Source organism: Streptomyces sp. NPDC043726 (assembly GCF_056436565.1).
Genome location: NZ_JBWKCI010000016.1, coordinates 1 through 112,330, shown reverse-complemented (window position 1 = coordinate 112,330; position 112,330 = coordinate 1). Strand labels below are relative to the sequence as shown.

At 72.5% G+C, this 112,330-nt stretch carries 105 protein-coding genes, 2 pseudogenes and 1 riboswitch (1 of these 108 cut by a window edge); of the genes and pseudogenes, 49 read left to right on the top strand and 58 right to left on the bottom strand.

Features of this window, described 5'->3' with window-relative positions; all coding sequences use genetic code 11:
* From AC068Z_RS36180 to AC068Z_RS36155, 6 genes are all read left to right on the top strand, one after another.
* On the top strand, positions 1-352 hold the 3' portion of the coding sequence (locus AC068Z_RS36180; protein ID WP_478565767.1) for a hypothetical protein. 371 nt of this gene lie to the left of the window's left edge; 352 of the gene's 723 nt are visible here — the last part of the coding sequence; its start codon lies beyond the left edge, outside the window; the stop codon is at positions 350-352.
* The gene (locus AC068Z_RS36175; RefSeq protein ID WP_478565765.1) at positions 349-525 is read left to right on the top strand and encodes a hypothetical protein; all 177 of its coding nucleotides are present in this window, start codon (positions 349-351) and stop codon (positions 523-525) included. The genes AC068Z_RS36180 and AC068Z_RS36175 overlap by 4 nt, the downstream gene beginning before the upstream one ends.
* On the top strand, positions 522-1,064 hold the full coding sequence (locus AC068Z_RS36170) for a SixA phosphatase family protein (RefSeq protein ID WP_478565762.1): 543 nt from the start codon (positions 522-524) through the stop codon (positions 1,062-1,064). The genes AC068Z_RS36175 and AC068Z_RS36170 overlap by 4 nt, the downstream gene beginning before the upstream one ends.
* A 25-nt stretch (positions 1,065-1,089) precedes the next feature.
* On the top strand, positions 1,090-1,716 hold the full coding sequence (locus AC068Z_RS36165; protein WP_478565759.1) for a YigZ family protein: 627 nt from the start codon (positions 1,090-1,092) through the stop codon (positions 1,714-1,716).
* 125 nt (positions 1,717-1,841) lie between these two features.
* Positions 1,842-3,005, top strand: a complete 1,164-nt coding sequence (locus tag AC068Z_RS36160) for an exonuclease SbcCD subunit D (protein ID WP_478565756.1) — start codon at positions 1,842-1,844, stop codon at positions 3,003-3,005.
* On the top strand, positions 3,002-5,995 hold the full coding sequence (locus AC068Z_RS36155; protein WP_478565753.1) for an AAA family ATPase: 2,994 nt from the start codon (positions 3,002-3,004) through the stop codon (positions 5,993-5,995). The genes AC068Z_RS36160 and AC068Z_RS36155 overlap by 4 nt, the downstream gene beginning before the upstream one ends.
* Before the next feature lie 3 nt (positions 5,996-5,998).
* Here the strand turns inward: AC068Z_RS36155 and AC068Z_RS36150 are convergent, their stop codons facing one another.
* Entirely contained in the window at positions 5,999-6,445 is a 447-nt protein-coding gene (locus tag AC068Z_RS36150) for an Lrp/AsnC family transcriptional regulator (RefSeq protein WP_478565751.1), read from the bottom strand.
* 123 nt (positions 6,446-6,568) lie between these two features.
* On the opposite strand from AC068Z_RS36150, the gene AC068Z_RS36145 reads away from it, so the two are divergent.
* Both AC068Z_RS36145 and AC068Z_RS36140 read left to right on the top strand, forming a co-directional pair.
* Positions 6,569-7,051 carry a rhodanese-like domain-containing protein gene (locus AC068Z_RS36145; RefSeq protein ID WP_478565749.1) on the top strand — a complete coding sequence of 161 codons (483 nt, stop codon included), beginning with the start codon at positions 6,569-6,571 and terminating at the stop codon, positions 7,049-7,051.
* A gap of 79 nt (positions 7,052-7,130) precedes the next feature.
* Positions 7,131-7,634 carry an immunity 21 family protein gene (locus tag AC068Z_RS36140; protein WP_478565747.1) on the top strand — a complete coding sequence of 168 codons (504 nt, stop codon included), beginning with the start codon at positions 7,131-7,133 and terminating at the stop codon, positions 7,632-7,634.
* A 227-nt stretch (positions 7,635-7,861) separates the two neighbouring features.
* On the opposite strand, the gene AC068Z_RS36135 is transcribed toward AC068Z_RS36140, so the two are convergent.
* Both AC068Z_RS36135 and AC068Z_RS36130 read right to left on the bottom strand, forming a co-directional pair.
* Entirely contained in the window at positions 7,862-9,550 is a 1,689-nt protein-coding gene (locus AC068Z_RS36135; RefSeq protein WP_478565744.1) for a DUF885 domain-containing protein, read from the bottom strand.
* Positions 9,551-9,583: 33 nt separating this feature from the next.
* Positions 9,584-10,075 (bottom strand): Lrp/AsnC family transcriptional regulator, encoded by a 492-nt coding sequence (locus AC068Z_RS36130; protein ID WP_478565741.1) that lies wholly within the window; start codon positions 10,073-10,075, stop codon positions 9,584-9,586.
* A gap of 60 nt (positions 10,076-10,135) precedes the next feature.
* Here AC068Z_RS36130 and AC068Z_RS36125 point away from each other — a divergent pair, with 60 nt between their 5' ends.
* Positions 10,136-11,341, top strand: a complete 1,206-nt coding sequence (locus AC068Z_RS36125; protein WP_478565738.1) for a trans-sulfuration enzyme family protein — start codon at positions 10,136-10,138, stop codon at positions 11,339-11,341.
* Here AC068Z_RS36125 and AC068Z_RS36120 read toward each other — a convergent pair.
* The 5 genes from AC068Z_RS36120 to pdxR all read right to left on the bottom strand — a co-directional run bounded on the left by AC068Z_RS36120 (position 11,338) and on the right by pdxR (position 20,326).
* Positions 11,338-12,744: a GNAT family N-acetyltransferase gene (locus AC068Z_RS36120; protein ID WP_478565735.1), complete on the bottom strand. Its 1,407-nt coding sequence runs from the start codon at positions 12,742-12,744 to the stop codon at positions 11,338-11,340. The two genes, AC068Z_RS36125 and AC068Z_RS36120, sit on opposite strands and share 4 nt — an antisense overlap.
* Before the next feature lie 199 nt (positions 12,745-12,943).
* The gene (locus AC068Z_RS36115) at positions 12,944-15,565 is read right to left on the bottom strand and encodes a DUF7824 domain-containing protein (protein ID WP_478565732.1); all 2,622 of its coding nucleotides are present in this window, start codon (positions 15,563-15,565) and stop codon (positions 12,944-12,946) included.
* Positions 15,562-16,992: an SWIM zinc finger family protein gene (locus AC068Z_RS36110; protein WP_478565729.1), complete on the bottom strand. Its 1,431-nt coding sequence runs from the start codon at positions 16,990-16,992 to the stop codon at positions 15,562-15,564. Before AC068Z_RS36110 ends, AC068Z_RS36115 begins: the two co-directional genes overlap by 4 nt.
* A 207-nt stretch (positions 16,993-17,199) precedes the next feature.
* A complete protein-coding gene (locus AC068Z_RS36105; RefSeq protein WP_478565726.1) occupies positions 17,200-18,774 on the bottom strand; it encodes an alkaline phosphatase D family protein in 1,575 nt (524 codons plus the stop codon).
* A gap of 118 nt (positions 18,775-18,892) precedes the next feature.
* On the bottom strand, positions 18,893-20,326 hold the full coding sequence (gene pdxR / locus AC068Z_RS36100; RefSeq protein ID WP_478565723.1) for a MocR-like pyridoxine biosynthesis transcription factor PdxR: 1,434 nt from the start codon (positions 20,324-20,326) through the stop codon (positions 18,893-18,895).
* 48 nt (positions 20,327-20,374) lie between these two features.
* Between pdxR and AC068Z_RS36095 the strand changes: the two are divergent.
* A pseudogene (locus AC068Z_RS36095) lies at positions 20,375-21,163 on the top strand (DMT family transporter); the annotation flags it as partial.
* A gap of 87 nt (positions 21,164-21,250) precedes the next feature.
* On the opposite strand, the gene AC068Z_RS36090 reads toward AC068Z_RS36095, so the two are convergent.
* The gene (locus AC068Z_RS36090; protein ID WP_478565720.1) at positions 21,251-22,081 is read right to left on the bottom strand and encodes an alpha/beta fold hydrolase; all 831 of its coding nucleotides are present in this window, start codon (positions 22,079-22,081) and stop codon (positions 21,251-21,253) included.
* A gap of 181 nt (positions 22,082-22,262) precedes the next feature.
* Here AC068Z_RS36090 and AC068Z_RS36085 point away from each other — a divergent pair, with 181 nt between their 5' ends.
* Both AC068Z_RS36085 and AC068Z_RS36080 read left to right on the top strand, forming a co-directional pair.
* Positions 22,263-23,147, top strand: a complete 885-nt coding sequence (locus AC068Z_RS36085; RefSeq protein ID WP_478565717.1) for an RNA polymerase sigma-70 factor — start codon at positions 22,263-22,265, stop codon at positions 23,145-23,147.
* Positions 23,148-23,381: 234 nt separating this feature from the next.
* Positions 23,382-24,143: a GntR family transcriptional regulator gene (locus AC068Z_RS36080; protein WP_478565714.1), complete on the top strand. Its 762-nt coding sequence runs from the start codon at positions 23,382-23,384 to the stop codon at positions 24,141-24,143.
* Positions 24,144-24,216: 73 nt separating this feature from the next.
* Here the strand turns inward: AC068Z_RS36080 and AC068Z_RS36075 are convergent, their stop codons facing one another.
* The 3 genes from AC068Z_RS36075 to AC068Z_RS36065 all read right to left on the bottom strand — a co-directional run bounded on the left by AC068Z_RS36075 (position 24,217) and on the right by AC068Z_RS36065 (position 27,283).
* A complete protein-coding gene (locus tag AC068Z_RS36075; protein ID WP_478565711.1) occupies positions 24,217-25,374 on the bottom strand; it encodes an ROK family transcriptional regulator in 1,158 nt (385 codons plus the stop codon).
* A gap of 77 nt (positions 25,375-25,451) precedes the next feature.
* Positions 25,452-26,114 carry a response regulator transcription factor gene (locus AC068Z_RS36070; protein ID WP_478565708.1) on the bottom strand — a complete coding sequence of 221 codons (663 nt, stop codon included), beginning with the start codon at positions 26,112-26,114 and terminating at the stop codon, positions 25,452-25,454.
* A 14-nt stretch (positions 26,115-26,128) separates the two neighbouring features.
* Complete coding sequence (locus AC068Z_RS36065) at positions 26,129-27,283, bottom strand: sensor histidine kinase (RefSeq protein WP_478565705.1); 1,155 nt, start codon at positions 27,281-27,283, stop codon at positions 26,129-26,131.
* Between the two features lie 108 nt (positions 27,284-27,391).
* Here AC068Z_RS36065 and AC068Z_RS36060 point away from each other — a divergent pair, with 108 nt between their 5' ends.
* The 3 genes from AC068Z_RS36060 to AC068Z_RS36050 are packed head-to-tail and all read left to right on the top strand — an operon-like array spanning position 27,392 to position 29,474.
* Positions 27,392-28,318, top strand: coding sequence for an ABC transporter ATP-binding protein (locus AC068Z_RS36060; RefSeq protein ID WP_478565702.1), 927 nt, complete (start codon positions 27,392-27,394; stop codon positions 28,316-28,318).
* Positions 28,315-29,040 (top strand): ABC transporter permease, encoded by a 726-nt coding sequence (locus AC068Z_RS36055; protein ID WP_478565699.1) that lies wholly within the window; start codon positions 28,315-28,317, stop codon positions 29,038-29,040. Before AC068Z_RS36060 ends, AC068Z_RS36055 begins: the two co-directional genes overlap by 4 nt.
* Before the next feature lie 56 nt (positions 29,041-29,096).
* Complete coding sequence (locus tag AC068Z_RS36050; protein ID WP_478565696.1) at positions 29,097-29,474, top strand: hypothetical protein; 378 nt, start codon at positions 29,097-29,099, stop codon at positions 29,472-29,474.
* Here the strand turns inward: AC068Z_RS36050 and mug are convergent.
* The 8 genes from mug to AC068Z_RS36010 form a co-directional block, all read right to left on the bottom strand.
* Positions 29,452-30,003, bottom strand: coding sequence for a G/U mismatch-specific DNA glycosylase (gene mug, locus AC068Z_RS36045; protein WP_478565953.1), 552 nt, complete (start codon positions 30,001-30,003; stop codon positions 29,452-29,454). The two genes, AC068Z_RS36050 and mug, sit on opposite strands and share 23 nt — an antisense overlap.
* Complete coding sequence (purB, locus tag AC068Z_RS36040; protein WP_478565693.1) at positions 30,000-31,442, bottom strand: adenylosuccinate lyase; 1,443 nt, start codon at positions 31,440-31,442, stop codon at positions 30,000-30,002. The genes mug and purB overlap by 4 nt, the downstream gene beginning before the upstream one ends.
* A gap of 73 nt (positions 31,443-31,515) precedes the next feature.
* Entirely contained in the window at positions 31,516-32,289 is a 774-nt protein-coding gene (locus tag AC068Z_RS36035; protein WP_478565690.1) for an SGNH/GDSL hydrolase family protein, read from the bottom strand.
* Positions 32,290-32,366: 77 nt separating this feature from the next.
* Positions 32,367-33,380 (bottom strand): hemolysin family protein, encoded by a 1,014-nt coding sequence (locus AC068Z_RS36030; RefSeq protein WP_478565687.1) that lies wholly within the window; start codon positions 33,378-33,380, stop codon positions 32,367-32,369.
* Positions 33,377-34,822 carry a hemolysin family protein gene (locus AC068Z_RS36025; protein ID WP_478565684.1) on the bottom strand — a complete coding sequence of 482 codons (1,446 nt, stop codon included), beginning with the start codon at positions 34,820-34,822 and terminating at the stop codon, positions 33,377-33,379. Before AC068Z_RS36025 ends, AC068Z_RS36030 begins: the two co-directional genes overlap by 4 nt.
* A gap of 147 nt (positions 34,823-34,969) precedes the next feature.
* Positions 34,970-35,452, bottom strand: a complete 483-nt coding sequence (locus AC068Z_RS36020; protein WP_478565951.1) for a GNAT family N-acetyltransferase — start codon at positions 35,450-35,452, stop codon at positions 34,970-34,972.
* Positions 35,453-38,020, bottom strand: a complete 2,568-nt coding sequence (locus AC068Z_RS36015; RefSeq protein WP_478565681.1) for an ABC transporter permease — start codon at positions 38,018-38,020, stop codon at positions 35,453-35,455.
* 4 nt (positions 38,021-38,024) lie between these two features.
* Complete coding sequence (locus AC068Z_RS36010; RefSeq protein ID WP_478565679.1) at positions 38,025-38,840, bottom strand: ABC transporter ATP-binding protein; 816 nt, start codon at positions 38,838-38,840, stop codon at positions 38,025-38,027.
* Positions 38,841-39,009: 169 nt separating this feature from the next.
* Here AC068Z_RS36010 and AC068Z_RS36005 point away from each other — a divergent pair, with 169 nt between their 5' ends.
* Positions 39,010-39,237 (top strand): antitoxin, encoded by a 228-nt coding sequence (locus AC068Z_RS36005; RefSeq protein WP_478565676.1) that lies wholly within the window; start codon positions 39,010-39,012, stop codon positions 39,235-39,237.
* Positions 39,238-39,241: 4 nt separating this feature from the next.
* Positions 39,242-39,616: a fic family toxin-antitoxin system, toxin component gene (locus AC068Z_RS36000; RefSeq protein ID WP_478565673.1), complete on the top strand. Its 375-nt coding sequence runs from the start codon at positions 39,242-39,244 to the stop codon at positions 39,614-39,616.
* A 57-nt stretch (positions 39,617-39,673) separates the two neighbouring features.
* Here the strand turns inward: AC068Z_RS36000 and AC068Z_RS35995 are convergent, their stop codons facing one another.
* Together AC068Z_RS35995 and AC068Z_RS35990 are read right to left on the bottom strand one after the other, a co-directional pair.
* Positions 39,674-40,357 carry a class I SAM-dependent methyltransferase gene (locus AC068Z_RS35995; protein WP_478565670.1) on the bottom strand — a complete coding sequence of 228 codons (684 nt, stop codon included), beginning with the start codon at positions 40,355-40,357 and terminating at the stop codon, positions 39,674-39,676.
* Between the two features lie 88 nt (positions 40,358-40,445).
* On the bottom strand, positions 40,446-41,132 hold the full coding sequence (locus AC068Z_RS35990; protein WP_478565667.1) for an esterase/lipase family protein: 687 nt from the start codon (positions 41,130-41,132) through the stop codon (positions 40,446-40,448).
* A 116-nt stretch (positions 41,133-41,248) separates the two neighbouring features.
* Here AC068Z_RS35990 and AC068Z_RS35985 point away from each other — a divergent pair, with 116 nt between their 5' ends.
* Positions 41,249-43,510 (top strand): helix-turn-helix transcriptional regulator, encoded by a 2,262-nt coding sequence (locus AC068Z_RS35985; RefSeq protein ID WP_478565664.1) that lies wholly within the window; start codon positions 41,249-41,251, stop codon positions 43,508-43,510.
* Between the two features lie 31 nt (positions 43,511-43,541).
* On the opposite strand, the gene bioD is transcribed toward AC068Z_RS35985, so the two are convergent.
* The 3 genes from bioD to bioB are packed head-to-tail and all read right to left on the bottom strand — an operon-like array spanning position 43,542 to position 46,759.
* Positions 43,542-44,258 carry a dethiobiotin synthase gene (gene bioD, locus AC068Z_RS35980; protein ID WP_478565661.1) on the bottom strand — a complete coding sequence of 239 codons (717 nt, stop codon included), beginning with the start codon at positions 44,256-44,258 and terminating at the stop codon, positions 43,542-43,544.
* A gap of 1 nt (position 44,259) precedes the next feature.
* Complete coding sequence (locus AC068Z_RS35975) at positions 44,260-45,540, bottom strand: adenosylmethionine--8-amino-7-oxononanoate transaminase (RefSeq protein WP_478565658.1); 1,281 nt, start codon at positions 45,538-45,540, stop codon at positions 44,260-44,262.
* Positions 45,533-46,759, bottom strand: a complete 1,227-nt coding sequence (gene bioB / locus AC068Z_RS35970) for a biotin synthase BioB (RefSeq protein WP_478565655.1) — start codon at positions 46,757-46,759, stop codon at positions 45,533-45,535. The genes AC068Z_RS35975 and bioB overlap by 8 nt, the downstream gene beginning before the upstream one ends.
* 147 nt (positions 46,760-46,906) lie before the next feature.
* On the opposite strand from bioB, the gene AC068Z_RS35965 reads away from it, so the two are divergent.
* Positions 46,907-48,034 (top strand): 8-amino-7-oxononanoate synthase, encoded by a 1,128-nt coding sequence (locus AC068Z_RS35965; RefSeq protein WP_478565653.1) that lies wholly within the window; start codon positions 46,907-46,909, stop codon positions 48,032-48,034.
* A 57-nt stretch (positions 48,035-48,091) separates the two neighbouring features.
* Here AC068Z_RS35965 and AC068Z_RS35960 read toward each other — a convergent pair whose 3' ends face one another.
* Positions 48,092-48,319 (bottom strand): DUF397 domain-containing protein, encoded by a 228-nt coding sequence (locus AC068Z_RS35960; protein ID WP_478565650.1) that lies wholly within the window; start codon positions 48,317-48,319, stop codon positions 48,092-48,094.
* 9 nt (positions 48,320-48,328) lie between these two features.
* Positions 48,329-49,195 carry a helix-turn-helix domain-containing protein gene (locus tag AC068Z_RS35955; RefSeq protein WP_478565647.1) on the bottom strand — a complete coding sequence of 289 codons (867 nt, stop codon included), beginning with the start codon at positions 49,193-49,195 and terminating at the stop codon, positions 48,329-48,331.
* A 212-nt stretch (positions 49,196-49,407) separates the two neighbouring features.
* Between AC068Z_RS35955 and AC068Z_RS35950 the strand changes: the two genes are divergently transcribed.
* Positions 49,408-49,866, top strand: coding sequence for an ATP-binding protein (locus tag AC068Z_RS35950; protein ID WP_478565644.1), 459 nt, complete (start codon positions 49,408-49,410; stop codon positions 49,864-49,866).
* Between the two features lie 183 nt (positions 49,867-50,049).
* On the opposite strand, the gene AC068Z_RS35945 is transcribed toward AC068Z_RS35950, so the two are convergent.
* The 3 genes from AC068Z_RS35945 to AC068Z_RS35935 all read right to left on the bottom strand — a co-directional run bounded on the left by AC068Z_RS35945 (position 50,050) and on the right by AC068Z_RS35935 (position 51,994).
* Positions 50,050-50,523 carry a C40 family peptidase gene (locus AC068Z_RS35945; RefSeq protein ID WP_478565641.1) on the bottom strand — a complete coding sequence of 158 codons (474 nt, stop codon included), beginning with the start codon at positions 50,521-50,523 and terminating at the stop codon, positions 50,050-50,052.
* Positions 50,524-50,526: 3 nt separating this feature from the next.
* Positions 50,527-50,653: riboswitch (cyclic di-AMP (ydaO/yuaA leader) on the bottom strand.
* A 416-nt stretch (positions 50,654-51,069) separates the two neighbouring features.
* The gene (locus AC068Z_RS35940) at positions 51,070-51,378 is read right to left on the bottom strand and encodes a hypothetical protein (protein WP_478565638.1); all 309 of its coding nucleotides are present in this window, start codon (positions 51,376-51,378) and stop codon (positions 51,070-51,072) included.
* A 7-nt stretch (positions 51,379-51,385) separates the two neighbouring features.
* Positions 51,386-51,994 carry an ATP-dependent Clp protease proteolytic subunit gene (locus tag AC068Z_RS35935; protein WP_478565635.1) on the bottom strand — a complete coding sequence of 203 codons (609 nt, stop codon included), beginning with the start codon at positions 51,992-51,994 and terminating at the stop codon, positions 51,386-51,388.
* Positions 51,995-52,066: 72 nt separating this feature from the next.
* On the opposite strand from AC068Z_RS35935, the gene AC068Z_RS35930 reads away from it, so the two are divergent.
* A complete protein-coding gene (locus tag AC068Z_RS35930; RefSeq protein ID WP_478565632.1) occupies positions 52,067-52,354 on the top strand; it encodes a type II toxin-antitoxin system Phd/YefM family antitoxin in 288 nt (95 codons plus the stop codon).
* Between the two features lie 63 nt (positions 52,355-52,417).
* On the opposite strand, the gene AC068Z_RS35925 is transcribed toward AC068Z_RS35930, so the two are convergent.
* Positions 52,418-53,401: an ABC transporter permease gene (locus AC068Z_RS35925; protein ID WP_478565629.1), complete on the bottom strand. Its 984-nt coding sequence runs from the start codon at positions 53,399-53,401 to the stop codon at positions 52,418-52,420.
* Between the two features lie 136 nt (positions 53,402-53,537).
* On the opposite strand from AC068Z_RS35925, the gene AC068Z_RS35920 reads away from it, so the two are divergent.
* From AC068Z_RS35920 to AC068Z_RS35890, 7 genes are all read left to right on the top strand, one after another.
* Positions 53,538-54,167 carry a TetR/AcrR family transcriptional regulator gene (locus AC068Z_RS35920; RefSeq protein ID WP_478565626.1) on the top strand — a complete coding sequence of 210 codons (630 nt, stop codon included), beginning with the start codon at positions 53,538-53,540 and terminating at the stop codon, positions 54,165-54,167.
* Between the two features lie 130 nt (positions 54,168-54,297).
* Positions 54,298-54,600, top strand: coding sequence for an urease subunit gamma (locus AC068Z_RS35915; RefSeq protein WP_451729649.1), 303 nt, complete (start codon positions 54,298-54,300; stop codon positions 54,598-54,600).
* Between the two features lie 14 nt (positions 54,601-54,614).
* Positions 54,615-54,926 (top strand): urease subunit beta, encoded by a 312-nt coding sequence (locus AC068Z_RS35910; protein ID WP_478565622.1) that lies wholly within the window; start codon positions 54,615-54,617, stop codon positions 54,924-54,926.
* The gene (locus tag AC068Z_RS35905) at positions 54,919-56,640 is read left to right on the top strand and encodes an urease subunit alpha (RefSeq protein WP_478565619.1); all 1,722 of its coding nucleotides are present in this window, start codon (positions 54,919-54,921) and stop codon (positions 56,638-56,640) included. Before AC068Z_RS35910 ends, AC068Z_RS35905 begins: the two co-directional genes overlap by 8 nt.
* Complete coding sequence (locus AC068Z_RS35900; RefSeq protein WP_478565616.1) at positions 56,640-57,314, top strand: urease accessory protein UreF; 675 nt, start codon at positions 56,640-56,642, stop codon at positions 57,312-57,314. Before AC068Z_RS35905 ends, AC068Z_RS35900 begins: the two co-directional genes overlap by 1 nt.
* A gap of 24 nt (positions 57,315-57,338) precedes the next feature.
* On the top strand, positions 57,339-58,016 hold the full coding sequence (ureG, locus tag AC068Z_RS35895; protein WP_478565613.1) for an urease accessory protein UreG: 678 nt from the start codon (positions 57,339-57,341) through the stop codon (positions 58,014-58,016).
* Positions 58,004-58,774 (top strand): urease accessory protein UreD, encoded by a 771-nt coding sequence (locus AC068Z_RS35890; RefSeq protein WP_478565948.1) that lies wholly within the window; start codon positions 58,004-58,006, stop codon positions 58,772-58,774. Before ureG ends, AC068Z_RS35890 begins: the two co-directional genes overlap by 13 nt.
* A 4-nt stretch (positions 58,775-58,778) precedes the next feature.
* Here AC068Z_RS35890 and AC068Z_RS35885 read toward each other — a convergent pair whose 3' ends face one another.
* The 6 genes from AC068Z_RS35885 to AC068Z_RS35860 form a co-directional block, all read right to left on the bottom strand.
* The gene (locus AC068Z_RS35885; RefSeq protein ID WP_478565610.1) at positions 58,779-59,504 is read right to left on the bottom strand and encodes a lysophospholipid acyltransferase family protein; all 726 of its coding nucleotides are present in this window, start codon (positions 59,502-59,504) and stop codon (positions 58,779-58,781) included.
* An 84-nt stretch (positions 59,505-59,588) separates the two neighbouring features.
* On the bottom strand, positions 59,589-60,818 hold the full coding sequence (locus tag AC068Z_RS35880) for a PP2C family protein-serine/threonine phosphatase (protein WP_478565607.1): 1,230 nt from the start codon (positions 60,816-60,818) through the stop codon (positions 59,589-59,591).
* A gap of 69 nt (positions 60,819-60,887) precedes the next feature.
* Entirely contained in the window at positions 60,888-63,335 is a 2,448-nt protein-coding gene (locus AC068Z_RS35875) for a SpoIIE family protein phosphatase (RefSeq protein WP_478565604.1), read from the bottom strand.
* A 151-nt stretch (positions 63,336-63,486) separates the two neighbouring features.
* Complete coding sequence (rocD, locus tag AC068Z_RS35870) at positions 63,487-64,704, bottom strand: ornithine--oxo-acid transaminase (protein ID WP_478565601.1); 1,218 nt, start codon at positions 64,702-64,704, stop codon at positions 63,487-63,489.
* Positions 64,701-65,498 carry a dimethylargininase gene (ddaH, locus tag AC068Z_RS35865; protein WP_478565945.1) on the bottom strand — a complete coding sequence of 266 codons (798 nt, stop codon included), beginning with the start codon at positions 65,496-65,498 and terminating at the stop codon, positions 64,701-64,703. The genes rocD and ddaH overlap by 4 nt, the downstream gene beginning before the upstream one ends.
* A gap of 136 nt (positions 65,499-65,634) precedes the next feature.
* A complete protein-coding gene (locus AC068Z_RS35860) occupies positions 65,635-66,138 on the bottom strand; it encodes an Lrp/AsnC family transcriptional regulator (protein ID WP_478565598.1) in 504 nt (167 codons plus the stop codon).
* A gap of 77 nt (positions 66,139-66,215) precedes the next feature.
* Between AC068Z_RS35860 and AC068Z_RS35855 the strand changes: the two genes are divergently transcribed.
* The 4 genes from AC068Z_RS35855 to AC068Z_RS35840 all read left to right on the top strand — a co-directional run bounded on the left by AC068Z_RS35855 (position 66,216) and on the right by AC068Z_RS35840 (position 70,438).
* Positions 66,216-66,965 (top strand): LytR/AlgR family response regulator transcription factor, encoded by a 750-nt coding sequence (locus AC068Z_RS35855; protein ID WP_478565595.1) that lies wholly within the window; start codon positions 66,216-66,218, stop codon positions 66,963-66,965.
* A 1-nt stretch (position 66,966) separates the two neighbouring features.
* A complete protein-coding gene (locus AC068Z_RS35850; protein WP_478565592.1) occupies positions 66,967-67,371 on the top strand; it encodes a hypothetical protein in 405 nt (134 codons plus the stop codon).
* A gap of 6 nt (positions 67,372-67,377) precedes the next feature.
* Complete coding sequence (locus tag AC068Z_RS35845) at positions 67,378-69,087, top strand: sodium/solute symporter (RefSeq protein WP_478565589.1); 1,710 nt, start codon at positions 67,378-67,380, stop codon at positions 69,085-69,087.
* 145 nt (positions 69,088-69,232) lie between these two features.
* A complete protein-coding gene (locus AC068Z_RS35840) occupies positions 69,233-70,438 on the top strand; it encodes a sensor histidine kinase (RefSeq protein WP_478565587.1) in 1,206 nt (401 codons plus the stop codon).
* A 3-nt stretch (positions 70,439-70,441) separates the two neighbouring features.
* Here AC068Z_RS35840 and AC068Z_RS35835 read toward each other — a convergent pair whose 3' ends face one another.
* The 6 genes from AC068Z_RS35835 to AC068Z_RS35810 form a co-directional block, all read right to left on the bottom strand.
* Complete coding sequence (locus AC068Z_RS35835) at positions 70,442-70,612, bottom strand: hypothetical protein (protein ID WP_186282554.1); 171 nt, start codon at positions 70,610-70,612, stop codon at positions 70,442-70,444.
* Between the two features lie 13 nt (positions 70,613-70,625).
* On the bottom strand, positions 70,626-72,218 hold the full coding sequence (locus AC068Z_RS35830) for a septum formation family protein (RefSeq protein ID WP_478565583.1): 1,593 nt from the start codon (positions 72,216-72,218) through the stop codon (positions 70,626-70,628).
* 58 nt (positions 72,219-72,276) lie between these two features.
* Positions 72,277-73,227 carry a cytochrome c oxidase assembly protein gene (locus AC068Z_RS35825; RefSeq protein WP_478565580.1) on the bottom strand — a complete coding sequence of 317 codons (951 nt, stop codon included), beginning with the start codon at positions 73,225-73,227 and terminating at the stop codon, positions 72,277-72,279.
* 104 nt (positions 73,228-73,331) lie between these two features.
* Entirely contained in the window at positions 73,332-74,357 is a 1,026-nt protein-coding gene (locus AC068Z_RS35820; RefSeq protein WP_478565577.1) for a 6-phosphofructokinase, read from the bottom strand.
* A gap of 214 nt (positions 74,358-74,571) precedes the next feature.
* Complete coding sequence (locus AC068Z_RS35815) at positions 74,572-75,300, bottom strand: type 1 glutamine amidotransferase (protein WP_451729700.1); 729 nt, start codon at positions 75,298-75,300, stop codon at positions 74,572-74,574.
* An 18-nt stretch (positions 75,301-75,318) separates the two neighbouring features.
* Complete coding sequence (locus AC068Z_RS35810) at positions 75,319-76,557, bottom strand: MurT ligase domain-containing protein (RefSeq protein WP_478565572.1); 1,239 nt, start codon at positions 76,555-76,557, stop codon at positions 75,319-75,321.
* Positions 76,558-76,653: 96 nt separating this feature from the next.
* Between AC068Z_RS35810 and def the strand changes: the two genes are divergently transcribed.
* Positions 76,654-77,208 (top strand): peptide deformylase, encoded by a 555-nt coding sequence (def, locus tag AC068Z_RS35805; protein ID WP_478565569.1) that lies wholly within the window; start codon positions 76,654-76,656, stop codon positions 77,206-77,208.
* Positions 77,209-77,252: 44 nt separating this feature from the next.
* Here the strand turns inward: def and AC068Z_RS35800 are convergent, their stop codons facing one another.
* Entirely contained in the window at positions 77,253-77,897 is a 645-nt protein-coding gene (locus tag AC068Z_RS35800) for a TetR/AcrR family transcriptional regulator (RefSeq protein WP_478565566.1), read from the bottom strand.
* A 172-nt stretch (positions 77,898-78,069) separates the two neighbouring features.
* Here AC068Z_RS35800 and AC068Z_RS35795 point away from each other — a divergent pair, with 172 nt between their 5' ends.
* The gene (locus tag AC068Z_RS35795) at positions 78,070-79,296 is read left to right on the top strand and encodes an acyl-CoA dehydrogenase family protein (protein WP_478565563.1); all 1,227 of its coding nucleotides are present in this window, start codon (positions 78,070-78,072) and stop codon (positions 79,294-79,296) included.
* Here AC068Z_RS35795 and AC068Z_RS35790 read toward each other — a convergent pair.
* From AC068Z_RS35790 to AC068Z_RS35755, 8 genes are all read right to left on the bottom strand, one after another.
* On the bottom strand, positions 79,293-79,814 hold the full coding sequence (locus AC068Z_RS35790; protein ID WP_478565560.1) for a cupin domain-containing protein: 522 nt from the start codon (positions 79,812-79,814) through the stop codon (positions 79,293-79,295). The genes AC068Z_RS35795 and AC068Z_RS35790 overlap by 4 nt on opposite strands.
* 7 nt (positions 79,815-79,821) lie before the next feature.
* Complete coding sequence (locus AC068Z_RS35785; RefSeq protein WP_478565557.1) at positions 79,822-81,036, bottom strand: cytochrome P450; 1,215 nt, start codon at positions 81,034-81,036, stop codon at positions 79,822-79,824.
* The gene (locus tag AC068Z_RS35780; RefSeq protein ID WP_478565942.1) at positions 81,033-82,121 is read right to left on the bottom strand and encodes a type III polyketide synthase; all 1,089 of its coding nucleotides are present in this window, start codon (positions 82,119-82,121) and stop codon (positions 81,033-81,035) included. Before AC068Z_RS35780 ends, AC068Z_RS35785 begins: the two co-directional genes overlap by 4 nt.
* Positions 82,122-82,205: 84 nt before the next feature.
* The gene (locus tag AC068Z_RS35775; protein WP_250074178.1) at positions 82,206-82,439 is read right to left on the bottom strand and encodes a DUF6213 family protein; all 234 of its coding nucleotides are present in this window, start codon (positions 82,437-82,439) and stop codon (positions 82,206-82,208) included.
* Positions 82,440-82,465: 26 nt separating this feature from the next.
* Positions 82,466-83,860: an NADP-dependent succinic semialdehyde dehydrogenase gene (locus AC068Z_RS35770; RefSeq protein WP_478565552.1), complete on the bottom strand. Its 1,395-nt coding sequence runs from the start codon at positions 83,858-83,860 to the stop codon at positions 82,466-82,468.
* Between the two features lie 71 nt (positions 83,861-83,931).
* On the bottom strand, positions 83,932-84,393 hold the full coding sequence (locus tag AC068Z_RS35765; RefSeq protein WP_478565549.1) for an NUDIX hydrolase: 462 nt from the start codon (positions 84,391-84,393) through the stop codon (positions 83,932-83,934).
* A complete protein-coding gene (locus tag AC068Z_RS35760; RefSeq protein WP_478565546.1) occupies positions 84,390-85,928 on the bottom strand; it encodes an ATP-dependent DNA ligase in 1,539 nt (512 codons plus the stop codon). The genes AC068Z_RS35765 and AC068Z_RS35760 overlap by 4 nt, the downstream gene beginning before the upstream one ends.
* Before the next feature lie 30 nt (positions 85,929-85,958).
* Positions 85,959-86,882, bottom strand: a complete 924-nt coding sequence (locus tag AC068Z_RS35755; RefSeq protein WP_478565543.1) for an NAD(P)/FAD-dependent oxidoreductase — start codon at positions 86,880-86,882, stop codon at positions 85,959-85,961.
* Positions 86,883-86,946: 64 nt separating this feature from the next.
* Here AC068Z_RS35755 and AC068Z_RS35750 point away from each other — a divergent pair, with 64 nt between their 5' ends.
* The 6 genes from AC068Z_RS35750 (at position 86,947) to AC068Z_RS35725 (ending at position 92,183) form a co-directional block, all read left to right on the top strand.
* Positions 86,947-87,522 carry a helix-turn-helix domain-containing protein gene (locus AC068Z_RS35750; protein WP_478565541.1) on the top strand — a complete coding sequence of 192 codons (576 nt, stop codon included), beginning with the start codon at positions 86,947-86,949 and terminating at the stop codon, positions 87,520-87,522.
* Between the two features lie 87 nt (positions 87,523-87,609).
* Positions 87,610-88,575 carry an NADPH:quinone oxidoreductase family protein gene (locus AC068Z_RS35745; protein WP_478565538.1) on the top strand — a complete coding sequence of 322 codons (966 nt, stop codon included), beginning with the start codon at positions 87,610-87,612 and terminating at the stop codon, positions 88,573-88,575.
* The gene (locus tag AC068Z_RS35740; RefSeq protein WP_478565535.1) at positions 88,572-89,753 is read left to right on the top strand and encodes an acyl-CoA dehydrogenase family protein; all 1,182 of its coding nucleotides are present in this window, start codon (positions 88,572-88,574) and stop codon (positions 89,751-89,753) included. Before AC068Z_RS35745 ends, AC068Z_RS35740 begins: the two co-directional genes overlap by 4 nt.
* Positions 89,750-90,832: an acyl-CoA dehydrogenase family protein gene (locus AC068Z_RS35735; protein ID WP_478565532.1), complete on the top strand. Its 1,083-nt coding sequence runs from the start codon at positions 89,750-89,752 to the stop codon at positions 90,830-90,832. Before AC068Z_RS35740 ends, AC068Z_RS35735 begins: the two co-directional genes overlap by 4 nt.
* A 181-nt stretch (positions 90,833-91,013) precedes the next feature.
* The gene (locus AC068Z_RS35730) at positions 91,014-91,877 is read left to right on the top strand and encodes a phosphatidylinositol-specific phospholipase C/glycerophosphodiester phosphodiesterase family protein (protein ID WP_478565529.1); all 864 of its coding nucleotides are present in this window, start codon (positions 91,014-91,016) and stop codon (positions 91,875-91,877) included.
* Between the two features lie 111 nt (positions 91,878-91,988).
* Entirely contained in the window at positions 91,989-92,183 is a 195-nt protein-coding gene (locus tag AC068Z_RS35725) for a hypothetical protein (protein ID WP_478565526.1), read from the top strand.
* A 21-nt stretch (positions 92,184-92,204) separates the two neighbouring features.
* Here the strand turns inward: AC068Z_RS35725 and AC068Z_RS35720 are convergent, their stop codons facing one another.
* The 3 genes and pseudogenes from AC068Z_RS35720 to AC068Z_RS35710 form a co-directional block, all read right to left on the bottom strand.
* Positions 92,205-93,437: a phosphodiester glycosidase family protein gene (locus AC068Z_RS35720; protein WP_478565523.1), complete on the bottom strand. Its 1,233-nt coding sequence runs from the start codon at positions 93,435-93,437 to the stop codon at positions 92,205-92,207.
* Positions 93,438-93,514: 77 nt separating this feature from the next.
* Complete coding sequence (locus tag AC068Z_RS35715) at positions 93,515-93,874, bottom strand: DUF779 domain-containing protein (protein WP_478565520.1); 360 nt, start codon at positions 93,872-93,874, stop codon at positions 93,515-93,517.
* 101 nt (positions 93,875-93,975) lie between these two features.
* Positions 93,976-94,440 (bottom strand): annotated as a pseudogene (locus tag AC068Z_RS35710) (nucleotide triphosphate diphosphatase NUDT15); the annotation flags it as partial.
* Between the two features lie 102 nt (positions 94,441-94,542).
* Between AC068Z_RS35710 and AC068Z_RS35705 the strand changes: the two are divergent.
* From AC068Z_RS35705 to AC068Z_RS35675, 7 genes are all read left to right on the top strand, one after another.
* The gene (locus tag AC068Z_RS35705; protein ID WP_478565517.1) at positions 94,543-95,016 is read left to right on the top strand and encodes a MarR family winged helix-turn-helix transcriptional regulator; all 474 of its coding nucleotides are present in this window, start codon (positions 94,543-94,545) and stop codon (positions 95,014-95,016) included.
* A gap of 103 nt (positions 95,017-95,119) precedes the next feature.
* On the top strand, positions 95,120-96,682 hold the full coding sequence (locus AC068Z_RS35700) for an MFS transporter (RefSeq protein ID WP_478565515.1): 1,563 nt from the start codon (positions 95,120-95,122) through the stop codon (positions 96,680-96,682).
* A 114-nt stretch (positions 96,683-96,796) separates the two neighbouring features.
* Positions 96,797-97,693: an ion transporter gene (locus tag AC068Z_RS35695; RefSeq protein ID WP_478565512.1), complete on the top strand. Its 897-nt coding sequence runs from the start codon at positions 96,797-96,799 to the stop codon at positions 97,691-97,693.
* Positions 97,694-97,776: 83 nt separating this feature from the next.
* Complete coding sequence (locus AC068Z_RS35690) at positions 97,777-98,217, top strand: VOC family protein (protein ID WP_478565939.1); 441 nt, start codon at positions 97,777-97,779, stop codon at positions 98,215-98,217.
* A gap of 23 nt (positions 98,218-98,240) precedes the next feature.
* The gene (locus AC068Z_RS35685; RefSeq protein ID WP_478565509.1) at positions 98,241-99,233 is read left to right on the top strand and encodes a dioxygenase family protein; all 993 of its coding nucleotides are present in this window, start codon (positions 98,241-98,243) and stop codon (positions 99,231-99,233) included.
* 137 nt (positions 99,234-99,370) lie between these two features.
* On the top strand, positions 99,371-100,633 hold the full coding sequence (locus tag AC068Z_RS35680) for a phytase (RefSeq protein WP_478565936.1): 1,263 nt from the start codon (positions 99,371-99,373) through the stop codon (positions 100,631-100,633).
* A 172-nt stretch (positions 100,634-100,805) separates the two neighbouring features.
* Positions 100,806-101,588: a thioesterase II family protein gene (locus AC068Z_RS35675; protein WP_478565507.1), complete on the top strand. Its 783-nt coding sequence runs from the start codon at positions 100,806-100,808 to the stop codon at positions 101,586-101,588.
* A 10-nt stretch (positions 101,589-101,598) separates the two neighbouring features.
* Here the strand turns inward: AC068Z_RS35675 and AC068Z_RS35670 are convergent, their stop codons facing one another.
* Positions 101,599-104,511 carry a helix-turn-helix transcriptional regulator gene (locus AC068Z_RS35670; protein WP_478565504.1) on the bottom strand — a complete coding sequence of 971 codons (2,913 nt, stop codon included), beginning with the start codon at positions 104,509-104,511 and terminating at the stop codon, positions 101,599-101,601.
* Positions 104,512-104,914: 403 nt separating this feature from the next.
* On the opposite strand from AC068Z_RS35670, the gene AC068Z_RS35665 reads away from it, so the two are divergent.
* On the top strand, positions 104,915-106,312 hold the full coding sequence (locus AC068Z_RS35665; RefSeq protein ID WP_478565501.1) for an FAD-dependent oxidoreductase: 1,398 nt from the start codon (positions 104,915-104,917) through the stop codon (positions 106,310-106,312).
* 27 nt (positions 106,313-106,339) lie between these two features.
* On the opposite strand, the gene AC068Z_RS35660 is transcribed toward AC068Z_RS35665, so the two are convergent.
* Positions 106,340-106,729: a nuclear transport factor 2 family protein gene (locus AC068Z_RS35660; RefSeq protein WP_478565498.1), complete on the bottom strand. Its 390-nt coding sequence runs from the start codon at positions 106,727-106,729 to the stop codon at positions 106,340-106,342.
* Positions 106,730-106,796: 67 nt separating this feature from the next.
* A complete protein-coding gene (locus AC068Z_RS35655) occupies positions 106,797-107,234 on the bottom strand; it encodes a nuclear transport factor 2 family protein (protein ID WP_478565496.1) in 438 nt (145 codons plus the stop codon).
* A 330-nt stretch (positions 107,235-107,564) separates the two neighbouring features.
* On the opposite strand from AC068Z_RS35655, the gene AC068Z_RS35650 reads away from it, so the two are divergent.
* A partial coding sequence (locus AC068Z_RS35650; RefSeq protein WP_478565493.1) for a beta-ketoacyl synthase N-terminal-like domain-containing protein occupies positions 107,565-112,330 on the top strand: 4,766 nt, incomplete at its 3' end.

Below are 112,330 nucleotides of genomic sequence, written 5' to 3'. Positions count from 1 at the left end.
GCCGGCCGGAGCCGACCCCGTCGCCCTGCGGCTCGCCCTGCTGACCCCGCGCCGGGACCAGCCGGTCCGGCTGGACACGGCCGCCCTGAACGAGGCCCAGGACACCCTCGTACGCTGGCGGCGGGCGGTCGCCGACTGGGCACGGCACCCCTCACGGCCCATCCCCGACGACGTGCGCACGCAGTTGCGCGGCGCCTGGGAGGACGACCTGGACGTGCCCGGCGTACTGCGGCTGCTGACGCGGGTCGAGACCGCGCCCGACCTGGCGGACGGCGCCCGCTTCGAGACCTACGCCTACGCCGACCGCCTCCTCGGCCTCGACCTCGTCCGCGACCTGGGAGCACCGTCATGACGGCCCCCGCGGGGACGCTCCCCCTCGGTCGGCATGCCGAGTCGGGTGCTGTCGTGATCGCCCGCCTGGGGACGCTCTTCTTCGGGCGGCGTGCCGGGTTGGGTGCTGTCGTGACCGCCCGCGTGGGGACGCTCTTCTTCGGGCGGCGTGCCGGGTCGGGGGTGCTGTCGTGATCGCCCGCGCGGGGACCGGACCGCTGCGGCGGCTGGTCGTGCTGCGGCATGCCAAGTCGGCTTGGCCCGACGGGGTCGCCGACCACCGTCGGCCGCTCGCCCCGCGCGGGCGGCGGGACGCTCCGGCCGCGGGGCGTGCGCTGGCCGAGGCCGACCTGCTGCCCGACCTCGCCCTGTGCTCGACCGCCGTACGCGCCCGGCAGACCTGGGAGCTGGCGTCCGCCGAGTGGGGCACCCCGCCGCCTGTGCGTTATGTGCCGCGGTTGTACGCGGCCGAGGTCCCGGATCTCCTCGACGCCGTGCACGAGACGCCGGCCGAGGTCGAGACACTGCTCCTGGTCGGGCACAACCCGGGCCTTGAGGACCTGGTGGTCGAGCTCGCCGGGGACAGCCTGGACGACGCGCTGGACCAGGTCCGGGTGAAGTTCCCCACCTCCGCCGTCGCCGTCCTGGCCTGGCGCGGCGCCGCCTGGAGCGCCCTGGCCCCCGGCACCGCGCTGCTGACCTGGTTCACCGTGCCCCGGGGCAAGAAGGGCTGACGGTCGGCTGTCATAGGGTGGCCGGATGCAGGACGAGTACCGCACAGTGGCCCGCGCGGGCGTGCACGAGACCGAGGTCAACCGCTCCCGCTTCCTGTGCGCCCTCGCCCCGGCGGCCACCGAGCAGGAGGCCCAGGACTTCATCGCGGCCGTCCGCAAGGAGCACGCCGACGCCACCCACAACTGCTTCGCCTACGTCATCGGCGCCGACGCCGCGATCCAGAAGGCGAGCGACGACGGCGAACCGGGCGGCACCGCGGGCGTCCCGATGCTCCAGATGCTGCTGCGCCGTGACATGCGGTACGTCGTCGCCGTCGTCACCCGCTACTACGGCGGCGTCAAGCTCGGCGCGGGCGGCCTCATCAGGGCGTACGGCGGAGCTGTCGGCGAGGCCCTGGACGGCCTGGGCACGATCACCCGCCGCCGCTTCCGGCTGGCCACCGTGACGGTCGACCACCAGCGTGCCGGGAAGATCCAGAACGATCTGCGCGCCACCGGACGCGAGGTGCGGGACGTCCGCTACGGCGAGGCCGTCACGATCGAGATCGGCCTGCCGGACGCCGACGTGGCCGCCTTCCGCGCCTGGCTGGCCGACATCACGGCCGGGACCGCCGGTTTCGAACTGGGCGGCGAGGCGTACGGCGACGCGTGAACTCCCGGCACATATGAACTTTCGGCCGAAAAGGGCATAACGCCCAATCCGTGGTGGGGTCATGACGGGCCGATACGGGAGTAACCGCCCGTGATGTCAGACCCGGCCGTTACTCTTCGGGGATCATGAGGCTCCTGCACACTTCCGACTGGCACCTGGGCCGGGCGTTCCACCGCGTGAACATGCTCGGCGCCCAGGCCGAGTTCATCGGCCACCTCGTCACCACCGTGCGCGAACACGCGGTGGACGCGGTGGTCGTGTCGGGAGACGTGTACGACCGCGCGGTGCCTCCGCTCGCCGCCGTCGAGCTCTTCGACGACGCCCTGCACCGCCTCGCCGACCTCGGGGTGCCCACCGTGATGATCTCCGGGAACCACGACTCGGCTCGTCGGCTCGGCGTCGGGGCGGGGCTCATCGACCGCGCCGGGATCCATCTGCGGACCGAGCCTTCGGCGTGCGGGACGCCCGTGGTGCTGGGCGACGCGCACGGCGACGTGGCCTTCTACGGTCTGCCGTATCTCGAACCGGCCCTGGTGAAGGACGAGTTCGGGGTGGACAAGCCCGGGCACGAGGCGGTGCTTGCCGCGGCCATGGAGCGGGTCCGCGCGGATCTCGCCGCGCGCGCGCGGGGGACCCGTTCCGTCGTCCTGGCCCACGCCTTCGTCACCGGCGGCGAGGCCAGCGACAGCGAGCGGGACATCACCGTCGGCGGGGTCGCCGCGGTGCCGTCCGGGGTCTTCGCCGGCGTCGACTACGCGGCCCTCGGGCATCTGCACGGCTGCCAGACCATCACCGAGCGCGTGCGCTACTCCGGCTCCCCGCTGGCGTACTCCTTCTCGGAGGCCGACCACAGGAAGAGCATGTGGCTGGTCGACCTGGACGCCGAGGGCGCCGTGACCGCCGAGCGGATCGACTGCCCCGCGCCGCGCGCGCTGGCCCGGATCCGGGGCGCCCTGGAGGACCTTCTCGCCGACCCCGACCTGACCCGGCACGAGGACGCCTGGGTCGAGGCGACGCTCACCGACTCGGTTCGCCCGTCCGATCCCATGGCCCGTCTCGCCGAGCGCTTCCCGCACACGCTGAGCCTCGTCTTCGACCCCGACCGGGCCCCGGACGACCCGGACGTGTCGTACGCACGGCGGCTGGCCGGGCGCAGCGACCAGCAGATCGCCGAGGACTTCGTCGCCCATGTGCGCGGCGCCGGTCCGGACGAGGACGAGCGGGGCGTGCTCCGGGACGCCTTCGACGCGGTCCGCGCGGACGCCGTGGTGCGGGAGGTGGCGCGATGAGGCTCCACCGGCTCGAACTCACCGCCTTCGGGCCCTTCGGTGACTCCCAGAGCGTCGACTTCGACGACCTGTCGGCGGCCGGGCTGTTCCTGCTGCACGGACCGACGGGCGCCGGAAAGACATCGGTCCTGGACGCCGTGTGCTACGCCCTCTACGGCGCGGTGCCCGGCGCTCGCCAGAACGGCCAGGGGCTGACCCTGCGCAGCGACCACGCGGCGGCGGGCACGCGCACGTCCGTCACCCTCGAACTGACCGTCGCCGGACGCCGGTTGGAGATCACCCGGCAGCCGCCGTGGGAGCGCCCCAAGAAGCGCGGCACGGGCACGACCCTGGACAAGGCGCAGACCTGGCTGCGCGAGTACGACGCCACGACCGGCGCCTGGAAGGACCTCAGCCGCTCCCACCAGGAAGTCGGCGAGGAGGTCACGCAACTGCTCGGCATGAGCCGGGAGCAGTTCTGCCAGGTCGTCCTGTTGCCCCAGGGCGACTTCGCGCGCTTCCTGCGGGCGGACGCCGAGGCGCGGGGCCGGCTGCTGGGCCGGCTCTTCGACACGCACCGCTTCGCCGAGGTGGAGAAGCGCCTGGCCGAACGGCGCCGGGCCGCCGAGGCCGAGGTGCGCGAGGGCGACGCCGCGCTGCTGGCCGACGCGCACCGCATGCAACAGGCGGCGGGCGGAGCCATGGAACTGCCCGAGCTGACACCGGGGGAACCCGGACTCGCCGAGGCAGTGCTGAGCGCCGCCGCCGTGGCCCGCAGCACAGCGCGCGAGGAACTGGCCGTCGCCCACTGCGGCCTCGCCGCCGCCGAGTCCGCCCAGGCCGCGGCGGAGCGCGCCCTGGCCGACGTACGCGAGACCGCGCGGTTGCAGCGCCGGTTCGCCGAGGCGGGGGAGCGGGCGCGGCTCCTTCAGGAGCGGGCCGACGGGCACCGGGAGGCGCAGGCGCGCATGGAGCGGGCCCGCAAGGCCGAGGCGGTGGCCCCGGCGCTGGAGCTGCGGGACGCGGCCGAGGCGGAACACCGGCGGGCGGCTGCCGCACGGACCCGCGCGGGCGCGCTGCTGCCGGACACCTTCGCCGACGCCGGTGCCGCCGGGCTCGCGGCCGCCGCGCGCCGGGCCGCCGAGGAATTGGGCGGCCTGGAGTCGGCCCGCCGGGCCGAGCAGCGGCTGGCCGAACTGGTCGAGGAGCGTGCCGGCCTCGACCGGCAGGAGCGCGCCGACGACGACGTCCTCCAGGAGGCCGAGGCCTGGCTCGCGGGCTGGGAGGCGACCCGCGCGGGGCTGCAAAGCCGTATCGACACCGCCCAGGAGGCCGCCACCCGCGCCGAACAGCTCGGCGTCCAGCGGGAACCCGCCGCCGGACGGCTCAACGCGGCCCGGTTGCGGGATCAGTTGGCCGGGGACACCGACACCGCCGCCGACCGGGTCCGTCGTGCCCAGGAGGAGACGCTGACGGCCAAGGCGCACTGGCTGGAGGTCAAGGAGCGCCGCCTGAACGGCATCGCGGCCGAACTCGCGGCCCAGCTCACCGAGGGCGAGCCCTGTGCCGTCTGCGGCGCCACCGAACACCCCGCGCCCGCCCGCAAGGACGCCGGACACGTCGACCGGGAGGCCGAGGAGCAGGCACTCGCCGATTTCCAGGCCGCGGAGGAACGCCAGGCCGAGCGGGAGCGGCACCTCGGCACCGCCCGGGAGGCGCTGGCCGCCGCCACCGCGGAGGCCGGGGACACGCCCACCGAACAACTCGCGGACCAGCTAGCGGAGTTGGAGCGGCTCTTCGCCGAGGCCCGCCGCACCGCCTCCGCGCTCCACCCCGCGCACGAGGAGCTGCGCCGCGCCGAGCAGGAGCACGAGCGGCGCGTCACCGCCCGCCAGCAGGCGGAGGTCAGGACCGCCGCACGGGTGGGCCACCGGGACCGCCTGGACCAGGAACGGACGGCCCTGGAAGCGGAGTTGGCCGAGGCGCGCGGCTCCATGGACAGCGTGGCCGCCCGGGCCGCCCAACTGGAGCGCCGGGTCGCGCTGCTCACGGACGCCGCCGACAGCGCCCGGGCCGCGGAGGAGAGCGCGCGGCGGCTCAAGGACGCCGACGCGCGCCTCGCCGACGCCGCGTTCCGCGCCGGGTTCGAGACACCGCAGGCCGCCGCCGACGCCCTGCTGGACGACACCGCCCATCGCGAACTCCAACGTCGCCTGGACGCCTGGCAGTCCGAGGAGGCCGCGGTACGAGCGGTCCTCGCCGAGACCGACACCGCGGCCGCCGCCCAGCGCCCGCCCGCCGACCCGCACGCTGCGGAACAGGCCGCCGCCGAGGCGGGCCGACGACTGCGCGAGGCCGCCTCCGCGTGCGACGCGGCCGCCCGCCGCTGCACCGAACTGGACCGCCTCTCCGTCCGCTCGGCGGCGGGGGTACGGCGGCTCGCGCCCCTGCGCGCGCGGTACGACCGGGTGGCCCGGATGGCCGCGCTGACCGCGGGAACCTCGGCGGACAACGAACACAGGATGCGGTTGGAGTCGTACGTCCTCGCCGCCCGCCTCGAACAGGTCGCCGCCGCCGCGACCGTACGGCTGCGGCGCATGTCGTCGGGGCGCTACACCCTCGTCCACTCCGACGACCGCGCGGGGCGCGGGCGGAGCGGTCTGGGGCTGCATGTCGTGGACGCCTGGACCGGGCGCGAGCGGGACACGGCGACCCTGTCCGGCGGCGAGACCTTCTTCGCCTCGCTCGCCCTGGCCCTCGGCCTCGCGGACGTCGTCACCGACGAGGCGGGCGGGGTCCGGCTGGACACCCTCTTCATCGACGAGGGCTTCGGCAGCCTCGACGACCAGACCCTCGACGAGGTCCTAGACGTCCTCGACTCCCTCCGGGAACGCGACCGCAGCGTCGGCATCGTCAGCCATGTCGCCGATCTGCGCCGGCGCGTCCACGCTCAGCTGGAGGTCGTGAAGGGACGCACGGGGTCGACGTTGCGGCAGCGGGGGATCGGCTGAGGCTCACCGCCCCAGGGGGCGGCGCGGCAGCGGCGAGGAGTAGACGACCGAGGTGGTCACCGAGCCCAGCGCGCCGATCTTGCCCGAGACCTCCTCGAGGTGGCGCATCGAGCGCGCGGCGACCTTGATCACGAAGCAGTCGTCGCCCGTGACATGGTGCGCCTCCAGGATCTCCGGGGTCGCGGCGACCAGGTCGTGGAACGGCTTGTAGTTGCCGTTCGGGTAGCGCAGCCGGACGAACGCCAGGATCGGCATCCCCAGCCGCTCCGGGGCCACGACGGCGGAGTACCCCTGGATGACGCCCGCCTCCTCCAGCCTGCGCACCCGCTCGGTGACCGCGCTCGCGGACATCGACACGGCCCGTGCCAGCTCGGCGAAACTGGCCCGGCCCTCGCGCTGGAGGACATCGAGGATGCGCCAGTCGGTGGCGTCCGGCGAATACGTGGTCATGAGCCGAGCTAACAGGGGATTCAACGGCTGATCAAGAGGAGTGCCGGGGATCACCCCTTCAAGGAGTTGATCTTCAAGACGTAGATTTCCGGTCATAGGGAACCGCCACAGAGAGGCCAGACCATGAGCAGCGTCACCACCGCCGTCAACCCCGTCCTGCGCGTGGCCCCCGCCGCCCCGGCCGCGGCCGCCGCCTACTTCCGCGCCAGCCTGGCCTTCCACGCCGATGTGTCCGACGTGGCCGCCGCGCTCGCCGCCGACGGCGACCCCGGGTTCGTCGTCGTGGACTCCCGGTCCACCGCCTCCTGGGACCAGGGGCACATCCCCGGCGCGATCCACCTGCCGACCGCGCTCATCCCCGAGCAGGCCGAGCAGCTCCTCGACAAGTCCGTGCCCGTCGTCACCTACTGCTGGGGCCCCGGCTGCAACGGCGCCACCCGCGCGGCCCTCGCCCTCGCCGAACTCGGCTACCAGGTCAAGGAGATGCTCGGCGGCTTCGAGTACTGGGCCCGCGAGGGCTTCGCGTACGAGACCTGGGAGGGCCCCGCCGGCCGTACCGCCGACCCGCTGACGGCACCGGTGGACAGCGAGGACTGCGGCTGCTGAGGCTCACGCCGGACCCTTCGGAAAAGGTTGCCGGAGACACCGATCTTGTGCTCCGGCTGTGCGTGTAGGTTTCCGCACCATGGTGCGAGACACGGTGCGGTGGGTGGAGTCGGGCGGCGGGCCCCTGATAGCGGTGCCGGAGACGGTGCTGCCGTTCTGGGCGGGCGCCGACGGCGACGAGACCGCCTCCGACTACGACCGGGCCTGCGAGATCGACGGCCCCGTCGGCCTGCTGCCCGTGGGCGACAGCGCGGCCCTGGTCCTGGGGGACGAGCCCGCGTCCACCGCCTATCTGCCGGACCACGGCGCCTTCGTCCGCTGGTCCGCCGCCGACTCCGAGGCCGAGCTGCTCGCGGGCGTGCCGTCGGCCCTCGCCACCGCCGAGTGGGGCGCGGAGATGCGCTGGAAGGTACCGGGACCCGTGGTCCTGTTCGACTCCGCCTGGCCCGGCAGCGAGACCGAACGCGCCGCCCCGCTGAGGGTTCCCCTGACCGCGGGCCCGTACGGGGTACGCGCGGCCTGGGTACAGCCCGGCCCCGAGACCTGGCTCGGACTGATCCGGCTCCGGCGGCTGGCGGAGTAGCACCGGGCGGTGCGCCGGCGGTCCGGTCCGCCCTGGCCGACCGGGCAGGCCCCTCTCCCATCAGCGCGGCCTCATCGCCGATCGGCCTCTTCGGCGACAGGCTTCTTCGGCGACAGGCTTCTTCGGCGACAGGCCTCGCCTCATCGCCCGGTCGGGGATGAGGCGAGGCCGTGTGCGTCACCGGTCGGGTCTTCGGCCCGTTGGGCGGGTTGCGGCGGTGAGCCGGGTCAGAGCTGTGCCAGCTCCTCCACCAGGTCGTCCAGACCCAGCGAGCCCTGGGACAGGGCCGCCATGTGCCAGGCCTTGAGGTCGAAGGCGTCGCCCTGGCGCTCACGGGCCTTGTCCCGGCCCAGCAGCCAGGCCCGTTCGCCCAGCTTGTAGCCGATCGCCTGGCCCGGGATCGTCAGATAGCGGGTCAGCTCGCTCTCGACGAAGTCCGCCGGGCGGCTGCTGTGCGCCCCGAAGAACTCCTCGGCCAGCTCCGGCGTCCAGCGCTCACCCGGGTGGAAGGGCGAGTCCGCCGGGATCTCCAGCTCCAGGTGCATGCCGATGTCGACGATGACCCGCGCCGCGCGCATCATCTGCGCGTCGAGGTAGCCGAGCCGCTCCTCCGGGTCCGTGAGGAAGCCCAGTTCGTCCATCAGCCGCTCCGCGTACAGCGCCCAGCCCTCGCAGTTGGCGCTGACCTGGCCGATGGTGGCCTGGTAGCGGGAGAGGCTGTCCTTGACGTGCATCCACTGCGCGAGCTGGAGGTGATGGCCCGGCACGCCCTCGTGGTACCAGGTGGAGACCAGGTCGTACACCGGGAAGCGGGTCAGCCCCATCGTCGGCAGCCAGGTGCGGCCGGGCCGGGAGAAGTCCTCGCTCGGACCGGTGTAGTACGGGGCCGCAGCGCTGCCGGGCGGCGCGATGTGCGACTCCACCTTCCGTACCCGCTCGGCGAGTTCGAAGTGCGTGCCGTCGAGCGCGTCGATGGCCTGGTCCATCAGGCCCTGGAGCCAGGCCTGCACTTCCTCGACGCCCTCGATGGCCCGGCCGTGCTCGTCGAGGTGCGCGAGCGCCACCCACGGCGTCTCGGCGCCGGGCAGGATCTTCTCGGCCTCCTGCTTCATCTCGCCGAGGATGCGGTGAAACTCGGACCAGCCGTACGCGTAAGCCTCGTCCAGGTCCAGATCCGTGCCGTTGTAGTAGCGCGACCAACGCGCGTAGCGCTCGCGGCCCACGGTGTTCGGGGCGCCGTCGACGGCGGGCGCGTACACGTCCCGCATCCAGTCCCGCAGCTCCACCACCGCGGCGGTCGCCACCCGGGCCGCCTCGTCCAGCTCGGCACGCTGCGACTCGGGACCCGCCGCCGCGAAGTCCTCGAAATAGCTCCGGCCCGCACCGGTGTCGGCCCACTCGCCGAGCTGTTCCAGGAAGGTGGCGGTCGGGCGCGGTCCCGCGTACAGCTTGCGTTCCAGGCCGAGCGTGAGGGACTCGCGGTAGCCGCCGAGCGCGGCCGGCACCGCGCGCAGCCGCTCGGCGATGGCCTTCCAGTCCTCCTCGGTCTCGGCGGGGGTGATCGAGAAGATCTCGCGCACGGACTGGGCCGGGGTGCCCAGATTGCCGACCATGCGCAGGCCCTCGTCGGACTCGTGCACGGCGAGTTCGGCGGTCAGCCGCTCGCGGAGCAGGCGCGCGCACCGGCGCTCGAGTTCGCTGTCCGCGCCGGGCTGCCGTTCCGCCTCGTCGAGCCGCGCGAGGGTCACCCGCGCCAGCTCCGCGAGTGCTTCCTGGCCCGCGGGAGAGAGATCGGGGAGTCTGCTCGAACTCGCCTTGTGGCCGAGGTAGGTACCCGTGACGGGATCGAGGGCGATGAGGTCGTCGACATAGGCGTCGGCGACCTCCCGGGGCAGCGGGCTCTTCGTCTCTGACATGCGGACCATCCTCGTACGACGGCCCGCCGCCCGTCAGCCGGTTTGAGCTGAGGGCGAAGGCGGCAGCAGCGGTCCGCACTCCCACTGCTGGAAGATCAACCGGGTCTCCACCCGTGCCACTTCCCGATGCGCCGTGAACTCGTCCAGAACCAGCCGCTGCAGATCGGCCATGTCCGCCACCGCGACATGGACCAGATAGTCGTCCGGACCGGTGAGATGGAAGACGGTCCGTGACTCCGGCAGCGCCCGGATCCGCTCGACGAACGGCCCCACCAACTCCCGCCGATGCGGCCTGACCTGCACCGACAGCAACGCCTGCAGGCCACGCCCCAGCTTCGAGGCGTCCAGCCGCAGCTGATGCCCGAGGATCACCCCGGCCCGCCGCAGCCGGGTCACCCGGTCCAGGCAGGTCGACGGTGCCACCCCGACCTGCGCGGCGAGATCCCGGTACGTCGTCCGGGCGTCGTTCTGCAACAGCCGCAGCAGGTGAAGGTCCACCGGATCCAGTACGACAGATTCGGCCACTGGCCGAACGTAGCACGGTGTTCGATTCCTGTGACCCGGTCGGCGTTCACTCTTCCGCTCATGGAGACCCCTGTGCGAACGAGAGCCCTGGCCACCGAGGCCGTGCACGCAGGCCGCGACGATCTCGCGAGTCTGGGCCTGCACGCCCCGCCGATCGACCTGTCCACGACCTACCCCTCCTACGACAGCCGCGGCGAGGCCGCCCGGATCGACGCGTTCGCCGAGACCGGCGCCGAGCCGTCCCTGGACGGGCCGCCCGTCTACGGACGGCTCGGCAACCCCACCGTCGCCCGCTTCGAGACCGCACTGGCCCGGCTCGAGGGCACCGAGTCGGCGGTGGCCTTCGCCAGCGGTATGGCCGCGCTGAGCGCGGTCCTTCTCGTACGGGCCTCGATGGGCCTGCGCCACGTCGTCGCCGTACGCCCCCTCTACGGCTGCAGCGACCACCTGCTGACCGCCGGACTGCTCGGCTCCGAGGTCACCTGGACCGACCCGGCAGGCATCGCGGAGGCGATACGCCCCGACACGGGCCTGGTGATGGTGGAGTCCCCGGCCAACCCGACGCTCGCCGAGGTCGACCTGCGCGCGGTGGCCCACGCCTGCGGATCGGTCCCGCTGCTCGCGGACAACACCTTCGCCACGCCCGTCCTCCAGCGCCCGGCCGAACAGGGGGCACGCCTCGTGCTGCACAGCGCGACCAAGTATCTCGGCGGGCACGGTGACGTGATGGCGGGCGTCGTGGCCTGCGACGAGGAACTCGCCGGACGGCTCCGGCAGATACGGTTCGCGACAGGGGGCGTCCTGCACCCCCTGGCCGGCTACCTCCTGCTGCGCGGCCTGTCGACGCTGCCGGTCCGGGTCCGCGCCGCCTCGGCGACCGCCGCCGAGCTGGCGCGGAGGCTGGCCGCCGACCCGCGCGTGGCCCGGGTCCACTATCCGCGCATCGGCGGCGCGATGGTCGCCTTCGAGGTCCACGGCGACCCGCACGACGTCATCGCCGCCGTCCGTCTGATCACCCCGGCCGTCAGCCTCGGCAGCGTCGACACCCTCATCCAGCACCCGGCGTCCATCAGTCACCGCATCGTCGACGCGGGTGACCGACGGAACGCCGGGGTGAGCGACCGGCTGTTGAGGATGTCGGTGGGCCTGGAGGACACGGAGGACCTTTGGGCGGATCTGGACAACGCTCTGCGAGATGTCCGACCCGGGGGCGCGGGGAACCGCGCGACCAGCAACGATGAACCCGCGGCCGTCCTGCAGCCCTAGCTCCTGCGGCGCATCGCCTCTCCCAGGGCCACCTGCGCCTGTGAAGCGAGCCTGGCCGTGATGACGAGCGTGCCTTCCTCGATCTGGTAGTCAAGGGGAAGGCCCAGCCCTCGCATCGCGGCCACCATGCCGGTGTTGGAGGACTGCGTCACCGCGTACACGCTCTCGCACCCGGCCTCGGCGGCCATGGCGACGAGCCGGTCGAGCAGCTCGGCTCCGATACCCCTGCGCTGCCACGCGTCCTCGACGATCAGCGCCACCTCGGTCTCGTCCCCGTCCCACAGCAGATGGCCGAGGCCGACGATCCGCCCCGACGCGGTCTGCACGGCGAGCGTCCGCCCAAAGCGAGGACTGAGCAGATGGTTCAGGTAACGGTCGGCGTCGCCGACCGGCCCGTGGTACCGCATGCCCAGCGTCCGCGCCGAGCACCGCTCGTGCATGGCCTTCGCGGCCTCGACATCACCGGTGTCGGCCCGCCGTACGGTGATGTCGCTGCCCTCCGGCAGCGTCAGCACGTCCCGGCCGCGCGGCACGCGCGGACCGAGCCGGGCGTCCAGTTCCACCAGGGCGCGGGCCCGCGCGAACTCGGTCGGGGTGAACGGCAGATACGGCCGCTCCACGGTGATCACTCCGCCTTCCGGTGCCCGCAGCCGCATCACGGTCTCCTCCAGGACGCCCTCCACGGGCACTCCCTCCGGCGCCCGTCCGGCGACCGGCGCGCCGGGCAGCTGGCGGATGGTGCACCGGCCCAGCAACTGCCGCAGCGCCAGTGGCAGTTCCGCCGCGTCCAGAGCGGTGCGGGTGGCCAGGCCAAGCACCCTGGTCGGCGCGTCCACCAGGTCATGGGCGTCGGCGCGCTCGATCCAGGTGCCGGTGCCGCCCGCCACGGAGACGGCCCGGGTGATCTCGGCGACGGCGAGGTCCCCCGGGGCGCGCAGCAGGAACTCGTCCACCGTGCCGTCGCCCAGCGGATGCGTCTGGAGGCTGAGGATGTCCACCCGCCGCTCGGCCAGCGCCGTGCAGAGCGCGGCCAGCGATCCCGGTTCGTCCTTCACGGTCGTCCGCATCCGCCACAGCGTGCTTTCGCCGGGTGTGTTCCCGGTCGGCCGTGCCGCCGCCTCCGACTGCCCGGCCTGCCGCTCCTCCGCGGACGACCGGGCGCCGGTATCGCTTGTCGGCGGCGCATGACCGTGGCGGCGTGACCACCATGTGTGGAACACGGCCGTGGCGATCAGCACGACCGCAGACACCAGCAGCAGCTCCGGTCCGTCCGGCCCATGGCCGACCAGGTTGGCCACCGCGTCCGCCACGGCCACCGCCGTGAACAGCGCGGCGAGTTCGATGACGTCCCGCCGCCAGTGGTGGACGGGACGCCCGTGCTTCGCACGCGTCACATCAGACATGTCTCGACTCATGCAGCCACTGTGAAGGAACGGTGTTGCGTGATCACGAACGCATTGTGACCGGGCGGTAAAGATCGCTTCTGCACCTTTTGTCGTTTCTTTTACGGTTGTGTTGCTGGCGCCGCACGCCGGAGTCTCCTCCCCTGGTCGCCCGACCGCGTCCACGCCGGGTGTCCGGCATACGGCGTACGGGACTACGTCAGGCGGCCACCTCCGCCACCAGCGTGCTGCGGAGCCGACGGGCCTGGGCCACCAGTCGCGAGGAGCCGCCCCGGTCCGCCGTCTGCGCCAGGTGTGGCACTTCGCCCCGTGCCCCGGACCGCTCGGCGCAGTCGGCGGCCACGGCCAGCAGGTCCGTGAGCCCGCGAGGTGGTGCGGGCGGACGCTCCCCGGTCAGGCCCGTGAGCAGGGCGGGCAGGGTGTGCCGGAGTATCTCCCAGACCGTGGCGTTCGCCCCGGTGGCCGCCGCCGTCCGCACCGACTCCACCAGCCGCGACGGCTTCACGGCCCCGCTGCCCGTCAGCTCCCCGAGGTCCGTGCCCAGCCGCTCCGCGTCCAGTTGTCCCCGTGCCGCCAGCATCAGCACGGCGTCCACGGCGGCGAGCCGGTCCTGTTCGTGCCGCGCGCCGAGCCCGTACGCCACGCACAGATGGGTCGCCGGGCCCGCGGCACCGCCGGACTCGGCGAGCCGGGGGAGTATCTCGGCGGCTCCCCGGGTGTCGTCCACGGCGGTCGAGGAGAGGTCCCGCAGCACCCGGACCGCCACCAGCTCACGGTGCTCGGGCAGCAGGGCCGACCAGTGCGGGCGCATGTCCGCGTCCCAGTGGTAGCAGCGCCAGCGGTCGCTGTAGACGGTCACCGGTCGGCCCAGCGGGTGGAAGTCCGGGGGGAAGTCCCGCTGGAGTTCGTCGAGTTCGGCGAACTCCAGCAGGACTCGTGGGCCCGCGGTGCGCCGGCGCGCGGGTGGCAGGACCGGGCCCGCGCCGGTGAGCCACTGGGCGAGCCGGATGCCCTCGGGCGTGCCCAGGGCCGTCGCCCGCTCGGCCGCCGCCTCGGCCGCCGTACGGTCTGAGCGCCGGACCCGCAGCAGTGCCTGGGCGAAGTCGGCGGGGGCCGAACTGACGCCCTGCTTCCGGTAGTCGTCCAGGCGGGTCACGAGCTCGTCCGCCTCGATCAGACCGGTGCTCCAGGTGGGCGTGGAGAGCAGGAAGGGCGGCGGATCGGCGTGGATGCGGTGGGCCAGCTCCCAGATCCGGGCGTTGAAGGCCCGGCTGAGGGGGCTGTGGACGCACCCCGCGTCCGCGACGGGGTCCTGGACGGCCGTGCGCATGCCCTCGGGCGGTGTCCTTCTCAACAGGGCGGCGAGGACGAGTTCGAGATGGCGCTGGCCGAAGAAGTCGCTGGGGTAGACGGTGTCCGCGGCGAACCACCACAAGCGGCTCGCCACCGGTTCGAGGGCTTCGCGCAGCGCGTCCGGGTCCCGGTGCGCGTGGTGCACCAGGCCGTCCAGGGTGCGCTCGAAGGCCACCACGTCATCGCCGGCGGCCAGCAAGGCGCCCACCTCTTCGGCGAGTTCGGCCGCCGACTCCGGCGCGGGCGCCAGCCGCTCGGGCGCCGGGGCCGGGGGCAGGGTCTCCTCGTACGCCTCCGTCGTCAGCTGCGCCACGCCCAGAGCCTCGGCGACCCGGGCGCGGAGCACGGGGCTCAGCCGGTCCGCGGAGGCCGCCAGTTCGTCCTTGACACCCGGCTCGCTGATCTTGGCCGCGTGCCGCTCCACCAGCTTGACGGCGCGCTCCTGCATCCCGGTGTCCGCGTGCCCGAAGGCGTGGGCCAGGGCGGGCAGCAGCTCGTCGGCGCCGGACGCGTCCTGGGTAAGGACCTTGCCCAGCAGCACGAGTTGGGCTCGGACCAGTGTCTTCTCGGTGCGGAACAGCACCGCCTCCGACATCTCGGCCAGCCGTGGGGGCGGGAGTTCGCCGCTGAGGGCCATCCCGGCGAGGATCGACTGGGCGTGCGCGGCGACCGTGGAGACGGCGTTTGCGGCGAGCGCCGTCCAGTCGGCCACCCGCTCCCGCTGCTCCTCGGGGGTCGGGGCCAGCGTCTGCAACAGACGCAGGAACACCCGGACATCGCCCGGCCGGCCGCCGCGCAGGAGACGGGCCAGGCACCCGTCCAGCAGCGTCTTCCGGTCCAGGACGCCGTCCTCGGCCAGCTTCGCGAGGGAGGCGGGCCAGCTGTTGCGCCCCTCACCGGCGACCCACCCGAACACCGAGCCGATGTCGTCGATCTCGAACAGCGCGGCGACCAGCTCCGTCAACTGCGGTTCCTGGCGCAGCCGGGCCACGACAGAGCCCGCGCGCGCCCAGGACCCGCTGATGTGCATCAGCCAGCCCCGCACATACGCGTCGGTGACGGGCACCGGACAGGCGGAGAGCTGGACCAGGCCGGACATCAGCTCGAAGGGCACGCGGGCGCTCTCCGGGCGCCGGGCGAGCCGGTGCGTCACATCGGCGATCCAGTCGAGGTCACGGTCGGCGAGGATGTCGATCAGCCGTGCCGGTGCCGCGGGCGCCCACATGAAGTCGGTGGCGGCCAGCCAGTTCGCCACGGCCGCTGCGCCGGTCTGACAGGCCGCTCCCGCCAGATGCAGCGAGGGCAGCATCCGATGCCCGTTCTCGGTCCACCGGTCCGGGCGATGCGCCTTGCGCAGCTCCTTCAACTCGGGGACGAACGCTCGCCGTTCGGTGTCCGTCATCCCGTCGAGCAGGCCCACGACCTCGTCGATCCGCCCCGCCCGCACCGCGTTCATCAGCGCACTCATCGCACACCCCCGTCGATCCCGGCCGTGGTCATGGCCGTGTCCGCCCCTTGCTCAGTCACTGTCTGCGTGCCCCGACGCACCATCCGTACCGCCAGCGCGTGCTTGCAGGGCCCCCGTCCGCCCCGGTACTTCGCCCACCACAGGCATGTGCAGCTGAGCACGCCTGCCTCGTCCCGGACCCGGTGCGCATGGCCGTCCTCCGCGGTCACCGTGGCGAGGGTGCCGTCCAGGGCGACCGCGCCCGCCGCCACCAGCGCCCGCGCGGAGCGGAGTCTTGGATTGTGCCGCTCCACGCGCGCGGAGTCGTAGGGCAGCTCCCGGTGGAAGTAGGCCGCCTCCGCCGTGTCGTACCCGACCCGGCCGGAGGTGCCCAGGCGCACCAGGGCCGCCCGGACGCGCTCGGCGGTCAGGCCTGATGCGGCGGCGAGGTCGGTGATGTCGATCCGCGGCTCCCAGGACAGGAGGACCGAGATCAGCTCCGCGTCCTCGGCGGCCTCGTCTCCGGCGAGCGCGTCCAGGACGCCGCCCTCGCCGGAGAAGCCGCGTGAGGCGTCGGGGGACAGGGTGAGGGTGAGCCGCATGCCGGGCAGCACCATCTCCCAGGCACTTGCCGTCGCCGCCGAGCCGGTGCCGACCGCGGGCCCGTACACGCGCAGGGTCGTGGCGTGCCGCAGGGCCCGCTGGAGGGCGATGAGCCGCTCGGGGCCGGGCAGGCAGACCGCTCCGGGCACCGCCCGGGTGGTCGGGCGCAGTCCGCGTCCGGCCGGGACCAGCCACCGCGGACCTCCCACGGCGCCTCGCGCTCCCGCCTTCGGCAGGGCCCGCAGGAAGCGCACCGCCTCGGCCGCCGGCAGTTCGGCGCGCAGGTCGAAACCCGCCGCGATCACCTGGGACTCCGCGAAACCACGCAGCCAGCGGTCCGGGAGCGGCACCTTCTTCTCCACGACCGGGCCGTCCAGCGTGGTCACCGCCAGCTCGTCGGGACCCACCCGCAGGTGCAGCGGATCGTCCGTGCCGATCCTCGACAGAGCCTCGCGCAGCGGGTTGTTGACGTCCACGTTCGTCGTGCCGTGGCCCACCTCGGCGCCGTCGAGGCCCGCCGTCAGGACGTCCAGGCGGGCGTAGACCCCGCCGCAGCCGGAGAACGACTCGAAGCGCAGCCGGTCGCCGTTGCCCGTCACCACCGGGTCCAGTGAGGCGCGCAGCTGCCGCTGGAAGTAGCGCGCGGCCGCCACGTCGGCCACCGCCAGCAGCCCGGTGGACGCCGCCTGAGGGCTCGTCAGGAACCCGGCGAAGAAACGGGGATGGTCGGCGGTGCCCGTGGGCGTCGCACCCCGTGAGGTCTCCAGCCCCAGCCGCCGGCCGTCCGCACCGGATTCCAGCACGGAGGGTCGCCGATAGGCCACTGCCTGCAGTGATCGCGTCATGGAAAAACCGTAGAGGCGACCACTGACAATCGGTCCTGACCTGCGAAAACGCCCTCGATCGGGCTGAGTTGAGGGTGCCGCGCGCCGGGGGATGACGCCGGTGCGCGGCACTGGTGAAGGTTACGGCACGTATCGGCCGATGAAGGCTACGGCGCCTATCGGCGGATGAAGGCTACGGCGCCTATCGGCCGATGAAGGCTACGCCACCTACTGGCCGACCCGCCCCGGCTGGAGGACCTGCGTGAACAGCACGGTGCCGTCCTGCTCGCGCAGCCGTACCGTCAGCTCCCCGCTGTCCCCGTCGATGTCGACCTCGCCGAAGAACTGGTAGCCTTCGGCGGGCGAGACGTTGGCGACGGTCGGGGCCTTGAGGAACACCCGCTCCGGGCCGAAGGTGTTGTCGAGCGCGTTGGCCGGGAAGCCGCCCGCGTTGAGCGGGCCCGAGACGAACTCCCAGAACGGCTCGAAGTCGGTGAACGCGGCCCGTGAGGGCTGGTAGTGCTGTGCCGAGGTGTAGTGCACATCGGCGGTCAGCCACACCGTGCCGGTGATCCGCCGGTGCTTGACGAACCGCAGCAGCTCGGCGATCTGGAGCTCACGGCCGAGCGGGGCGCCCGGGTCGCCCTGCGCGACGGCCTCGATGTTCGGCCTGCCGTCGCCGGTGTCCGGGACGACCAGGCCGATCGGCATGTCGGAGGCGATCACCTTCCACACCGCCCGGGAGCGGGACAGCTCGCGCTTGAGCCACTCCAGCTGCTCGCGGCCGAGGATGCCCACCGGGTCCGTGGACTGGTTGTCGGGCGAGTTGGCGTTGCGGTAGGTGCGCATGTCGAGCACGAACACGTCCAGCAGCGGGCCGTGGCGCTGGACCCGGTACACCCGGCCGTCTGGGCGGCGCAGGGTGGAGATCGGGTAGTACTCCGAGAACGCCTGCCGGGCACGGGCGGCGAGCACGTCCACGCTCTTCTCGGTGTAGCGGGCATCGCCGAGGATCTCGCCCGGGTACCAGTTGTTGGTGACCTCGTGGTCGTCCCACTGGATGATGGAGGGCACCTGGGCGTTGAAGGCACGCAGGTTCTCGTCGAGCAGGTTGTAGCGGAAGTTGCCGCGGAACTCCGCGAGCGTCTCGGCGACCTTCGACTTCTCCTCGGTGGTGACGTTGCGCCAGGTCCGCCCGTCGGGCAGGGTCACCGTCCCGGCGATCGGGCCGTCGGCGTAGATGTTGTCACCGCTGCAGATGAAGAAGTCCGGGTCGAGGCCGGCCATCGTGTCGTAGATGCGATAGCCGCCGAGGTCGGGGTTGATGCCCCAGCCCTGCCCGGCGAGGTCGCCGGACCAGAGGAAGCGGACGCCACGCCGCCGCTTGGCCGACGCGGTGCGGAAGGTGCCGGTCACCGGCTCGCCGGTGCGGCGCGGGTCGTCGGGGTCGGCGAGCAGCACGCGGTAGTGGATCTGCTCGCCCGACGGCAGGCCGCGCAGTCGGGTGGTACCGGTGAAGTCGCTGTCCGCGCCGAGCAGCGGGCCGTGCCATCTGCGCGGGTTGCGGAACGACTCGGTGGCGGACGTCTCGACGATCATCCGCGCGGGCCGGTCGGAGCGGACCCACACCAGGCCCGAGTCGGTCGTCACGTCTCCGGTCTGCACGCCCCAGCCCGCCTTGGGCCGCCCGGACAGGGCGAACGCGGGCGCCGCGCCGAGCGCGGTGGGCAGGGTCAGGGCCGCGGAGGCGGCGAGGGAGCCGCGCAGCACGCTGCGGCGGCCGGGGAACGGACGGTGTGACATGGGTGGGCCTCCAGGACGGGATCCGGCCAGTGTGCAGTGCCACAACTACTGGGGCGCCGCAGCGCACACGGAAACCACAAGTGAACAACCGGCCGGGGCAAGGGAATCCGGGCGTCGCTCACGCCTCCATGGATTCCGCCATGATCCGCACGCCGTCCCGGATCCGCGCCGGTGACAGATGCGCGTACCCCAGCACCAGCCGTACGTCCTCGTCATCGCCACGCGCGTGCGCGCAGTCCGTCAGCGGGCGCACCGCCACCTCTGCCGCCGCCACGCGCGCGAGGAAGTCCTCCTCGGGCCCGAACCGTTTCGGCAGTACGGCGATGACGTGCAGCCCGGCGGCGATGCCCGACACCCGGGAGCCGGGGAAGTACTCCTCCAGCGCGGCGACGAGCGCGTCCCGCCGCTCCCGGTAGGCGCGCTGGCAGCGGCGCAGCTGCCGGTCGTAGTCGCCGCGCTCGACGAACCGGGCGAACAGCGCCTGGTCGAGGGTGGGATGGCCGAGATCCATCGTCCGCTTGCGCTCGACGACCTCGTCGGCCAGGGACTCCGGGACGAGCAGCCAGCCGAGCCGCAGCCCCGGCGCGAGCGACTTGCTGACCGAGCCCGCGTAGGCGACGCGCTCCGGGTCGAGGCCCTGGAGCGCGCCCACGGGAGCGCGGTCGTAGCGGAAGTCGCCGTCGTAGTCGTCCTCCAACACGTAGCCGTCCACGGTCCGTGTCCAGTCCAGGAGTTCGGCGCGGCGCCGCGCCGAGTAGGCGATGCCGGTGGGGTACTGGTGGGCGGGGGTCGCCACCACGGCCCGTACGCCCGAGGCCCGCAGGGGGCCGAGGGCGAGCCCCTCGTCGTCCAGCGGCAGTGGCACGGTGGTGACGCCCGCGGCGGCGTAGAGCGCGTTGTGCTGCGGGCTGCCGGGGTCCTCGACGCCGACGGTGCGCATCCCGCGCGCGTGGAGCGCGAAACCGAGCAGTGTGGTCGCCTGCGCCACTCCGGAGACGACCACGAGCCGCTCGGGGTCCGCGACCACACCGCGGCGGCGGGCCAGCAGGGCGGCCAGTGCCGTACGCAGCCGGGGCAGCCCGCGCGGATCGGGATACCCCAGCTCCTGGTGCGGCAGCTCGGCCAGCACTCCGCGCTGCGCCGCGGCCCAGGCCGCACGCGGGAACAGCGACAGGTCCGGGGTGCCGGGCACGAAGTCGGCCCGGGCGCCCGGGGAGCGCGGCGCCAGATCACGCGCGCGGGGACTGGCGGACCGTACGGCTCCGCCCACCCAGGTCCCGGCGCCCCGGCCGCTGCGCAGGTAGCCCTCCGCGGTGAGCTGCTCGTACGCCTCGGTGATCAGTCCGCGCGACACGCCGAGGTCGGCGGCGAGGTCCCGGCTCGACGGCAGCCGCGTCCCCGGAGCGAGCCGCCCGGAGCGCACCGCCTCCCGCAGGGCCGCCTGCAAGGCCCGCCCACGCGCGCGTGCCGGCGCGGAGGCGGCGGGCAGCAACACCTCCCAGGCGGCTGATCCGCCCTGCGAGCCCGGTGGATTGGTCCGTGACGCCGTCATGAAAGTGGACCTTAATGCGGACCGCTCGGCTTCATAGCGTCGTTTTCCATGAACGCCAACACCACGCGCGGAGCCTTGCTCGCCGCGCTCGCCTGTGTCCTCGTCGGAGGGTCCTTCACCGCCAACAGCGTGCTCGGCGACTATCCGTACGCGGGCGGCCAGTTCCTCCGCTACGGCCTGGCCTGCCTGCTGCTCGTCCCCCTCGCGGGCCGCGGCGCCACGGCCCGGCTCCGGGCGCTCACCGCACCCCAGTGGGTACGCCTGGCCCTGCTCGCGGCCGTCGGGATGGTCGGCTTCAACCTGGCCGTCATCGCCGCGGAACGCAGCGCGGAACCGGCCGTGCCGGGCGTTCTCGTGGGCTGCGCGCCCGTGGTCGTGGCCGTCGTCGTCCCGCTGCTCGAGGGCCGCCGCCCGCAACGGGTGGTGCTCCACGGGGCCTCGCTCGTCGCCCTCGGTGCCCTCACCGTCCAGGGGTGGGGCCGTACGGACGGCGCGGGAATCGCGTTCTCGGTGTGCGCCCTCGTGGGCGAGGTCGGGTTCGCCGTCCTCGCCGTGCCCGTGCTGCGCCCCTTGGGCCCGACGCTGCTGTCCGCCACGGTGTGCGGCGTGGCCGCCGTCGAGTCGGCGCTCGTGGCACTGCTCGCCGACGGTGCCGGGTGGCTGCGCACTCCGGACACGACCGAGACCCTCGCACTGCTGTGGCAGGCGGTGATCGTCACCGTGATCGGCTTCGTGTGCTGGTACCTGGGCATGCAGCGGATCGGCGCCGAGCGCGCCACGCTGTTCTCCGGTCTCATCCCGGTCGCTGCGGCCTGCACCGCGCCGCTGGTCGGCACCGGCTCCTACGGCCCGGCACAGGCCGTGGGCAGCGCCCTGGTCGGCGCCGGAGTCGCCCTGGGCTCCGGCGCGTTGGCCCGGCGTCGGTCAGCGGCTGCCGTCGAGGACGACGCGCGCGACGAGCGCCGGGTCGTCGTTCATCGGGACGTGACCGCAGCCGGGCAGCCGGATCAGCCGGGCCTTGGGGATGATCCGCTTGGCGCGCACCCCCTGGCGGCGGATCAGGACGCGGTCCTTGGTGCCCCAGGCCACGGTGACCGGGACACCGGGGATGTCGTCGGTGAACTGGACCGTGTCCCCCGCGCGGAGGGTCTCGGCGAACGCGGTCGCGTTGGCGAGGGCCAGCGTCTCGGCGACCACGGCCTCGGGTGAACGACGGCCGGGGCGGGCGTAGATGGTGCTGGTCAGGGCGGTGCGGCCGGCCGCCGAGCGGGACAGCTTCTGGACCAGCGGCAGGGGCATGCCGCGGGCGATCCGCCGCATCGAGAGCAGCAGGGTGAAGGCGTAGCGGCGCTCGGCCTGCGACCAGAATCCGGCGGGGGACAGGGCGGTGACGGACCGTACGAGCTTGTCGCGGCCCAGTTCCAGGGCGAGCAGCCCGCCCAGCGAGTTGCCGGCGACATGCGGCCGGTCGAGCTCCAGCGCCTCGCACAAACCGCCGAGGACGGCCGTCATCGTGGGCAGGTCGTGCGGGAGTCCGTCGGGCAGCGCCGGGGACGCGCCGAAGCCGGGCAGGTCGACGGCGATGACGTCACGCTCCGTCGCGAGGATGTCCAGCACCGGGTCCCAGGCCTGCCGGTGGTGACCTATGCCGTGCAGCAGGAGCAGCGGTTCACCGCGGCCCACGCGCGCGTAGGACAGGGTCACGGACCGCGGGCCCCCTGGGGAGGGGACCTCGAAGGAGACGGTGGCCGGCATGGGTGCTCCTCGTGTGGGACTGGACGGACGTCGTAGACAGCTTGTCAGCAATTGCTACCGGCGGGTAGACCCGGGTGTCCACACGAACGGCGGCCGCAACTCGGCGCGATTCGAGCGCTGTTCTTTGCGTCTGCGACGTCTCGCCTGGACAGCGCCGGACCGGTCGGCTGGGATGGATGCCGTGAGCACCGACATCGTGACCGACGTCTTCGAAGAGCACCGCCCCGTCCTCCTGGACGTCGCCTACCGCATGCTCGGCCGCGTGGCCGACGCGGAGGACGTCGTTCAGGAGGCCTGGTTGCGCTGGACGAGCGCGGACCGCGCCGGCGTACGCGACCCGCGCGGCTTCCTGGTGCGCGTCACGACCCGCCTGGCCGTCGACCGGTTGCGCCAGGTCAAGGCGCGCAACGAGGCGTACGTCGGACCCTGGCTGCCCGAGCCGTACGTCACCGATTTCGGGGACACCGTTCCGGACACCGCCGAACGCGCGGTGCTCGCCGACACGGTCTCCTTCGCCGTCCTCGTCGTCCTGGAGTCACTGTCGCCGCTGGAGCGGGCCGTGTTCGTACTGAGGGAGGCCTTCGGCTACCCGTACGGCGACATCGCCGCGATGCTCGACCGGGGCGAACCGGCCGTCCGCCAGCTGGCCGGACGGGCCCGCAGGCACGTCGACGAGCGGCGCCCCCGCTACGACGTCGACCCCGTCGAGCGCCGTGACCTCACCGAACGTTTCCTCGCCGCCGCGTCCGAGGGCGATCTGGAGGGGCTGATGTCGCTGCTCGCCCCGGACGCCCGCCTGGTCGGCGACAGCGGCGGCAAGTCCAGGGCGCCGCTGCGGGTCGTGGAGAGCGCCGAGAAGGTGGGCCGCTTCCTGGTCGGCGCCGCCGACAAGGGGGTACCGCGAGTCTCCTTCCGCTTCCTGGAGCTCAACGGCGGCCCCGCCCTGCTCGCCCTGAATGACGGCACACCCGACAGCGTCTTCCAGTTGGAGATCCTCGACGGCCGGATCCAGTCGATCTACGTCGTCCGCAACCCCGACAAGCTGCGGTCGCTGGACCTCGACTAGACGCCCCGCGAGCCCCCGTTCCGCGACGGGGGCTTTGCCGTCGCGTCACGAAAACGGCCCTGTGCGAACGCCCCATGAACGCTCTACGGCGGCCCCCACATGGGGCGCACAAGGGATCGAGGATTGGTCTTGACCAAGGGTGGGGGCCGCCCTATGGTCGCAGAGAAGTGCAACAACCTTTAATAAACAAGGGCGCTAAAACGCCGCCGGACCACGGCGATTGCGGAGGACAGGGTGGGGACCACGCAACTGGAATCGGTGCCGGAACCGAAGTACTGGCATCTCAAGACCGTGCTCAGCGAGGCGCTCGACTCGGAGTTCTCCGTGGGGGAGATCCTGCCCAACGAGCGTGATCTGGCCGCCCGCTTCGGCGTGGCCCGCGCGACGCTCCGCCAGGCTCTGGAGCAGCTCGAACTGGAGGGCAGGCTCCAGCGCCGCAGGGGCGTCGGTACGACGGTGGCGCCGCCGCGCGTGGGGGTCGCGGTCGGCACCGAACAGCACCTGTGGCCGGGGGCGGCCGGCGACGACTGGCAGCCCGCCGACAGCACCCTCGAGGTCCCGCCGGCGAGCGTCGCCGCGGCCCTGGAGACCGCCCCGGACGAGCCCGTGCACCTGGTACGCCGCTCTCGCGTGTCGCACGGCCAGCCCGTCGCCGCGGAGCTGCTCTACGTCCCCGCGTCCTCGGTGCCCGACCTCACGGCCATCGACGCGCCCGCGGGAGCGGCACGCGCGCGTGCGGTGCTGCGCGAGCTGCAGCGGCTGGAGCTGGACGGCCAGGACAGCGCCGTCGAGCTCGGCTCGGCCCGCGCGGACGACGCGAAGCAGCTCGACCGGCTCCCCGGCGCGCCCGTCCTCGTCGTCACGACCCGCTACGTCGCCGGGGGCCGCACCGCTGCCCTCTCGGTCGCCACCTACCGGGCGGACACCTGCCGCCTGACCTTCGGCGACTCCGGTGGCGTGGAGATCCACGAGGGCCCGGAGCGCCAGGCGTCCTGAGCCGCCGCAGCCGGTACGCCGCGCCCCGGAACTTCCTCCGGGGCGCGAGGCGTTGGGCAGGTGAGGGCGGGCCTCAGCGGCGCGCCGTCACCGTCCCCTCCACCGCGAACAGCTGCTCCTCCACATGGTCCAGGGCCAGCCGCAGCGCCCCTGTCGCCACGGCCGCCTCGCCGAGGAGGGACAGGGTGACCTTCGGCGGGCGCAGACAGTAGCGCGCCAACTCGCGGCGCAGCGGCTCCAGTACACCGTCCAGACCGGCGGCCCAGCCGCCCACCACGACGAGTTCGGGGTCGAGGGCCAGGACCAGGGCGGCCACGTCGTGCACGAGCCGCTGGATGAAGCGCTCCACGGCCGCGCGGGCCCGCTGGTCGCCCTCGCGCGCTTTGGCGAACACCTCGGCGACCGCCTGCTCGTCGAGCGGGTGCAGCGGCTCGTCCGTGGTCGACAGCAGGGTCTCCGGCGTCGCCTCGCGCCCGAGCAGATGCAGCGCCCCGATCTCGCCGGCCGCCCCGCCGTACCCCCGGTGCAGCCGTCCGCCGATCAGCGAACCGGCGCCCGGGCTCAGCCCCGCCAGCACGAACACGATGTCGTCGGACTCGGTGGCGGCGCCCTTCCAGTGCTCGGCGACCGCCGCCGCGTTGGCGTCGTTCTCGACCAGCACCGGGCACTTGAAGGACCGGCTCAGCCGCTCGCCCAGCGGCAGTCCCGACCACTCCGGCAGTGCCGTGCTCAGCCGTACCGTGCCGTCCGCCTCGACGATCCCGGGCGTCGCCGCGCCCACGGCCCGCAGCGAGCCCCGCGCCACACCCGCCCGGCGCAGCAGGTCCGCGACCGCCGTGCGCAGCCGCTCGAGCCGCTCGTCCGCGGTGGCCGTCTCCTCGACGTCCTTGGCGATGGAGCCCAGCATCCGGCCGTCGAGGTCGGACAGCACCGCGGCGACCCGGTGCGGTCCGATGTCCAGACCCAGCAGATGACCGGCCTCGGCCCGGAACCGGTAACGCCGGGCCGGGCGTCCCTGGCGTCGCGCGACACTCTCGTCGGCGGCCTGCTCGACGACGTAGCCCGCCCCGATGAGATCCTCGACGACCCCCTCGACGGTCGGCCGGGACAGTCCGGTCACCCGGGTGATCTCGGTCAGCGTCGCGCAGTCCGTGGCACGCAGCGCGTGCAGCACCACCGCGGAGTTGATCCTTCGCAGCAGCGAGGGATCCCCGCCGGTCAGCCGCCCCACCGTCCGTCCTCCCAGCTCGTGCGCGTGTTGGCCGGATGTTACTCGGCCGGAGGGACCCCGGCGAGTGCCAGGTGACGTCACCCCGGAGCCACGAACCCCGACTCGTACGCCGTGATCACCGCCTGCGTGCGGTCCCGGGCCCCGAGCTTGGCCAGTACGGCGCTCACATGCGACTTCACCGTCTCCGTGCCCACCACCATCCGCGCCGCGATCTCGGCGTTGGACAGGCCGCGTGTCATCAGCCGCAGCACCTCCGCCTCCCGCTCGGTCAGCCGGGCCGCCTCCAGCACGGCCCGCGCCGCCGGATTCCCGCCGCCTTCGCCGTGTTCGGCGGCGAGCTGCCGCACCGACGCCGGGAACAGCAGCGACTCGCCTTCCGCGACGAGCCGCACCGCGTGCGCGATCTCCGCGGGCCGGGCCCGCTTCAGCAGGAACCCGTCGGCTCCGGCGCGCAGCGCCTCGTAGACGTACTCGTCGTTCTCGAACGTCGTCACCACCAGGATCTTCGGCGGATCGTCGACCGAACGCAGCACCGCGCGCGTGGCCTCGATCCCGTCCAGCAGCGGCATCCGTACGTCCATGGCGACGACGTCCGGACGCAGGGAGCGGACCAGCGGGATCACCGCCGCCCCGTCCGCGGCCTCCCCGACGACCTCGATGTCCGGCTGCGCGTCCAGAACGGCCCGCAGACCCGCGCGTACGAGGGGTTCGTCGTCGACGAGGAGAACGGTGACCGGCATCCGGCCAGCGTAGATCAGCGCAGCGGCAGCTCGACGTGCACCTGCCAGTCGCCGTCGGCCGGACCGGTGTGCGCGCGCCCGCCGAGCAGGGCCGCGCGCTCGCGTATGCCGCGCAGTCCGCCGCCGCGCCCGGGGCCGGGGGCCGCGGCCGTCAGCGGATTGCGCACCTCCAGCACGAGGGCCCGCTCGGTGACGTCGACGCGTACGCCGGCGGGGGCGCCGTCCGCGTGCCGCAGCACGTTGGTCAGCGACTCCTGGAGGATGCGGTACCCCTCGCGCGAGACCGGCCCCGGCACGGTGTCCAGCGCTCCGCTGACCTCGGCGTCGACCTTCGCACCGGCGGCGCGTGCCGACTCCAGCAGCCGGTCGGCGTCCACCAGCGTGGGCCGGCCGCTCGCGGGCCGCTCCGTCTCCCGCAGGATGCCCAGCACGCGCTCCAGATCCTCCAGCGCGGCCCGCCCGGTCTCCTCGATCGCCTCCAGGGCCCGGTCCGTGAACGCCGGATCGCCCGCCGCGCGCGCGGCACCCGCCTGGACGACGGCGACCGTGAGGGCGTGGCCGATCGAGTCGTGCAGTTCGCGGGCGATGCGGTTGCGCTCCAGCAGCTGTTCCGTGCGCTCCTCCAGGGCGGCGAGCCGCTCGACGGCCGACGGCCCGAGCAACCCGCGGGCGACGGCGGTGACCAGCTCACCGAGCCCCACCACCACGCCGTACAGCAGCACGAGGGGGACCGGCGCGAGCAGGGCGTACGGCCAGTGCGCAGGCGCGTCCCGCAGTACGGGGACGCCGCCGGAGTCCCCGGCGGCCCCGAAGGCCACCAGCTGGAACGAGAGCAGGGGCAGCCAGACGGTGGCGAAGACGGCCGCCGCGCCCAGCGCCATGCGCGCCTGAAGCCACAGCACCGTGCGCAGCCGGTCCCGCCAACTCGCCGACGCCCGCACGGAGATGCCCGCGTCGTCCGCGCCGGACACCAGGAGCAGCCGGGCCTGCACCCCCTCGCCCGTGCGCACGGCCGGGATCAGCCCGAGCGGGACCAGCGCGAGCGCGGGCACCCAGGGAGTCGACATGTCGATGAAAAGCCACACGCTGACGATCAGCATCGGCACCCACAGGTGCAGCAGGCGTGTGTACGTCGTCCCCCGGAGCAGCGGGCGCAGAAAGCGGGCCATTGCGACATCGTGCCAGCCGCCACTGACAACGGACCTCCCCCGCTCGGGGGAGACGATCTCCACGCGCGGGGGAGGCACGGGCACCCGCCGACCGGCCAGGCTGCTGCCATGACCAGCATCGAAGTCCAAGCCCTCACCAAGGAGTACGGCACCCGCCGAGCCGTGGACCAGCTCGGTTTCCGTGTGCTCCCCGGCCGCGTCACCGGCTTCCTCGGACCGAACGGCGCCGGGAAGTCCACCACCATGCGGCTCGTGCTCGGCCTCGACCGGCCGACCTCCGGGACCGCCACGATCGGCGGCCGCGCCTACGCGACCCTGGACGAACCCCTGCGCCGCGTGGGCGCCTTGCTCGACGCGCAGGCCGCCCACGGCTCCCGCACCGGCCGCGACCATCTGCGGGTCCTCGCGGCGAGCAACCGCATCCCGGGTCGCCGGGTCGACGAGGTGCTGGCGGAGACGGGCCTCGCGTCCGTGGCCCGGCACCGCGTGCGGACGTACTCCCTGGGCATGCGCCAACGGCTCGGCATCGCGGCCGCGCTCCTCGGCGACCCCGAGGTGGTCATGCTCGACGAGCCGTCCAACGGCCTCGATCCTGAAGGCATCGTCTGGATCCGCGCCTTGCTGCGCAGGCTGGCCGACGAGGGGCGCACGGTCCTGGTCTCCAGCCATCTGATGAACGAGACCGCCTCCTTCGCCGACCACCTCGTGGTGCTGGGACGAGGACGTCTGCTCGCCGACACCCCGATGCGGGAGTTCATCCACGCACGCGTGCGGCCCCGGGTCCGCATCCGCACCACGGACGGCGCGGCGCTCGCCACCGCGCTCTCCCGGGCCGGCCATGACGCCGTGCGGCACGACGAGGGGCACTGGACGGTCGAGCACGCACGCGTGGACGACATCGGCCGCCTCGCCTCCGCCGCGGGCGTCCCCCTGCTCGAACTGGCCGCCGAGGAGGCCACCCTGGAGCAGGCCTACCTCGATCTGACGGCCACCGAGGCCGAGTTCAACGCATCGCTTCAGGAGGTCCGACGATGACGACCATCGCCCCCGTGCTCCACTCCGAGTGGCTGAAGATCCGCACCCTTCGCTCCTTGGGCGGGACGCTCCTGGCCCTGTTCGCCGTGACGACGGCCTTCTCCGCCGTGGCCGGCGCCGAGCCGGCGGACCCGGACTTCGACCCGCTGTTCACGGCGCTGTCCGGGGTCCTGCCCGGCCAGATCGCGGCGATCAGCTTCGGGGCGTTGGCTGTGTCGGCCGAGTATCACGGGGGAGCGCTGCGGCTGTCGCTGGCGGCGGTTCCCCAGCGAGGGCGGTGGTTCGCGGCCAAGGTGACCGCCATCGCCGTGCCGACCCTCGGCGTCGCACTGGCCACCTCGCTCGCCGCCCTCGCCGTGGGACGCGCCGGGCTCGGCGACGCGGCGAGCGGACTCGACGCGGGCGAGCAGGTGCGCGGGATCCTGGGTTCCTCCCTCTACCTCACGCTGATGGCCCTGCTGGCGGCCGGACTCACGGCCCTCCTGCGCAGCGGCGTGGCCACGCTCTCCCTGATGATCCCGTTCGTGCTCGTCGTCTCCTTCGTCATCGGCGACGCGGCGGGCGGCCTCACCGACTTCCTGCCCGACAAGGCGGGCCAGGTGGCCCTGCACGAGACGTACGACGGCACGCTCGGCCCGTGGACCGGGCTCGCGGTCACCGCGCTGTGGACGGCGGGCGCGCTGCTCGCGGGGGCGTGGAGCGTACGCCGCCGGGACGCCTGACCGGACGTCGACTGACGGCCCGCCAATTGTCAGTGGCGGCGGGTTTACTGGATCACATGGACATCGCGAAGGACCTCGCCCTGATCGACGGGCTCCGCGCACGGGAGATTCCGGCGCGGCCCGGTTATCACCAGGCCGTCTTAGGGCCGCGCGACTGGCGGAGCGCGGAGGACTGCTACGCCTACGAGGCGGCCGTGGCCGAGCTGCTGACCGCGCGTTGGGGAGAGCCGTCCCGGTGGGGCACCACCACGCTCGTCGAGCGTGGCGCCCGCGGCGGGCGAATAGCCGAGGCCTGGGCCCTGCTCAGCGTCTTCGCGACGGAACTGCGCACCTGGGAGGTGGAGGACGGCTGGGTGGTCCTGACGGTCCTCGACCGGGAGGAGGAGGACATGCCCAAGGTGTTCGTCCTGATCACGAAGGAGGATCCGCCGTGACCCTCAGCCGTGCGAACTCCTCCGCCATCGTCGCCGCCGTCCAGTGCGCGTTCAGCCCGCTCGGATTCGGCAGCACCCACACGCGCGTGTCCCCGATCAGCCGCTCCTGAGGCCCCACTTGGGCCTTGCGGTCGTCGAAGGCCGCCCGGTACGCCGTCACCCCCACGACCGCCAGCCAGCGCGGCCGCAGCCTGCCGACCTTCTCGGCGAGCAGCCGTCCGCCCTCCCGGTACTCCTCGGCGCTCAGCTCGTCCGCCCGGGCCGTCGCCCGCGCCACGACGTTCGTGATGCCGAGCCCGTACGACAACAACTCGCCCTGCTCGGAGGGCTTGAGCAGCCTCGGTGTGAAGCCCGACAGGTGCAGCACGGGCCAGAAGCGATTGCCGGGGCGGGCGAAGTGGTGGCCGGTCGCCGCCGTCATCAGCCCTGGATTGATGCCGCAGAACAGCACGCGGAGGCCGTCCGCGACCACGTCCGGTACCAGACGCTCGCGGGCGGCCTCCAACTCCTCGGCGGTGAAGCGCGTCAGAGGATCGCTCCCGGGGTGTACCCGGCGGCCTCCGGACGCTGCTTCACGATCTCCTCGATCCGGCCCACGATCACGCCCACCTGAGCGGCGGCGGCGCCCGTGAACGACAGCTTGTCGGCCATCAGCGCGTCCAACGCGGCCCGGTCCAGCGGGATCCGCTCGTCCGCCGCCAGCTTGTCCAGCAGTTCGTTGCGCTCGGCGCCCTGCTCGCGCATGGCGAGCGCGGAGGCGACGGCGTTCTCCTTGATCGCCTCGTGCGCGACCTCACGGCCCACACCGGCCCGCACCGCGCCCATGAGCACCTTGGTGGTGGCGAGGAAGGGCAGGTAGCGGTCGAGCTCACGGGCCACGACCGCCGGGAACGCGCCGAACTCGTCCAGCACCGTCAGGAACGTCTCCAGCAGTCCGTCCAGCGCGAAGAAGGCGTCCGGCAGCGCGACCCGGCGCACCACCGAGCAGGACACGTCGCCCTCGTTCCACTGGTCGCCCGCCAGCTCGCCGGTCATCGAGGCGTAGCCGCGCAGGATGACCATCAGGCCGTTGACGCGCTCGCAGGAGCGGGTGTTCATCTTGTGCGGCATCGCGGAGGAGCCGACCTGGCCCGGCTTGAAGCCCTCGGTGACCAGCTCGTGCCCGGCCATCAGGCGGATCGTCTTGGCCAGCGAGGACGGCGCCGCCGCCAGCTGCACCAGCGCGGTGACGACCTCGTAGTCCAGCGAGCGCGGGTAGACCTGGCCGACGGAGGTGAAGGCCTGCGAGAAGCCGAGGTGCCCGGCGATCCGGTCCTCCAGCTCGGCGAGCTTCGACGCGTCCCCGCCGAGCAGGTCCAGCATGTCCTGAGCCGTACCGACCGGGCCCTTGATGCCGCGCAGCGGGTAGCGGCCGAGAAGCTCCTCGACCCGGCCGTGGGCGACGAGCAGCTCGTCGGCGGCAGTGGCGAAGCGCTTGCCGAGGGTGGTGGCCTGCGCGGCCACGTTGTGCGAGCGGCCGGCCATGACCAGCTCGCCGTACTCGCCCGCGAGCTTGCCGAGGCGCGCCAGGACGGCCACCGTACGGTCGCGCATCAGCTCCAGGGAGAGCCGGATCTGGAGCTGCTCGACGTTCTCCGTCAGGTCGCGGGAGGTCATGCCCTTGTGCACGTGCTCGTGCCCGGCGAGGTCGTTGAACTCCTCGATCCGCGCCTTCACGTCGTGCCGGGTGACCTTCTCGCGCTCGGCGATGGAGGCCAGGTCGACGGTGTCGAGGACACGCTCGTAGTCGGCGATCGCCTCGTCCGGCACCTCGATGCCGAGGTCCTTCTGGGCCCGCAGCACGGCGAGCCAGAGCTGACGCTCCAGCTTCACCTTCTGCTCGGGGGACCAGAGCGTGGCGAGCTCGGTGGAGGCGTAGCGTCCGGCGAGGACGTTCGGGATGCGGGGCTTGGCGGGCGCTGAAGTCACGTGTCCAGATTCTACTGGCGGTTCGTGCAGGCCAGCGCCACGGTCCCGTTCGGCGGAAGCTACGAGACGGGCGTCACGCGTCGTACGGCAGCAGATCGGGCCGCTTGGCCGGCAGGCCGTCGCCCGAGGAGCGCCCGGTCAGGCGCCGGCCGATCCACGGCAGCAGGTGCTGCCGGGCGAAGCGGGCGTCCGCGACCCGGCGGTCGACCCAGCCCGGCGGCAGGGAGGCCGGCAGCGGGATGTGCCACTCCGGGTCCTCCGGCTCGTAGCCGAGCGTCTGCCACACCGCCTCGGCCACCCGTCGGTGACCCTCGGCGGTCAGGTGCAGCCGGTCCACGTCCCACAGTCGCGGGTCGGCGAGCGAGGGGGCGCCGTAGAGGTCGACGACGACGGCGCCGTGCCGCGCGGCCAGCTCGTCGACGCAGGCGAACAGTTCCTCCATGCGCGGCCGGAACCGCTCCAGCACCGGGCCCTGGCGGCCGGGGCTGCGCATCAGCACCAGCTGCTTGCAGGAAGGCGCGAGGCGTTCCACCGCCTCCTCCAGCAACCCGCGCACCCGGCCCATGTCGCACTTGGGCCGCAGGGTGTCGTTGAGGCCGCCGACCAGCGTCACCACGTCGGCGCGCATGGCGGCCGCGACCGGGACCTGCTCCTGGACTATCTGGCCGATCAGCTTGCCCCGCACCGCGAGATTGGCGTACCGGAAGCCGGGCGTCCGGGCGGCCATCCGTGTGGCGAGGACATCGGCCCAGCCCCGATAGGAACCGTCCGGGAGCAGGTCCGACATGCCTTCGGTGAAGGAGTCGCCGACGGCGACCAGGCTGGTGTGTGCGGGGTTCGTCTGCATAGCGAGAGAAATGGTATCCCGAGGCGCATACCCAGCGGTCGGTCGGCCGGGGGCCCTCCGACGAGGGCCCCCGCGCCTCAGGCCCGCTGCCCGAACAGCTCCCGCAGGACGTCCTCCATGGTCACCAGGCCCGAGAGACGTCCGTCGTCCCCGAGTACCGCCGCGAGGTGCGTCCGGCTGCCCCGCATCGCGGTGAGCACGTCGTCGAGCGGGGTGCTCTCCCGCACCCGCGCGATGGGCCGCATGTCCGGCACCCGGAACGGCAGGTCCCGGGGCGAGGCGTCCAGGGCGTCCTTCACATGGAGGTAGCCCACGATCCGGCGGCCCTCGTCGACCACCGGGAAGCGGGAGAACCCGGACTCGGCCGACAGGCCCTCCAGTTCCTCCGGTGTGACGCCCACGCGTGCGTAGACGACCCGTTCCAGCGGGAGCACCACGTCACGGACGGGCCGCCGGCCCAGCTCCAGGGCGTCGTGCAGCCGCTCCCGGGCCCGCTCGTCGATCAGCCCCGCCTCGCCGGAGTCCCTCACCAGACGGGCCAGTTCCGCGTCCGAGAAGGTCGCGGTGACCTCGTCCTTCGTCTCCACGCGGAGCAGCTTGAGGAGCGTGTTGGCGAAGGCGTTGATGGTGAAGATCACCGGGCGCAGTCCGCGGGACAGGGTCACCAGGGGCGGCCCGAGCAGCAGCGCGCTGCGCACCGGTTCCGCCAGCGCGATGTTCTTGGGCACCATCTCGCCGAGCAGCATGTGCAGATACGTCGCCAGGGTCAGCGCGATCACGAAGGACACCGCGTGCCCCGCGCCCTCCGGCACACCCAGGGCGTGGAACACCGGTTCCAGCAGATGCTCGATGGCCGGTTCGGCGACCACACCCAGGACCAGGGTGCACAGCGTGATGCCGAGCTGGGCGGCGGCCATCAGCGCGGACACGTGCTGCAGACCCCACAGCACGCTCTTCGCGCGCCGGTCGCCCTGGTCGGCGTACGGCTCGATCTGGCTGCGGCGCACCGAGATCAGCGCGAACTCGGCGCCCACGAAGAAGGCGTTGACGACGAGGGTCGCGAAGCCGATCAGCAACTGGATCGCGGTCACAGCGTCTCCCCCTTGTCGCCGGAAGCGTCGTGGGACGTCTCATGGGACGCGCCGCGGCTCGTGTCGTGGGACGCGCCGCGTTTCGAGTCGTCGGACGCGCCGCGTTTCGTGTCGTCGGACATGTGGTCGAACTCGTCGGCCGGCGGCGCGTGCATCAGCACCCTCGCCGCCCGGCGCCCGGAGGCGTCCGTGACGTCCAGCCGCCACCCGGCGACCTGCACGCGGTCCCCGGCCTCGGGGATCCGGCCCAGCTCGGTGGCCACGAGGCCGGCCAGCGTCTCGTACGGCCCGTCGGGCGCCTTGAGGCCCACGCGCGCGAGCTGGTCCATCCGCGCCGAGCCGTCGGCCGAGAAGAGGGACCGGCCGGAGTCGTCGCTGCCGGCGGGGGCCAGGTCGGGCGTCTCGTGCGGGTCGTGCTCGTCGCGCACCTCGCCGACGACCTCCTCGACGATGTCCTCCAGCGTGGCCACGCCCGCCGTGCCGCCGTACTCGTCGATGACGACGGCCATGGTGCGCTTGCCGGAGAGCCGGTCCAGCAGCCGGTCGACGGTGAGCGTCTCCGGGACGAGCAGCGGCTCGCGCATCAGGTCCGCGACCCGGACCCGGGGCCTGCGCTCCGCGGGTATGGCGAGGACGTCCTTGATGTGCGCGGTGCCGACGACCGCGTCGAGGGTGCCGCGGTAGACGGGGAACCGGGACAGACCGGTCGCGCGGGTGGCGTTGGCCACGTCCTCGCAGGTCGCCGACGCCTCCAGGGCGATGACCTGCACGCGGGGGGTCATCACGTTCTCCGCCGTGAGGTCGGCGAGGTTCAGGGTCCGTACGAACAGCTCGGCGGTGTCCGCCTCCAGCGCGCCCTCCTTGGCGGAGTGCCGCGCGAGGGCGGCCAGCTCCTGCGGCCCGCGCGCGGCGGCCAGCTCCTCGGTGGGCTCCACGCCCAGGCGGCGCACGATCCGGTTCGCGGTGTTGTTCAGGTGCGTGATGAAGGGGCGGAAGGCCGCGCTGAACCAGCGCTGCGCGTTGCCCACCGTTTTGGCCACGGTGAGCGGGGAGGAGATCGCCCAGTTCTTCGGCACGAGTTCGCCGATGACCATCAGGACGACCGTGGACAGCGCGGTGCCGATCACCAGGGCGATCGAACTCGCCGTGGACGGCGAGGCGCCGAGCGACTCCAGCGGGCCGGAGAGCAGCCGCGCGATGGACGGCTCGGCGAGCATGCCGACCACGAGGTTGGTGACGGTGATGCCGAGCTGGGCGCCGGAAAGCTGGAACGTCAGATTCCGTACGGCCTTCAGGGCTCCGGCGGCGCCCCGCTCGCCGCGCTGCGCGGCCTGTTCCAGCGTGCCGCGCTCGACGGTGGTGAGCGAGAACTCGGCGGCGACGAAGGCGCCACAGGCGAGCGACAGCAGGATCGCCACCAGCAGCAGGAGCACTTCGGTCATCGGGTCACCTCCGTCCCATGATCGGACAGGGTGGGAGGGAGCGCGCGATGTCGCGTACTGGGAGGCTCGCCCATGGGCGGACGCTCACACACCTTTCATACGAGAGCCGGGAGTGGTCACTCAAGAGTAAAGGACGGGCAAAGGCGGTCAGTCGGTGAGGGGCTTCACCCAGCGCCGCAAGTGCTCCTCCGGAAGGTACCCCGCCGCGCGCCAGGCGTGCTGCGCCCGCTCGTTGCGCTGGAGCACCATCGCGTCCCCGCGTCGGCCCCCGAGCCGTACGAAGCGCTCCTCGGCGGCGGCGAGCAGGGCCGTGCCGATGCCCTGGCGGCGGTGGTCCGGATGGACGGCGAGCCGGTACAGATGGCAGCGCCATCCGTCGAAGCCGGCGATCACCGTGCCGACCAGTTCGCCGTCGCGCTCGGCGAGCAGGAGTGCCTCGGGGTCGCGGGTCACCAGTCGCTCCACCCCGTCCCGGTCGTCGCTGATGCTCGTGCCCTCGGCGGCGGCCTTCCAGAAGGCCAGCACGGTGTCCAGGTCCTGGGGCCCGGCGGCCCGTACGCGCAGTTCGGTCATGCGATGATCACACCATCGGTGGCCCGCCGCAGGGCCGGAATTTCGGCATCCGGACAGTCACTCGTGCGCGATCGCGGCCAGCACGTTCATCCGGGAGGCCCGCAGCGCGGGCAGCAGTGCCGCCACGATGCCCACCACCGCCGAGCCGATCACCACCGCCACGATCGTGCCCCAGGGGATCGCCAGCGCCGTCATGCCCTGCAGGGCCAGCACCTGCTGGGTGCACACGCCCCACACCAGACCGAGCGCGAGACCCAGCACCGCGCCGAACACCGCGATCACCACCGACTCCAGCCGGATCATCCGGCGCAATTGGACCCGGGACAGCCCGATCGCCCGCAACAGCCCGATCTCCCGGGTCCGCTCCACGACCGACAGGGCGAGGGTGTTGACCACGCCGAGCACGGCGATGACGATAGCGAGCCCGAGCAGCGCGTACACGAGATAGAGCAGTACGGCGATCTGGTCGCGCACGAGTTCCTTGTAGTCGGCGAGGTCGCGGACCTGCACCTGGGGGTACGGCTCGAGGGTCTCCTCCAGGTTCGCGCGCAGGTCGTCGGCGCTGGTGCCGGAGGCGGCGTTGACGTAGACCGCGGACTCCTGCCCGCCCGGCGCGTACCGCTCCAGCGTGGCCAGACCGAAGTACATGCCGCCCTGGGTGCCGAAGCCGTCGGCGGAGTCCTGGTCGGTCAGCGCCCCGACCTTCAGCTCGGCCGTGCGCCCGCCCTGGAACGTCAGGGGGATGGTGCTGCCGACCCGCACTCCGTGCTCCTCGGCGAAGTCGCGGTCCATGGCCATGCTGCCGTCGGCCAGCGCGGCGGCCGTGTCGCCCTCGGCGTACGTGAGGTTGGCGACCTCGTCGAGTTGCGGCTCGTAGCCCGCCGCGGTGGTCTCGACCCGGTCGCCGTCGGGCAGCCGCGCCGCGACGGTCGTGAGCCGGGAGCGCACCACCAGGCCGACGCCCTCGGTGTCGCGGACCTTCTCGGTGATCTCCTCGGGGAACGGGACGAAGTTGCTGTTCTGCACGACGAAGTCGGCGCCCAGCGTCTTGTCGATCTGTTCGTCGAAGGACTTGGTCATCGACGCGCTCGCCACCGACATCCCGCCGACCAGCGCGAGCCCGACCATCAGGGCGGCCGCGGTGGCGCCCGTACGGCGTGGGTTGCGCAGGGCGTTGCGCTGGCTCATCCGGCCGATCGAGCCGAACAGCGCGGGGAACACCCCGCCCAGCACCCGGATCACGGGCCGGACCAGGAGAGGGCCCGCGATGACGGTCGCGATGAGCGTCAGGAGCACACCGAGGCCCAGCAGGGAGGCGGCCGACGACGTCTCCGAGGCGGTGACGCACCCCACGAGCGCCGCCGCGCCCAGCGCCCCGACCACCGTGCCCACCACCGCGCGCACCCGCAGCGGCCTGCCCACCCCGGCGATCTCCGCGTCCGCGAGCGCCGCCATCGGGGAGACGGCCGCCGCCCGCCGGGCCGGGAGGTAGGCCGCGACGAAGGTGACGCCGAGGCCCACGACGTACGCCGAGACCGGGGTCGCCCAGCCGATCACCATGTCGGCGGAGCGGATGTTCATGCCGAGCAGGCCCATCAGCTCGATCAGCCCGATGGCCAGCCCGATTCCCGTGGCCAGGCCCAGCGAGGCACCGACCAGGCCCAGCAGCAGCGCCTCGGTGAGGACCGAGCGCCGCACCTGGCGCCGGTCGGCGCCCAGGGCGCGCAGCAGGCCCAGCTCGCGGGTGCGCTGGGCGATCAGCATCGAGAAGGTGTTGACGATCAGGAACACCCCGACCAGCACGGCGACCCCGGCGAAGCCGAGCATCACGTACTTGATGATGTCGAGGAATCCGCCCAGTTGCTCCACGTCCGACTCGGCCTGCTCGTCGGCCGTACGGAAGTCGTAGTCGTCCGCGCCCAGGGCGGCGGCGACCCGCTCCTTGAGCTGAGGATCGCTGACGCCCTCCGCCGCGTCGACGGAGAGGCCGGTCCCGGCGTCCGCGTCGCCCAGCAGTTTGGTCTGCGCGGTCGGGGTGTCGAAGAAGACGAGGGCGGCGCCGGGGTTGGTGGTGGTGAAGGTGGCGATGCCGACGACCTTCACCTTGAACGAGCCGGGCGCGGCGATCACGGTGAGCGTGTCGCCGATGGCGACGTCCTTGCTGTCGGCGGTGTCCGCGTCGACCAGCACCTGGTCCGGCCCCTCTGGCGCGTGACCGGAGGTCAGCTCGACCGGGCTGCGGTCGGTGGGGTTCCAGTTGGTGCCCATGGTGGGGGCGCCCGTGGTCGGTCCGACGGACTCGTTGTCCTCGTCGGCGACGGTGATGCCCTCCACGTCCACGTCGAGGCGCACCGATTCCGCGCCCTCGACCTGCGCCGCCCGTTCCACCAGCGAGGCCGGCAGGGTGGGGGTGAAGCCGGAGGGCAGCGCCTCGTCGAGCTCCTCCTTCGGGCTGACCGTGACATCGGCGGCGGTCGAGGCGAAGAGCCGGTCGAACGTACGGCTGACCGTGTCCGAGAAGATCAGGCTGCCCGCGACGAACGCGACGGACAGGATCACCGCGAGGGCGGAGAGCAGCAGCCGCCCCTTGTGGGCCAGGAAGCTGCGCAGCGTCGCCTTGAGCACCGGGTCAGTCCTCCTCGGGGGCGTCGGCGGCCCCCCGGATCACGTCGAACCGTTTCATCCGCTCCAGCACCGCCTCCGCCGTGGGACGGGCTATCTCGTCGACGATGCGGCCGTCGCCGAGGAAGAGCACCAGGTCGGAGTGGGCGGCGGCGCCCGGGTCGTGGGTGACCATCACGACGGTCTGCCCGAGCTGGTCGACGGCGTCGCGCAGAAAGCCGAGCACCTCCAGTCCGGCCCGTGAGTCCAGGTTCCCGGTGGGCTCGTCGGCGAAGATCAGCTCCGGGCGGGAGGCGAGGGCGCGGGCGCAGGCGACACGCTGCTGCTGGCCACCGGAGAGCTGGGCGGGCCGGTGCTTCAGGCGGTCGCGCAGACCGAGGGTGTCGATGACCTGGTCCAACCACTTCTCGTCGGGCTTCTTGCCCGCGATGTCCATGGGCAGGGTGATGTTCTCGGCGGCGTTCAACGTCGGGATCAGATTGAACGACTGGAACATGAACCCGATCCGGTCCCGGCGCAGCCGCGTCAGCTCGCGTTCCCTCAGGCCCGTGATCTCGGTCTCGCCGAGCCACACCTGGCCGGCCGAGACGTTGTCGAGCCCGGCGAGGCAGTGCATCAGCGTGGACTTGCCGGACCCCGAGGGACCCATGACCGCGGTGAACCGGCCGCGGGCGATGTCCACGTCCACCGAGTCGAGCGCCAGCACCGTCGTCTCGCCCGAGCCGTACGCCTTGGTCAGACCGCGGGCCCGGGCTGCTACGGGGTCGGCGGTGTCCTTCACCTGAGCCGCAGTGGACAAGGCTGCCTCCTCGGTCGTGGACATCGCGACTTCCTTGTCAGGGCCCGAGCGTAGTGTGATCCGGCGCACACCGGATATCCCCCTGGGGTCCGAGCCGCTCTCCACCCCAGGAATGAGACCGGGGTGAGGCCGAGCATCCGAGGCCGCGGATTGAGGCTTGCCGACGCTAGCGTCCCAGCGCTAGCTTCAAGGTATGGCGAAAACGCAGCTGAACGTCCGCGTCGACGAGGGCACCGCCCGCGCGGCCCGCGAACGTGCCCTCGCGCGCGGCATGAGCGTCAACCGCTACATCGAGGAACTGGTCCGGCAGGACACCGGCGAGGTCGGCCACACCTTCGTGGAGGCCGCCGCCGACTTCATGAAGCAGTACGAGTCGGTCTTCGTCGAGGAGTTCGGCACGGAGCGCGAAGGTCGTCGTTGATCTCTTGAGCAACCTCCGGATCGACCTCGCCTGGCTGCTGATGCTCGCCGAACAGAACACCCCGGGCGATCCGCAAGTCACCGACTGGGGCGCGCTGATCGCCGCCGTCGCCCGCCATGACGCCGAGATCTTCGACGTCCCGGTCTACGACACCCCGCACGCCCGAGCCGCCGCATTGCTGCAACTGCTCATCCACGTCCCGGCGTTGGAGCGCTCCAACGCCCTCTTCGCCTCCGCCGTGGCCTATGCCTACCTGGTCGCCAGCGGCCTGAAGGTCGTCACCACACCGGAACAGGTCCGCGAACTGGCCCGGCTGGTCAAGAGCGGCGAGGCGTCGGTGGAGGACATCGCGCGGGAGCTGCGGCAGTGGTGCGCGTAGTCATTCGGAGACCGGCTACTCAGCCGGAAACCGGCTACTCATTCGGAGACCGGCTACTCATTCGGAGACCGGCCGCCAGGCCGTGCCCAGCACGCAGTACGACGTCGGCAGCGCCGGTCCCTTGTCCGGCACCATGATCCGTCGGTAGGGGCCGAGTTCGAACCCGGCGCCGCGCAGGGACGCCACCGGCTCCCGGGCGGTGTGGCAGCCGCCGCTGACGAGCGGCCACACCGTCCGGTCCAGGGCCTGCTGGGTGAAGGCCATCACCCGTCCGCCGCCCCGCCCGTGCTCGAGGAACCGCACCACACCGCCCGGCCGCAGCACCCGCCGGATCTCCGACAGCGCCCGCGGCACGTCACGGACGCTGCACAGCACCAGCGAGACCACCGCCGCGTCGAAGGCCTCGCTCTTGACCGGCAGGGCCTCCGCCGCCCCCGGCACCACGTCCACCGGGACCTCGGCGCGCATCGCCGCGTCCACCGCCAACTGGCGCAGCACCCGCTCCGGCTCGATCGCCACGACCTCCGAGACGGTGCCCGGATAGTGGGCGAAGTTCAGGCCGTTGCCCGCGCCGATCTCGATCACCCGCCCGGAGAGCCCGGCGAGCATCCGGTCGCGCAGCGCGCCGATGCCCATCTTCGTCTCGGCGCTCACGCTGAAGCGGGCGTAGTAGCGGGCGAACAGCGGATGGTGCACGACATCCCGCGGCACCTTGCCGGAGCCGGTGGACCGAAGCGGCATGGGGACCTCCCGAGGACGGACGGGCCGTACCCCGATTGTCCCCCGGACGCCCGCCGCGCACCCCCGCTGTGCGCCCTCGGCGCGCGGCTCAGGCGATGAAGTCGCGCACCTGTTCGTAGACGCCGTAGTCGTTGTTCATGTCGGTGTGCGAGACGCAGCCGACCTCGACGTTGGTCGCCCCGCTCAGGATCGCGGTGGTGTCCGGGGTGAGCGCGTCGTCGCAGTTGGACCAGTAACTGGCGTACGAGACGCTGCCCGGGGTCTCGTCACCGGAGTTCAGCGCCGTGAGGAAGGAGCTGCCGGTGTACATCTCGGCGCAGGAGGTGTACAGCCAGGAGCACCACGAGGCGGTGGTGGTGCCGTGGTTGGTGCCGGCGGTCGAGACGAAGTCGTCCACGTACGCCGTCCCGCCCAGGTTCTTCAGGTAGTACCGGGAGCTGAGCGCCCCCATGGAGTGGACGACCAGGTCCACCTTCGCGGCGCCGGTCTGGGCGCGCACGGTGTTGATGTAGCTCGCGAGCTGGCCGGCGGTCGTCACGTTCGACTGGGACCAGCTGTAGGACCAGGCGTACAGCTCGGAGGAGGTGTAGCCGTCCGCCTTGAAGTCGGCGATCCAGTCGTCCCAGCTGCTCGACGAACTGCTCAGTCCGTGCACGAAGACCACGGGGTTGTGGGCCGCCGCCTGGGCGGGTGTGGGGGAGAGGGAGAGAGCCAGAAGGAGCGAGGCGGCCGTCGCCGAGACGGCCGTGACGATGCGACGCGCGGTGCGCTGCATGAGTGCCTCCTGAGGCATGTGGGGTCGCCAGGAGTGTCGGCCGGGGTCTACGCGCGCCGCATCGGTGAAATCGCCGGTCTTTACGTGTCAATTAACTCGCCAGTAACGTCATTTGAGTGGCGACTCCGGTGAACCCCCCGCCCCTCGACCGCACTTCCACACCGCGGCTCACGGACGACCGGCGGCAGCCGGACCTCCCCGAGGCCGTGCGGGTGCGACTGCTGCGTGCGGTGTACGGCGATCCGCGCGCCGCCGCCGAAGCCGTCCCGAGGCTGACGGCGAGGCAGGCGGCCGGACTTGACCCGCTCCCCACCGAACCCGTCCAGCTGGCGCCCGCGTTCCTCTACGCGCATCGAGCGGAGATCCGGGAACTCCCGGACGACACCAGGTTGCTGTTGCTGCTCGCGGCCGCCGACCAGTACCCGGTCGCCACCCATGCCTTCCTGCGCGCCGTCACGGCCGCCCGCCTCGACATCCGCCCGCTGGAGGCCGCCGAGGCGGCCGGTGTCGCGCACGCCGGCGCGGGCGGTGTCGTGTTCCGCGACGCCTGGACGCGCATCGCCGCGTACGAGACGGGCAGCCCGGCGGACCGGCGCGACGTGCACCGGCTGCTGGCCCGGGTGCTGCACGGTGACGGCGAGACGCCCCGGCGCTCCTGGCACCGCGGCGCGGGTGCCCTCGGCCCCAGCGCGCGGCTCGCGGCGGAACTCGGGGACGCGGCGCGGACGGCGGAGCAGACGGGACGCCTCACCCTCGCCCGCGCCCTCGCCGAACGCGCCGCCACCCTCTGCCCCGAACCACCCGAGCAGACCGCCCTGTCGGCCCGCGCCGCCGACTACGCCTGGCAGTCCGGCGACAGCGACCGCGCCCGCCGGCTCGCGACCGCGGGCGGGCTCACCGGAGCCCTGGCCACCGGAGCGGGCGGCGCTTTCCCGGGTGCGGAGGGGGATGAAGAGTGGGGTCCCGACCGCGGACCGACGACCGTCGCCGCGCTGTCCGGCGTCCTCGCCCTGCGGGCGGGAAACACCACCGACGCCTTCGACATACTGCTCGGGGAAGCCGGGCGGGAGCAGGGCGGACGCGCCACCCACCTGCTCGCACGGGCCACCGAGGCCGCCATCTACACCGGAGACGTGCGCCGACTGCGGGAGGCGGCCCGGGCCGCCGAGCGGCTCGGGGTCGCGGTGCCTGGCACGCTGGGCGGTCTGGTGGCGGCCTTCGACGGGCGCTACACCGACGCGCGCGAGCTGCTGGAGGCGGCGGCCGGGCGGTGCGGGCCCGGCGGCGACCCCACCCTGCTGATCCACGCCGGTATCGCCGCCCTGCTCCTCGGCGACCACACCCGCGCGGCCGGCGCCACCCTCCGCGCCGCCGACTCCGCCCGCGCCCGGGGCGCCACGGTCGACGTCGCGCAGGCGATGGAGTTCCGGGCGTACGCGGACTTCTGGACCGGCCGCCCCCGGGCCGGGGAGACAGCCGCGACCGACGCCCTGTGGCAGGCCCACGCCACCGGGCAGGACAACGGCGCCTGCCATCTCCAGGCCGCCCTCGCCATGTTCGCGGCGCTCACCGGCGACGCGGACCTGTGCCGCGAACGCGCGGCCACGGCACGGTCGTACGCCCTCGCCCACGGCCTGGGTCTGCCCGCGGCCCTCGCGCAGTGGGCGCTCGCCGTTCTCGACCTGGGCAGTGGCCGGTTCGCCGCGGCGGCGGCCCGGCTGCGGGCGCAGGCCGGATTCGGCCCGGGGCACGGTCACCGCGCGATCCGCCATCTGGCCACCCCGCACTACGTCGAGGCCGCCGTCCGCACCGGAGACACCCGGATCGCGCGCGTGGCCCACGCCGACTACCACCGCTGGGCGAGCACCGTGGGCAGCGCCGACGACCTGGCCCTGAGCGCCCGCTGCCGCGCGCTGCTCGCGCCCGGCGCCGAGGCCGTCGAGCACTACCGGGGCGGCCTCGCGCTGCACGGACGCGGCACCCGCGCCTTCGAACGCGCGCGCACGGAGCTGCTCTTCGGCGGGGCGCTACGACGCCTGCGCCGCCGAACGGAGGCACGGGACCGGCTGCACAGCGCCCTGGCGGCGTTCGAGTACTTCGGCGCCCCGCACTGCGCGGCCCAGGCCCGCGCCGAACTCCGCGCCCTGGGCGCCCCCGCGGACCCCGCACCCGTCACCGACGACGACCCGACCGCCCGCCTCACCGCGCAACAGCTCCTGGTGGCCCGGATGGCGGCCGAGGGCGCCACCAACCGCGAGATCGCGGCCCGCCTCGCCCTGAGCCCCCGCACGATCGACCACCACCTGCGCGGTGTGTTCGCCCGCCTGGGCATCAGGTCCCGGATCGAACTGGTACGACTGCTCGCCCAGAAGACCTAGACGCAGGGATGCGGCTGCTCGCCCCGAATACCTAGACGGCGGCGCGCTCCCGGAACGCGGCGCCGTCCCACGTCCCGCCCAGCTCCGGGCCCAGCCAACTCGGCGCAGCCGCCCGGAAGTCGGCCGGTGCCAGGGCCCCCGACCCGGCGGGCAGCGCGCCCACCAGGGGCGCCCCGGACACCTCCGGCAGGTCCGCCACATTGCAACGGGACGCCAGATCGGGCGCGTCGGGCCAGCTGCCGATCACCACGCCCAGCAAGTCCACACCCCGGGACCGCAGTTCACGGGCCGTCAGCTCGGTGGAGTTGAGGGTGCCCAGGCTCGCGGGGGTGACCACCACGACCGGCGCCGCCAGCAGTCCGGCCGCGTCGGCCAGGGTGCCGCCCGACTCGTCGAAGCGGACCAGCAGGCCGCCCGCCCCCTCGACCAGCACCAGATCGTGCTCGGTGGCCAGCTTCGCCGCAGCCTCGGCGATCTCCCGCGGACGCACCGGCGGCAGACCGGACCGCCGGGCCGCCGTCCCCGGCGCCAACGGCTCGGGATAGCGGGCGAGTTCGGCCGTCGTCAGCCCTCCGGCGAGCCGCGCGCACTCGTCGGCGTCCCCGCGCTCGTCCGGTCGCAGCCCGGTCTGGGCCGCCTTGAGCACCGCCACCGTGCGGCCGGAGGCCAGCGCCGTGGCGGCCACGGCCGCGGTCGTGACCGTCTTGCCGATCTCCGTGCCGGTGCCCGTGATCACCAGAACCGTCATCTCAGCCCTCCCGTGCCGCCGCGCACACCGCGCGGGTGATCCGCGCCAGGTCCGCGTCGCCCGTGACGTACGGCGGCATCGTGTAGATCAGATCGCGGAAGGGCCGTACCCATACGCCCTCGCGCACGGCAGCCTCGGTGGCCGCCTTCATGTCCACGGGGTGGTCGAGCTGGACGACCCCGATGGCACCGAGGACCCGTACGTCCCGCACACCCGGCAACTCCGCGGCGGGGGCCAGCCCTTCGCGCAGTCCCGCCTCGATCCGCTTCACCTCCGCGAGCCAGTCCTGGCCGAGCAGCAGCTCGATCGAGGCGCAGGCGACCGCGGCGGCCAGCGGGTTGCCCATGAACGTGGGCCCGTGCGCCAGCACCGGCACCTCGCCCCGCGAGATCCCGTCGGCCACCCGCGAGGTGCACAAGGTGGCGGCCATCGTCAGGTAGCCGCCGGTCAGCGCCTTGCCCACGCACATCACGTCCGGCGTCACCGCCGCGTGGTCCGCCGCGAACAGCGCGCCCGTGCGCCCGAACCCGGTCGCGATCTCGTCGAACACCAGCAGCACGCCGTGCTCGTCGCACGCCTCGCGCAGCACGCGCAGATAGGCGGGGGAGTGGAACCGCATGCCACCCGCGCCCTGCACCACCGGCTCCACGATCACCGCGGCCAGTTCGTCGGCGTTCCGCTCGATCGCCGAGCGCAGTTCGTCCGCGTAGGACTCCTCGTACTCGACGGGCGGCGGGCCGACGAAGACCTGGCGGGGGAGCACGCCCGTCCACAGTTCGTGCATCCCGCCCTGGGGATCGCACACCGACATCGGCTGCCAGGTGTCCCCGTGGTAGCCGCCCCGCCAGGTCAGCAGCCGCTGCTTGCCGGGCCGTCCGAGCGAGCGCCAGTACTGCAGGCACATCTTGACGGCGACCTCGACCGACACGGACCCCGAGTCGGCGAGGAAGACATGCTCGAGCCCTTCGGGAGACATGTCGACAAGGTGCTTCGCGAGGCGGACGGCGGGCTCGTGCGTGAGCCCGCCGAACATCACATGGCTCATCCGGCCGAGCTGCTCGCGCGCCGCCTCGTTGAGCACCGGGTGGTTGTAGCCGTGGATGGCCGACCACCAGGACGACATCCCGTCGACCAGCTCGCCCGAGCCGTCGGCCAGCCGCAGCCTCACCCCGCTCGCCGACTCCACGACGAGCGGTTCCTGTTGGCCCGGCATCGGCCCGTACGGATGCCACACGTGCTTCCGGTCGAGGTCCAGCAGCTCGGGCACGCTCAGGTCAGGCATTGGGCGCGAGATCCGTGCCGGCGCCGCGGCGGCGTACGGCGACGAGGTCGCTGCGCACCTCCCCGGGCTCGGCCTGCTGAACCGGTGCGGAACCGCAGACTCCGGCGCCTTCGTGGGACCCGCAGCCACCGCCTTCGTGGGACCCGCAGCCACCGCAGTCGTGGCCGCCGTCCTGGCCCCCTCCGTGGGACCCGCAGCCCCCGCCCCCGGCGGTGGCCCGGTGCTCCGGCAGCGTCACCTCCTCGGCGCCCTCCACCTCGAACCCGGCGTCGGCGATCATCTCGAGGTCGGCCTTGCCCGCCTGGCCCTCACTGGTGAGGTAGTCGCCGAGGAAGATCGAGTTGGCCAGGTTCAGCGCGAGCGGCTGCATCGTGCGCAGATGCACCTCACGGCCACCGGCGATGCGCACCTCGACGTCCGGGCAGACGAACCGCACCATCGCGAGGATCCGCAGACAGCGCTGCGGGGTGAGGTGCCACTCCTTGGCGAGCGGGGTGCCCTCGAACGGGATGAGGAAGTTGACCGGCACCGAGTCCGGGTCCAGCTCGCGCAGCGAGAAGACCACGTCCACCAGGTCCTCGTCGCTCTCGCCCATGCCCGCGATCAGACCGGAGCAGGCGGACAGACCGGCGGAGTGCGCCTTCTGCACCGTGTCGACGCGGTCCGCGTAGGTGTGGGTGGTGGTGATGTCGCCGTAGGTGGCCTCGGAGGTGTTGAGGTTGTGGTTGTAGGCGTCCGCGCCCGCCTCCCGCAGCCGCTCGGCCTGGCCGTCGGAGAGCAGCCCGAGACAGGCGCACACCTCGACGCCCTCGTTCTGGTCCTTGATCGCCTTGATGGTGTCCGACACCCGGTCCACGTCACGGTCGGTCGGACCGCGTCCGCTGGCCACCAGGCAGACGCGCTTGGCGCCGCCGGCGAGCCCCGCGGCCGCCGCCTTCGAGGCCTCGTCGGGCTTGAGCCAGGTGTACTTCAGGATCCCGGCGGTCGAGCCGAGCCGCTGCGAGCAGTAGGAACAGTCCTCCGGGCACAAGCCGGACTTGAGGTTGACGAGGTAGTTCAGTTTCACCCGACGGCCGAACCAGTGCCGGCGCACCTTGCCGGCCGCGGCCACCACATCGAGCAGGTCGTCGTCGGACGTCCCGAGGACGGCCAGGGCTTCCTCGCGGGTCGGCAGCTCGCGCCGCAGCCCCTTGTCCACCAGCGTGTTCAGCAGGTCCATGAGAGCTGATCCTGTCCTACGGAGTGGTTCCTGGCCAAGGAGAGTTCGTACAACTCGGGCGCTTCGACGTGTGGGTATTGCCACACCCTGGGTGCCTGGTCGTCCCAGTAGTGTCTGTGCGCTGCCTACAAAATCCCCGGAGGACCCATGGCGTTCCGCTGGATCGACGAGCAGGCGGAGCTGCGCCGCCGTGCCGGACTCGTACGGACGCTGCGTCCCCGCCCCGCCGACTCGCCGCTGCTGGACCTGGCGAGCAACGACTACCTGGGCCTCGCCCACCATCCCGAGGTCACCGAGGGCGCGGCCCGGGCCGCGCGGACCTGGGGCGGCGGCGCGACCGGCTCCCGGCTCGTCACCGGTACGACGGAACTCCATACGGAGCTGGAGCGCGAGCTGGCGGACTTCTGCGGCTTCGAGGCGGCCCTGGTCTTCTCCTCCGGCTACGCGGCCAACCTCGCCGCGGTCACCGCGCTCGGGCCGCACGGCTCGCTGATCGTGTCCGACGCGGGCAACCACGCCTCACTGATCGACGGCTGCCGGCTGGCCCGCGGGACGACCCAGGTGGTCGCGCACGCCGAGCCGGACGCGGTGCGTAAGGCGCTCCAGACGCATGACGGACCGGCCGTCGCGGTCTCCGACACCGTCTTCTCGGTCGACGGCGACGCCGCGCCGCTGGCCGGGCTCGCCGAGGCGTGCCGGGAGCACGGCGCGGGACTCGTCGTCGACGACGCGCACGGCCTGGGCGTGCTCGGCGTCGGCGGCCGGGGCGCCCCCCACGCGGCGGGGCTCGCCGGCGCCGACGACGTGGTCGTCACGGTGACACTGTCCAAGTCACTGGGCAGCCAGGGCGGTGCCGTGCTCGGCCCGGCCCGCGTCATCGACCATCTGGTCAACGCGGCCCGCACCTTCATCTTCGACACCGGCCTGGCCCCCGCGGCGGCCGGTGCCGCCCTCACGGCCCTTCGGCTGCTGCGCGGGGAGCCGGAGCGGGCGGACCGGGCGCGCGCGGTGGCGGCGGAACTGCACGCCCGCCTGACGGCCGAGGGCCATCAGGCGGTACGTCCGGACGCCGCCGTGGTCTCGGTGCGCGCGCCCTCCCCGGAGGAGGCCGTGCGCTGGGCGGCCGACTGCCGGGCGGCGGGTTTGGCCGTGGGCTGTTTCCGTCCTCCTTCCGTGCCCGACGGCATCTCACGGCTGCGACTGACCGCCCGTGCGGATCTCACGGACGGACAGATCGAACGCGCTGTACGGATCATCGGCGAGACACGACCATGAGTCGGCGTGACACGGCCCTGCCGCCGGGGCTACGCAACTGATCGAAAGCGGTCAGGATCAGGACGTGAACGCGGCCGTGAAGTCCGCCCAGCTCTCGGGGGAGAAGAGCAGCGCGGGCCCGGCCGGGTCCTTGGAGTCGCGTACGGCGAGCAGCCCGGCCCCTGGACCGGAATGCGGCCGGGCGGTCTCCACGCAGTTGTTCGCACCCGTGCTGTAGCTGCTCCGCAGCCAGCGCACGACATGCAGTTCGGTACTGGAAGGTACGTTCCGAGGCAGTGCAGACATGGTGCCTCCTTACGCGCCGTCAGCTATCCCGGCGATGTAATCCAACGATTCCTCGGGCGAAAGGGCGTGGATCTGAAGGGTGGTGAAGGCCTCCGTGTACGCCTGGAGGTCTTCTTTCCGTTCGAGGTAGAGGCTACTCGTCAAGTGGTCGAGAACAACCACATCCAGATCAGAAGTGCGCGAAAATGAGAAGACAACGAAAGGGCCAGTGATACCGATGTGCGCCCCGGCGGTGAACGGCAGGACCTGCAACCGCACTTGAGGCAGCCGTCCCGCCTCCACCAGCCGCCACAGCTGTCGCACCATCACCCCCGGTCCGCCGATCTCCCGGCGCAGTACCGCCTCGTCCAGCACCGCGCTCAGCTCCAGCGGCGGCTCTCCGCGCAGCACGTCCTGCCGGGCCAACCGCACCTCGACCAGGGCGTCGAGGCGTTCGTCCGTCTCGTCCAGGCCGCCCACCGCGGCCCGGGTCACCGCCCGCGCGTACTCGGGCGTCTGCAGGAGTCCCGGTACCACGGAGGTCTCCAGCGTGCGCATCGCGCTCGCCTGGGACTCCAGGCTGATGAAGTCCCGGTAGGTCGGCGGCAGCACCCCGCGATAGGCGTGCCACCAGTGGTGGCGCCCGGCGCCGTCGTCGGACCCCGCCAACACCAGGAGTAACTCCCGCAGTTGGGAGTCGGCGACGCCATAGGCGTCCAGCAGTAACCGCACATCGGCCGGTTTCACCCCGCTGGCGCCGGTCTCGATCCGGCTCACCTTCGACTGGTGCCAGCCCACCAGACGCGCCGCCTCACCACTGGTGAGGCCCGCACCGGTGCGCAACGCACGCAGTTCGGCGCCGAGTTTTCGGCGGCGTACCGCGGGACCGTGCTGCATGCGGTCCTCCTTACTCCAACCGGGCCGCCCAAATACGGTCTCGCGTAGCAGAGTTCACCGCTTTGAGCGACAGATATATGCATATCTTGGTGGATCGCCACCGTGACCGGCGCGGTAATGGCAGTCTGGCGAAGAAGCACCAGTCCGGGACCGTACTCGAACCATCCGCTCCGTGTCGGACTGCGGTCCCGTGGGAAAGGGACGACGTCGCCATGGCAGACCATCTGGAAGCATCCGTCACTCTGCCGAGCGATCCCGCCTCGGTGTCCGCGGCCCGCGGCTATGTGGTCAGCACCCTCGTGGAATGGGGGCTGCCCGCCGAGACGGACGTGGCCGACACCATCCGGCTGATCGTCTCCGAACTCGCCACCAACGCCGTACAGCACACGCTCGGTCAGTCACCCACCTTCACGGTGGACATCGAGCTGCACCATGACGAACAACTGCGCATCGGGGTCACCGACAGCCACCCGCGCTTCCCCAAGCGCCTGCCGGCCGCCGTGCAGCAGGACAACGGCCGGGGGCTGGTGATCATCCGCTGGCTGACCGCCGAGTGCGGGGGCCGGCTCAGAGTCAGGCCCACCCGGGAGGGCGGCAAGACGGTCTCCATCGAGCTGCCCTGGACCGTACCGGCCCGTCCGGTCACCACGGCGGGCCAACAGGAGCCCTAGGGTCGTCTGACAGCGGAAGAGAGCACACGACAGCGGTTCGAGGGCACACGACAGCGGAAGAGGGCACACGACAGCGGAAGAGGGCACCAGAGAGCAGAAGGGCGCCCGCCATCGGACGCCCCCCTCAGTGCACCCGTCGGGGCGGCGGCGTGTCAGGGACGCCGCCGCCCCGCGGGCGGCCGGTCAGCTCACCCGGCCGTACCAGACGCTCTTGGTCCAGATCTTCTGCAGCCTCACCACGTCCCCGGACTTCGGGGAGTGCCAGATCTTGCCCTTACCGGCGTAGATGCCGACGTGGTAGACGTTCGACCCCGAGTGGAAGAACACGAGGTCGCCGGCCTTGCGGCTCTTGGCGGAGATGTGGCGCGTCTTGTTGTACTGCTGGGCCGCCGTACGAGGCAGCTTCTTGCCCGCCTTCTTGTACGAGTAGAGCGTGAGCCCGGAGCAGTCGAAGCGGTGCGGGCCGACGGCACCCCACTTGTACGGGGAGCCTTGCTTGGAGGCCGCGACCTGGAGTGCCTTCGACGCCGGCGTGGCCGCCTCCGCTTCCGCGGAGAGGCCGGGAGCCACGATGGAACCGCCCACGGCGGCGATCGTGAGGGCGGAGGCCGTTCCGGCCCGGGCCATCAGCGACGGGACACGATTGAGCGCAGTCATGCGCAACCCTTCGTCAGCCGCCTGTGAAGGATGACCTGTCGGATTCGGGCTGGCGAAGTTGCCCGGCCGCGGATGCGGCTTCACCCCAAGGGCTGCTCGGCACGAGGTTCCGTGCCGGCGACCCGTCTTGCCTGGGTCCTCCACTCCTGCCGATCCACTCCTGTCGACCGGTCATCCGGGCGGCGGCAGGACTCGGCGTCCGCCCGGACCGCCCCGCCGCTGTGGCGGGGGCTTGTCGTCAGACAGGGATCTTGGCTCACGGATGTCCGAAAATCCCAACGGAACCGAGGATTTGTGGTGTTAGTCACCACTCACCCGTTCGGGTGGACACTGCTCCGTTCGAACTAGCGTCGAGGGGACGGGGGATGCCCGGACCAGCGACGGAACGTCAGATTCGGTGTTCGGGCTACGCGCGTTGCGCAACCCCGAAGGGCCCGAAACAGGAGACGCGACTACGCCAAGAGGGGGTACCTCGTTTGGTCCGTTTCAACTCCCGCCCGGACGCCCCGAGGTGAGGGCCGGGCGTCCGGACCGCTTCGGCCTGCGTCAACCGTCCGAGCACGGAGGAACCGTGACCCGAGCCGTGCGGCGCTCACCGTCCAGCACGCGCAGCGCACGCGCCAGGGTGGGGGCGTGCACCTCGGTCTCGCCCCGCTGGTGCATGAGCGCCAGCGCGTCCCGCAGTTCGGCCGCCCTGACCACCAGCGCCTGGGCGGCGCGCAGCCCACGGTAGGTGTCCCCGTGGTGCGCGGGGTTGATCCGCCCGAGCAGATCGACGACGTCCAGGTAACGGTCGATCAACTCGCCCTCGGCGCGCGTCAGGGCGGGCAGCGGCGGCAGTTCCGGTGGCAGCATCCGCGGCTCACCTCGCGCCGGGCGCGGTGTGCGAGGCCTTGCGGCTCGGAACGATCCGGTCCACCAGGCCGTACTCCAGCGCCTCCCGCGCGTCGAGCACCCTCTCCCGCTCGATGTCCCGGCTCACCTGCGCCACGCCGCGCCCGGTGTGCCGGGCCAGCATCTCCTCCAGCAGCGTCCGGACCCGCGTCAGTTCCTCCGCCTGGACGGCCAGCTCACTCGCCCTTCCCTCCACCGGCTCGGGCAGCGCGGGCTGACGGAGCACCACGCGGCCGTCGGGAAGGGCGTACCGCTTGCCCGGAGTGCCCGCCGCGAGCAGGACCGCGGCGGTGGGGCCGGCCTGGCCCAGCAGGACCGTCTCCACGTCGCAGGCGACGTACCGCATCGTGTCGTAGATCGCGGACATGGCGCTGAACGGGCCGCCGGGGGAGTTGACGTACAGCGAGATGTCCCGGTCGGGAGACTGGTGCTCCAGGTACACGAACTGCGCCATCACGTCGTTGGCCGCGGTGTCGTCCACCGGCGTCCCGAGCATGACGATCCGCTCCTCCAGCAGCTTGGAGTACGGATCCGTCGTCCTGATCCCCAAGCTGGTGCGTTCGGTGAACTCGGGCATGGGAAACCCTCCTCGCGGCAGCGCGGCGTCTGTAAAAAATGTACAGGACGTACGTGCCGTTATGATGGGTTCATGGCCTACGAGATTCCGGTGACGCAAGCCAGGGCTGAGCTCGCCGACCTGATCAACCGGGTGGTGTACGGCGGGGAGCGCGTCGTCGTGACCCGGCACGGCAAGCCCATCGTGGCCCTGGTCTCCGCCGCCGATCTCGAACGCCTCGAACAGCTCCCGGAGCCCGTGGATCTCGCCGAGGGCCAGGTGGTCAGCGCGGTCTCCGGCGTCCGCGAAGTCGCCCCGGCCCCCCATGAGCGGCAGCGTTTCGGCATCGCCGCCGAGCACAGAGGGCCGGGCGCCTCCTAGGTCCACGCCTCCTGGGCCCTGTCGTCGGACTGCCGCCAGGCCGGCGGCGTCCGGCGCGCGGCCCTAGGACACCGGGGCGAGTTCCCGCTCGGGCGCCGGCTTGGCCTTCGACCGCTGCTTCAGCAGGGCGCCGAGCACCACCGCGCCCAGACCCACGGCCGCCCACCAGGTCAGGGTCAGGGCGGGGCCGGTCACCGCCGCGCCGTCGAAGTAGGCCGTCGAGCGCAGCGCGCTGACCCCCGCGCCGGGCGGCAGCCACTGCCCGATCGCGCCGACCGGCTCGGGGAGCATCTGAGGTGCCGAGGCCGCCCCGGAGAAGGGGTTGCCGAACAGCATCACCACGCCCGCGGCGACGCCGATCCCCGCGGACCCGATCAGCGCGGCCGTCCCGGCGACGGCGCCGCTCACCGCCAGGGTGGCCAGCGCGAACACCCCGGCCTCCGCCCACCAGTCGCCCTCCAGGACCGCCAGCCAGCTGTGCGCCACCGCCGTCGTGGCGAGGCCCACCAGCGCGGCGGAGCCGAGCAGCGCGGCCACCGCCCGCGTGCCGCGCAGCCCGAGCAGCGTCACGATCGCGCCCGCGGCGATGCCGGCCAGCGCGAGCGGCAGCACGCTCGCGGTCAGGGTCGCGCCCCGCGGGTCGTTCTCGGGGCCGGGCACCACGTCGACGGTCGTGAGCCGGGCGCCCTCGGCGGCGGCCTGCCGGCCCACCTGTTCCTGGAGCAGCTGCGCCACGACGGGACTGGCGGCCGACGCGGTGAGCAGCTCGGTGGCCTTCGGGGTGACGACGATCGCGCCGTATACGGACCGGTCCTCGACGGCGTCGCGGGCGGCGGCCTCGTCGGCGTACCGGTGGATCTCGAACGCACCCTCGTGCCGGTTCAGCCGCTGCTCCAGCTGAGCGGTGGCGGCGGCGGGTCCGGCCACCCCGAGCGGCAGGTCATGGGGCGCGGTGCGCGCGGCGGGCCAGGCGAAGGCCCACAGGGCGAGGGTCGCGAGGAGCGGTACGAGGACGACGACCGCGATCAGTGGGCGGCGGGTGGACATGGTTTCCCCTTGTGGTGCGGGTGCGAAGTGGTGCGTGGGACTTAAAAAGAAGGATCGTTCGTTTTAGGCCAGAGGCCCACCGTGCTCCTGGAGAGCCCTCTTGTCAAGAAGGAACGTTCGTTTTACATTCGGGGGCATGGCCCGCGTATCCCAGGAACACCTCGACGCACGCCGCCGTCAGATCCTCGAAGGCGCCGCCCGCTGCTTCGCCCGCAACGGCTTCCACGCCACCTCCATGCAGGACGTGCTGAAGGAGGTCGACCTCTCGGCCGGCGCGGTGTACCGCTACTTCAGCAGCAAGGACGAACTGATCGCCGCGATCGTCAAGGGCGTCCTCGCCGAGGTGCGCGCCGCGTTCGAGGAGGTCACCCGGCAGACCCCGCCCCCGCCCCCGGACGAGCTGGTCGGCGAGGTGCTCGGCCGCGCCCTCGGTATCTGGGACGACCTGCTCGTCGACGGGAAGGCCGCCTTCCCCCCGCTGATCATGCAGGTCTGGGCCGAGACCGTGCGCGACCCGGAACTGGCGGCCGTCATGGCCGAGGTCCACGAGGTGGTCACCGTGGCCTGGGGCCGGGTGGTGGAGGCCTACCAGGACGCCGGGATGATGCGCGCCGACGTCCCCGCCGAACATGTCGCCCGCACCATGGTCGCCTTCGTCCAGGGCTTCATCGCGCAGCAGTCCCTGCACGGGCCCATCCCGATCGAGGTCCTCCAGGACGGTCTGCGCGCCCTGATGAGCATGCCGGGGCGGCGGCCGGGAGCCTGACCGGATCACGGCTCGGTTAACGTCCTTGAAACCCGGTCCAACTAGCCTCCCTCCACGCCACCAGGGACTTTGCCGGTGGCCGCGGCAATCCGGGCCCCGCACGGTCCGGGCGAGGACTGTGAGGTGGGACGTGCAACTGACCCCGCACGAGCAAGAGCGGCTGCTGATCCACGTGGCGGCGGACGTCGCCGAGAAGCGCCGCGCCCGGGGGCTGAGACTGAACCACCCCGAGGCGATCGCCCTCCTCACCTCGCACATCCTCGAAGGCGCGCGCGACGGCCGTACGGTCGCCGAGCTGATGGCTTCTGGACGCAAGCTGCTCACCCGGGACGACGTGATGGAGGGCGTCCCGGAGATGATCCACGACGTGCAGGTCGAGGCGACCTTCCCCGACGGCACCAAGCTCGTGACCGTCCACGAGCCGATCGTCTGACGGGGAGGCCTTCCATGATTCCCGGAGAGGTTCTCTTCGCTGACGGGCCCGTCGTCTACAACGCGGGCCGCGAGGTCACCTCGCTGACCGTCCTCAACGCCGCCGACCGGCCCGTCCAGGTCGGCTCCCACTACCACTTCGCCGAAGCCAACCCCGGCCTGGAATTCGACCGCGCCGCCGCCCGGGGCAAGCGGCTCAACATCGCCGCCGGCACCGCCGTACGCTTCGAGCCCGGCATCCCCGTCGACGTCGAACTCGTCCCGCTCGCCGGCGCCCGGATCGTGCCCGGTCTGCGCGGGGAGACCGGAGGTGCCCTCGATGCCTGAGATCTCGCGTGCCGCCTACGCCGATCTGTTCGGACCGACGACCGGCGACCGGATCCGGCTCGCCGACACCGATCTGCTGGTCGAGATCGAGGAGGACCGCTCCGGCGGTCCCGGACTCGCCGGTGACGAGGCCGTGTTCGGCGGTGGCAAGGTCATCCGCGAGTCCATGGGCCAGTCCCGTGCCACCCGCGCGGAGGGCACCCCGGACACCGTCATCACGGGCGCGGTCGTCATCGACCACTGGGGTGTCGTCAAGGCCGACATCGGCATCCGGGACGGCCGGATCACCGGCATCGGCAAGGCCGGCAACCCCGACACCATGGACGGCGTGCACCCCGACCTCGTGATCGGTCCCGAGACCGAGGTCATCGCGGGCAACGGGCGGATCCTCACCGCCGGCGCCATCGACGCCCATGTCCACTTCATCTGCCCGCAGATCGCCGACGAGGCGCTGTCCGCCGGCATCACGACCCTCATCGGGGGCGGCACCGGACCGGCCGAGGGCTCCAAGGCGACCACCGTGACGCCGGGGCCGTGGCATCTGGCGCGGATGCTGGAGGCGATGGAGCGGTACCCGCTCAACATCGGCTTCCTCGGCAAGGGCAACACCGTCTCGCACGAGGCGATGCTGTCGCAGATCCGCGGCGGCGCGATGGGACTGAAGCTGCACGAGGACTGGGGTTCCACCCCCGCTGTCATCGACGCCTCGCTGACGGTCGCCGACCGCACCGGCATCCAGGTCGCCATCCACACGGACACGCTGAACGAGGCCGGGTTCGTCGGGGACACGCTCGCCGCCATCGGTGGCCGGGGCATTCACGCGTACCACACCGAGGGTGCGGGCGGCGGGCACGCGCCGGACATCATGACCGTGGTCTCGGAGTCGTACGTGCTGCCGAGCTCCACCAACCCGACGCGGCCCTTCACCGTCAACACCGCCGAGGAACACCTCGACATGCTGATGGTCTGCCACCACCTCAACCCGGCGGTGCCGGAGGACCTGGCCTTCGCGGAGTCCCGGATCCGGCCCTCCACGATCGGCGCCGAGGACATACTCCACGACCTCGGAGCCATCTCGATCATCTCCTCCGACTCCCAGGCCATGGGGCGCGTCGGCGAGGTCGTGCTGCGGACCTGGCAGACCGCGCACGTGATGAAGCGGCGGCGCGGGGCACTGCCGGGGGACGGTCGCGCGGACAACCACCGGGTGCGGCGGTACGTCGCCAAGTACACGATCAACCCGGCGCTCGCGCAGGGCATCGCGGGGCAGGTCGGATCCGTGGAGAGCGGGAAGCTCGCCGACCTGGTGCTGTGGGAGCCCGCGTTCTTCGGCGTCAAGCCGCAACTCGTCCTCAAGGGAGGGCAGATCGCGTACGCGCAGATGGGCGACGCCAACGCCTCGATCCCCACGCCCCAGCCGGTCCTTCCGCGGCCGATGTTCGGCGCGATCGGACGGGCGCCCGCCACGAACTCCGTGAACTTCGTCGCTCCCCTGGCGATCGAGGACGGGCTGCCGGAGCGGCTGCAGCTCGGGAAGCGGTTCGTGGGGATCGAGTCGACGCGCCGGGTCACCAAGGCCGACATGCGGGAGAACGACGCCCGGCCCGACGTCCGGGTCGATCCCGACAGCTTCGCCGTGCACATCGACGGGGAGCTGGTCGAGGCCGCTCCGGCCGCCGAACTGCCCATGGCCCAGCGCTACTTCCTCTTCTGATGTCCAGGGCAGCACTACTCGTCCTGGCCGACGGCCGCTTTCCCGCCGGGGGGCACGCGCACTCCGGCGGGGCGGAGGCGGCCGTCAAAGCGGGCCGCGTGACCGGGGCGGCGAGCCTGGAGGAGTTCTGCCGTGGGCGGTTGCACACGGCGGGACGGGTCGCAGCGGCGGCTGCCGCGGCGGCCGTGCTCGGCGCCGATCCCCTCGCGTTGGACTCGGCCCTGGACGCCCGGACGCCCTCGCCCGCCCTGCGCGCCACCGCGCGGAAGCTGGGCCGGCAGCTGACGCGCGCGGCCAGGGCGACCTGGCCTTCGGCCGAACTCGACGCCCTGGCGAGGGAGTTCCCCAAGGGGGCACATCAGGCCGTGGTGTTGGGGCTCGCGGCGCGGGCCGCCGGACTCGGTCCCGTGGACGCGGCGCACTGCGCGGTGTACGAGAGCGTCAGCGGGCCCGCGTCCGCGACCGTACGCCTGCTGAGCCTCGACCCCTTCGCCGCCACCGCCGTACTGGCCCGGCTGACCCCCGAACTGGACCTCGTCGCGGACCAGGCGGTGGAGGCGGCCCGAGCGGTCGTGGCCGAGGGGGTCGACGCACTGCCCGCCGCGAGCTCACCCCTGCTGGAGATCGGGGCGGAGGTGCACGCCGCCTGGGCTGTACGGCTGTTCGCTTCCTGATCTGAGAGAACCCCTGGAGCCGATGTGCATCTTGACCACTCCCATCCCGCAACCCCCGCCGTGAGCGCCGACGCCCGGCGCCCCGACGGCTCGCGCCGTGCTCTTCGGATCGGGCTCGGCGGTCCCGTCGGATCGGGGAAGACCGCGACCGTGGCCGCCCTCTGCCGTGCCCTGCGCGACGAGCTGTCGCTCGCCGTCGTCACCAACGACATCTACACGCGCGAGGACGCCGAGTTCCTGGTGCGCGAGGCCGTGCTGCCGCCCGAGCGGATCACCGCCGTCGAGACGGGGGCCTGTCCGCACACCGCGATCCGGGACGACATCTCCGCCAACCTCGAGGCCGTCGAGGACCTGGAGGACGAGGTCGGGCCGTTGCGGCTGATCCTGGTGGAGTCGGGCGGGGACAACCTCACCGCCACCTTCTCCAAGGGCCTCGTGGACGCGCAGATCTTCGTGATCGACGTGGCCGGCGGTGACGACATCCCGCGCAAGGGCGGGCCCGGTGTCACCACGGCCGACCTGCTGGTGGTCAACAAGACCGACCTCGCCCCGTACGTCGGCTCCGACCTCGCCCGGATGGCCGCCGACGCGAAGGCCCAGCGCGGCGAACTGCCCGTCGTCTTCCAGTCGTTGCGCGGCGAGAACGGCGTCCGCGAGGTCGCCGAGTGGGTGCGCGCACGGCTCGCCGCGTGGTCGGCGTGATCGCGGCCGGCGTCACCGCCACCGCCCGGATCGGCGCACGCGGGGACGGCAGGGGCGGTACGGCGCTGCCCGTGCTGGAGGGCGACGGGCCGCTCGCGCTGCGGCGCACCCGCGCCACCGGATCCGAGGCCCGGGTGATGCTCGTCGGCGCGATGAGCGGACCCCTCGGCGGTGACCGGTTCGCCGTGGAGGCCGATGTGGCGGACGGCGCCCGGCTGCACGTCGGGTCCGCCGCGGCGACCATCGCCCTGCCGGGCCAGGCCAAGGGGGAGGCCCGCTACGACGTACGGCTCACCGTCGCCGACGGCGGCGAACTGCACTGGCTGCCCGAGCAGTTGATCTCCGCCGGGGGCAGCGACCTGCACGTCACCACACGCGTCGACCTCGGCGCCACCGCCCGGCTCGTGCTGCGCGAGGAGCAGGTGCTCGGGCGCGTGGGGGAGGAGCCGGGACGGCTCACCAGCCGGCTCACCCTGCGTGTCGCCGGGCGGGTCGTGCTCGATCAGGAGCTGTCCTGCGGGCCCGGCGCGCCGGGCGGCTGGGACGGGCCCGCGGGACTCGCGGGGCATCGCGCGATCGGCCAACTGGTCGTCGTACGAACCGAGTTCGCAGGGAGACCGGTCGCCGCCCGCTGTCTCGGCGAGACCACCGCGCTCGTTCCGCTGCCCGGGCCCGCCGCGCTCGTCACCGCCGTCGCGCCGGACGCGCGCCTGCTGCGGCGGCAGTTGGACGAAGCGCTGCGAACCCTGGGCCCCTGAGGACTCAGCCCAGCGGCATCCTCGGGAACCTGCGCTGCCTGTGCTCGCCCGCCTCGGCCTGCTGCGCCTTGACGACGGCCGCGTACTCGTCGACGTACTCCTGCTCGGAGAGGGACAGGATGGCGTACATGATCTCGTCGGTGATGGCGCGCAGGACCGCCTTCTCGTTCTCCATCCCGGCGTAGCGGGAGAAGTCGAGGGGCTTGCCGAAGCGGATCACCACCGGGTGGATGCTGGGGATGACCTTGCCGGGCGGCTGCGCCTCGAAGGTGCCGATCATCGCGCAGGGAATCACCGGCACCCCGGCCTTGAGCGCCATCACCGCGACCCCGACCTTGCCCTTGTACAGACGGCCGTCGTGGGAGCGGGTGCCCTCCGGGTAGATGCCCAGCAACTCGTCCTTGCCCAGCACCCCGAGGCCCTCGCGGATCGCGGCCTGGCCGGCCTCCTTGCCGGAGCGGTCGACCGGGATCTGGCCGGCACTGCGGAAGAAGAACGCCGTCAGACGGCCCTTGAGGCCGGGGCCCGTGAAGTACTCGGCCTTGGCGAGGAAGGTGATGCGCCGCTTGAGGATCGCGGGCATCAGGAAATGGTCGGAGAAGGAGAGGTGGTTGCCCGCGACGATGGCCGCTCCGGAGGACGGGACGTGTTCGAGTCCCTCGGTGCGGGGGCGGAAGACCAGTCTCAGCAAGGGGCCCAGCAACACGTACTTGAGCAGGTAGTAGAACAAGGAGTAGCTCCTCTACTTGCAGGTCAAAAGGCGTGTTGTGGGGGTGCCAGTGTAGGCGCGGGCACGGCCGGAGGTAATAGGGCGTCAGAGCCGTACGACGACCAGGGCCGTGTCGTCGGTGGCGCCGCTGGGCGGCAGCAGGTCCAGGAGGACGGCGTCCGCGAGGGCCTCGGGGCCGTCGTGGCGGTGGTGGACGAGGGAGTCGGCGAGCCGGGCGAGGCCGGCGTAGATGTCCTCGCGTCTGCGTTCGACCAGGCCGTCGGTGTACAGCACGAGTGTGGAGCCCTGGGTGAACGTGGTCTCCGCCTGCGGTCGTGGGATCGGGTCGGGGCGGGCGTCGAGCGGGGGATCGGTGGCCCCGTCGAGGAACTCCACGCGGCCGCTGGGATGCAGCAGCGCGGGCGGCGGGTGCCCGGCGCTGCTGTAGGCGATGGTCCGGCGCTCGAAGTCGACGAACGTCACGACCGCGGTGGCCGATTCCGCGCCGGCGACGACATGCGCGTACCGGCCCAGCACGTCGAGCGCCTGGGCGGGCCCCGTCGCGACGCGTGACGCGGCGCTGAGCGCGCTGCGCAGCTGGCCCATCGCGCAGGCGGCGGCGAGCCCGTGCCCGACCACGTCCCCGACGGAGACGCCGATGCGGTTGCCGCCCACCAGGTCGACCATGTCGTACCAGTCCCCGCACACGTTCAGCGCGCCGACGGCGGGCCGGTAGCGCACGGCGACGGCCTGGTGGCGGAGCTGGCGGCGGGCGGGGAGCATCGCCTCCTGGAGGGCCAGCGCGACCTCGCGTTCGCGGGCGTGGGCCTGGCGCAGCCGGTCGTTGAGCTCCTGGAGCTCGCGGGCCCGGGTGTACAGCTCCGCCTCCAGCACCCGGGCCGAGCTGTCGGTGGGGCCGCCGCGGGCCTTGATCAGCTCGGTGACCTCCTCGACCCGGTGCACCAGCAGCACGACCTTGCCGTCGGGTCCGAGGACGGGGGTGTTGACCGGGCTCCAGTAGCGCTCGTCCCACTGCCCCGGCCGTTCCGCGGACTCCACGTCGTAGCGCTGCAGGGCCATCGTGTCCCGCTCGCCGGTTTCGACCACCCGCTTGAGCGAGGCGGCCAGGTTGCGCATGCCGGTCGCGGCGGGGTTGTTGGGGTTGTCGGGGAAGACGTCGAAGAGGTAGCGCCCGACCACGTCCTCGCGTCGGCGGCCGGCCCGGGCGAGGAAGTCCTCGTTGACGTCCGCGAAGACCAGGTCGGGCGTCAGCAGGGCCACCATGCCGGGCAGGCCCTGGAAGACCGCCGCGTAGTCGATCGCCGTCTCGTTCATCACTCCCGCCTCACCACCGGGATCACCCCAGTTTTGCATGTCGTACGGCATATGCGCCGGACTCGTGGATCACTCCCTCGGCTCGGTGAGCGACTGCTCGGCCCAGATGATCTTTCCCTCGGCGGCGAAGCGGGTGCCCCAGCGCTGGGTGAACTGGGAGACCAGCAGCAGCCCGCGGCCGCCCTCGTCGGTGGCGCGGGGATGACGCAGATGCGGGGCGGAGGCACCGCTGTCCATGACCTCGCAGATCAGCGTCCGCTCCTTGATCAGCCGCAGCCGGATGGGCCCGGCGGCGTGCCGGATGGCGTTGGTGACCAGCTCGCTGACGACCAGTTCGGTGGTGAACGCCAGTGGCTCCAGGCCCCATTCGGTCAGCTGGCGGGTGGCGCTCTTACGGGCGTCGGCCACCACGGCGGGGTCGCTCGGCAGCTCCCAGACCGCCACCTGGTCGGCGCCGAGCAGCCGGGTGCGGGCCATCAGCAGGACCACGTCGTCCTGCGGCCGGACCGGGACCAGCGCGTCGACCACGGCCCGGGAGTGCAGCGCCAGCGAGGACGCGGGACGTTCCAGGGCGGGCCGCAGCCGGTCCCGGTCCGCGTCGGTCGCCCGGTCGTCCGCGCGGGCCAGCAGACCGTCGGTGTACAGGGCGAGGACGCTGCCCTCGGCCAGTTCCAGCTCGACCGACTCGAAGGGCGGACCCCCCACGCCGAGCGGCGGCCCCTGCGGCAGGTCGACGAAGCCGACCGCACCGTCGGGCCCCACCAAGGCGGGGGAGGGATGGCCCGCGGCGGCCAACGTGCACCGGCCGTCGACCGGGTCGTACACCGCGTACACGCAGCCCGACCCCGTCGCCCGCATGCTGTCGGAACCCTCCGAGCCCGGCGCCGCGTCCTCGTCCCGGGTCGACCGCCCGACCAGGTCGTCGAGGTGCGCCAGCACCTCCTCGGGCCGCAGATCCAGCGCCGCGAGCGTCCGGACGGCCGTACGCAGCCGGCCCATCTCCGCGGCGGCGCCGATGCCGTGCCCCGGCACCTCGCCCACGACCAGCGCCACCCGCGCCCCGGACAGCGGCACCACGTCGTACCAGTCGCCGCCGAGGCCGGTCAGCTCGTCGGCGGGCCGGTAGCAGGCGGCGACCTCCACGGCGTCCTGGTCGCTCAGCCGGTGGGGGAGCAGACTGCGCTGCAGGACCAGGGCGGCGTCGCGCTCGCGGGTGTAGCGGCGGGCGTTGTCCACACAGACCGCGGCCCGTGAGACCAGGTCCTCGGCGAGCCGCAGGTCGTCCTCGTCGAAGGGTTCCTTGCGGCTGCGCCGGACGAACGTGGTGATGCCCAGGGTGACGCCCCGCGCGCGCACCGGCACGATCAGCACGCTGTGCAGCCCGAGGTCCCTGAGCGTGGCCTCCCGGCCGAGCACCTCCGTCGCCCAGTCCTGGGCGAGCGGATCGCGTTGCTCTGCGCGCCAGGAGCGCCCGCTGGCCAGGCACTGGACCGGCGGCGACCCGGCGAGGTAGGTGACCGCCGCGCCGATGCCGACGGTCTCGTCCTCGTGCGCGGAACGGTGCCCGGCCCGGCGCAGCGGCACCGGCTCGGTGTCGCTCAGCGGGCCGGGCGCGGGCTCCCCGCCGCGCAGCACCGAGTCCAGCAGGTCCACCCAGACCAGGTCGGCGAAGCTCGGCACGGCGACGTCCGCCAGCTCCTGGGCGGTGTGCACCACGTCCAGGGTGCGCCCGATGTGCCGGCCCGCCCGGTCCAGCAGGGCGAGCCGCTGCCGGGCGCGGTGCCGCTCGCTGACGTCGACGACCGTGTAGTAGACGCCCATCGCCGCGCCCTGCTCGTCGTCGAGCCGGGTGAACGACATCATGTGCGCCGTCTCCCGGTGCGGCGCGGAGCGCACATGGCCCAGATGCTCGTAGCCGACAACCGGTTCACCGGTCTCCAGCACCCGCCGCATCTGCGTCTCGACGCCCGCCGCGTCGAGGCCGGGCTGTATGTCCGCGAGTCGCCGCCCCAGCCGCTGGTACGGCGGTCCGCCGCCGAACTGCTCCAGCGCGGCGTTGGACCACACGAACCTGAGGTCGGTGTCCACGATCGCTATGCCGACGGGCGAGCGGGCCACCATCTGCTCCAGCACCGGCCGGCTCATGTCCCAGCCCGGCGCCTGCTCCATCGCCGACAGCAGCGCGAGCCAGCGCGACGGACCGCCCGGTTCCGGTACCGAGACGACCCGCACCATGATCCGCACCGGTCGGCCGTCCGCGTGACGTGCGGTCAGCAGTCCCGCCCATCCGCCGTCCCGGCGACAGCGTTCGGCCAGTTCGGGGAGGCGGGCCGCGTCCTCCTCCGACAGCACTCCGGCCACGGGCCGGCCGATCACGTCCGCCGCCGGGTGGGCCAGCAGCCGCTGGGCCGGGCCGGGCCAGCAGGTCACCACGCCCCGGGCATCGAGCAGCACGGGAGCGGCATCGGCCACGTCGAACCGATGCCGCTCCGCGGCGTGCTCCTCGTCTCTGCCCACGGCCGACCTCTCCGTCGCTGGGAGTCGCTGAGAGTGGTCTACGTCAGTGGTCTACCACCTCTGACCCCAGTGTTCACCCTCGCAGCGGTGAGACGGGACGGCCACCGGACCGTGGGCGTGTCCTTCTTACGGTCCGCTTACCGCCGGCCCCTCAGGCGAGCACCTTCTCCAGCGAGGCGAGCGCCCCGGCCAGCTCCTCCGCGGTGATCGTCAGCGGCGGGGCGAGCCGGATCGTGGAGCCGTGGGTGTCCTTGACCAGCACACCCTCCCGCATCAGCCGCTCACTGATCTCGCGCCCGGTGCCGACCGCCGGGTCGATGTCCACGCCCGCCCACAGGCCGCGCGCGCGGAAGCCGACGACGCCCTTGCCGACCAGCTCGGTCAGCCCGTCCCGCAGGCCCACGCCCAGCTCGGTCGCCCGGCGCTGGAACTCACCCGTCTCCAGCAGCTCCACCACCGCCGTGCCGACCGCCGCGGCCAGCGGGTTGCCGCCGAAGGTCGAGCCGTGCTCGCCGGGCCCGAGGACCCCGAGCACGTCGCGCCGGGCCACCACCGCGGAGACCGGCACGATGCCGCCGCCCAGCGCCTTGCCGAGCAGCAGCATGTCGGGGACGACCGACTCGTGCTCGACGGCGAGGGTACGGCCGGTGCGGCCGAGGCCCGACTGGATCTCGTCCGCGATGAACAGGCAGCCCTCGCGCCGGGTCAGCTCCCGCACCCCGGGCAGGTAGCCGTCGTCCGGGACGACCACGCCGGCCTCGCCCTGGATCGGCTCGATGAGCACCGCGGCCGTGGTGTCGTCGACGGCCTCCTCCAGCGCGGCCAGGTCGTTGTACGGCACGATCCGGAAGCCCGGGGTGAAGGGCCCGAAGCCGCCGCGGGCGGTCTCGTCGGTGGAGAAGCTGACGATGGTCGTCGTACGGCCGTGGAAGTTGTCCGCCGCGACCACGATCGTGGCCCGGTCGGCGGGGACGCCCTTGACCTCGTACGCCCATTTGCGGGCCACCTTCACGGCGCTCTCGACGGCCTCGGCGCCGGTGTTCATGGGCAGCACCATGTCCAGGCCGGTCAGCGCGGCGAGCCGCTCGGCGAACTCGGCCAGCTTGTCGTTGTGGAAGGCGCGCGAGGTGAGGGTGAGCCGGTCCAGCTGGCGGTGGGCCGCCTCGATCAGGCCGGGGTGGCGGTGGCCGAAGTTGAGCGCCGAGTAGCCGGCCAGCATGTCCAGGTAGCGGCGGCCCTCGACGTCCTCCACCCAGGTGCCCTCGGCGCGCGCGACGACGACCGGCAGCGGGTGGTAGTTGTGCGCGAGGACGGGCTCCTCGGCGCGGATCAGGTCGGCGGACGAACGGGTACGGGCGGGTGCGGTCATGAGCGGATCTCCTGGGTGCAGCACTTGATGCCGCCGCCGGCCTTGAGCAGCTCGGACAGGTCGACGGGGACGGGGACGTAGCCGCGCTCGGCCAGCCGGTCGGCGAGGGCGGTCGCGCCCGGCGCGATGAAGACGTGCAGTCCGTCGGAGACGGAGTTCAGCCCGAAGGCCATCGCGTCCTCGCGGGTCGCCAGTACGGCGTCCGGGTACAGGCGCCGCAGCACCTCGCGGCTGCCCGGCGAGAAGGCCTCCGGGTAGTAGCAGACCGTGTCCTCGTCGAGCACGAACAGCGCGGTGTCGAGGTGGTAGAAGTACGGGTCCACCAGCGTCAGGCCGATCACCGGGACGCCGAAGAACTCCTGCACCTCGCGATGGGCCTCGCGGGTCGTGCGGAAACCGGTGCCGGCCAGGACGTACCGCCCCGTCGGGACCAGGTCGCCCTCGCCCTCGCACACCGACTCGGGGCGGTAGACGTCGAATCCGGACGCCTTGAACCAGGTGTCGTAGTGGGTGGACTCGGGCCGCCGCTCGGGAGCGTGGAAGAGCGAGCCGAAGACCCGGCCCTCCAGCACGACCGCGCAGTTGGCGGCGAAGACCATGTCGGGCAGACCCGGGACCGGCTCCACGGTCTCGACCGTGTGGCCGTGGGAGCGGTAGGCGTCGATCAGCGACCGCCACTGCTCCTGGGCCAGATCGACGTCGACCTGGGTGTCGGGATGCATCCAGGGGTTGATCGCGTACTGCACGGCGAAATGTCTGGGTTCGCAGACGAGGAAGCGCCGCCGGCGCTGCACACGGTTCACGGACACAGAGGGGTTCCTCCGCTTCCTGCGGTGTGGACGGGTTGACACCAAGGTAGGAAGTGACCGAGAAGCCCGACAAGGAACAACGGCTGCGTGTTCACGCAGGAATGCTGCGTTCTCGCACCCTTCAGTGCAGGTCTGCTGCGCCGTCCGGCGCTACCTGGCTGGCGCCGGCCTCCGGACTTTCCGGGAGGAGATGGGACAGCACCATCACGCTGATCGTCTTCCGGATGAACGGCTCGACGCGGATCCGCTCCAGCACCTCCTCGAAGTGCTCCACATCCCGCGCCCGCACGTGCAGCAGCGCGTCCGCGCCGCCCGTCACGGTCATCGCCGCGGTGATCTCCGGATGGTTGCGGACCACCTCGGCGAGCCGCCGCGGCGGAGCCGCGCCCTCGCAGTACACCTCGACGTACGCCTCCGTGCGCCAGCCCAGCGCCGACGGCTTCACGGTGGCCGTGAACCCGGTGATCACACCGGACTCGCGCAGCCGGTCCACCCGTCGCTTGACCGCCGTCGAGGACAGTCCCACGGCCGCGCCGATCTCGGCGAAACTCGTCCTGGCGTTCGCCATCAGGGCGGTGATGATCTTCCGGTCGAGCTCGTCGAACGGGCTGGGCCTGCTGTTCATGGCGGCACCCTATCCAGCGGGAACGTCCGCACTCGGCCCGTGTGCAGGCGTACGAATTGCTCCTACACTCCACGTTCATGCTGCGCGCCCTGGCTGTCGACGACGAACGCCCCTCACTGGAGGAACTGCTGTACCTCCTGAACGCCGATCCCCGCGTCGGCAGCGCGGAGGGCGCGGGGGACGCCACCGAGGCGCTGCGCCGGATCAACCGCGCGCTGGAGTCGGGGCCCGCCGGACCCGAGGCCATCGACGTCGTCTTCCTCGACATCAACATGCCCGGACTCGACGGACTCGACCTGGCCCGGCTGCTCACCGGGTTCGCCAAGCCGCCGCTGGTCGTGTTCGTCACCGCCCACGAGGACTTCGCCGTCCAGGCCTTCGACCTCAAGGCCGTCGACTACGTCCTCAAGCCGGTCCGCAAGGAGCGCCTCGCCGAGGCCGTCCGCCGGGCCGCCGAGCTGATCGACACCGGCCCCCGCATACCCGTGCACGAGCCCGACCCCGACCACATACCCGTCGAACTCGGCGGTGTGACCCGGTTCGTGCCCGTGGAGGACATCACCCATGTCGAGGCCCAGGGCGACTACGCGCGCCTGCACACCGACAAGGGCAGCCATCTCGTCCGCATCCCGCTGTCCACCCTGGAGGAGCGCTGGCGCTCCCGCGGCTTCGTCCGCATCCACCGCCGCCATCTCGTCGCCCTGCGCCACATCGGCGAACTCCGCCTGGACGCGGGCACGGTGAGCGTGGTCGTCGGCGCCGAGGAACTCCAGGTCAGCCGGCGCCACGCGCGTGAACTGCGGGACCTGCTGATGAGGAGGCCCTGACGTGCCGGGCCAGGACCCCGCCGAGCGCCGGGTCGTCGTCACCGGACCGCCCCGCCGCACCCTCCCCCACGCTCGGCTTCGCTCGCGCGGGTGGTACCCCCATGCCTCCGGCTACTACCGCCCGCGCACCGAGATCGACGAACAGACCACCCTCGGCCACACCTACGTCCGCTCCCTGATGCGCTCCCAACTGCGCGCCGCCCTTGCCGTGGTGGCCGTCCTCGGCCTGCTGATCTGCCCGCTCCCGCTGCTGTTCGCCACCATCCCGGACTCCGAGCGCCTGGAATGGGCCGTCCTCGGCTTCTGCCTGTACGCCCCGCTGGTGCTCCTCGCCCGCTGGTACGTGCGGCGCGCCGAACGCAACGAGCGGGACTTCGTCCGCCTCGTCGAGGACCAGGACCGCTGAGGGGCCGTGAACGAGAACTACGCCGTCCCCGCCGTCGCCCTCGTCGTCCTGTCGACCGTCTTCGTAGGCGCCTTCGGCCTGCGCATCTCCCGCACCACCTCCGACTTCTACGTCGCCTCCCGCACCGTCGGCCCCCGGCTCAACGCGGCCGCCATCAGCGGCGAGTACCTCTCCGCCGCCTCCTTCCTCGGCATCGCGGGCCTGGTGCTGGTCCAGGGCCCGGACATGCTCTGGTACCCGGTCGGCTACACCGCCGGATACCTGGTCCTGCTCCTCTTCGTCGCCGCCCCGCTGCGCCGCTCCGGTGCCTACACGCTCCCCGACTTCGCCGAGGCCCGCCTCGCCTCGCAGGCGGTACGGCGGCTGGCCGGAGCCTTCGTCGTCGGCGTCGGCTGGCTGTACCTGCTGCCGCAACTCCAGGGCGCCGGGCTGACGCTGACCGTGCTCACCGGGGCGCCCGACGAACTCGGGGGACTGATCGTGGCGGTGGTGGTGGTCGCCATCGTCGCCGCGGGCGGCATGCGCAGCATCACCTTCGTGCAGGCCTTCCAGTACTGGCTGAAGCTCACCGCCCTGCTGGTGCCCGCCCTGTTCCTGGTCCTCGCCTGGCAGAGCGACGGCGCCCCGCACCACGCCTTCGACGAACCCGCCGCCTTCCGCGAACAGCGCGTCGTCCGCGTCGACGACAGTCTGCAGCTCAAGCTGGAGCGCCCCCTGACCGTCACCGTGAGCGGCACCGTCGACGGCCGCGTCCACGACGAGCGGCGGCTCGAACTCCCCGCCGGCACGCACCGCATCGCCGCCGGCACCCGGCTGACCTTCGCCGAGGGAACCGCCGTCCCCGACGCCGAACGCGACCGCGACGGCAGCCTCTCGCCCTCCCAGGCCGAGAACCGCGGCGAACGCCCGCTGTACGCCACGTACGGACTGATCCTCGCCACCTTCCTCGGCACGATGGGCCTGCCGCACGTCGTCGTCCGCTTCTACACCAGCCCGCACGGGGTCGCCGCCCGCCGGACCACGGTCGCCGTGCTCGGCCTGATCGGCGTCTTCTACCTGCTGCCCCCGGTCTACGGCGCCCTGGGCCGCCTGTACGCCCCCGAACTCACCCTCACCGGCGACGCCGACGCGGCCGTCCTGCTGCTGCCCGAGCGCATGATCGGCGGACTGGGCGGCGACCTGCTGGGGGCGCTGGTCGCCGGGGGCGCCTTCGCCGCGTTCCTGTCGACCGCCTCCGGACTGACCATGGCCGTGGCGGGCGTCCTCACCCAGGACGTCCTCCCCTCCCGGGGCGTACGGCACTTCAGGCTCGGCACGCTGATCGCGATGGCCGTGCCGCTCGCCGCGAGCGTCCTGGTGGGCGGGCTGCCGGTCGCCGACGCCGTGGGGCTGGCCTTCGCCGTGTCCGCGTCCTCCTTCTGCCCGCTGCTCGTGCTCGGCATCTGGTGGCGCAGGCTCACCCCGCAGGGCGCGGCCGCCGGAATGCTGGTGGGCGGCGGCTCCGCCCTGCTCGCCGTCGCCGCGACCATGGCCGGATTCCCCGGCGCCGGAGCCCTGCACGCCGTACTCGCCTGGCCCGCCCTCTGGTCAGTGCCCCTGGGCTTCCTCACGATGATCCTGGTGTCCCTGGCGACCCCCAGCCGCGTCCCCCCGGGCACGGCGGCGATCCTGGCCCGCTTCCATCTGCCCGAGGAACTGGCGGAGGTGAAGGCATGAGGAATTCGGGGGCGCCCGGAAGGGGCGCGAGGCTGTGCCTTTCGGTGCGGCTCCGCCGCGCGGGCGCGATCAGCCACGACGGCTCCGCAGCCGGCAGACGGCATTTCGCGGCTGCCCGAGCGGAGCGCTTCGCGGAGGTGAAGGCATGAGTGGTTTCATCGCCGGCCTCTGTGTGGCGATCCTGCCCCTGCTCGCGGCCGGGTTCTGGCTCGGGCGGCGGACCGCTCGGCCCGAGAGTCAGGGCGGGCTCGGTACGCCCGTCGAGCACGCCACCTTCGAGACCCTGCACACCGCTTCCCTCGCCGCGCCTCCGCTGCGGGCCGGGCTGACGGAGGAGACCGCCCGTAAGTCGGCGCGCAGACTGCGGTCGTTGCTCGGCACGGACGCCCTGTGTCTGACCGACCAGAAGGAGGTGCTGGCCTGGGACGGTGTGGGCGGACACCATCGCGCCGAGATCATGGAACGGCTCTCCGGACCGCTGGAGTCCGGCCGCGGCGAGGCCTTCCCGCTGACCTGCGACACCCACGACTGCCCCCTGCGCTGGGCGGTCGTCGCCCCGCTCACCGTCGACGACCGGGTCCACGGCGCCCTCGTCGCCTGCGCGCCCCGGGAATCCGCCGTCCTGGTCCGGGCCGCCGGAGAAGTCGCCCGCTGGGTCTCCGTGCAGTTGGAACTGGCCGATCTCGACCAGTCCCGCACCCGGCTGATCGAGGCGGAGATCAAGGCCCTGCGCGCCCAGATCTCCCCGCACTTCATCTTCAACTCACTCGCGGTGATCGCCAGCTTCGTGCGCACCGACCCCGAGCGCGCCCGCGAACTGCTGCTGGAGTTCGCCGACTTCACCCGCTACTCGTTCCGCAGGCACGGCGACTTCACCACCCTCGCCGACGAACTCCACGCCATCGACCACTACTTGGCCCTGGTCCGGGCCCGCTTCGGCGACCGCCTCGCCGTGACCCTCCAGATCGCCCCGGAGGTGCTGCCGGTCGCGCTGCCCTTCCTCTGTCTCCAGCCGCTCGTCGAGAACGCCGTCAAGCACGGTCTGGAGGGCCGGACCGACCGGTGCCGCATCAGCATCACGGCACAGGACGCCGGCGCCGAGGCCCTCGTGGTCATCGAGGACGACGGCGCCGGAATGGATCCCGCCCTGTTGCGCCGTATCCTCGCGGGCGAGGTCAGCCCGTCCGGCGGCATCGGTCTGTCCAACGTCGACGACCGGCTCCGTCAGGTCTACGGAGACGACTACGGCCTCGTCATCGAGACCGCCGTGGGAGCGGGAATGAAGGTCACCGCCCGGCTGCCCAAGTACCAGCCGGGCGTGCACTCCGCGCGCCGGGTGACCGGCGCCTGAGCGTCACGAGCCGCGGGTGACCACCATGCCGAGGGTGATCAGTCCGAGCACGACCCAGCCGAACCACAGCCAGCCGTTGCTGCCGAGCGCCACCGTGTAGGCGGTCACCACGACGAGGCCGCCGACGGTGAGCACCCCCATCGTCCGCGTAGAGCCGTCCGTAGAACCGGGCATCGCGACACCCTCCTCATGGTTCGTCCCCCTCCATGGTGCCCCCGTTCTGCCTCCGGACAGTGCAGACGACGAAATGTGTGTCCGATTTCCCGGTCCGCCGGCCGGTCCACGACCCGGCGGTATAGACGGAAGGGTCGAATCCGTAGTCACGCGGAGCCACGTCACGGGCGCAGGCCCGGTCCGCCCCGGCGCGCGTCCAGCCCTCCGCCGAGCGGGTGAACCCGAGCACCTGCTCGTCGTACGGGCCCGTGCAGGACACCAGACGGACCTCTCGATTCAAACGCACGTCCAGGCAGTCCCGGCGCTGCATGGTCGCCGGGTCCGCGAAGGCCGAACCGGGCGCGCGGTGCCCGCCGAGCGGCCCGTACACCGGCCCGTGCGCGCCCAGGACCAGGCAGGCGGTCCGCCGTCCGGCCGGCTCGAATCCGGCCTCGGTCGGGACCACCGCGAACGGCCGTACGTCCGCGAGCCGCCCCCGCAGCTCCTGCGTCAGCGCCTCACACCGCGCGGGCCCCTCGGCCACGGCCTCCTCGGCGGAGGCTGCCGTGACGAAGGCCATCACCTGTCCGTGGGGCGCCTTGTCCGCGCAGCTCGGGTCCAGGGTCAGGCGGGGCGTCCCCTGGAACGGCACGGCCCCCGGCCAGTGGGCGAGCACACAGTCCCCGGCCTTCAGGGCCCGCGCGAGCCCGACGCCCTCCCCGTACGGCGGCGCGGCCCCGCCCTCGTCGCCCTGTCCGGCGACGGCGTACCAGACACCGCCCCCGGCCAGGGCGAGTCCCAGCAGCCCGGCGAGGGCGGAGCGCAGGATCCGGTGCCGGGGGCGTGCCCGCGACACGGCCGGTCCCGGGATCGCCCACTGCGGCTGGGAGCCCGGGTCGGTGTCCGTCCTGGAGTACTCCTCGGCCTGCGGCACCACGATCCGCGCCAGCGCCGCCTCCACCTCGGCCGCGGACGGCCGGAGCGCCGGATCCCGGGCGAGCAGCGCATGGACGACGGGCCCCAGCGCACCGGCGCGTACAGCGGGCCACGGCTCCTCGGCGTCCCCGGCGAAGGGGTCCCGCCCTTCGACGCCGTAGTAGAGGGTGCGCCCCAGCGAGAACAGACCGGTGTCCGGGGGCGGGCCGCCGTACCCGGAGAGCAGCACTCTGCCGTAAGGGGCACCCGTGCGGTCCGGGGCGAGCAGGATGTTCGCCGGTTGCACCTCCCGCCGGTGTCCGGCGCTCAGCGCGTCCAGGACGGCGAGCCCGACGCGGGCGCACTCCGCGGGGGCGAGCGGGCCGCGGCGCTCGACCAGCTCACGCAGGGTCAGCGCGCCCGCCACGTACTCCATGGCGATCCAGGGCAGCCCGTCGTGCTCCAGTACGTCGAGCACGGTGACGACATGCGGATGGTCGCGGGGCTCGGGCGCGTGCCGGGTCTCCCCGGACCCGATCTCCCCGGACCGGATCCCCCCGGATTCGACCTCCTCGAGCGCGACCTCGCGCACGAGTCTCTGGTCATGGGCGAGCCAGACCCGCCCCGAACCGCTGCCGCCCAGCCGGTGCAGCAGCAGATAGCGCCCGGCGATGATCCGGCCCACGCCCGACGTCGACGACCCTGAAGGCATCACCGCTCCCCCCGGCGGTCCCCCCGACGCGCTTCATGCTACTGAACGGAGAATCCGGTCAGTTTCCCCGTGCGTTCAGTGAGGCCAGATAGGCGTTGTAGGCCTCGAGTTCCTTGTCGCCGTCGCGGTCGGCGGCCCGGTCCTTGCGCTTGGCCTGGCGCTGCTCGGAGCCGTACCACTGGAAGAGCAGGGCGACCAGGACCAGTACGGAGGGGATCTCGCTGAACGCCCAGGCGATGCCGCCGGCGGCGTTCTGGTCGGCGAGCGCGTCGATGCCGAGTGAGGCGGGCGGGTTCTCGAACGTCTTGACCATGGGGGCGGAGGCCATCATCAGCGCGATGCCGAAGAAGGCGTGGAAGGGCATGCCCGCGAACAGCTCCAGCATCCGCATCAGGTGGTTGGGCCGGTGCGGTCCCGGGTCCACGCCGATGATCGGCCAGAAGAACACCACACCCACCGCGAGGAAGTGCACCATCATCGCGATGTGCCCGACCTGGGAGCCCATCAGGAAGTCGAAGAGCGGGGTGAAGTACAGCGCGTACAGGCTCGCGATGAACAGGGGGATGGTGAACACCGGGTGCGTGATGATCCGCATGTAGCGGCTGTGCAGCAGCGCCAGCAGCAGTTCACGTGGCCCCTTGCGGCCCTTGCCCGCCACCGGCAGGGCCCGCAGGGCCAGGGTGACCGGGGCGCCGAGCAGGATCAGGATCGGCGACAGCATGCTGATGATCATGTGCTGCACCATGTGCACGCTGAACATGACCATGCCGTAGTCGTTCAGCTTGGTGCACATCACCAGGGCGATGGTCAGCACACCCACGACGTACGACACCGTGCGCGCCACCGGCCAGGAGTCCCCGCGCCGGCGCAGCCGCAGCACACCCCAGCCGTACAGGGCGAGCCCGGCCAGACAGGCGACGAGGAAGAAGGGATCCGGCGACCACTGGAGCCCCCGCGCCAGCGTGAACGGCGGCAGATCCATCATCATGCCGTGCCCGCTGTGATCCATCCGGCGGCTCCTGTTTCGTGGGGGTTGTGCAAGTCTGTCCGGCCCCCACATTAGAACGGCCCCCGGTCACGACCGTGACCGGGGGCCGGTTGTTCCGTTCCGGACTACAGGACGCACTCCGCCTCGGCGTACCGGTCCTCCGGCACCGTCTTCAGCGTCTCGACGGCCTCGGCCAGCGACACCATCACGATGTCGGTGCCGCGCAGCGCGGTCATCATGCCGAACTCACCGCGGTGCACGGCCTCCACCGCGTGCCACCCGAAGCGGGTCGCGAGGACACGGTCGTACGCGGTGGGCGTGCCGCCTCGCTGGACGTGCCCGAGGATCACCGGCCGCGCCTCCTTGCCGAGCCGGTGCTCCAGCTCGATGGAGAGCTGGCGCGCGATGCCCGCGAAGCGCTCGTGGCCGTAGATGTCCTTGCCGCCCTCGTCGAACTCCATGGAGCCCGGCGCGGGCTTGGCGCCCTCCGCCGCGACGACGATCGCGAACCGCTTGCCCGCCTCGAACCGCTCGCCGACCTTGCGGGCCAACTCCTCGATGTCGAAGGGCCGCTCGGGGACGACCACGGCGTGCGCTCCGGCCGCCATGCCGGAGTGCAGCGCGATCCAGCCGGTGTGCCGGCCCATGACCTCCACGACCAGCACCCGCTGATGCGATTCGGCGGTCGTCTTGAGCCGGTCCAGGGCCTCCGTCGCGACGCCCACGGCCGTGTCGAAGCCGAACGTGACGTCCGTGACGGCGATGTCGTTGTCGATGGTCTTCGGCACGCCGACGATCGGCAGGCCGTTGTCCGACAGCAGCCGGGCCGCCTTCAGCGTGCCCTCGCCGCCGATCGGGATGATCGCGTCGAGCCCGAGCTCCGCCACATGCCCCTTGGCCCGCTCCACGCCGTCCCGCAGGTGCGAGGGCTGGACCCGGGAGGAGCCGAGGATGGTGCCGCCGCGGGCGAGGATGCCGCCCACCGCGTCGAGGTCGAGCTTGAGGTAGTCGCACTCCAGGAGGCCTTTCCAGCCGTCCCGGAAACCGATGACCTCGTCGCCGTGGTCGACGACGGCACGGTGCACGACGGACCGGATGACGGCGTTCAGGCCGGGGCAGTCGCCGCCGGACGTGAGGACACCAATGCGCATAGCCCGAAATACCTTCTCAACGTGGGCCGGGGACCGGACCACGTTGTCCGGCTTGATCCCGGCCACCCTACCGGCGTGAGGGGGTGACACCGTACCGGGCGTCCGCCTGCTGGACGCGCCCGCACATGTGAGCGGACGGGCCGTCAGGCGGGCCCGGAGAGCACGGTGGCAGGGCGCGCTGGAAGGCGGCTTCAGTACCTCTGGAGGAGGTGCGTCACGCGGGCTGCTGCGCGGCCGCGATCCGCTCGTTGCGCAGCGCCTCGTACCAGCGGTCGTCGGTCGGCGGCAGCGCGTTGACGTCCAGCGCCAGCTTCAGCAGCAGATCGGCGATCAGCGGGTTCCGGGCGAGCACGGGGCCGTGCATGTACGTACCGAAGACCGTGTCGTTGTACGCGCCCTCGGTGCCGTCGCCCGTGCCGTTGCCGTTGCCCAGGCGGACCTGGGCGAGGGGGCGGGCGGTCGGGCCGAGGTGGGTGACGCCCTGGTGGTTCTCGAAGCCGGTCAGCGGGGGCAGGCCGAGCCGCGGGTCGATGTCGGCGAGCACGTCACCGACGCACCGCGCGCCCTCGCCGCGCGTCGACACCACGTCCAGCAGACCGAGACCGGGCTCGCGCTGGCCGAGGTCGTTGATGAACTCGTGGCCCAGGATCTGGTACCCGGCGCACACCGAGAACACGATCGCGCCGTTGCCCACGGCCCGGTGCAGACCGCCGTCCCGGCGCAGCCGCTCGGCCGCGAGCCGCTGCGGCCGGTCCTCGCCGCCGCCGATCAGGTAGATGTCACCGGAGGTCGGGATCGGCTGGTCGCTGCGCACGTCGAGCCGGGCCACGTCCAGGCCGCGCTGCCGGGCCCGGCGCTCCACCACGAGGACGTTGCCCTGGTCGCCGTAGGTGCTCAGCAGGTCCGGGTAGATCCAGACGACCCGCAGTTGGTTGTCGCTCACAAAAGTCCCCTGAGTTCGTCAGTTGCCGACGCGGCGGCGCAGATCCTGGAACGCGGTGTAGTTGGCGATGACCTCGATCCGGCCCGGCGGGCACTGCTGCACCGCCTGGTCGAGGTTCTCGCACACCTGGAACTGCTGGTTCGCGACCTCCAGACGCACCGCGAGGTCCAGCTTGCGGTCACCGATGACACAGATCGGGTGCCCGGTCAGACGCGTGTAGTCCACGTCCCACAGCCAGGAGGTGTCGGTGCCGTCGGCGCCGCGCGCGTTCACCGAGAGGATCACCGGGGTGGGCGGCGGGTCGATCAGGGAGAAGGTCTCCAGCCAGCCGGCCGGGTTCTTCGCCAGCAGCAGGCGCAGGTCGCGCCCCTGGAACTGCACGACGTCGTACCGTCCGGCGACGGCCTGCACCTGGTACATGCGCTCCAGGGCGACCTGCGGCGGCACCCCGAAGACGGCGGCGACGGCGGCCGAGGAGGCGGCGTTGGCCCTGTTGGCCCGGCCCGGCAGCTGCAGGTGGATGGGCCAGGCGGAGCCGTGCGGGTCGAGCACGTGGTCACCGGAGAGCGCCCAGCTCGGCGTGGGCCGGCGGAAGCCGCACTCACCGCAGAACCAGTCGTCGCCGGGCCGCTGCATCACACCACCGCAGGACGGGCAGGACCAGGCGTCGTCCTTCCACATCTGCCCGGCGGCGACCCAGATCACATTGGGGGAGGAGGACGCGGCCCACACCACCAGCGGGTCGTCGGCGTTGGCGACGATCACGGCCTTGGAGCCGGCGAGGCCCTCGCGCCAGTTCTCCGCGAGCATCCGGGTCTCGGCGGCGCGGTCGAGCTGGTCGCGGGAGAGGTTCAGCAGCGCGATGCACTTCGGGTCGGTGTCCCGGGCGACGCCGGCGAGGTACTTCTCATCGACCTCGATGACGCCGTACCGGGCCTCCGAGCCACCGGCGAGCGCGGAGGTGATGCCCGCGGGCATGTTGGCGCCGAGCGCGTTGGAGACGACCGGGCCCGCGGCGCGCAGCGCCTCAGCGATGAGCCGGGTGGTCGTGGTCTTGCCATTGGTCGCCGACACCAGGACCACGTCCAGGTTCTGCGCGAGCCGGGCGAGGAGGTCGGGGTCGAGCTTGAGCGCCACCCGGCCGCCGATCACCGATCCGCTGCCGCGCCCCGCCGCGCGCGATGCCGCCGCGACCGCCTTGCCCGCGGTCACGGCGATCTTGGCCCGCGGAGTGAGCGGGTCCGAGTTGCCTGCCATCAGTCCTCGATCCTCCCAACGTCGTAGGTGGTCAGCCTATCGAGATCCATTCGCACTCCCGAATCGGCCTCAGAGCCTGGGGCTAACCTTGCCGCCATGCGACATGGCTCCATTCCGGGCGTCCGCGGACGTGTCCGGCCCCTCACCCTGCACGGCGACCCGGTGTTGCACGCCCCCGCCGAGGACGTCACGGACTTCGGCCCCGAACTGGCGACGCTCGTCGAGGACATGTTCGCGACGATGTACGCGGCCCAGGGCGTGGGCCTCGCGGCGAACCAAGTGGGCGTGTCGCTGCGGGTGTTCGTCTACGACTGTCCGGACGACGAGGACGTGCGGCATCTGGGCCATGTGGTGAACCCTCGGCTGGTCGAGGCGGACGGTGTGGTGATCCGCGGTCCGGAGGGCTGCCTGTCCCTGCCGGGTCTGGAAGCCGGGACGGAACGTTACGACCATGCCGTGGTCGAGGGGTTCACGGTGGCGGGGGAGCCGGTGACGGTGCACGGGACGGGGTTTTTCGCGCGGTGTTTGCAGCATGAGTGTGACCACGTGGAGGGGATGGTGTACGCGGACCGCGTGACGGGTTGGCGCCGCACGAGGCTGATGCGCCAGGTGAACCGAGCTTCGTGGCGCAGGCCAGGTGGAGTTGCCTAGGGGCGCGGGGAACTGCGCGACCAGCCCCCACCGGCCCGCGGCCATCAGAAGCCCGGACCGCCCATCTTGTCTCCCGCGGCCGCAAGACGACCCCACAGCAGATCCGCCAGACTCCGCACCAATTCCTGCCGCGAGCAAGGCCGTTCACCCAGCCACCAGTCCCCGGCCGCATGCATCATCCCGACGATCCCGTGCCCCCACACCCGGGCCAGCTGCTGGCTCCCGGGTCCGAGGTCGAGGCGCTCCTCGATGACCTGCGCCAACTCCTCGCCCATCCGCCGCAGCAGGGGCGCCGAGTGCTTGCCGACGTCGAAGCCCTGGTCCCCCGACTGGCCGCCCTCGGCGGGGTGCATCAGGAACCGGTACACCTGGGGCCGGGCCTCGATCGCGGCGAGGTAGGTGTCGAGCGTCGCCTCCACCCGCTCGCGTCGCTCCGCCGGCGCATCGAGCGCGGCGCGCAGCGAGTCCAGGAGTGCGTCCGTGTGCCGCTTGGCCAAGGCCGCGTAAAGTCCGCCCTTGTCGCCGAAGTGCCGGTAGAGGATCGGCTTCGTGATGCCCGCCTCGGCCGCGATCGCGTTCATCGAGGCCTGCGGGCCGTCGCGCAGCACCACCCGGTCGGCGGCCTCCAGCAGCTCGCGCCGACGGCGATCCGCCGACCGCTGCTGCTCGGTCCGCTGTGTGGTGTCCATGTGCTCTCCCCACCCGTGCTGTTTCGGTGACGCCTGCGCAAACTAACACTCAACACGGTCCTGACATCGAACGGGCTGCCGACCGGTCCTCGGGAGTTGACTTTTCCTACCCACCGGTAACAGACTTCGGTTACCGCAAGTAACATGCACGTGCGCCGCCGCTGGAGGAGTCATGGCCGAGTTCACCATGGAGCTCAACGACGAACAGAAGGAGGTCCGGGACTGGCTGCACGGCTTCGCCGCCGACGTCATCCGCCCCGCGGCCGCCGAATGGGACGAGCGTGAGGAGACTCCCTGGCCGGTCATCCAGGAGGCCGCGAAGGTCGGCATCTACTCCCTCGACTTCTACGCCCAGCAGTACTTCGACCCCACGGGCCTCGGCATCCCGATGGCCATGGAGGAGCTGTTCTGGGGCGACGCGGGCATCGCGCTGTCCATCGTCGGCACCGGCCTCGCCGCCGTCGGCGTCCTCGCCAACGGCACCGAGGAGCAGATCGGCACCTGGATCCCCCAGATGTACGGCGACGCCAACGATGTCAAGGTCGCCGCGTTCTGCTCCTCCGAGCCGGACGCCGGGTCCGACGTGGCGTCGATGCGGACGCGTGCCGTGTACGACGAGGCCAAGGACGAGTGGGTGCTCAACGGCACGAAGACCTGGGCGACCAACGGCGGCATCGCCAACGTCCACGTCGTCGTCGCGGTCGTCGATGCCGAGCTGGGTTCCAAGGGCCACGCGTCCTTCATCATCCCGCCGAACACGCCGGGTCTCTCCCAGGGCCAGAAGTTCAAGAAGCACGGCATCCGCGCCTCGCACACCGCCGAGGTCGTGCTGGAGAACGTCCGCGTTCCCGGCTCCTGCCTCCTCGGCGGCAAGGAGAAGCTGGACGAGCGCCTGGCGCGGGCCCGCGAGCGGGCGAAGGCCGGTGGCGAGCGGGTGAAGAACGCGGCGATGGCCACGTTCGAGGCGTCCCGGCCGGCCGTGGGCGCGATGGCCGTCGGCACGGCCCGGGCCGCGTACGAGGTGGCGCTGGACTACGCCACGACGCGGGAGCAGTTCGGCCGCCCGATCATCGACAACCAGGGTGTCGCCTTCCAGCTCGCCGACATGCGTACGTCCATCGACGCGGCGCGGCTGCTGGTGTGGCGGGCGTCCTGGATGGCGGTCAACGGCAAGCCGTTCACGGCGGCCGAGGGCTCGATGTCCAAGCTGTTCGCCAGCGAGACCGCCAAGAAGGTCACCGCCCAGGCGATCCAGATCCTCGGCGGCAACGGCTACACGCGGGAGTATCCGGTGGAGCGGATGCACCGGGACGCCGCGATCTACACCATCTTCGAGGGCACGAGCGAGATCCAGCGACTGGTGATCGCCCGGACCCTCTCGGGGATGCCCATCCGCTAGCGGTGTCTCAACGGAGTCAGCTGCTCGATGTCGTAGCGGCTTCGCAACTCCTCGATCGCCGCATGGTCCGGCGGGCCCCCGTTGCCCAGGATCTCCAGTAACTCCTCGAAGTACCGCTCGTGGTCCGGCGGCGGGCTCGCCTGGAAGAACATCTTCGCGGGCTCGTCCGTCGGGTTGGCGAAGGCGTGCGGACAGCCGGGCGGTACGACGATCACCGTGCCCGGTGTCGCGCGTACCACCCGGTTGCCCGAACCGGACTCCCAGCGCTGCCAGTTGTCGGGGGTCCGGACCCGGGGCTCGAAGGCGAGGACGTCCAGTTCGCCCTCCAGGACGTAGAACAACTCCTCGCTGCGGGTGTGCACATGGGCGCCCACGTCGAAGCCCGGGGGGACGATCACCTCGAACGTGGACGCCATGCGGGAGTGGGAGCCCGTGACCTTGAAGGTCACGTGCTGGGCCGGGGTCTGGACGACCCGGCCGTGACCCGGCGGGACCAGAAGGCCTTCCGTCGCCGTCATCGACCGCTCACCACGTGACGGGCAGGGCCTCGGGCCCGCGGATCAGCGCGCCCTTCTTGAAGGGCACCTTCTCCGGCGAAACGGCCAGTCTCAGCCCCGGCAGCCGGTCCATGAGCGCGTCCACCAGGAGCTGTGACTCCATGCGGGCGAGCATGCCGCCGGGGCAGTAGTGCGGTCCGAAACCGAAGGACAGATGCGGGTTCGGGCTGCGCGAGAAGTCGATGGTCTCCGGGAACGGGAAGACGCCCGGATCCCGGTTGGCGGCCAGGTACGACACGTAGATCGCGTCCCCGGCCCGGATCCGTACGCCCTGGATGCCCACGTCCTCGGTGGCGATCCGGGAGAGCCCGACCGCGTTGCGGTGCGGGATGTAGCGGATCAGTTCGTCGATGGCCTGGGGGCGGATCTCCGGCTCGGCGCGCAGCCGATTGGCCAGGTCCGGGCGGGTCAGCAGGATGTAGAAGAGCTGCCCGCTGTTGTTGGTGACCGCCTCGCCGCCGATCTGGAGCAGCACCGCGAGCCCCACGGCCTCCTCCAGCGTCACCTCTTCCCGGCCCACGGCGGCACCGAGCAGCGAGGTGACGTCCTCGGCGCCGCTGCCGTCCCGGAGCCCGATGAGATCGGCGAAGTAGGCGCCCATCTCGTTCTTGGCCTTCTCGCTGACGTCGGCGCCGTGCGCCGAGGACAGGATCAGCTGGGTCCAGGTGTGCATGACGTGGTGGTCCGCGGAGGGCACGCCCATCAGCTCGCAGATCACCGCGATGGGGAACGGGGTGAGAACCGTCGCGGTGAGGTCGGCGGGCGGCCCGTCCTGGAGCAGCTCGTCGACCAGCTCGTCCAGCATCCGGCGGGACTTCTCCCGGATGCGCTCCACGCCCTTGGCCGTGAACGCGGCGGCCACCGAGCGGCGCAGCCGGGTGTGGTCCGGCGGGTCGAGGAAGCCGACCGCGCCGCGGGCCGGGATGAAGTGCGGGGCGAGCCGGGTGACCGGCCGGTCCATGACGGCCTCGCGGCTGAACCGGGGGTCGTTGGTCACCATGCGTACGTCCTCGTACCGGGTGACCAGCCAGGCCCAGCCCTCGCCGTTGGGCAGCTGGATGCGGGTGATCGGGCCCTCCCGCATCAGCTCGCTCAGCACCGGGTCGAAGTCGACGCCGGTCAGATCGAGGGCCGGCCAGTGCCGGATCGGGGGGAGGATCTCGGTGAGGGTCTTCTCGGTCATTCCGCCTCTTCGTCCATGCGGTGCCAGCGGCCGAGTGCCATCTCGGCGGTGATGCCGGGACCGAACCCGGCGAGCAGCCCGCGCGCCCGCTCCGGGGCGCCGCCCTCGTCGAACAGCCGGCGCAGCGCGTCGAGTACGACGGCGCTGGCGATGTTGCCGTACTCGGTGAGCGTGGCCCGGCTGAAGCGGAAGGCGTGCGGGTCGACCTGGAGGAACTTGCTCAGGTCGTCGAGAATGCGGGGACCTCCGGCGTGGACGATGTAGAAGTCCAGGTCGGCGGCGTCCCAGCCGTGCAGCCCCGCGAGGTCCTGGAGCGCCGGGGCGAGCGGCTCCATGGTGGCCGGCACCCGCTTGTCCAGCAGGAAGTGGAAGCCGGTGGCCCGGACGTCGTACATGATCCACTCTTCGGTCTTGGGGATCAGGTACGAGCCGTTGCGCTCCAGTCGGATGCCCTCGCCGCCCCGGCCGCGCATCACGGCGGCCGCGATGCCGTCGCCGAAGAGGCCGTTGGAGAGGAGCGAGCCGACACCGATGTCGGTGGGCTGGTAGCACAGCGAGCAGAACTCGCAGGCCACGATGAGCGCGTTGGCCTCCGGGTAGGCCGTGCAGAAGTCGTGCGCCCGGTTGATCGCCGCGCCGCCGGCCGCGCAGCCCAGCTGAGCGATGGGTATCTGCCGCGTGGTGGGCTCGAAGTCCAGTTCGTTGATCAGCCAGGCCGTGAGCGAGGGCATCATGAAGCCCGTGCACGACACGTAGATGATCACGTCGATGTCGCTGGTGAGGAGCTCGGCGTCGTCGAGCGCCCGCTGGACGACGGCGGGCACCCGGGCCTTCGCCTCCGCCACGTAGACCTTGTTGCGTTCCTCGAACCCCGGGTGCTTCAGCGTCTCCTCGATGGGCTGCACGATGTGCCGGGTCCGCACGCCCGTGTTCTCGATCAGCCGAAGCGCCAGAGGCAGTTGGGGATGATCGGCGTGGCGGGAGCGCGCCAGCTCGAGCGTCTCCTCCATCGTGATCACATGCTCTGGAACGGACACCGAGGGTCTGCACAACGTCGCCATGAACCGTGCCTGCCTTCGCCTCAGAGGGTGGTCCAGTCCACCTTCACCCGAGGCGGCGGCGACTTCGCGCGGAGCTAGTCCGAACGCGGGACGACTGTCCCTGCGCCCCTACGGCGCGCTGCCACTGCTGTGCGCGATACACGCGACATCGATACGATCCGCCAGCTTCGCCAGCTCGATCGTCAGCGCCGCCACCGTGTCCTCATCAAGGTCCTCCCCGGCCTCCACAAGATGCAGCCACCGCCCGCCCACGGTCCGCAACAGCTTGCTCACATCGGCGGCGGCCACCTGCAAGGTCCCGCGGTCATCGACGATCAGAGGCAGAGTCACTTCGCGGTTCACAAAACGGGATCGTAGCCGCGCAGCGCCTACGCACCCTGCCAAACGGTGGTGATGTTGCAGAACTCGCGGATTCCGTGCCCGGACAGCTCACGGCCGTACCCCGAGCGCTTGGCCCCGCCGAACGGGAACGCCGGGTGGGAGGCGGTCATGCCGTTGACGAACACGCCGCCGGCCTCCAGATCCCGGACGAAGCGGTCGACCTCGGCCTCGTCGCGCGTCCACACGTTGGAACTCAGCCCGAACGGCGAGTCGTTGGCGATGAGGACCGCCTCGTCCAGGTCACCCGCCCGGTACAGCGTGGCGACCGGGCCGAAGGCCTCCTCGCGGTGGATCCGCATCTCCCGGGTGACGCCGGCCAGCACCGTCGGCGGGTAGTACCAGCCGGGCAGCTCGGGACGGCGCAGCCGGTGGCCGCCGCACAGGGCCTCGGCGCCGCTCCGGGTGGCGTCGTCGACCAGCTCCTCCAGGTCGGTCCGCCCCTGCTCGGTCGCCAGCGGCCCGACCTGGGTCTCCTCCGCCATCGGGTCGCCGACCTTCAGCGCCTTCATGCCCGCCACGAAGCGCTCGGCGAAGGCGTCGTAGACGTCGGTGTGCACGATGAACCGCTTGGCGGCGATGCACGACTGCCCGTTGTTCTGCACGCGCGCGGTCACCGCCACCTCGGCGGCCCGGCCGACGTCGGCGGAGGGCATGACGACGAAGGGGTCGCTGCCGCCCAGCTCCAGCACCGTCTTCTTCACCATGTCCCCGGCGACCGAGGCGACCGCGCGGCCCGCGGGCTCGCTGCCGGTGAGGGTGGCCGCCTTGACGCGCTCGTCGCGCAGCACCTCCTCCACCTGCCCGGAGCCGATCAGCAGCGTCTGGAACACGCCCTCCGTGAAGCCCGCCCGGTGGAACAGGTCCTCCAGGTACAGGGCGGTCTGGGGCACGTTGGAGGCGTGCTTGAGCAGGCCGACGTTGCCCGCCATCAGCGCGGGCGCGGCGAACCGCACCACCTGCCAGAGCGGGAAGTTCCACGGCATCACCGCGAGCACCGGGCCGAGCGGCCGGTAGCGCACCCGGACCCGGGAGGCCCCGGAGTCCCTTACGTCGGCCTCGGCGGGCTCCTCGTCGGCGAGGAGTTCCTCGGCGTGGGCGGCGTACCAGCGCATGGCCTTGGCGCACTTGCCGGCCTCGGCGCGGGCCTGCGCGACGGGCTTGCCCATCTCGGTGGTCATCACCCGGGCGATGTCCCCCGCGTCCTCGTCCAGGAGGTCCGCGGCCCGGTTCAGCAGCCGGGCGCGTTCGGCGAACGGCGTCGTCCGGTACGTGCGGAACGTGGCTTCGGCGAGCTGGAGGCGGCGCTCGATCTCCTCGGCGCCCATGGCCTCGTACGTCTTGAGTGTCTCGCCGTTCGCCGGGTTCACCGTTGCGATGGGCATGACCGACCTCCCGGGATGTGCTGATGTGCTTCGACCTTCCCGCGCGTCGCCGGTGGCCGCAACGCGGCGGTTCAGCCCGAGTGCTCCGCGAGCCGGTCGAGAAACGCCCCCTGGGCCTTGACGATCACCGCGCGGGCGCTGTCCAGGGAGAACCACGCCACCCGGTCCAGCTCGGGGAATTCCCCGGTCAGCCCGGATTTCGGGGGCCACTCCATCCGGAAGGTGCCCGGCACGACGGTCGCCGGGTCGAGGTCGGCCTCGACCGCCCACACCGTGACCAGCTTGCCGTTCGACTGACGCACCTCACCGAGCGGTACGGCGTCCCCGTCCGGCGGCGCCAGGCCCAGCTCCTCCTGGAACTCCCGCCGGGCCGCGTCCCAGGCGGTCTCCGTCTCCGGCTCGTACTCGCCCTTCGGCACGCCCCACGCCCCAGCGTCCCGCGTGGCCCAGAAGGGGCCGCCCATGTGGCCGAGGAGCACTTCCAGTCCGTCCTCGGTGCGGCGGTACAGCAGCAGGCCCGCGCTGTACTTCACGGCCGCACCTCGGGGTGGGCCGCGAGCAGGGTCTCCACGGTGTCCGCCTCCTCGGGGCGCTTGTCCTCCCGGTAGCGGACCACCCGGGCGAAGCGCAGGGTGACGCCGGCCGGGTAGCGGGTGGACTTCTGCAGGCCGTCGTAGGCGATCTCGACGACGAGTTCGGGCCGTACGGTGACGACGTAGCCGCTCTCCTCGACCGCCAGCTCCTTCAGGCGCCGAGTCTGCCAGGTGAGCATCGCGTCGGTCATGCCTTTGAAGGTCTTGCCGAGCATGGCGAACGAGCCGTCGGCGGTGCGGGCGCCGAGGTGGAGGTTGGAGAGCTTGCCGGTGCGCCGGCCGTGGCCCCACTCGGCGGCGAGGACGACCAGGTCGAGGGTGTGCACCGGCTTGACCTTCAGCCAGGACGCGCCGCGCCGGCCCGCGCTGTAAGGGGCGTCCAGGGACTTCACGACGACGCCCTCGTGGCCGCGCTCCAGGGTCTCGGCGAGGAAGGCCTCGGCCCGCCCACTGTCCCCGGGGCCGTCGGCGAGGGTGCGCCGGACCCGCATCGGCTCCGGGACCAGCCGGGTCAGTTCCGCGTGGCGGTCGGTGAAGGGCAGGTCGAGCAGGTCGTGGCCGTCGACGGAGAGCGCGTCGAAGAAGACGGGGGAGACCGGCACCGCGCGCGCCGCCGTCGCCACGTCCACCCGTGAGCCGACGCGTCCGGCGGTCTCCTGGAAGGAGCGGGGCCGGCCGTCCGCGTCGAAGGCGATGACCTCGCCGTCCAGGATGAACCGCTCGCCTCTCAACTCCATCGCGGCGGAGGTCAGTTCGGGCAGCCGGTCGGTGATGTCGTCGAGGGTGCGGGTGTAGACCCGTACCGTGTCGCCGTCCCGGTGCAGCTGGACGCGGATGCCGTCCAGTTTCTCCTCCACCGCGCACGCGCCGAGCTTCTCGACCGCCTCGGACACCGAGGACGCGCTGTGCGCCAGCATCGGCAGGACCGGGCGGCCGACGGTGAGCCGGAAGCGGCCGAGCGCGGCGGGGCCCTCGGTGAGCAGGGCCGCGGCCACCGTCTGCAGCGAGCCCGCGAGCATCACGGCCCGCCGTACGTCCGCCGGGGCCGCACCGACCGCCTGTGCCAGGCCCTCCACGGCCACCGCGTCCAGGGCGCCCTGCCGGACCTCGCCGGTGATCAGCCCGAGCAGGAACCGCTGCTCGTCGGCGGTGGCCGCGCCCATCAACTCGCCGACGAGCCGCGCCCGTTCGGCCTGCGAACCAGCGCCCGACACCTTGCCGAGACCGGTGAGCAGGGCGTCGACCCCGGCCACGGTCAGGGTCGCCTCGGCGGCCGGGGCGACGGGTCGGCCGAGCACCTTCCAGCCGACCCCGAGCCGCCCCTGCGGCAACCGTCCCGCGAGATACGGGATGACGATCGGCACGTCCGCGGCCTCGGCGTCCCGGAACAGCTCCGCGAGCAGAGCGACCTTCCGGGACCGGGCCGAGGTGGCGGCGACCTCTTGGGACACTTGGGCCAGTCGGCTCAACAGCATGCTGACCATGGTGCACCCGGGGTGGCCGGTCTACACCTGGGCGGCGGTGTCCAGGTCCGTCATGAGCAGTTCCCCGTTGATCGTGGCCCCGGCCCGGTAGCCACCGGCCGCCGCGTTGACGACCTGCTCGGCGAAGCCCATCGCGTTGCCGGCCGCCCACACGCCGGGAACGGAGGTGAGCCCGGTGGGATCGACCACCGGGTACGAGCCGAAGGGGGTCTCGGTCAGCTCCGCGCCGAGCCGCTGGAGCAGATCGGTCCGCGGCACGGCGCGGGGCGCGACGAACAGGATTTCACGGGCATGGGTGGAGCCGTCCGAGAGGCGGACCCCGGTGAGCCGGTCCTCCTCGACCAGTACCTCGGCGACCGGTCCCGGCACCACGTTCACCCCCGCCGCGGCCAGCCTCCGCACATCGTCGGCGGACAGCTCGCTCTCGTCGACCTCCTGCAGGAACAGCGTCACGTCCTTCGACCACTGCGAGACCATCAGCGCCTGGTGCACGCTCAGCGGGCTCGTCGCGAGGACGCCGAAGGCCCGGTCGCGCACCTCCCAGCCATGGCAGTACGGACAGTGCAGCGCGTCCCGCCCGAACCGCTCGGCGAGCCCGGGCACGTCCGGCAGCTCGTCCTTGAGGCCGGTGGCGATCACCAGGCGGCGGGCACGGACGGTACGCCCGCTCTCCAGCGTCACGGTGAAGCCCTCGGCGACGTCCACCGCCCGGTCCCGGACCAGCTCCACGCCGTAGCGGGCGATCTCCTCGCGCCCGATCGCCAGGAACTCGGCCGGCGACATCCCGTCCCGGGACAGGTAGCCCTGCATATGGGCGGAGGGCGCGTTGCGGGGCTCGCCCGCGTCGACCACCAGGGTGCGGCGCCGGGCGCGGCCCAGCACCAGGGCCGCGGACAGGCCCGCCGCGCCACCGCCGATCACGATCACTTCGTAGGTATCGGTCATGCCGCCACGGTCGCTCCGCCGACGCGGGATTGACAAACGTCTTTGCCGATTCTGCAATACCGACATGAGTACCGAGGAAGTTCTCGCGGGCGTCGGCCCCAGGCTGAAGCAGATGCGCAAGGAGCGGGAGGTCACCCTCGCCGCGCTGTCCGAGGCCACCGGGATCTCGGTGAGCACGCTCTCCCGGCTGGAGTCCGGGCTGCGCAAGCCCAGCCTGGAGCTGCTGCTGCCGATCGCGCAGGCCCATCAGGTGCCGCTCGACGAACTCGTCGGCGCCCCCGCCGTCGGCGATCCCCGGGTGCGCGGGGTGAAGCCGATCGAGCGCTACGGCCGTACCCACTGGCCCCTCACCCGCCAGCCCGGCGGCCTCCAGGCCTTCAAGGTGCTCGAACCGCAGCGCCGTCTGGAGCCCGAGCCGCGCACCCACGAGGGCTACGAGTGGCTGTACGTCCTCTCCGGCAGGCTGCGTCTGGTGCTCGGCGAGCACGACGTGGTGCTCACGGCGGGGGAGGCGGCGGAGTTCGACACCCGGGTGCCGCACTGGTTCGGGTCGACGGGGGAGGGGCCCGTGGAGTTCCTGAGCCTGTTCGGACCGCAGGGCGAGCGGATGCACGTCCGGGCGCGGCCCAGGAAGGCGTGACCCGCGTGACTGTTCCCTGATCGGCAAGCGACCGCTTAGTATGCGAACCGACCCCGGTCAGACGAAGCAGTCCCGTGGAGGCACCGCATGCAGGCATGGCAAGTGCACGAGAACGGCGAGCCGAGTGAGGTGATGCGGCTCGCGGACGTCGAGCGGCCCACCCCCGGTGACGGCCAGGTCCTGCTGAAGGTGCGCGCCGCCAACATCAACTTCCCGGACGTGCTGATGTGCCGGGGCCACTACCAGGTCCGGCCCCCGCTGCCGTTCACCCCGGGCGTGGAGATCTGCGGCGAGACCGAGGACGGCCGCCGCGTCCTCGCCAACCCCGCACTGCCCCACGGCGGTTTCGCCGAGTACGCCGTCGCCGACGCCGCGGCCCTGCTGCCCGCGCCCGACTCGCTGGACGACGCCGAGGCCGCCGCCCTGCACATCGGCTACCAGACGGGCTGGTTCGGACTGCACCGCCGGGCCGGGCTCGAGGCCGGGGAGACCCTCCTCGTGCACGCCGCCGCGGGCGGGGTCGGCAGCGCCGCCGTCCAGCTCGGCAAGGCCGCCGGCGCCACCGTCATCGGTGTCGTGGGCGGCGCCGAGAAGGCCGCCGTCGCCCGGGAGCTGGGCTGTGACGTGGTGATCGACCGGCGGAGCGAGGACGTCGTCGCCGCCGTGAAGGAGGCCACCGGCGGCCGGGGCGCCGATGTGATCTACGACCCCGTCGGCGGGGACGCCTACACCCAGTCCACCAAGGTCGTCGCCTTCGAGGGCCGGATCGTGGTCGTCGGCTTCGCCAGCGGCTCGATCCCCAGCCCGGGCCTCAACCACGCGCTGGTCAAGAACTACTCGATCCTCGGCCTGCACTGGGGCCTGTACAACACCAAGAACCCCAAGCTGGTCCAGCACTGCCACGAGCAGCTCACCGAGCTGGCGGCGCGCGGCGCGATCAAGCCGCTGATCAGCGAGCGCGTCCCGCTCGCCGAGGCCGCGGCGGCCGTGCAGCGCGTCGGGGACGGGGTCACCACCGGCCGGATCGCGGTCCTTACGGAGGGAGCAGCATGACCGACGCCGCCGAACTGCGCCGCCTCACCCAGGAGTTCCTGGCCGCGCACCCGCCCGCCGCCACCGAACGGCAGGACTTCCTGCGGGCCCGCTTCGACGCCGGACTGGCCTGGGTGCACTACCCCGAGGGCCTCGGCGGCCTCGGTGCCCCCCGCTCGCTCCAGGCCGTCGTGGACGCCGAGCTGGAGGCCGCCGGCGCCCCCGACAACGACCCCCGGCGGATCGGCATCGGCCTCGGCATGGCCGCCCCGACGATCCTCCACTACGGCACCGAGGAGCAGAAGCGCCGCTTCCTGCGGCCGCTGTGGACCGGCGAGGAGGTGTGGTGCCAGCTCTTCAGCGAGCCCGGCGCCGGCTCCGACCTCGCCGCCCTCGGCACCCGGGCGGTACGGGAGGGCGACGACTGGGTCGTCAACGGGCAGAAGGTGTGGACGTCCAGCGCCCATCTCGCCCGCTGGGCCATCCTCATCGCGCGGACCGACCCGGACGTGCCCAAGCACGCGGGCATCACCTACTTCCTCTGCGACATGACCGACCCCGGCGTCGAGGTGCGGCCACTGCGCCAGATCACCGGCGAGGCCGAGTTCAACGAGGTCTTCCTCACCGGCGTCCGCATCCCCGACGCCCACCGCCTCGGCGCGGTCGGCGACGGCTGGAAGGTCGCGCAGACCACGCTGAACAACGAACGCGTCGCCATCGGCGGCATGCGGCTGCCCCGCGAGGGCGGCATGATCGGCCCGGTCTCGAAGGCCTGGCGCGAACGCCCCGAACTCCGCACCCACGAACTCCACCAGCGGCTGCTGAAGCTGTGGACGGACGCCGAGGTCGCCCGGCTCACCGGAGAACGGCTGCGCCAGCAGCTCGTCGCGGGCCAGCCCGGACCCGAGGGCGCCGGCATGAAGCTCGGCTTCGCCCGCCTCAACCAGGAGATCAGCGGCCTGGAAGTCGAACTCCTCGGCGAGGAGGGCCTGTTGTACGACGACTGGACCATGCGCCGCCCGGAACACGTGGACTTCACCGGCCGCGAGGCCGGCTACCGCTACCTCCGCTCCAAGGGCAACAGCATCGAGGGCGGGACCAGCGAGGTCCTGCTGAACATCGTCGCCGAGCGCGTCCTCGGCCTGCCCGCCGAGCCGCGCACCGACAAGGACGTCGCATGGAAGGACCTGTCCCGATGAGCGCACAGCCGGATCTTCTCTACTCCGAGGAGGAAGAGGCGCTGCGGTCCGCCGTCCGGGACCTGCTCGCCGACCACTGCGACGCGCCCGGCGTCATCGCCCGCACCGAGTCGGACGCCCCGCACGACCTGGAGGCCTGGAAGGCGCTCGCCGACGGCATGGGCCTCGCGGGCCTCCTGGTCCCCGAGGAGCACGGCGGCCAGGGCGCCTCGCACCGCGAGGCCGCCGTCGTCCTGGAGGAGCTGGGCCGCGCGGTCGCCCCGGTGCCGTACCTCACCAGTGCCGTCGTCGCCACCGAGGCCCTGCTGGCCTGCGACGCCTCCGACCTGCTGGCCGACCTGGCGTCCGGCCGCCGCATCGGTGCTCTCGCCGTCGCCCTGAGCGTCGCTCCGGGCGGCGCCTACAAGGCCGTACGACATGAAGAGGGCGCCCTGCACGGCGAGTTGACCGCCGTCGCGGACGCCGCCGTCGCCGATGTGCTGCTCGTGCCCGCCGACGACGGCGGGCTGTACGCCGTCGACGCCTCCGCCGCCACGATCACCCCACAGGCGTCCCTGGACCTGACCCGGCCGGTGGCGACGGTGACCCTGGACGGAGCGTCCGGGCGCCTGCTCGGCGACGCCGAACCCGCCGTACGGCGTGCCCTGCGCGCCGGTGCCGGGCTGCTCGCCGCCGAGCAACTCGGGCTCGCCGACTGGACGTTGACCGAGACCGTGCGCTACCTGAAGGAGCGCAAGCAGTTCAACCGGCCCGTCGGTGGCTTCCAGGCGCTCAAGCACCGGCTCGCCCAGTCGTGGCTGGAGGTCGTCAACCTGCGTGCCGCCGCCCGTAACGCGGCCGACGCCCTCGCGCGCGACGAGGACCCCGACGTGGCGGTCGCCGTCGCCCAGGCGTACGCGGCGCCCGTCGCGGTCCGCGCCGCCGAGGAGGCGCTGCAACTGCACGGCGGAATCGGAATGACCTGGGAGCACCCGGTGCATCTGTACCTGAAGCGGGCCAAGGCGGACTCGATCGCCTACGGCACCGCGGGCGCGCACCGGGCCGCGTTGGCCGAACTGGTCGACCTCCAGGCCCCCTGACGTCACACCGGAGTTCACCCGGGAAAGCCCGCCCCGCCTGGGGCGGGCTTTCCCGTGCCGCCGGGCGGACGGAGTGAACGGGCGGCGGCAGTCCGGCCAACTCCTGGCATGTACAGGTTCGTTCAGGGCCTGACCGCTTCATACTCCCTGTGGTTCGGATCGGCCCACAGGGAGGCAGAACATGGCGCTCATCACTCGTCGCAGAGCAGTCACCACGGTCGGCGCCGCACTCGCGGGCGTGCTGGCCCCGCCGGTCGGCAGTGCGTTCGCCGTCGACAAGAAGCACCGCCCCCGCCCGCTGTGGCGCGCCCACGCCCACAACGACTACGAGCACCCGCGCCCCCTCCTCGACGCCCTGGACCACCGGTTCGGCAGCCTGGAGGCCGACATCTTCCTCGTGGGCGACCAGCTCCTCGTCGCCCACGACCCGGAGGACCTCGACCCCGCCCGCACCCTGGAGTCCCTCTACCTCGACCCGCTCGCCGCCCGCGTCAAGGCCAACCACGGTTCCGTGTACCGCGGTTACCGCACGTCCCTCCAGCTGCTCATCGACATCAAGACCGAGGGCTCCTCGACGTACCTCGAACTCGACCGGCATCTCAAGCGCTACAAGCACCTGTTCACGACGTACGCCCACGGCCGGGTGTTCCCCGGCCCGGTCACCGCCGTCATCTCCGGCGACCGCGCCGCCCGGGTGCCGATGGCGGCGCAGACCGTGCGCCGCGCCTTCTACGACGGCCGGCTCGCCGACCTCGGCAGCCCGGCACCCGCCTCCTTCATCCCGCTGATCAGCGACAACTGGGGCAACAACTTCACCTGGCGAGGCGCCGGCGCCTTCCCCGAAGCCGAGCGGCAGAAGCTGAACACGATCATGCGGGCCGCCCACTCGCGCGGCCAGAAGGTGCGGTTCTGGGCCACCCCGGACCTCGCGGGCCCCGAGCGCGACGCGCTGTGGACCGAACTCGTCGCCGCCGATGTCGATTTCCTCAACACCGACGACCTCCCCGGCCTGCGGGCCTTCCTGGAGGCGCACGACCGCGCGTGACACCACACGTTCGGCGGACAGGTCAGCCGCACGGACGAACCCTCCGCTACGCCACACTTACGGCCGAACGCCGTGAACCGGACGTGTGCGGCGTGGCGGAGGAGGTTGACGATGGCCGTGTCCATTTCCGTGGTGCTGCTGCTGTTGGTCCTTGCGGTGATCTTCCTGCGCAACGGCGGGCTCAAGGTCTCCCACGCGCTGGTGTGCGCGCTGCTCGGCTTCTACATGGCCAGCACCAGCATCGCGCCCACCATCAGCAGCGGCCTCACGGCCACCGCCGACATCGTCAGCAGTCTGAAACCGTGAGGCCGCCGCGTCACCGGCCCGTCACCGGGTGAAGACCCCGATGCCGTTCGGGACGGGGCGTTCCGCGCCGCCCGAGGGATGGTTGCGCACACTGACCGCGGAGGCCCCCGGGGCGCGGGCGACCAGGGTCGAGGACCCGCCGCCGTCCAGGCTGAAGGCGTCGGTGGAGCCCAACCTCCGCATGGTGTCGGCCACTTCGGCGATGGTCAGCCCCTTGTACGCGGTGCCGCCGTCCAGTGAGAACAGCAGCACCTGCTTCCCGCCGCCCCCGAGGCCCACGGCGCTGCGCACGGCGGCGGTGCTGTCGTCCAGGCCCGGCAGCGGCTGTCCGCCGGTGAGCACCGGGTAGCCGCCGACCGCGAACCGGTACGCCACCCGCGAGGCGGCGGCCACCAGCCGGTGCCGTACCTTCACCGGCTGACCGGGGACGAACTTCCGCAGCTCCCGCGCCCCCGCCTCCCGGCCCACCAGGACGGTGGTCCCGGGTTCGATGGCGCCGCCGCCCGGGCTGTCGGCGGTGGCCACCACCCGGCCGTTCCTGATCGTCACCTCGTGGGTGTCCGTGCTGCACGGCGCTGCCCGGTCGGTGTCGGTGCCGCAGGTCGCGCGGACCCGGGAGACGCTGCCCCAGTCGGAGGTGAACGCCCCGACGGAGTCCACGGGCAGCGCGTACTGGTTGAGGCCGCCGAGCTTCAGGTTCTTGGTGGCCGTGCGGACCGATCCGGACAGCGTCATGTCGTCGAGGCGGGCCCGGCGGTCCACGCCCATGCCGATGACGTCCTCGGTGGAGGTGCCGGCCGGCAGGGACGGACCGAAACGCTGACCGTTCGGCACGGCCGCCTTGAGCGTACGGCCGCTCGCGACGGCCGGTCCCACGCTCGCGCCGGTCACCTCGACGCCCGGGTGCTGGGTCTCGGTGATGTTGAAGAAGTCGCCGTTCACCCCGGCGACGGCGCCTTGGGCGTCGGCCAGCCGGGACACGGGCGCCCGGGCGGCCACCTTCCCCGGGTACAGCAGGTCCAGCGTGATGTGCGGGTCGGTCAGGTCCACCCGCAGCAGATGGCCGTGGGCGGTGCCTTGGGCGCCCTGGATGTCGAACTGCTCGTACACGACGCCGGGGGCGAGCCGGGTGGCGCCGGGAGCGCCGCTGGCCGGTGCCGCCCCCACCAGGGCGGTACCGGCCAGCGAGCCGAGTACGGTGAGAAAGGTCAGTGTCGTTCTGCGTGCCGTGCGTCGTTTCGGACGACGTGTCACAGTCCCCCCTGAGGGTTCGTCAACTGTCCCGCGACTCAGGGGAGAAGTGCATCAGATCCGGGCGGTCGACGCGGTTGCTATGCGCCGACAACGCGAGAACGGATGAGGAAACGCACCCCCTCGGGTGCCTCCAGGGAGAAGCCGCTGCCCCGGCCCTCGACCACGTCGACGATCAGCCGCGTGTGGGCCCAGGCCTCGTACTGGCTGCGGGACATCCAGAAGCCCACCGGCTCCTCGACGCCGGCCACGTACAGCTCGGCGAGCAGCATGTCCGAGTTGCCGGTGCGGAACTCGCCCGCCGGGTAGCACATCGGCGCACTGCCGTCGCAGCAGCCGCCGGACTGATGGAACATCAGCGGGCCGTGCGCCGTGTGCAGCCGCCGCACCAGTTCGGCGGCGGCGGGCGTCAGCTCTACGCGCGGGATCTCCTCGTACATGCCAACCATCCCCAGGGGAACCGGATCCGGACGGACCAGGGGAGCACGGGGGAGGTTGCGAGAGGGTTGCACGCACCCTGCGAGTGCAGGGTGCCGGCTCCTTACGCGTACGGCGTGAAGTGGGCCGGGGTGTGGTCGATCGGCAGGCCGGGGCGCCAGGCGGTCAAGGCCTGGGCGCTGCACACGAACAGCTCCCGCGGCAGCCCGTCCAGGGCGTACCAGCGCCAGTCGCCGACCTTCTCCCCGGGCTGGTCGCCCGGCTCGCCCTGCCAGGCGGTGACCTGGGCGGCGACGGTGAGCCGTACGACCCCGTCGACCCGGTCCAGGAGGGTGCCGAGGAGTCGTACGTCCGCCGGGCGCGCCGTCAGCCCGGTCTCCTCGGCCAGCTCGCGCACGACCGTCTCCTGGAGCGACTCGCCGGGTTCCACCATGCCGCCGGGCAGTTCCCAGGTGCCGTACTTGTGGCGGCCGAGCAGCAGACCCTGGGGGCCGTGCAGGATCGCGCCGACACCGAGGGCCGTCTGGGGGACGGGCGGGCGGGGAGTGCGGGGGCGGGAGGAGACGCGGTCCATCGGGCTCCGGCTTCCGTAGGTGCCTGAACAGGGATTGCTGATCAGCGGACAGTGGGTCTTTTGACATAGCTATGATCTCATACCTATATTGCGAGCGTGACCCCCTCCAGCACTCCCAGCCGGGACCTCGACCGCGTGGCCACCGGGCTCGCGGAGCAGGTGCCCGCGCTGCACCGTGCGCTGGAGCGGCGGATCGCGGCGGAGTACCCGCACCCCAAGCCGCCCGAGGGGCAGCTCGCGCTGCTGCGGTTCGTGGCGCGGCGCGAGGGCGCCACCGTGCGTGAGGCGGCCGAGGCGCTGCTGATGAAGCCCAACAACGTCAGCGCCCTCGTCTCCCAGATGACCGACCGCGGGCTGCTGGAGCGCCGCCCGGACGACACCGACAAGCGGGTCGCCCATCTCCACCTCACCGCCACCTCCCGGCAGCGGCTCGCCGAGGTGCGGGAGCTGGAGGCCACCTACCTCCGGCAGGCGCTGCTCTCCCTCACCGAGGGCGAGAAGGACGCGCTGGGCTCCGCGCTGGGCGCTCTGAACGCGCTCACCAACCGGCTGCACTCCGCCGTCCGCTGAGCTGAGCGGGCGGCGCGCCCCCGGAGGGGTGTGACGTTCTCCGGTTCACCCCTTCCGTGGGCCTCCTTTCCCCTTTTTGTTCTTGCGAAGAGAAGGCTCATCCATGTCGTCCACGTCCGTGGATCACCCCGTCCTGCCCGCGCGGGAAGCGGCACCGTCCCGCCGTTCCAACCCCTGGCTGACCCTCTGCGCGGTCGCGTTCGGACTGTTCATGGTCCAGCTCGACGGCTCCGTCGTCGCCATCGCCAACCCGGCGATCGGGCAGGACCTCGATGCCAGTACGGCCCAACTGCAGTGGGTCACCAACGCCTATCTGCTCGCCCTCGCCGCCACCCTCATCCTCGGCGGCAAGCTCGGCGACCGGTTCGGGCGGCGTACCTACTACCTCGTCGGAGTCGCCGGGTTCACCCTCGCCTCGGTCGCCATCGGACTGTCCGGATCCATCACCGGCGTCATCGTCTTCCGCGCGCTCCAGGGCGTCTTCGGCGGACTGCTGATGCCCAACACCCTCGGTCTGCTGCGGGCGGTCTTCCCGCCCCGCAGGTTCGGCATGGCCGTGGGGATCTGGGCCATGGTCTCCGCCGTCTCCACCGCCCTCGGCCCGATCGTCGGCGGACTGCTCGTGGAGCGGGTGAACTGGGAGTCCGTCTTCTACATCAACGCCCCCATCGGCGTCGCTGCCTTCCTGTTCAGCGCGTTCGTGCTGCCGCAGAGCAGGAACTCCACCGGGCAGCACCGCTTCGACGTCCCCGGTGTCCTGCTGCTCGCGGCCGGCCTGCTCTGTGTGGTCTTCGGCGTCGTCAAGGGCGAGACGTGGGGCTGGACCTCGGCCGGCACCTGGGCGGCCGTACTCGCCGGAGTGCTCGTCCTGGTCCTCTTCGGCCGGCACGAGACCCGCGTGGAGCACCCGCTGCTGCCGATGCGGCTCTTCCGCAACCGGTCCCTGACCATCGGGGCGATCATCACCGCGCTCAACTTCTTCGTCATGCTCGGCGTGATCTTCTTCGTGATGCTCTACCTCCAGAACGTCCGCGGATTCACGCCCGTCGAAGCCGGTGTGCGCACCCTGCCGCTGAGCCTGGCCTCCCTGGTCGCCTCGCCGCTCGGCGCGGCCCTCACCCAGCGGCTCGGCGCCCGGTTCACCATGCCCCTCGGCATGCTCCTCCAGGCCGCCTCCTGCTTCGGCATGCTCACCTGGCAGACCGATTCCTCCTACGCCACGATGTGGCCGCCCTTCGTCGCACTCGGCCTCGGCGTCGGCATGGTGCTGTCCGCCTCCTCCGACGCCATCGTCGGCAACGCCCCCGTCCAGGACGGCGGAGTCGCGGGCGGCCTCCAGGCCACCACCCTCCAGATCGGCGGCGCCCTCGGGACGTCGGTGCTGGTGTCCCTGATCAGCGCGAAGGTCGGTGCCACGCTCACCGGCGAGCTGACGGCGGCGGGTGTGCCGGCCGCCCTTGCGGAGCGGCTCCAGGACTCCAAGGACGCGGTGGCGATGGGCATGTCGCCGGTCTCCACGGACATGCCGACGGGGGTCCGGGCGGCCGTGGTGGAGGGCAGCGGGCAGGCGTTCCTCAACGGCGTCCATTCCGCCGTGGTCCTGACCGGGGTGCTGTGTCTGGTGGGGGCGGCCGTGGCGGCGGCCGGGCTGCGGCGCTCCCGGTGATGTGAAGGGGGGGCACGGGCCGTGCGGGCGGGGGTCGGTCCGTGCGGGCCGTGTCCCCTTCGCACATCTGAGCCCCCGGCATACCGCGCCGCGCGCCGGAGCAGATACAGCAGGATGACCGACCACCAGTTTCTTCCGGAGCGCGCGTCCTGGCCCGCCCGCCGGGCGCTCGCGCAGTGGGCCCGCAACGTCACGGAGGCCCGTTGGTTCGCGCTCACCGTCCTCGCCCTGATCCTCGTCAACGCCGCCCTGCTGGGTATGGAGACGTACCGCGGACTCGCGGCGGAGTGGTCCCGGTGGCTCGGGCTCGCCGAGCACCTGTGCCTCGCGGCCTTCACGGTCGAGATCGCGCTGCGCGCCTGCGCCCACGCCGACCGCCCCCGCGCGTTCTTCCGCGATCCGTGGAACCTGTTCGACCTGGCCGTCGTGGGCTTCGCGTTCCTCCCGGTCGTCCGCGAGAACACCACCGTCCTGCGGCTGCTGCGCCTGGCCCGTGTCCTGCGCACCGCCCGGTTCCTGCCCCAACTGCGCATCGTGATGGTCGCGGTGGCCCGCAGCCTGCCCGGCACGGTCAGCTTCCTCCTCGTGGGCGCGTTGCTGCTCTACGTCTACGCCATGGTCGGCTGGCTCCTCTTCGGCCGGCACGACCCCGAGCAGTACGGCTCGATCGGCCGCGCGGTGCTCACCCTGTTCCTGCTGATGACCCTGGACGGCCTGGGCGAGGCGGTGCACGCCGGTCTGGAGGCCACGCCCTGGAGCGTCGTCTACTACGCGTCGTACGTCCTGATCACCTCGTTCGTGCTGGTCAACGTGCTCATCGGGGTGGTGATCAGCTCCCTGGAGGAGGCGCGGGAGCTGGAGCGGGAGCGGGGGCGGGAGCGGTCGGACGACACTCCGCCCGCCGACAAGGAGCTGCGGAAGCGGATCGCCGTGGCCCGCAGCGCCCTGGACGACCTGGAGGCAAGCCTTCCGGCGCAAAACGGCTCGACGCGTCGGCGGCCCTGTGCCTAGGGTGATCGTCGCGGCATCGCGTGCCGGTCACCGGCTGGGTGAGGCATGGAGGCGCCGCGGAGATGCCCACGGAGGCATTCACCTTGTCCGTCGAGTTCAATCACACCGTCATCGCCAGTCGCGACCGGGAGAAGTCCGCCCGGTTCCTCGCCGACATCTTCGGCCTCGAAGTCGGCGAACCGGCCGAGCCGTTCCTGCCCGTCGAGACCGCGAACGGCGTCACGCTGGACTTCGCCACCCTCGGCCCCGACGCCGACATCCCCATGCAGCACTACGCCTTCCTCGTCTCGGAGGAGGAGTTCGACCAGATCCTCGCCCGGCTGGTCGCGGCGCGCGTGCCCATCCAGGCCGATCCGCACGGCAGGCACCCGGGCCGGATCAACCGCAACGACGGCGGCCGGGGCGTGTACTTCCGGGATCCGTCCGGTCACGGCATGGAGGCCCTGACCCGGCCGTACGGCACCGATCCGGCCTCGGAGCTGAACGGCGTGACCGAAGAGGTACCCGGCGCGGCCGTGAACTGACCGTGCGGTGAAGGAGGCGGCAGATGACCGAGGAACCCCGCGAGGCGTCCGGAGTCTTCGACAGCGGGCAGTCCCGCGAGGGTGCCGAGGTCTGCGGCAGCGGGCAACCAGGCGAGGCGTCCGGAGTCCCCGACCACGGCCAACCCCGCGCAGTGCCCGGTGTCTTCGACGCGGACCGGTCCGCGGAGATCGTCGCCGCCTCCTTCGCCGGCGCCCCCGACGAGCGCCTGCGCGAGATCCTGACCTCCCTGGTCGGCCATGCCCACGCCTTCGTCAAGGAGGTGGGTCTGACCGCGGAGGAGTGGGCCGAGGGCATCCGCTTCCTGACCGAGACCGGCCGGAAGTGCGACGCCACCCGGCAGGAGTTCATCCTGCTCTCCGACGTCCTCGGGGTGTCGATGCTGGTCGAGTCCCTGAACAACCCGGCGGACGGGGAGTGCACCGAGGCCACCGTCGAGGGCCCCTTCCACCTGGTCGCGTCACCCGCGCGGGAACTCGGCGACAGCATCGGCGAGGGAGGTGAGCCGTGCCTGGTCACCGGCCGGGTCACGGACACCTCCGGAGCGCCGGTGGCCGGGGCGCGGGTGGACGTGTGGCAGGCCGACGCGGACGGGTTCTACGACGTGCAGCGGCCCGGCGAGGTGCCGGAGCGCAATCTGCGCGGGCTGTTCACGGCCGACGGTGACGGCCGGTTCTGGTTCCGTACCGTCGTGCCGCGGCACTACCCGATCCCCACCGACGGCCCGGTCGGCGCCCTGCTGAGGTCGACCGGCCGGCACGCCAACCGGGCCGCGCACATCCACGTCCAGGTGTCGGCGCCCGGCGTCCGGACCCTGACGACCCATCTGTTCGCCGACGACTCGCCCTACTTGGACTCCGACGCGGTCTTCGGCGTGAAGGCGAGCCTGATCCGGACCTTCGCCCGGGTCGACGATCCGCGGCGCGCCGCCGAGCACGGGCTGCCGAACCCGTTCCGGCACGTCGACTTCCCGGTCACCGTTCGACGCGGTATGTAGTGTTCATGCCGAGTCTATCTCGCCGTAAGTGACGAACGCTCACCCTTCACACACGCCGGAAAGGCTGCCAGACGCATCCGATCAAGAGACGAAGGAGCGCGTCCGTGCCCGAGCCCCGTAGATCGCACGTCTTCCTGATGACGGCCACCCTGGTGGCACTCGCCGTGACGCTGCCCGCCCAGGCGCAGGCATCGTCCGAACTGCCCGGGATCACCCCCAGGTCCGAGACGGCGGCACTCTACGACGACGAGGCGGGCGGCAACTCCGACGCGGACGACCCGGCGATCTGGCGCAACGCCGCCGAGCCGGGCCGCAGCCTGGTCGTCGCCACCGCGAAGGAGGGCGGACTGCGGGTCTACGACCTCGACGCGCGCCAGGTCCAGTCCGTGCCCGCGCCGGCCGGACCGACCCCCGAGGACGCCCCCGGCCGCTTCAACAACGTCGACCTGGTGCACGGCCTGAAGCTGTCCACCGGCCGCGCCGACCTCGCCGTCACCAGCGACCGCGGCAACGACCGGCTGCGCTTCTACCGCATCGACCGCGACCGCGCCGGCGGCCCGCTCACCGACGTCACCGACCCCGCCGCACCGCCGGTGTTCTCCGCCGACCAGGAGGAGATCAACGACCAGCGCACCGCCTACGGCCTGGCCACCTGGACCGACCGCGCTACGGGCCGCTCCTACGCCCTGGTCAGCCGGCGCGAGACGACGAGCGTCGCGCTCCTGGAGCTGCTCCCCACCCGCTCCGGCACGGTCGGCTACCGCAAGCTCCGCACCATCGACCTGCCCTCCGCCTTCCGGCTGCCCGACGGCACCTCGTGGACGCCGTGCCTGGAGCCCGGCGAACTGCCCCAGGTGGAGGGCATGGTGGTCGACCCCGCCAACGGCACGCCCTACGCCGGTCAGGAGGACGTCGGCATCTGGCGGCTGCGCGCCGACCTCACCGGCACGCCCACTCTCATCGACAAGGTCCGCGAGTACGGCGTCCCCGGCACCTACGACGAGGCCACCGAGGAGTGCACGCCGGGCGCCGACCCCGGCTTCGGCGGCACCCGTGTCTCCGCCGACGTCGAGGGCCTGACCCTGCTGCCCGAGTCCGACGGCGACGGCTATCTCCTCGCCTCCAGCCAGGGCGACAACACCTTCGCCGCCTACGACCGCGAGGTCGAGGACGACAACGAGTACGAGGGCGGCTTCCGCGTCACGGCCGCCTCCGCCACCCTCGACGGCTCCGAGGAGTGCGACGGCGCCGCGGTCCTCAACGCGCCCCTGGGCCGCCGCTACCCGAACGGCCTCCTGGTCGTCCAGGACGGCGACGAGACCCCGCAGAACGACGACCGGCCCGCGACGGGCTTCAAGTTCGTCGACCTCGCGGACGTCATGGACGCCCTGGACGACTGACCTCACGGGGCGCTCGGGACCGCCTTGCCGCGGGGACCCCGAGCGCCCCTGGGCCAGGCCGGGGGCGGACAGGGGTCGTAGGGGCTTCTGCCGCGTCGGGCGGGGCTCGTAGATTGGGGTGTCCGTGGACGGTTCGTCCCGGCGCACCCGATCGCTGGAGGTACGGCCCGTCATGTCGGCAGCATCCGGTCAGTACGACACCTGGTTCCGCCGGTACGAGCCTGCCCGGCCCGGCGCCGTCAAGCTTCTCGCGCTGCCGCACGCCGGCGGTTCCGCCCCCTACTTCCTGCCGCTGGCCCGCGCGCTCGCGCCGGAGCTGGACGTGCTCTGCGTCCAGTACCCGGGGCGGCTCGACCGGCACCGGGAGCCCGCCCGTACGGATCTGCGGGAGCTGGCGGACCAGGTGTACAAGGCACTGGTCTCCGAGCCGGCCGGTCCCGTGGTGCTCTTCGGGCACAGCATGGGCGCCGTGCTCGCCTACGAGATCGCCCGTCGGCTCGAGGAGTCCGGCGGGGGCGAGCTGCTGGGCCTCATCGCCTCCGGGCGGCGCGCCCCGCACCGGTTCCGCGAGGAGACCGTCCACCTCCGGGACGACGACGGCATCATCGCCGAGATCCGCGAGCTGAGCGGCACCGAGCCGGGCATCCTCGACGACGAGGAACTGGTGCGCATGGTGCTGCCCGCGCTGCGCGCCGACTACCGGGCCGTGGAGACCTACCGGGTCACGCCCGGCGAGGCCCCGCTGAGCGCGCCCGTGACCGTGCTGACCGGCGAGAGCGACTCCCGGGTGCCCCTGGCCGACGCCCGCGCCTGGGAGGAGCTGACGACCGGAACCTTCCGCTTCCGGTCCTTCCCCGGCGGCCACTTCTATCTCAACGGCCGCCCGGCGGAGGTGACGGAGGTGATCCGGGAGAACATCGACGCCTTCCGCTCCGCCACGCCCGCGTCACCCTGAGCGGCGGCGCTCAGTCGCCGAGTGCGCCCACGGCGGCCAGCCGGGTGGCGAGATCGGTGCGCTGCTTGACGTCCAACTTCCGGTAGACCCGGGTCAGATGCTGTTCGACGGTGCTCACCGTGATGAACAGCTTGCTGGAGATCTGCCGGTTGGTGTGCCCCTGCGCGGCCAGCGCGGCGACCCTGGTCTCGGCCTCGCTCAACCCGCCCAGCGGCTCGGCGCGTTCCGCGCGGGCGGAGCGCTGTTCACCCTCCGGTTCCCCTTGTCCTGCCCGTCCTGCCCGTCCTGCCTGTCCTGCCTGTCCTGCCTGTCCTGCTTGTTCTGCCCGACCTTCCCGGCTCTCCCGCCCTTGCGGCCGTGGCTCGTCCAGGCAGCGTGCCTGTACGGCGGGTAGGCGGGAGTGCGTGCGCGGCGCCGTCTCGGGGGAGCTCCCGGGCCTGGTGGGGCGGCCCAGTAAGACGGCCTTGTCGGCCAGGGCGCGGTCCAGTTCGCGGCGGTCGCCGCTGATCTCCAGGAGTTTCACCGCCCGGGCCAGCAACTGGCGGGCCTGCTCCGCCGGGACCAGGCCGGCGAGCAGCCGTAGCGCGGATCCCCGGGTGCGGTCGTCCACCGTACGGGCGGCGTCGAGCTGTTCCTCCAGCAGGCGTAAGGCCTCCGGTTTGCGTCCGAGGGCCAGTTGCACGCGGGCCAGGTCCAGCCGCCACGGCACCAGGGTGGAGACGTCCATGCGCCAGGCCGCCATCTCCCGGTGGATCCAGCGCAGATCGTCGGCGGCCGCCCGGCGCCACCCGATGGCGAGCTGGTAGCGGGCCCGCGCCGCCAGATAGTGCAGTCCGAACGGGGTGCGGAAGGACTCCGCCGGGACGGGCTGGGCGAGCCAGCGGTCCGCGTCCTCGAACCGCCCCGCCTCCGTGGCCGCGGCCACCAGCGTGCCGAGCGGCGCCGCCACCGCGACCGCCCACGCCTGCGGGGTGATCACGGACAGCGCGGCCCGCCCCTGCTCCTCGGCCTCCTGCGGCGCGCCCAGCCGGAGCGCCGCCTCGGCCCGGATCGCGTGCAGCACCGCCTGCCAGCTCGGCACGTTCCCCACCGATGGCCGCGCCAGAAGTGCCCTCGTCCAGTCGCGGACCGGCCCCGGCCGCCCGGTGCAGAGCATCGCCACGAGCAGGGCCGCCAGCAGTCCGAGCGCGCCGTCGTCGTCGAGATAGCGCTGGATCATCAGCTCGGCGTCGGCCGAGGGGTCCGCCGTCCTGCGCTCCGGGGCGATCGAGTCGGCGAGCAGGGTCAGCGCGTCCAGATAGCGGCCGGTGACGGAGGTGGCGATGCCGGAGTCGGTGATGGACCGGGCCTTGGCCTGTGCCCCCGGGTAGTGGTCGGGCCGGACGAGCGAGATCAGCAGCCGTGCGGCGGCGAGCCGGGCGCGGGTCTCGGGGGAGGGGTCGGGCAGCCCGGCGACGGCGGTGACGATCGAGCAGGCGGCGTCGCCGCGGCCCTGCCACAGCAGCGCGGGCACGCCGGTGAGCGCGTTCGGCGGGTAGCCGTCCGCCCCCTCGGCCGCGGTGAGCGTGCTCAGATCGGTGGCGGCGGACAGCGGGTTGAGCTGCCAGCGGGAGCGCAGCAGCAGGCTGTCGTACGCCGTCCACAGCGGGCCGGCCGAGGGCTGACGCCGGGTCAGGCGCAGGCAGGCGCAGGTGAGATCGGGGCGGCCGGAGGCCAGCGCCTGGGCCGCTGCCCGGTACAGGGCGGGCTCCGTCCAGTCCGGCTCCGCCCAGTCGGCGCCGATGAGATGACGGGCGATCGCCTCCGGCTCGGCGCCGAACTCGTGCAGTACCTCGGCCGCCATCCGGTGCAGTCGGCGCCGCTCCTCGGCGGGCAGTCCGGCCAGGACGGCGGCCACGAGCGGCGGCCTGATCCGGTCGCCGTCCACCAGTCCGGACTGGCCCAGCAACTGGAGTGCCTGGGCGGTCAGATCGGGGGTGAGGGCGACCAGCCGGGCCAGGACCGGCAGCGGCGTGGGGCGGCCGAGCACGGCGAGGGTCTGCGCGGTGGCGCGTACCTCGGGCTCGTGCCGGTACAGCGAGCGCAGCACGGCCTCGGCCAGCGGTCCGTCGCCGCCCGCCGCGGGGGTGGCCTCGGCCGTGCCGGCCGCGTCCGGGTCCTCCAGCAGGGCGCTCATCAGCAGCGGGCTTCCGCCGGTCAGGGCGGGCGCGCGGCGGGCGAGCCGGGCCCGGGCCGAGGGGACGGGGTGGGCCCCGGCGAGCCGGCCCAGCGCCTCGTCGGTGAGCGGGGTCAGCTCGATCCGGGAGAAGGAGGGCCGGCTCATCAGCTCCGCCCGGAAGTGCGGATGCGGGGCGCGCAGCGTCGAGGACTCGGTGAGCACGACCATGATCCGCTTGTGCCGCAGCCTGCGGACGGCGTACAGCAGGCACTGCAGGGACGCCTGGTCGGCGTGGTGCACGTCGTCGACGGTGAGCACGAGGGGTGCCGGGCGGGCCAGATCGAGCAGCGAGGCGAGCACACCGTGCACGGTGGTGGGCAGCGGCTGTTCGGCGGCCTCCGGGGGAGCGGCCGGCGGGGTGGTCAGCTCCGCGAGGTCGTCAGCGGTCAGCGGCGGGGGCGCGGTGCGGGCGAGATGCCGTACGGCGGTGGCGACCCGGCGCATCGAGGCGCGCCCGAGTCCGGAGCTGTCGATGAGCTGGTCCATGACGGCGAACTGGAGGTTGCGCTCGGCGGGAGAGCCGACGGCGCGGAGTACACGGGCCGAGCGCGCGGTCACCGAGGCGGCGAAGGCCTCCAGCAACGCGGTCTTGCCGCTGCCGACGCCGCCGGTGATCAGACAGACCTGTCCGTCGTGCTGGTCGTCGCAGTCGTCGAATGCCGCGCGGAGCTGATCGAGTTGTGATTCCCGCTGTATCAGTAGCACTCGACTCGGTCCTCCCTGAACGCGATGTCATGGAATCAACCGGCGCTGTCCAACTGCATGGTGTCGTGGCTCCCCGGGTGGCTGAACGGTAGTCCTCGCGTGGTGGAGTCCGGGTCGAGTGGGGCGGGGCCTCGCCTGCCGCCCGAGCCGACAGCTTACGTCAGATACAGGACCGAATTCTTGCCGCATCTTTGCCGACCGATGGCTTCTCAAGCCATTCCGAGGCCTTTTGTGCTACCGGTAGGACACATTCCGGAATCGTCGAGCGAACCACCCACCCCTGTTGCCCCGTATAGGGGTTGACGCCCCACACACCGGAGGCGGTGGGTTAGGGGTTGGTCGGCCGGGCCCCGGCTCCCTACATTTCGAAACCTGGTCCGGGTGCCGGCGAAAGGGAAACCCAGTGTCGACGAAGCCCACCCACGGTGCCGTGATCGGCGGCGGACTCGCCGGGATGCTCACGGCGCGGGCCCTGCGCAGACACCTCGACCGGGTCACCGTCATCGACCGCGACGACCTCCCGCCCGGCCCGGAACCGCGCAAGGGCGTCCCCCAGGCCCGGCACGCCCATCTGCTGTGGTCGGGCGGCGCCCGGATCGTCGAGTCACTGCTGCCCGGCACCGTCGAACGGCTGCGCGCCGCGGGCGCCCACCGCATCGGCGTCCAGTCCGACATGGTCAACATGTCCCCGTACGGCTGGCAACAGCGCTTCCCCGAGACGCAGTTCCTCCTCGCGGCCGGCCGGTCCCTGCTCGACTGGACCGTCCGGGACCAGGTCCTGTCCGACGAGGCCATCACCGTACGCACCCGCACCGAAGTCCACGAACTGCGCGGCACCAGCGGCCACTTGGACGGCATCACCGTCCGCGACCTCGACAGCGGCGACCTCACGACACTGCACGCCGAGATCGTCGTGGACGCGAGCGGGCGCGGCTCCCGGATGCGCCAGTGGCTCGCCCCGCTCGGCGTACCCGAACCGGAGGAGGACGTCGTCGACTCCGGGATCACCTACTCCACCCGGATCTACCGCGCGCCCGAGCGGGCCGCCGCCCGGTTCCCCATGGTCAGCGTGTACGCCGACCACCGCGCCGGAGAGCCGGGCCGCAGCGGGCTGATCCTGCCCATCGAGGACGGGCAGTGGATCGTCACCCTCTCCGGCACCCGGGGCGCCGAACCCCCCACCGACGAGGCGGGGTTCACGGCCTTCGCCGAGGGCCTGCGGCACCCGCTGGTGGGCCAGGTCCTCGCCACCGCCGAACCGGCGGGCCCCGTCCGCGGCTCCCGCAGCACCGCCAACCGCCGTATCCACTACGACCGGCTGGAGCGCTGGCCGGACAACCTGGTGGTGCTCGGCGACGCCTTCGCCGCCTTCAACCCCGTCTACGGCCACGGCATGAGCTCCGCCGCCCGGGCGGTCGCCGTCCTCGACCGCACCCTGCGCCGCCACCGGGGCAAGCCCGACCTCGCGGCCACGGTGATGCGTGCCGTCGCCACGGCCGTCGACGACCCCTGGATCCTCGCCGCCTCGCAGGACGTCTTCTACCCCGGCTGCCGGGTCGAGGCCAAGGACCCGCGGCTGTCCGAGGAACTCCACAGCCGCCAGGACTTCTCCGAACGCGTCGGCACGGTCGGCCTGTCCGACCCGGTGGTCAGCGCCGCCTCCGCGGGCGTCACCACCCTCGCCGCCCCGGTCACCAGCCTCCAGTCACCCGCGGTCCTCAACGCGCTGCGCACGGGCCCCGCACAGCCGCCGCTCACCGAACCCCCGCTCACCGCCGGGGAATGGGCACTGCTGAACTGACCCGGGGCGGCCGGAGGCGGCCGGCGGTCAGGGGACCGGTGTGAGATCCGAGTGGCCCGCGATGATCCGGGCCTCGGAGATCAGACCGGACTCGTCCACCCGCATCAGACTCACCAGCCGGAAGGCCACCCGTCCCCCGTCGGTGGCGTCCGGCACGGCCATCGTCCCGGAGACCGCCACCGTGACACTGTTCCCGTCCAGGGCCGCCGTCAGCGTGCCCGGGATCTCCTCGATGCCCGCGGCGAGGGCCGCCCCCAGATGTCGGCGCAGCGCCTCCCGGCCCACCAGCGCCTCCGTGCCCACCGGGTCCTGGAACCGCGCGTCGGGCGTGAACAGGGCGAGGACACCGTCCAGATCGCCGACGTTCATCAGCCGGCAGTATTCCAGCACGACCGCTTTGCGCTTCGCCTCGTCCATGGCCCCCGCGCACCTTCCTCGAGTATCTCTCGGCCGACCGTGGAAAACCGGTCGGAAATCCATGGAATCAGTTCAGTAAACGGACGTCGGAGCTGCCCCAGAAAGCGCGCATCTCCTCGATCAGTCCGCTCGCGCCGACTTCGACGACCAGCATGCAGGTGAACTCCAGACGCGCCTTTTCCGGCTCCCGCGGAGCGTCGAGAATTCCACGACGCACCAGCAGCGGACCGTTCGGCAGGAAATTCATCGTGGAGACCACGGGAACGGCCGCGTGCCGTCCGTCGGGCGCCGCCACGGGCTCCCCGTAGGCGTCATGGACCCCCGCGGCCACCGCGCCCGCGATATGCGAACGCAGCGCCCCGTGGCCGACCCGCGGACCGGAACCCACCGGGTCTTCAAAGCGTACGGCCGGGGAATACAGGGCCAACAGGCCCTCGACATCACCCGCGTTGATGCGCTCGCAGTGCGCCACCGCCAGAGCCTTGCGCGTCGCTTCGTCGGGCACGGCCCTCGTCTCCCCTCGACGGCACACGGATCTGGAGAAGTGTCACAGCCACCCCCGGAGAGGCGATACCCCTACCCGGCCCCCACCCCTACGCGCGGCGCCCGTAAAACCCCAGCGGCAAATCCACATCAGGGGTTGGGCCGCCCCCTCGGGGTTCTTAGGGTTGGTTGCATCCTGGCCGGAGCACGGGGTGACGAAAACACGGACCACAGACCGCCATCGGCGACGCGGCGAGGCGGGGAAAACGCGGAATCCTCGCCGCCCGGACACCTCACCTCACTCCCCGGTCCGAACCGGTACTCGGTTCCGCTTCTCGGGATCCGAGCGTCAATGGGAGAACTGGTGGCGAATACGGGAAGCTCGGTCGGACGTACGGACTCCGCGGACGCGCGGTCGGCACACACGGCACCCCCCGAGCAGATCGCCGTGATCGGACTCGCCTGCCGACTGCCCGGTGCCCCGGACCCGACGGCCTTCTGGAAACTGCTGCGCGAGGGTCGCGAGGCGGTGACCACCACCCCGCCCGAACGCTGGGACGCCGACGCCCACTTCGACGCCGACACCACCGCCCGGGGAAAGATCAACACCCGGCGGGGCGGCTACCTCGAGCAGGTCGACCGTTTCGACGCCGCCTTCTTCGGCATCTCCCCCCGCGAAGCCGGCGCCATGGACCCCCAGCAACGCCTGATGCTGGAACTCGGCTGGGAGAGCCTGGAGGACGCCGGGATCCTCCCGGACACCCTCGGCGACCACACCACCGGCGTCTTCGTCGGCGCCATCTGGGACGACTACGCCTCCCTGCTGCACCGCCAGGGCGCCACGGCGATCGGCGCGCACAGCGTCACCGGCCTGCACCGCAGCATCATCGCCAACCGCCTCTCCTACACACTCCGGCTCAGCGGCCCGAGCATGACCGTCGACACCGGCCAGTCCTCCTCGCTCGTCGCCGTCCACCTCGCCTGCGAGAGCCTGCGCACCGGTGAGAGCGAGATCGCCCTCGCCGGCGGCGTCAACCTCAACCTGGTCCCCGAAAGCACCATCAGCGCCGCCAAGTTCGGCGCCCTCTCACCCGACGGCCGCTGCTACACCTTCGACGCCCGCGCCAACGGCTACGTCCGCGGCGAGGGCGCAGGACTCGTCGTCCTCAAGCCGCTCTCCCGCGCGCTCGCCGACGGCGACCACGTCCACTGCGTCATCGCGGGCAGCGCCACCGGAAACGACGGCGGCGGCGAGGGCCTGACCGTCCCCACCCCCGAGGGCCAGCGCCGCGTCCTCGCCCAGGCCCACCGGCGCGCCGGGATCGACCCCGCCCGCCTGCAGTACGTGGAACTGCACGGCACCGGCACCCGGCGCGGCGACCCCGTCGAGGCCACCGCGCTGGGCGCAGCGGCGGGATCGGCCGCCCGCGCCGCCGGGCACGTGGTCGCCGTCGGCTCCGTCAAGACCAACATCGGGCACCTGGAGGGCGCGGCGGGCATCGCCGGGCTGCTGAAGACGGTCCTGGCCCTGCGCCACCGGCAGCTGCCGCCCAGCCTCAACTTCGAGCAGCCGCACCCCGACATCCCCCTGGACGAGCTGGGACTGCGGGTCCACACGGCGCTCAGCGACTGGCCGCGCCCCGACGAACGACTCCTCGCCGGGGTCAGCTCCTTCGGCATGGGCGGCACGAACTGCCATGTGGTGCTGGCGGAGGCCCCGGAGGCCGTCCTCGCCGGGGCGGACTCGGCTGTGGGGGACGCTGATGCCGTAGCGGAGGACGCCGGTGCCGTCCTGGCCGGGGCGGACTCGGGCGCAGGGGACGCTGATGCCGTAGCGGAGGACGCCCATGCCGTGCCGCGCGGCTGGCCGCTGTCCGCCCGTACCGCGACCGCCCTGCGCGCCCAGGCCCGCAAGCTGTGCGAACACCTCGACGCGTACGCCGAACAGACGGCCGCGGACCTGGGCCACTCCCTGGCCACCACTCGGACGTCCTTCGCCCACCGTGCCGTCGTCCTCGCCGCCGACCGTGAGCGCGGGGCCAAGGCGCTCGCCGCTCTGGCGGCCGGGCGGTCCTCACCGGATGTCGTACGCGGAACCATCACCGACGGCGGCACAGCTGTCCTCTTCTCCGGACAGGGCAGCCAACGCCTCGGCATGGGCCGGGAGTTGCACGCCATTCAGCCCGCCTTCGCCCGCGCCCTGGACGCCGTCTGCGACCACCTCGACCCCGAGGTCCGCGAACTGCTCCTGACCGCCGAACCGACACCCTCCAACGCGGCCCGCCTGGACCGCACCGCCGTCACACAACCCGCCCTGTTCGCCGTCGAGGTCGCCCTGTACCGCCTCGCCGAATCCCTCGGCGTCGTCGCCGGGCACCTCCTCGGCCACTCCGTGGGCGAACTGGCCGCCGCCCACGTCGCCGGAGTCCTCTCCCTCGCCGACGCCTGCGCCCTCGTCACCGCGCGCGGCCGGCTGATGCAGGCCCAGCCCGAGGGCGGGGCGATGGCCGCCCTGGAGGCCTCGGAGGACGAGGTCACCGCCGAACTCGCGGCAGTCGAGGGGCATATCACCGTCGCTGCCGTCAACGGCCCCGGCTCCTGTGTCGTGTCCGGCGACGCCGAGGCCGTCACCGCCTACGCCGCCACCTGGGCCGGACGCGGCCGTAGAACCCATACTCTCCGGGTCAGCCACGCTTTCCACTCCGCCCACATGGACGGCATGCTGGACGAGTTCAGGGCCGTCGCACGGGGACTCACCTTCCACCCGCCCACGATCCCCGTCGTCTCCAACCTGACCGGCCGCCCGGCCCCCGCCGAGGAACTGTGCGACCCCGAGTACTGGGTACGGCACGTCCGCCAGGCCGTGCGCTTCGCCGACGGCGTCGACTGGCTGCTGGACCAGGGCGTCACCACCTTCCTGGAACTCGGCCCCGACGGCGCCCTCGCTGCTCTGGCCCGCGAATGCCTCGCCGCCCGCCCCGACGACGCCCGCCCCACCGACGTCGCCTTCCTCACGGCGCTGCGCCGCGACCGCGCCGAGACACAGACCCTGCTGACCGCCGTGGCGGGACTGCACGTCCGGGGCGCCGCCCCCGCCCTGCCCGCCTTCGCCGCGGGACCCGCCGCACGCCGGGTCCCGTTGCCGACGTACGCCTTCCAGCGCAAGCGGTACTGGCTGAGCGGTGCCACCGAGCCACCCGTCGCGCCCGGCGAGCGGAACGCGGAGGACATCCCAGCCGCTGCGGACGAGGCAGCGACGGATGACGGGGCTGCGGCCGATGACGGGCCTGCTGTCCTGGACGGGGCAGTGGCCGATGACGAGCCCGCTGTCCTGGACGGTGCCGCCGCCGACTGGCGGGAGCGCCTCTCCGGTCTCACCGGCACCGCCGAGCAGACCCGGGCCGTCCTCGACCGGATCCGAGAGCACATCGCGATCGTCCTCGGCCACACGGACGACGACCCCGACGCCCTCGATGTCACCTGGTCGTTCAAGGACCTGGGCTTCGACTCCCTGTCCTCGGTCGAACTCCGCGACCAACTCGCCGCCGCGACCGGCCTGCGCCTGCCAGCCGGCCTCCTCTACGACTACCCCACCCCCACCGTCCTCGCCGACCGTCTCCGCGCCGAACTCCTCGGCGACACGACCGAGTCCCGCACGACGCGCACCACCACCCTCCACACCGGCGAACCGATCGCCATCGTCGGCATGGCCTGCCGCTACCCCGGCGGCGTGGCCTCCCCGGAAGACCTGTGGCGGATCGTCCGCGAGGGCCTCGACGTCGTCTCACCCTTCCCTGACGACCGCGGCTGGGACCTCGACGCCCTCTACCACTCCGACCCCGCCCACCACGGCACCAGCTACGTCCGCGAAGGCGGCTTCCTGCACGACGCCGCCGCGTTCGACGCCGAGTTCTTCGGCATCTCCCCGCGCGAGGCGCTGGCCATGGATCCGCAGCAACGACTGCTGCTGGAGACCAGCTGGGAGGCGATCGAACGGGCCGGCATCGCCCCCGGCTCCCTGCGCTCCAGCCTGACCGGTGTGTTCGCCGGGGCGATGTCCCAGGACTACGGCGACCGGCTGCACGAGGCCACCGAACCCGTCGAGGGCTTCACCCTCACCGGCAACGCGGCGAGCGTCGTCTCCGGTCGGCTGTCGTACACCTTCGGCCTGGAGGGCCCGGCGGTCACGGTCGACACGGCCTGCTCGTCGTCGCTGGTCGCCCTGCATCTGGCGGTGCAGTCGCTGCGCAACGGTGAATGCGACCTCGCCCTGGCGGGCGGGGTCACCGTCATGCCCACCCCGGGCATGTTCGTGGAGTTCAGCCGCCAGCGGGGGTTGGCTGCGGATGGTCGGTGCAAGCCGTTCGCCTCGGCGGCGGACGGAACGGGGTGGGCCGAGGGTGTCGGCGTCCTGGTCGTGGAGCGGTTGTCCGACGCCCGGCGCAACGGTCACCAGGTGCTCGCGGTCGTACGCGGGTCGGCGATCAACCAGGACGGGGCCTCCAACGGCCTTGCCGCGCCGAACGGCCCCTCCCAGCAGCGGGTGATCCGTGCTGCGTTGGCGAACGCGGGGGTCGCTGCCTCCGAGGTGGACGCGGTGGAGGCGCACGGCACGGGCACGACGCTGGGTGACCCGATCGAGGCGCAGGCGCTGGTGGCGACGTACGGCCAAGGGCGTGACGCGGAACGGCCGTTGTGGCTGGGCTCGGTGAAGTCGAACATCGGGCACACCCAGGCCGCGGCCGGTGTCGCGGGTGTCATCAAGATAGTGATGGCGATGCGGGCGGGGGTGCTGCCGCGCACCCTCCACGTCGATGAGCCGACTCCCCACGTCGACTGGACCGCCGGGGACGTCCGGCTCCTCACGGGGGAGCGGGAGTGGGGCGAGGGCGGCGATCGGCTGCGCAGGGCCGCTGTTTCGTCCTTCGGGATCTCCGGGACGAACGCGCACGTGGTTCTGGAGGAGGCGCCGCCCGAGACGGAGTCGGGGCCTGTGGTGGTCTCCGGTTCCGGGGGCTTGTCCGGGTCGCCGGTGGTGCCGTGGTTGGTGTCGGGGCGTACGGCTGGGGCCTTGGCCGCGCAGGCGGGGCGGCTGGCGGAGGCCGCTGGTGATCCGGC

Coding starts and splice junctions, on each gene's coding strand:
- AC068Z_RS36160 (WP_478565756.1), top strand. CDS start 1,842: ATGAGGCTCCTGCACACTTCCGACTGGCACCTGGGCCGGGCGTTCCAC.
- AC068Z_RS35860 (WP_478565598.1), bottom strand. CDS start 66,138: ATGAACAGCAGGCCCAGCCCGTTCGACGAGCTCGACCGGAAGATCATC.
- AC068Z_RS35825 (WP_478565580.1), bottom strand. CDS start 73,227: ATGGATCACAGCGGGCACGGCATGATGATGGATCTGCCGCCGTTCACG.
- AC068Z_RS35940 (WP_478565638.1), bottom strand. CDS start 51,378: ATGCTGCCACCGGAACTGCCGCCGCTGCCCGCCCTGACGCGCGCCGAG.
- AC068Z_RS35975 (WP_478565658.1), bottom strand. CDS start 45,540: ATGCCTGACCTGAGCGTGCCCGAGCTGCTGGACCTCGACCGGAAGCAC.
- rocD (WP_478565601.1), bottom strand. CDS start 64,704: ATGACCGCACCCGCCCGTACCCGTTCGTCCGCCGACCTGATCCGCGCC.
- AC068Z_RS35855 (WP_478565595.1), top strand. CDS start 66,216: ATGCTGCGCGCCCTGGCTGTCGACGACGAACGCCCCTCACTGGAGGAA.
- AC068Z_RS35880 (WP_478565607.1), bottom strand. CDS start 60,818: ATGAACGAGACGGCGATCGACTACGCGGCGGTCTTCCAGGGCCTGCCC.
- AC068Z_RS36150 (WP_478565751.1), bottom strand. CDS start 6,445: ATGACCACGTATTCGCCGGACGCCACCGACTGGCGCATCCTCGATGTC.
- pdxR (WP_478565723.1), bottom strand. CDS start 20,326: ATGACGGCGTCACGGACCAATCCACCGGGCTCGCAGGGCGGATCAGCC.
- AC068Z_RS35840 (WP_478565587.1), top strand. CDS start 69,233: ATGAGTGGTTTCATCGCCGGCCTCTGTGTGGCGATCCTGCCCCTGCTC.
- AC068Z_RS35955 (WP_478565647.1), bottom strand. CDS start 49,195: ATGCAGCACGGTCCCGCGGTACGCCGCCGAAAACTCGGCGCCGAACTG.
- AC068Z_RS35950 (WP_478565644.1), top strand. CDS start 49,408: ATGGCAGACCATCTGGAAGCATCCGTCACTCTGCCGAGCGATCCCGCC.
- AC068Z_RS35900 (WP_478565616.1), top strand. CDS start 56,640: ATGTCCAGGGCAGCACTACTCGTCCTGGCCGACGGCCGCTTTCCCGCC.
- AC068Z_RS35810 (WP_478565572.1), bottom strand. CDS start 76,557: ATGGCAGGCAACTCGGACCCGCTCACTCCGCGGGCCAAGATCGCCGTG.
- def (WP_478565569.1), top strand. CDS start 76,654: ATGCGACATGGCTCCATTCCGGGCGTCCGCGGACGTGTCCGGCCCCTC.
- AC068Z_RS36090 (WP_478565720.1), bottom strand. CDS start 22,081: ATGCCGGCCACCGTCTCCTTCGAGGTCCCCTCCCCAGGGGGCCCGCGG.
- AC068Z_RS36125 (WP_478565738.1), top strand. CDS start 10,136: ATGGAGACCCCTGTGCGAACGAGAGCCCTGGCCACCGAGGCCGTGCAC.
- AC068Z_RS36060 (WP_478565702.1), top strand. CDS start 27,392: ATGACCAGCATCGAAGTCCAAGCCCTCACCAAGGAGTACGGCACCCGC.
- AC068Z_RS36010 (WP_478565679.1), bottom strand. CDS start 38,840: ATGTCCACGACCGAGGAGGCAGCCTTGTCCACTGCGGCTCAGGTGAAG.
- AC068Z_RS36110 (WP_478565729.1), bottom strand. CDS start 16,992: ATGACGCGATCACTGCAGGCAGTGGCCTATCGGCGACCCTCCGTGCTG.
- AC068Z_RS35715 (WP_478565520.1), bottom strand. CDS start 93,874: ATGTACGAGGAGATCCCGCGCGTAGAGCTGACGCCCGCCGCCGCCGAA.
- AC068Z_RS35960 (WP_478565650.1), bottom strand. CDS start 48,319: ATGTCTGCACTGCCTCGGAACGTACCTTCCAGTACCGAACTGCATGTC.
- AC068Z_RS35755 (WP_478565543.1), bottom strand. CDS start 86,882: ATGACCGATACCTACGAAGTGATCGTGATCGGCGGTGGCGCGGCGGGC.
- AC068Z_RS36070 (WP_478565708.1), bottom strand. CDS start 26,114: ATGCCGGTCACCGTTCTCCTCGTCGACGACGAACCCCTCGTACGCGCG.
- AC068Z_RS36155 (WP_478565753.1), top strand. CDS start 3,002: ATGAGGCTCCACCGGCTCGAACTCACCGCCTTCGGGCCCTTCGGTGAC.
- AC068Z_RS35660 (WP_478565498.1), bottom strand. CDS start 106,729: ATGGACGAGGCGAAGCGCAAAGCGGTCGTGCTGGAATACTGCCGGCTG.
- AC068Z_RS35835 (WP_186282554.1), bottom strand. CDS start 70,612: ATGCCCGGTTCTACGGACGGCTCTACGCGGACGATGGGGGTGCTCACC.
- AC068Z_RS36145 (WP_478565749.1), top strand. CDS start 6,569: ATGAGCAGCGTCACCACCGCCGTCAACCCCGTCCTGCGCGTGGCCCCC.
- AC068Z_RS35905 (WP_478565619.1), top strand. CDS start 54,919: ATGCCTGAGATCTCGCGTGCCGCCTACGCCGATCTGTTCGGACCGACG.
- AC068Z_RS35760 (WP_478565546.1), bottom strand. CDS start 85,928: ATGCTGTTGAGCCGACTGGCCCAAGTGTCCCAAGAGGTCGCCGCCACC.
- AC068Z_RS36115 (WP_478565732.1), bottom strand. CDS start 15,565: ATGAGTGCGCTGATGAACGCGGTGCGGGCGGGGCGGATCGACGAGGTC.
- AC068Z_RS36035 (WP_478565690.1), bottom strand. CDS start 32,289: ATGCAGACGAACCCCGCACACACCAGCCTGGTCGCCGTCGGCGACTCC.
- AC068Z_RS35740 (WP_478565535.1), top strand. CDS start 88,572: ATGACCGACGCCGCCGAACTGCGCCGCCTCACCCAGGAGTTCCTGGCC.
- AC068Z_RS35920 (WP_478565626.1), top strand. CDS start 53,538: ATGGCCCGCGTATCCCAGGAACACCTCGACGCACGCCGCCGTCAGATC.
- bioD (WP_478565661.1), bottom strand. CDS start 44,258: ATGACGGTTCTGGTGATCACGGGCACCGGCACGGAGATCGGCAAGACG.
- AC068Z_RS36175 (WP_478565765.1), top strand. CDS start 349: ATGACGGCCCCCGCGGGGACGCTCCCCCTCGGTCGGCATGCCGAGTCG.
- AC068Z_RS35945 (WP_478565641.1), bottom strand. CDS start 50,523: ATGACTGCGCTCAATCGTGTCCCGTCGCTGATGGCCCGGGCCGGAACG.
- AC068Z_RS35700 (WP_478565515.1), top strand. CDS start 95,120: ATGTCGTCCACGTCCGTGGATCACCCCGTCCTGCCCGCGCGGGAAGCG.
- AC068Z_RS35750 (WP_478565541.1), top strand. CDS start 86,947: ATGAGTACCGAGGAAGTTCTCGCGGGCGTCGGCCCCAGGCTGAAGCAG.
- AC068Z_RS35820 (WP_478565577.1), bottom strand. CDS start 74,357: ATGCGCATTGGTGTCCTCACGTCCGGCGGCGACTGCCCCGGCCTGAAC.
- AC068Z_RS35675 (WP_478565507.1), top strand. CDS start 100,806: ATGTCGGCAGCATCCGGTCAGTACGACACCTGGTTCCGCCGGTACGAG.
- AC068Z_RS36105 (WP_478565726.1), bottom strand. CDS start 18,774: ATGTCACACCGTCCGTTCCCCGGCCGCCGCAGCGTGCTGCGCGGCTCC.
- AC068Z_RS35935 (WP_478565635.1), bottom strand. CDS start 51,994: ATGCCCGAGTTCACCGAACGCACCAGCTTGGGGATCAGGACGACGGAT.
- AC068Z_RS35965 (WP_478565653.1), top strand. CDS start 46,907: ATGGCGTTCCGCTGGATCGACGAGCAGGCGGAGCTGCGCCGCCGTGCC.
- AC068Z_RS35685 (WP_478565509.1), top strand. CDS start 98,241: ATGACCGAGGAACCCCGCGAGGCGTCCGGAGTCTTCGACAGCGGGCAG.
- AC068Z_RS35800 (WP_478565566.1), bottom strand. CDS start 77,897: ATGGACACCACACAGCGGACCGAGCAGCAGCGGTCGGCGGATCGCCGT.
- AC068Z_RS35990 (WP_478565667.1), bottom strand. CDS start 41,132: ATGCAGCGCACCGCGCGTCGCATCGTCACGGCCGTCTCGGCGACGGCC.
- AC068Z_RS35745 (WP_478565538.1), top strand. CDS start 87,610: ATGCAGGCATGGCAAGTGCACGAGAACGGCGAGCCGAGTGAGGTGATG.
- AC068Z_RS35730 (WP_478565529.1), top strand. CDS start 91,014: ATGGCGCTCATCACTCGTCGCAGAGCAGTCACCACGGTCGGCGCCGCA.
- AC068Z_RS35695 (WP_478565512.1), top strand. CDS start 96,797: ATGACCGACCACCAGTTTCTTCCGGAGCGCGCGTCCTGGCCCGCCCGC.
- AC068Z_RS36140 (WP_478565747.1), top strand. CDS start 7,131: ATGGTGCGAGACACGGTGCGGTGGGTGGAGTCGGGCGGCGGGCCCCTG.
- AC068Z_RS35830 (WP_478565583.1), bottom strand. CDS start 72,218: ATGCCTTCAGGGTCGTCGACGTCGGGCGTGGGCCGGATCATCGCCGGG.
- AC068Z_RS36005 (WP_478565676.1), top strand. CDS start 39,010: ATGGCGAAAACGCAGCTGAACGTCCGCGTCGACGAGGGCACCGCCCGC.
- AC068Z_RS35930 (WP_478565632.1), top strand. CDS start 52,067: ATGGCCTACGAGATTCCGGTGACGCAAGCCAGGGCTGAGCTCGCCGAC.
- AC068Z_RS35795 (WP_478565563.1), top strand. CDS start 78,070: ATGGCCGAGTTCACCATGGAGCTCAACGACGAACAGAAGGAGGTCCGG.
- AC068Z_RS36025 (WP_478565684.1), bottom strand. CDS start 34,822: ATGACCGAAGTGCTCCTGCTGCTGGTGGCGATCCTGCTGTCGCTCGCC.
- AC068Z_RS36165 (WP_478565759.1), top strand. CDS start 1,090: ATGCAGGACGAGTACCGCACAGTGGCCCGCGCGGGCGTGCACGAGACC.
- AC068Z_RS35680 (WP_478565936.1), top strand. CDS start 99,371: ATGACGGCCACCCTGGTGGCACTCGCCGTGACGCTGCCCGCCCAGGCG.
- AC068Z_RS36055 (WP_478565699.1), top strand. CDS start 28,315: ATGACGACCATCGCCCCCGTGCTCCACTCCGAGTGGCTGAAGATCCGC.
- AC068Z_RS35910 (WP_478565622.1), top strand. CDS start 54,615: ATGATTCCCGGAGAGGTTCTCTTCGCTGACGGGCCCGTCGTCTACAAC.
- AC068Z_RS36135 (WP_478565744.1), bottom strand. CDS start 9,550: ATGTCAGAGACGAAGAGCCCGCTGCCCCGGGAGGTCGCCGACGCCTAT.
- AC068Z_RS36065 (WP_478565705.1), bottom strand. CDS start 27,283: ATGGCCCGCTTTCTGCGCCCGCTGCTCCGGGGGACGACGTACACACGC.
- AC068Z_RS35790 (WP_478565560.1), bottom strand. CDS start 79,814: ATGACGGCGACGGAAGGCCTTCTGGTCCCGCCGGGTCACGGCCGGGTC.
- AC068Z_RS36120 (WP_478565735.1), bottom strand. CDS start 12,744: ATGTCTGATGTGACGCGTGCGAAGCACGGGCGTCCCGTCCACCACTGG.
- bioB (WP_478565655.1), bottom strand. CDS start 46,759: ATGGACCTGCTGAACACGCTGGTGGACAAGGGGCTGCGGCGCGAGCTG.
- AC068Z_RS35925 (WP_478565629.1), bottom strand. CDS start 53,401: ATGTCCACCCGCCGCCCACTGATCGCGGTCGTCGTCCTCGTACCGCTC.
- AC068Z_RS35770 (WP_478565552.1), bottom strand. CDS start 83,860: ATGCCCATCGCAACGGTGAACCCGGCGAACGGCGAGACACTCAAGACG.
- AC068Z_RS35995 (WP_478565670.1), bottom strand. CDS start 40,357: ATGCCGCTTCGGTCCACCGGCTCCGGCAAGGTGCCGCGGGATGTCGTG.
- AC068Z_RS36050 (WP_478565696.1), top strand. CDS start 29,097: ATGGACATCGCGAAGGACCTCGCCCTGATCGACGGGCTCCGCGCACGG.
- AC068Z_RS35785 (WP_478565557.1), bottom strand. CDS start 81,036: ATGACCGAGAAGACCCTCACCGAGATCCTCCCCCCGATCCGGCACTGG.
- AC068Z_RS35725 (WP_478565526.1), top strand. CDS start 91,989: ATGGCCGTGTCCATTTCCGTGGTGCTGCTGCTGTTGGTCCTTGCGGTG.
- AC068Z_RS35735 (WP_478565532.1), top strand. CDS start 89,750: ATGAGCGCACAGCCGGATCTTCTCTACTCCGAGGAGGAAGAGGCGCTG.